This window comes from Lactococcus sp. FSL K6-0773, assembly GCF_038006485.1.
Lineage (GTDB): Bacteria > Bacillota > Bacilli > Lactobacillales > Streptococcaceae > Lactococcus > Lactococcus lactis.
In genome coordinates this window covers 403700-519042 of record NZ_JBBOVF010000001.1, presented here as the reverse complement: position 1 = coordinate 519042, position 115343 = coordinate 403700, and the positions used below count along the sequence as shown (strand labels likewise).

Below are 115343 nucleotides of genomic sequence, written 5' to 3'. Positions count from 1 at the left end.
AACCACACCAACTGTATAGTTTTTGATTGAGAATTTTTTCTTTGTAAAGAACCAAACAATTGCCATGAAGATTCCCAAAGCAATGAAGTTCATCGGCACACCAATCCAAGTTGATGGCCCTTGATTAAATAGGAGATACCATAAGATAGAGCGAATAAAGAGGATTATAAATCCATCACCCAATCCCAAAGTAAAGACTCCAATAAGTACTGGAATGATTGAGAGTTCAACTTTCATAAAATCAATTCCAGGCAATAGCGGAAACTGCAAAATCGGCAATAATAAGATTGTTGATAATGCAGCAAGCATGGCAATTAACACCATCCGACGTGTTTTAGACATAAAAAAACCTCCAAATATGAGAAAATAATTCTTCAAATTTCGAGGAAGTTGATAGACATTTTTGGTTTGGCTAAAAACAGTAATCCAACCGAAGTTGATTACACTACAAAAATTGTTCATCTTCTTCCATCCAGACTTTACTGTCGCTAGCAGATTCTCACTGCTTCAATCGCCGTAGCGAATCGCGGAGTCATAAGGTCAAAGCCCTATTTACCGCCGGTCCCGAATTACACGGTGCCCTGAAGATATTTTTATTATAGCACAAAAATAGTTTGCTTATCAAGAATAAGATTTGCTTAAGAAATAAAAAAACAACTCTTTACCAGAATTGTCTTTTATAATAATCACTTAATTTCCTTGGGCTGCATTAATCAATTGAGAAACTTCTTTTTTACTCAAACGACGAAATTGTCCTGTTGGAAGTCCATCCAATGTAAGAGTTCCATATTGAATACGACTCAATTTTTGTACTGGAAGTCCTGCAGCCGCAAACATTTTTTTAACTTGATGATTTTGTCCTTCATGGATAGTTAAACTAACAATCGAATGATTTTTTGTTTTCTCTTGTTTGATAATCTCATAACGGGCGGGACTAACTTTTTTACCTTCAATAGTCATACCTAAAGTTAAAGGACGCAAGTTTTCTTTGTTCGCTTGGCCTTCTACCTTAGCAACATATACCTTATCAACGCCATGACGTGGGTGAGTCATCATATTCGTAAACTCACCGTCGTTTGTAAGCAAAAGCAAACCGCTTGTGTCCCAGTCCAAACGTCCCACAGGGTAAATCCGTTCTTTAACTTGAGGCATTAAATCCATTACCGTTTGACGTCCTTTGTCATCGCTAACTGAAGAAATATAGCCTCTTGGTTTATTTAGAAGATAATAAACGGGTTCTTCGTTATAAACTGCTACTCCATTAACTTCAACGATATCTCCAGTTGAAACTTGATAACCCAAGTTTGTCATTGGAACATTATTTACCGTTACTTTTCCCGCTAAAATTAGTTCTTCTGCTTTACGTCTGCTTGCCACACCTGCATGGGCCAAATATTTATTGATTCTCATTTTCTTCACTTTCGTTAAATAAGGTTTGTTCTTCTGCGATAAATCTTGACTCATCTATTTCAGGTAATTCATCTAAATGATTAATCCCAATATAGTCTAAGAAAAAATCAGTTGTTGCATAAAGACTTGGACGTCCTGGTGCTTCAACTTGCCCGACCTTTTCAACCAAATCAAAAGCACGAAGTGTTGAGAGAACACCTGAGGAATTCACTCCGCGGAGCTGATCGATTTCGAGTCGAGTTAAAGGTTGCTTATAAGCAATAATTGATAAAACTTCAAGAGCTGATTTTGACAAAGATTGATTAAGAGGAGTTTTGGCATAGTTTTTAAGAATTTCTGCAAACTCTTCTTTTGTAGCCATACGATATTTACCTGCAGTTTCAATAATCGTTAAAGCAGATTCTTCATCAGAATGATATTTTTCTTTTAAGTAATCAATTTGTTGCTGACAAGCTTGTTTAGACATTTCTGTCAATGCTGACAATTCTGCCAAAGTTAAACCAGCTTCGCCAGATACAAAAAGTAAGAGTTCACAACTTGCTGTCTTATTCACTAGTTTCTTTTCTTTCTAAAATAATTTCTCCAAAAAGCTCTCCTTGAGAAAAAGAAATCTGTTGATTTTTGATTAATTCTAAAAGAGCCATAAAAGTGGTGACGAGTTCATCTTTATTAGTAGAGCTAGAAAATAAATCTGAAAATTTACATATTTTTTGTTCTGTAAATCTAGTACTTAACTCTAAAATCTTATCAGCGATTGTAAATTTCTCAGCTGCTATTTTTGTGTTCTCGTCTTGAAAATGTTGTCTTTGCAACTCAAGAATTTTAGTAAAAGCTAGAAATAAATCTAAAGCAGATTTATCCTGCAAAAGTACAGTTTCATCAGTGATAATTTCTGTCTTAGCTTTTGAATAAAAATGACTACGTTCCTGATGAAGTTCATCTAAATCTTGTGACAACATTTTATATTTCCGATATTCATCAATTTGAGCCAATAAATCATACTCAAGTTGTTCTGTATCTTCAATAAAAGTTTCGGTAACTGTCGGTAAAAGTCTTCTTGATTTAATTAACATCAGTTGACTTGCCATTAACATGTACTCTCCAGCTACTTCCAATTCAAGTTCTTTCATGGTTTGAATATAGATAAGATATTGCTCAATAACTGGTACCAATGGAACTTCAAAAATATCCATTTCATACTGACTTACCAAATGCAATAAAAGGTCGAGAGGACCCTCGAAGTTTTTAATTTTTATATTGATTTCTTTAATCATAGTTTACATAATAAAAATAGTGTAAATTCCTATCTATAATATTTTTCAAGCGTTGTAATAGTTGTTAAACCAAGTAGAGTTGCCAGTTCATAAATTGACTTCCCTGCTTTAACCTGATGCAAGATATACTGTTCTCTAATTTCTTTGGAAGAATAGTTCGTAAATTTTTTCAATTCAGTATAAAGAAATTGACGAGATTTTGCGAATAATTCATCAGCATTATTAATGGCTTTAACTCTTATGGCAAATTTTTCTCTAATTGGTAAAACTCGTTTTATTCCGGCTTTTTCAATCGTGAGATATTTAAAGTTCCAATTAAAATTTTCCCATTTCAATTTTTGTATCTCAGCAAAATTTAAACCAAATTCTAAAATTAATAAGGCTAAAAATTGTCCTGGACAGGTCAAAGGACCATAGAACTCAGGAAATTCCTTAATCATTGGATGATAACTTTGAGCAGTCTGTGATTTTTTTTGAACGACTTGTTTAATTTTAAAGTACTGGTCAACTTTTTGTCTTTGATACAGGAAAAGCAAATATTGATTTGCACTCGAAATCTTCCTTCGCTGTGCTGCTGGCGAAAGATTACTAATTTGAATTTTGTAAAGTTCTAAGTTTTCTGTTGTGAGTGACTTATCTTCAAAGAAAGCCTGCAAAGAAACTAAATCATAATGGTAATTTGAACGAGTATTCTCTGAAAAATTTCTGCTTGCTAAATACTCGTCAATCTCGTTTGGTAATTTCATAATATTTTGTAAAGTCGTGAGCAAAGGCACTAAAGGCCTTTAATATTTCTTGCCTAACAACAATCCCCATAAATTCCTGTCTTTTGACTACTGGGAGAAATGGCTCCTTAATTAATTTGTGCATCATCTCTTCCAAGGTTACTGATGGTCCAACTGTTTGAACATCTTTATTAACTATTTCCGAAATTGATGTATTATGTAATTTTTCAAAAAAGAAATTCTGTTCCATTTCAAATTCAACGATTTCTGTTAAACCCAAAACACCAACGTATTCTTTTTTTTCATTTAAAACTGGAACTCGTGAATACTTATACTGACTAAGCATCAGTTTGGCATGAGCAATATTATGCTCAGCATAAAGTACAGCAACATTTGAGGCAGGAATCATAAAGGTTTCACTTTGATTCAAGATAAAATCCTCAATCTTTTTATCAATCATGCAAATTACTCCTTAAAGAGCTTTGTAGACTTAGAGTCTGAACTGTAGTTCCGGGATAGGTTCATGTTGCAGATTTCGATATGAAACTTTGAACTCTTCTCCTTCAATCTCAATTATAGCATACATTTTGATATCATACTTCCCTCTAGGTTGTGCAACTGAACCTGGATTTACATAAAGTATATTATTAATTTTTTGTGCTACTGGTTGATGGATATGTCCAAAAAGTGCGATATCTGCGTTCTTTTCCTCAGCAAAATAAGAATAACGGTCTAATCCTAAACCAACATAAAAAAGATGACCATGTGTAATTAATACCTTTTTTCCTTCAACTTCTTGAGTAAGAAAATCATGATATCCACTATCATAATCACAGTTCCCAGCAACAACAGTTATTCCTTGCCAAATTTCATCAGAACTAGGAAGTTCAGAATCTCCGCAATGAAAGATAGCAGTTGCTTCATTCAAATATTTTGATTTTATGGATTGAACCACATCGCGGTCATAATGTGAATCAGACATTACTACAAACATAAGCGTCCCTCTTTTACATAATTATATTTATGTTAATTTATTTAAACTTATTTGTCAAGCCACTCAGGAAGTTCAGCCATTAATTTTCTCAAGGCTTGTCCACGATGAGAGACTTGATTTTTTTCTTTTTCTGATAATTCTGCGGCTGTTCTAAAGGCATCGACCATGAAAATAGGATCATAGCCAAAACCATTTTCTCCTTTAGGAGCGAGAGCAATATAGCCATCCCAATCTGCTTCTACAACTAAACTCTCACGGCCTGGTTTTGCCGCCACAAGCGTAGTATGAAAATGTGCGCTTCTACGTTCTGGAGTAATTGCCGTTGGAGCCAGTTCGTGCAAAAGTTTTGCGATATTTTTCTCATCAGTAGGATCTGGAGCTGAGAAACGATGCGACCAAATGCCAGGCAAACCACCAAGGACATCAACACAAAGTCCTGAATCATCGCCAATAACTACTTGCCCAGTAATTTCAGCGATTTGTTCTGCTTTTAAACGAGCATTTTCTTCAAAAGTAGTTCCAGTTTCTTCAATTTCAGGAAGTTCTGGATAATCTGTTAAATCTTTGATTTCATAACCGAAATCAGCAAATAATTTCTTAAATTCTTTTGTTTTTCCTGAATTTCTTGTTGCGATTATAAGTGTTTTTTCCATTTATTTTTCCTTATTGAAATTCTCTATTTCAGTATGTTCAATCTGAAGTTGTCCGATGTTTAACCATTTTTCTGCAATTTCTCGAAATGAATTAACGCCCGCAGTAGTATAGAAACGATGCTCTAATGGTTGACGTTCTTGTCCATTTATTGAAAAATAGTTGAGCAGAACAGAGATATCTCGTACAGCTTCTGCTCCAGAATCAATCAAACGTACCTCTTTTCCCATTGTTTCTTGGATTAAGGAACGTAAGAGAGGATAGTGAGTACATCCGAGAATTAAGGTGTCTACTTTTCCAATTAGTGGAACAAGACTTTCTGATACAACTTTTCTAGCAATTTCAGATTCCATTTCATTTGATTCAACGATTGAAACAAATTTTGGACATGCTAGGCTATATACTTCTACTGCTGATGATTTACGAGCAATTGTTTTATGATATTCATCTGAACGAATAGAAGCTTGAGTGGCAATTACACCAATTTTGTTTGTTTTTGTTTTTTGAATCGCTGAGCTTGCTCCGGGTAGGATGACACCAATCACCGGTATATCTAGTTTTTCTTTTACAATTTCTAAGGCCATCGCTGTTGCTGTATTACAGGCCATTACAATCATTTTCACATCTTTTGATAGTAAAAAATTAACCATGTCCCAAGTGAACGCAATGATTTGTTCACGACTACGCGGACCATAAGGAGCTCTTCTTGTATCTCCTATGTAAACAATTTCTTCATTTGGGAGTTGTCTAAGGAGTTCGCGAGCAACAGTCAGTCCACCAACACCAGAATCTAAGAGGCCGATTGGTCGATTGTCCATTTTTCTTCTCCTTTTAAAATATCTAATTCAAATTCTCTCTTATCCAAAATCTGTATTTTTTAATATAATGGATACTTTATTTATGATGATAAAAGCAAACGCTGAGAGAGTTTAGAACTTGTGTTCTACTGCTTCGCTCAGCGTATATAATAGCTTATTTTTTGTTTGTGTCTGATTGCTTTGCAGCAGCACGAATTTGGCGAAGAACTTGTTGGACTTGAACTTCACTTGGTTTACGTCCCATAGATCCCATCATAAGACGAACAGCGTCTTCATTAAGGGGTGGGTTATCCATAAGTAATTTTTTTGTTTGGCGTTGTGAGAACCATGTTCCCAAGAAAAAACCTGCCAAAAGGCATACAACCATAAGCAAAATTGCTAAGATTAAATTCATTTTGAATCTCCTAATTTTGGCGAAACGCTTTCGCCATTGATGACATCTTATTATATCAAATTTTAGTCCTTTTGTCAGCACTTTATATTACTGACAGAAAGGATAAATGAGGCAAAAGTTACTGACGGAGCTGTCAGTAACTTTTTATTTCTCAAATTGTAAAATCAAAACCATCTAATGTTGCAAAATAATCAGCTGGCTTCTCTGCTCGACGAATTAAACGAGTCTTTCCATCTTCTTGAAGCAAAACTTCGGAACTTCTTAATTTAGCATTATATTGATAACCCATTGAGAATCCATGCGCACCAGTATCATGAATCACTAATAAATCTCCTATTTCTATTTTAGGAAAGGCTCTTTCTTTTGCAAATTTATCATTATTCTCACATAAAGAACCTGTAATATCATAAATTTCAGTCGCTTCATCTTTTTCTTTTCCAGCAACTGTGATGTGGTGATAAGCATCATAAAAGGCTGGACGCATCAAGTTAACTGCTGATGCATCAACGCCAACATATTTTCGATAAGTTTCTTTAATATGCAAAACTTTTGTAATCAAATGACCGTGTGGAGCAAGCATAAAACGTCCCAATTCGGTATAAATTTTTAGATTTTCTATTCCGTTAGCCCTCAAAACTTCATCATAAGCTTCGTGAACACCTTGTCCGATTTTTGCAATATCATTTGCCTCCTCATCAGGACGATAGTTCACACCAATTCCGCCTGATAAGTTAATGAAATCAAGGGTAATTCCAGTTTCTTCTCTAATTTCTAAAGCAAGCTTAAAGAGCTTGCTGGCAAGTTCTGGGTAATAATCATTTGTCACTGTATTTGAAGCCAAAAAACTATGCATTCCAAATTTTTTCACGCCTAATTTTTGCAAATCTTTAATTCCTTGGATGAGTTGGGCTTTTGTCATTCCGAATTTAGATTCTTCTGGATTATCCATAATTTTTGTTCCCATAGCAAAAACTCCACCGGGATTGTATCTCAAACTCATTGTTTCCGGAAAAATAAAATCTGTCAGATTTTTCAAAAATTCAATATCTTCATAGGCATCAAGATTGATTGTCGCACCCAATTGATTAGCAAATTGAAATTCTTCAGCTGGAGTATCGTTTGATGAAAACATCATCTCAGAGCCGTCAAACCCACATTTTTCGGAAAGTAACAATTCGACATAAGAGGCGCAATCAACTCCACACCCCTCTTCATGAAGAATTTTTAAAATAGCTGGTGTGGGTGTCGCTTTCACAGCAAAAAATTCTTTAAATCCTTTATTCCAAGCAAAGGCTTTGTGAAGGTCACGCGCTTTTTGACGAATTCCTTTTTCATCATAAAGATGAAATGGTGTTGGAAATTCCTTCGTGATTTGTTCTAATTGTTCTTTTGTTACAAATGGTGTCTTCATCTCTCACCTCATTTTTAGATTATTTATAAGTATAGCATATCATCAAAAGCTTGGACACAAAAAAGTTCCTGCCATTTTTACTGACAGAAACTTTTTTTTACTGACAGAATGATAAATTATGCTGTAGCGACTTTTATTAATTGTTCATCAACAATTTCGGCTGTTTTTCTTCCTTCACGGATTGCCCAAATAACCAAAGATGGACCTCGTCTGGCATCGCCTGCAACTAGAACTTTGTCATTATTTGTTCGATAGTCATCATAAATTTCTTGAACACCAAATTTATCCAGTAATCCTGTGTCAGTCCCAACAAATCCCATAGCAAGTAAGACTAAATCCGCTTCAATTACTTGTTCAGTCCCTTCTAATGCCTTGAAGTCAGGTCCAACTTTGGCTACTTTTAAACCCGTAAGTTGACCTTCAGCATTTGTTTGAAAAGCTGTTGCAGTCATTTGATAGGTTGTCAAATCAGTATTTCCCACAAATTCTGCTTCTTTTTGCCCATAACCTGCTCTCAAGGTCATTGGCCACTCAGGCCAAGGGTTGTTATCTAAACGATCAGTGGGTAAACTTGGTGTGATTTCTAATTGAGAAACCGAAGCTGCTCCTAAACGAACTGCCGTTCCGATACAATCGTTCCCTGTATCTCCACCACCAATGACTACTACTTTTTTTCCTTTTAATGATTGACTAATATTATCTTCGCCCTCTTCAAGGACAGTTTTAGTCGTTTCTGTCAGAAAATCAATGGCAAATCGAATTCCAACTGCTTCACGGCCTGAAATATTTAAATCACGTGGAATTCCTGCGCCAATCGCCAAAATAATTCTATCAAAATTTACTGACAGGTCTTCGTAACTGATTGTCTTTCCAATCTCAGTATTGGTGACAAAAGTCACACCAAGTTCTGTCATTAAATCAATTCGTTTTTGAACGACTTTTTTATCCAATTTCATATTTGGAATGCCGTACATCAATAAGCCGCCCAAACGATCTGATTTTTCAAAAACAGTAACGCTATGTCCCAATTGATTAAGACGCCAAGCAGCTGACAGACCGGCAGGTCCAGACCCAATAATCGCTATTTTATAACCTGTCGGCTCCGCAGCTTTGCCAATTTCAGCCACCCAACCTTCATCATTTCCTAAATCACCCAAGAAACGTTCATTATCTTTAATGGTTACTCCTGCACCGTTTAAGGCCTCGGCACAAGATTTTTCACAAGGAGCAGGACAGACTCTGCCAGTAAACTCTGGAAAAGGATTGGTTAAAATCAAACGTTCATAGGCTTTTCTTTGTAGTCCTCGATAAATCAAATCATTCCACTCTGGAATATGATTATCATTTGGACAACCTGAGACAGCCCGTTTGCCCCCATAAAATATCCCTTGATGGCAAAAAGGAACATCACAATGCATACAACGTGCCGCTTGTTTTTGTCGTTCTTCAGTAGATAAGGGAACTTGCAGTTCAGCAAAATCCTTTATCCGCTCCGCTAATTCACGGTAAGGATTATCATTTCTTGGATAATTTAAAAATCCATTTGGATCAGCCATTAGCTCACCTCCGTTACTTTTTTAAAGGTTGTCATCGTAAGTGCTTCGCCTGACAAGCCTGTTTTAGCCAAATCTTCTTCAACATTTTTAATATGATGATATTCTCTTGGATAAACTTTGACAAATTTTTCGCGTTCTGTTTGCCAATGTTCTAAAATGAATTTTGCTTTTTCTGAATCAGTATAATTCAAATGTTTCTTCAATAATTCTTCTAAAACTTCATCACCTGAAGTTTCATCTAAAGCATAAAGATCTACCATTTCCCGATTCACTTTATTTTCAAAATTGCCAGCGACATCATAAACATAAGCGATACCACCAGACATCCCAGCCGCAAAATTACGACCTGTTGTACCAAGAACAACAGCGATACCACCAGTCATGTATTCACAACCATGGTCACCCGTTCCTTCCACAACAAAATGTGCTCCTGAATTTCGGACACCACAGCGCTCACCTGCACGACCTCGGAAATAAGCTTCGCCACCGATAGCCCCAAAGAGCGAAACATTCCCAACAATAGAAGTATTTTCAATATCATAAGCAGCATCTAGAGGTGGTTTTACAATCAAACGGCCACCTGACAATGATTTTCCAATATAATCATTGGCTTCGCCAATCAGAGTAACCTCCATACCAGCGGTTGCGTAAGAGCCAAAGGACTGGCCAGCAACCCCTTCATATTCATAGCAAACAGAAGCATCTTTTAGACCAAAATTACCATAACGTTCAGCAATCCAACCTGCCATCCGCGCGGTCGTTGTTCGATTAATATTTTTAATCGTGCCATGAACCGTTGCTTGAGAACCATTATTAAGTGTAGCCTCCGTAAATTGGTCTAACTCTTTCCAAGCACGAGGATTAGCAAAAGGATCACTATGTCTTGTTGCAATCGGTAAGGCATGACCAAGCATACGGCTAAAGTCCAAACCTCGCATTTTAGCTGGTAAATCTTCTTTAGCTTGCAAGAGCTCGGCATGACCTACCAATTCATTGATTGTTCTAAAACCAAGTTCGGCTAAAAGTTCTCGAACTTCCTCAGCCATAAATTCCATTAAGCGTACAATGTGCTCTGGGTTTCCAGCAAAATTTGCTCTTAATCTAGGATTTTGTGTGGCAATACCTACGGGACAAGTATTTAAATGACAATTTCTTGTCATGATACATCCAATCGCAACCAAAGCTAAACTACCAAATGAATATTCTTCAGCACCTAGCATTGCAGCAATCGCAATATCTCGACCTGTGACTACTTTACCATCAGTTTCCAAAATCATTCGGTCACGTAAATTGTTCAAACTAAGCGTTTGATGTGCTTCTGCCAGTCCCATTTCCCAAGGGAGACCTGCATCTCTTATTGAGTTTCTAGGACTTGCTCCAGTTCCACCATCATAACCAGAAATAACAACTTTATCAGCTCCGGCCTTAACACATCCTGTAGCAATTGTTCCAACACCAGTCGATGAAACCAACTTAACGTTGATTTTTGCATAAGGATTAATTTTTTTCAAGTCAAAAATAAGTTGCGACAAATCTTCAATGGAATAAATATCATGATGAGGCGGTGGTGAAATTAAACTTACCCCTGGAGTTGAGTTTCGAACTTCTGCCACCCAAGGAAAAGCTTTTTTACCTGGCAATTGCCCACCTTCACCTGGTTTAGCACCTTGCGAAATTTTAATTTGAATCTCTTCGGCAGACATTAAATAAGCAGCTGACACACCAAATCGTCCAGAGGCGACTTGTTTAATTTTAGAATTATTGATTGTGCCATAACGTTTTGCATTTTCACCACCTTCACCCGAATTGGATTTTGCACCAATAGAGTTCATAGCTTGAGCAATACATTCGTGAGCCTCTTGTGACAATGATCCAAATGACATGGCCCCAATTTTGAAACGTTTAACAATTTCACGAGCTGGTTCTACTTCGCTCATCTGAATGGACTTCCGATCAGATTTGATTTTCCAAGTGTGACGTAAGCTTGTCGGCGTTTTTAGAGCAATATCATTTAGATACTGACTATATTTTTTATATTTTTCAAAATCATTTTGACGGACAGCATTTTGAATTTGGTAAATCATTTGTGGGTCATAGATATGATGTTCTCCTTCATCCGCCCGGTATTGGAAAGAACCGCCTGTTTCCAATAAATCCTGTGCCCGATGTCCATAAGCTTTCTCATATCGCAAACGATATTCGTCCTCAATTTGGGCAAGAGAAAGTCCACCAATTCTTGTACTCGTACCTGTGAAGTACTTGTCAACGACTTCTTTAGATAAACCAATTGCTTCAAAAAGTTGAGCCCCTTTATAACCGACAATTGTTGAAATTCCCATCCGACTCATGACCTTAACAATACCTTTTTCTGCCGCATGACGGAAATTTTCAAGTTGTTCAGGTGCTCCCATACCCCAGTCTGAAAGGGTTGCATATGCACCATAAGGATGAATTCCTGATACGCCATAGCCTACAAGCGCTGCAAATTGATGAACTTCGCACACCTCAGCTGTATCTACAATAATTGCAAATTTAGACGCATTATGACGTCCTAACATATAATGATAAAGTCCTGACAAAGCAAGTAAAATAGGCATCGGCACTTTATTTTCAGCAAAGTCACGGTCAGAAAGCACGATAATAGTTGTTCCTTGATTAATCAAACTTTCTGCCTTATAAAAGAGTTTGTTCAATGCATTTTCTAAAAGGTCATCCTTATCATAAAGGGTGGAAATAATTTCTGTATGATAATGTTCTTCCTTCAATGCTAAGATTTTTTCAAAGTCATCCGTTGAAAGGACTGGACTGTCTAATTTTAACTTACGGACATTTTCACCTGTGATTTTTGCTGGATTCCCATCTTCTCCCAAATAGGTTTCCGTTCCAATGACAATTTGTTCCCTAATCGCATCAATTGGCGGATTGGTCACTTGAGCAAATTGTTGTTTGAAGAAATTATAAAGTGATTGAGCTTGGTCAGATAAAACTGCCAAAGGAGCATCAAAGCCCATTGAAATTGTAGGTTCATTGGCTGATTCCGCCATTGGTAAAAGCACTGTCCGAATGACTTCGTCAGTATAACCAAATAATTTCCATAAGGTATTCATTTTTGCTGACGGAATTGGATTTGTTTTTTCACTTTCTGTCAGTGCTGACAGTTTTTTCAAACCTGCTGACAGAAATTCTTGGTAGGGATATTTATTAGCATAATAACTCTTAACTTCTTCATTACGAATAATTTTTCCTTCGTCAGTATTTACTAACAACATGTTACCAGGTCCAAGAACTGATTTTTCAATGATTTCATCGGCTGGGATATCAACCACACCAGATTCGCTTGACAGAATGATAGAATTATCCTTTGTCACAAGATAACGACTTGGTCTTAAACCATTCCGATCAAGTCTTGCCCCAACGGTTTTTCCGTCAGTAAATACTAAAGCTGCCGGTCCATCCCAAGGCGCAATATGAGCAGTTGAATATTCGTAAAAAGCTTTCAATTCTGGACTTAAGCCAGTTTGTTCTCCCCAAGCCTCAGGAATCATGGTCAGTAAACTTTCTGGAAGTTCTCGACCATTTCGATAGAAATACTCCATACAATTTTCTAATTTGGCTGAATCAGAATTTTCTTCATTGTACATTTCAATATCGTTAACTTTCATCCAGTTTTCAGCTCCGCGAAGCGTGTTAATTTCGCCATTATGTGCTAGAAAACGAAAAGGTTGAGCCCGATTCCAAGAGGGAAAAGTATTGGTAGAAAAACGGCTATGTGTTAGTGCAATATGACTTTTGAAATCTTCATCAGACAAATCAGGATAAAAGAGTTTTACTTGATACGCGTGAAGCATTCCCTTATAAACAACCGTCTGACTAGATAATGAACAAATATATAATTCCTCTTCGTCAAAACGTTTTTCAAGATTTCGTCTGATAATAAATAAATCATTTTCAAAATTAGAAATTTCGCTGACAGCTTTTTCAGATGATTTTTTCTCAATAAAAACTTGAACAAAAGACGGCATAATTCCTTGAGCCGTTGCTCCACATGCTTCAAAATTAAAAGGAACTGTGCGCGTGAATAAGACTTCATATCCTTGAGCCTTAACAGCTGCCTTAATCGCTTCTAATTCTTGATGTTTTTTATTTTCCTTACGTGATAAGAAAAATTGCCCTACGGCATAATCACCAAGTTTTGGTAGTTCTACATCATGTTCTTTTGCAATTTTACGAAAGAATTCGTCAGGCAAAGCAAGTAAAATACCTGCCCCATCTCCAGTTTCTGGTTCAGCACCCGTTCCACCACGATGATTCATCCTTGTTAACATGGTCAGCGCTCTCTCAACTAAAAGGTGACTAGCTTTCCCGTCAATTTGGGCAATGAAGCCCATTCCACAAGCATCCGATTCAAAATCAGGCTGCCAAAGTGTCGTTTTCATGGCTTGTTTAGCTTTTTTATTCATAACACAACCTCTTTTATTTTACAATTTGGTTCTTTTATTCTACTAAAATTTCGATGAAATATCAATATATTCTGACAATTATATATAAATGTAATTTTTAGTAGCTTTATCAAAAATATAAAAACCCTTACAATTGACTAAAAGAGACTAAAATTGTAAGATAAAAGAATGAATAAGAAACAATTAAAGACACTAATTAATTCAGGAAAAACATACGATGACGCCGATTTAGACTTGTCTGAATATCGTAACCATGCCCTTTTTGAAAGCCGCCGTTATAATCAAAAAATTAATAACAATGAGGGTTATCATCCAGAAATCTTAGAGAATCTTTTTGAACATTTAGGTAAAAATCCTTATATTGAATCTAATTTTCGCTGTGAATTTGGCTTCAATATAAGAATTGGCGATAATGTCCTCATTAATCATGATATGATTATTTTAGACTGTAATCAGGTCACGATTGGCAATAATGTTTACTTTGGTCCCCGCTGTGGTTTATTTGCTGCCAATCATTCGGAAGATCCAAGTTTAAGAACTGCTGGCGGGGTCTATTCAAAGCCAATTACGGTTGGGAACCAAGTCTGGTTGGGGGCAAATGTCAGCCTTCTTCCTGGTGTAAGCATTGGTGACAATAGTATTATTGGTGCAGGAAGCGTCGTTACCAAAGATATTCCAGAAAATGTGATTGCTGCTGGTAATCCTTGCCAAGTGATACGTCCAATTCGAACAGAGGATCAAGAATGGATTAAAAAAGATAAATTATTTATTTCAAAATAAAAAAGCTAAAGAGTATTCTTTAGCTTTTTAAATTAATCAACTTTAACTATCCAGCCTTCTGGTGCTTCAACATCACCAAACTGAATGCCAACCAACTCATCATATAAACGTTTAACCGTTGGTCCTACTTCTGTTTCTGAATGGAAAATGTAAGAATCTTCTCCATCGTCAATACGACCAATTGGAGAGATAATTGCCGCTGTGCCACAAGCTCCTGCTTCAACAAATTTACCTAAATCTTTGGCATAAACTTCACCCTCAATCGCTTTGAGTCCCAAACGATGTTCAGCTAAATAAAGAAGAGAATATTTAGTAATTGAAGGTAAGATTGATGGACTCAATGGTGTGATAAATTCATTATCGGCTGTAATTCCAAAGAAATTTGCTGCCCCGACTTCTTCAATTTTAGTATGTGTGCTTGGGTCAAGATAAATTGCATCTGCATAGCCTGAAGCTTTGGCACCAACTTCTGCTTGTAAAGAAGCTGCATAATTTCCTCCAACTTTGGCACCACCTGTACCAAGTGGAGCTGCCCTATCATAATCTCTTGAAATTACAAATTTTGAAGGAGCCAATCCGCCTTTAAAATAAGAACCAACCGGCATAGCAAAAACGGTGAAAATATATTCATCAGCAGGTTTCACCCCAATAACGTCACCAACCCCAATCAAAAGTGGACGGAGATAGAGCGTTGCACCCGTTCCGTAAGGAGGCACAAAATCTTCGTTTGCTTTCACCACTTGTTTAACTGCATCAATAAACATTTCAGTTGGAACTTCTGCCATGCAAAGTCGACGCGCCGTATTTTGCAAACGAGCAGCATTTTGGTCAGGACGGAAAAGTTGGATTGAACCATCCTTTGTTCGATAGGCTTTTAATCCTTCAAAACCTTGTTGACCATAATGCAAAGCAGGTGATGATTCACTAATATGAAGTTGATTATCTCCTGTTAGTTCTCCAGCACTCCATTTTCCATCTTTAAAACGAGCGATATAACGAAAAGGTAAGTTCCGATAGCTGAATCCTAAATTTTCCCAGTCTAAATTAATTGCCATAACATCCTCCAAATTTTTTTGTTATAATAGATTATATTATTTTCTGTAACATAAAACAAGAAAATATTCATGAAATTCAGTAAAAGTTCAAACAATTTTTTCAAATATAGTCAATTTCTCTATAAATGAATTTATAAAATTACTGAACAAAGGAGCAAAAATGAACTTATTAAAAACAAACTGGGAAGACTTTGGTTTATTTTTATTAGATAAAGCAATTACAATTTTATTAATTAGTATTCTTTTTTTTATTCTCTATCAAGCCGGCTCTCGTATCGTTAAACGCTTATTTAAAAATTATAGTGAGCAAAAATGGACAGATACTTCGAGAATTTTAACCCTCTCTCGACTGACAACCAGTGCCATCCATTATCTTACAGTTTTTCTTTATATCTATACTGTTCTAGGAGTCATTGGAATTCCTGTTGCAAATATCCTTGCTGGTGCTGGTATTCTCGGAGTTGCTCTAGGTTTTGCGGGGCGAGATTTAGTCGCTGATATTATCAATGGCTTCTTTATTATCGTTGAACATCAAATCAACGTTGGAGATACTGTGGCTTTTGCTGGCCTTGACATCGAAGGGGTAGTAAAAACTGTAGGAATTCGTTCAATTACAGTAATTGGCGCTGATGGCGCAACGACTTTTATTCCTAATCGAAATATTGCTGCCCTCAAAAACTACTCATACAAAGAAAGAACTGTTAATCTTGATGTGCCAGTAACAAGTGAAAATCTGATTGAAAGAAAAAATCAAATTATGGAAGTTAATGCAAATTATCCTCAACTTAAATATTTAGGAATTATCAACATTGAAGACAAACTCTTCTTAAGAACAAGTTTAACAGCCCCATTATCTAAGATTACTCCTTTAAAAATGGAGATTTTAGATAAATATTATGAAAAATAATCACTGACAAACTTATGACTAAATAGAAAAAAACAAAATTTATCATCAAAATAAAAGCGATATAGATTAACTATATCGCTTTTGATTTTTCTTAAGATGAATATCGGTTTTTTTAGTGAGTAAATCCATATGTTTTATTTTCAGGCTCTTCATGATATAGAATATGAGCCTTATTTAAAGCCTCAATTGCTTCTTGCATATCTTGAACATAGTTAAATGCCATATTCATTCCAAAATCTGCTCGAATCACTAAACGTTGAATGATTTCATTTTCCAAATTTTTGGGAAGTGGATAAGCAGGCACTTGCCATCCCTTCATTAATAAACGGTCCGCCAAATCATAAAGATTCCAACCTCGATTTGAATCTTCTTTTAATTTATAGCAGACAATTGGCAATTGTGACCCATCGTTCATAATTTCAAACATTCCAGTTTTTTCAATTTCTTTTGCTAAAAACATGGCTACTTTATGTGTTCTCTCATGAATAGCTTTATATCCATCAAATCCATAACGTACAAAATTATAATATTAACCAATTAATTGAGAGGCACTATGAGAAAAATTAATGGCCATCGTTGGTAGTTCTCCTCCAAGATAACTTACTTTAAAAATTAATTCTTCTGGTAAATATTTTTTGTCACGCCACAAAACCCAACCTACACCAGGATAAACTAAACCATATTTATGGCCTGAGGTATTGATTGAAATGACATTTTTCAAACGGAAATCCCACTCAAGTTCTGGCTCAACAAAGGGAGCATAAAGTCCTCCTGAAGCAGCATCTACGTGAATATAAACTTTATAGTCTGTCTGTTTATTATATTCTTCAATTAAATTATCCAAAGCTTTGATATCATCATAACGACCAGTATAAGTAATCCCCATAATACCAACTACACCAATCGTGTACTCATCAACATAATCCATCACCTTGTCCAAATTGATTGACATATGTTCTTTATCCATTGGCACTTCTCGCATTTCAATATCCCAATAAACACAGAATTTTTCCCAGCAAACTTGATAACCAGATGAAATAACTAAGTTTGGCTTTTTCGCATTAATATCTAATCCCAATTTTTCTGCTCGCTTGCGCCAAGAAAACTTCATGGCCATTCCACCAAGCATACAAGCTTCTGAAGAACCAATCGTTGAAGTCCCCATAAATTTTTCTTTTTCACTCGCATTCCAAAGGTCAGCGATCATGTTGACGCAACGGTTTTCAATTTCAGTTGTTCTTGGATATTCCGATTTATCAATTGCATTTTTTTCCAAGGTTTGACTCATTAGTTTGACTGCTTCAGGTTCCATATAAGTTTGACAGAATGTGGCTAAATTTAAACGAGCGTTCCCTTCATCTAACATTTCATCTTGAACTAACTGATAGGCCACTCGAGGTTCAATTGATTGTTGAGCTAATTTATATTTAGGCAAATCCACTTGTTCACTTTCTGAACCAAAAATTGGTTCCAAGAACTCTGCTTCATCGCGATTTTCTTTTCCGTATAACATATGTACATCCTCCAATTTTTTAATGTTTTAAGATATGTTCTTCTTTTTTAATAATATGATGCTCACCACGAGCTGCTGGATAAATCGCGGGGTTCACATCTCTTGCTTTAAAGTGCCTTGGTTCTTCAATAGTATCATGTCCCCTTTTATCATGCAATTCATAAACAATAAATGGCAAGATAGCAGTCACAACAAAACTTATAAGAAGTATCATTTGGTAAGTATGAGTCTCATTTTTCGCAATTGATGCTGGAGGAACAAAGGAAATAAATAGAGCAAAAATTGATAATAAAAATCCAATTCCCGCAATGATTGTTTTTCCAACTCTTTTACCTGGAACATTATAAGTGCGCTTTAAATTTTGTTTTTTATAGATTAAAACAAAGTAACCAATAAAGAATAAGAGATAACCTACCAAATAAATCACTACTGTCAGTGAAATGGCAACTAAGAAAGATAAATTATTTCCTCCTCCTCCAAAAGTTAATACAGCGCCCCAAAGTGTAACAATGATTCCTTGAATCATAACTAAAGGAACAGGGACTTCATGCGTATTTGTTTTACGTAAAAATTTTGGTAATAAGCCTCTTTGTGCTGCTGCAAACATCCCTCTAGAAGGACCAACAACCCATGAACTCACTTCTCCCATAACCCCAAAGGCAATCATTAGTGCAATTACTTTAACTAACCATCCCAAATGATGATTAAAATGTAAGATTAACGTTTGAAAAGTTTGAATTACCCCTGCACTTAATGATAAGTCTTTTTGAGGAATAACCGCTGCTACAGAAAATCCACCTATGGCATCTAAAGAAATAGCTAATATTACTAATAAAATCATTGCTAAGGGATAATTTCTCTTTGGATTTTCAAGTTCATTAATGTGCGAAGCTGAAGCTTCTACCCCCATATAAGCAAGAATAAAAGAAACAAAAACTACTAAAGTTGATACTTGTGAAAAATCTGGTACAAAAGCATGCTTATTAATTGGTATCTCTATAGGATTACCTCCGATAAAATATGCCGCAGCTAATCCAAACAAGATAATCGATGGAATCACTATCCCAACTACAAAACCAGCTTTTACCAATTTAGCAGTTCTTTGTGTCCCACCTAACTGAGAAAATGTCAATCCCCAAAAAATGATTAGTAAACCAATAAATTTAATCAATGGATCTGTATTAAGTGCCTGAAAATTTAACACATAAGAGAGGGCCCCTAAAATGAAATAGATCATAGTGACAAAGCCAACTGTAATTTGAAACCACTGAAAAAATATGGCTGCAAAACCAAAGCGCTCCCCTAAAGTTTGGCTCACCCAACTAAAAATTCCACCATTTTTCCAACCTTCAACCGTCGCCATTTCTGCTGCACAGAGCGCTACGGGCAAAAACCAGAGTAGTCCTCCGAGAAGTAAAAAGAACACCAAATGTAATTTTGACGTGGCAAAAGTTGGATACTCATAGACAGTCAAAACCATTGAAGCGGTTAATGCAAAAAAACCGAATAATGATATTTTTTTTTGATTCATCATACCTCCTTATATTTATGATTGAATTTTTTAAAAGACATGTTATATAGCCTCATACAACTCATCTTCATTTTCTAGTATATGCTCCAGAATAAAAAAAATCTCTTTTAAACTGTTGCTTTAAAGCAACAGTTTAAAAGAGACTAAATTGACTTTTTCAAATACTTTTCCATTTTTTTCTGATAGAATTCTTTTATCTTCATTCCTCCAAATTCTTCCAAAGTTTCAAGCGCATAATTTATTTTTTCTTCTCCCACTTCTGCATTTTCAAAATTAAAAATAATGATACCTCTGGCAAGATGTCTTAATACTTCAGAATATAAATCGACACCTACAGTTCGATATTTTTTAGTTATTTCTAAAATATTTTCGGCTTTTGCTCTTTCTCCATTAGCCGCATATATCGCAACGCTTTTATAGGCTATTTGCAATAGTCTCCTTCTATATTTTAAGACTCTACAGTAATTTTCACATCTTTTGTCAAAGTTAAAAAGCAACAATTCTAATTGATTGACATTGAGATAATCAGATACAAAATAGAATAAAGTTAGTTCAAAATATCCCCACTCTTCAATATTACAAAGATAAGTTTCAATTTCCTTAACTTCTATCTGACTAATAGTCCCAAGCTTCGTTTCAACGGTAATCGTCAGTAAATGATTCCCTGTTTCTTTAACCTCAGAATATAACTCTTTTATTTTATCTCGATTTTGACTAAATTCAGCTTTTTCCAATTCTAATATAAAAAATTCTTGGAAATTCGGCATATAATTATTTACTATCAATTCGTACTCAGCTAATGGCACTTGCATTTCTTCTAACATCAAATCTATGCGCTCAAAACTCATCATACACTTTCCATGTTCAAATCTAGATATATTTGAACGGTCTATTCCTAATTTACTAAAGTATGATAATCCTAAATTCTTTTGGTTTCGTAACTTTTTAAAACAATCTCCATATTTTTTATACATTCTCAACATCCCCCAAACTATTATTTTTATTGTTTTTTCAAGATTTATAACAGTTCATTGGCTATACTCTTTAATCAGTATGTCAATGTAGCTGTTATTTCTGGATTTAAGAAATTACGCAATTGAGATTATAACTTATTTAGGACTTAATCGTCAAATTTATACCAGTTCATACAAAAAGTATATCTTACATAATTTATAATAAAAAACATTTATATTACTTTATATTTCTCTTAGGATATTAAAGAAAACAGTATGAAAGCTTATACTTGGCTCATCATCTGCTCTACCAAAATTTTGATATAAGTCTTTTGTTAAAATAATTATTATTAAAAAATATTGGAAATTATAACAGATGTAACTAGACCAATTTAAAATATTTTATTAGTAACTAATTTTATAAAAAACTCTCTTTATTTATTATGTCATTTAGGTTAATATAAAATTAGTTTTTTATTAAAAAAGAATAGTCTAAATAATTACTGACAGACCTGTCAGCAAAAAAACGTGAACAGATAACGTTCACGTTTTACATATTTTTACTGACAGAATCTACGATTTAAAATTGACCATTGTTTTAATCGGCTCATAGGACTTGCGATGAATTCTTGTGATACCATATTTTGTTAGAGCTTCAAGATGTTTTGCTGTTCCATAACCTGCATTATGTTCAAAATCATACTCAGGAAATTCAAGAGCAAACTCTTTCATCATTTCATCACGAGTTACTTTAGCAACAATTGAAGCTGCCGCAATCGAGGCTGAACGAGCATCTCCGTGAATAATTTTTGTCTGTGCAATAGGAAAATCCAAAACCATAGCATCAATTAAGAGATGCTCAGGTTTAACAGATAATTTTGATACTGCCTGAATCATTGCAATTTTTGTTGCCTCATAAATATTTACTTCATCAATTTTTTCCGCATCAACAATCCCAATTCCTATTGCTAAAGCTTTTTCTTGAATTTCAGATAGAATAGCATGATGTTTTGATTTTGGCACTTTTTTACTATCATTTAAACCCCGAATTTTACAATTTTTAGGTAAAATGACTGCCGCAGTCACTACAGGACCAGCAAGTGGTCCACGACCAACTTCATCAATACCTGCAATTAATTGAATTTCTTGACCGTAAAGTTCTTTCTCAAATTCCAACATTTGTTCCAAACGAGCCTCTTCTGCTAACTCTGCTAAAATTTGTTTTTTCCTACTTTTAAGTGCTGCTTGAACCCCAGCCCGTTCATCTGCTTCATACTCTAAGAATTCTTTTGCTGACAAGTCTGTCAGTTTGGCTAAGGTCGCTTTAATTTCTTTAATGGTTTGTCCCATTTTACTCACCAACTCTCAAAAATTACTGACAGCTTTTCTGTCAGTAGTTTTACATAATATTATTTATGTTATTGATACTGAAAATCTGTCAGTAATCACACAATCATAAAATCAAAGTCCGTCAACTCCGACTTCGTCCAAACAGAACAAGCCCAGTTTTCCATCTCGAACATCTTTGACAAACATATTATAGAAACGATCATAATCATCACGGAAACCAAATCTTGCGGTCAACTCCATAATTAAGTCTGGAATTTCAAGCTCCAAATCTTCTTCTGTCATTCGATATCGTTTCATTGTGACTGTTCGATAGTTCTTCAAAAAATAATTTAATCCAAAAATTGTTACCTCATCCATTGGCAATAAATCATCCTTAATTGCCCCAGTCAAAGCTAATTTTAAACCAACAAGTTGATCTTCAAATTTTGGCCAAAGAATACCTGGTGTGTCCAATAATTCTAATTCTTTATTGGTTCGAATCCATTGTTGACCCTTAGTTACCCCTGGACGGTTCCCAGTCACTGCAACTTTTTTACCTGCTAAGCGATTCATCAAAGTTGACTTCCCTGCATTCGGAATTCCGATAATCATTGTTCGCAAAGTAGTATGAGCAATGCCGCGCTCCTTATCATGAGCGACCTTATCAGCCATCAATTTTTTAGCAGCAACAGTTAATCTTTTTGCTGTATATTCTTCTTTAGAATTAATGGCTAAAGTTACAAAACCTTGTTCATCAAAAAATTCGATCCATTGTGCTACTGCATTAGAATCAGCTAAATCAGCTTTATTTAAAGCAATAATTCTTGGTTTATCTCCAATAATTTGCCCCAACATCGGATTACGTGAAGAAATAGGGAGACGAGCATCAACCAATTCAATCACAAAATCAACATATTTTAAATTTTCTTGCACCTGACGACGTGCTTTGGACATATGCCCAGGAAACCATTGTATTACCATATTAATACTCCTCAAATCAACTGTACATCTCGACAGCTTTTATATATTTCTAATTTAACATTCAGATAAAAATCAAGACTTAGCTGAGTTTTTATTCTACTAAAAGAATACAAATTTGAATTCTAATTTTTGCCCTCTTTTAAACCCAAAAGAATATAAAAAAGGGACAAAGATTACCTTATCCATTTTAGCATTTTTCAACTTTTTTTGTAATCCTCAATTTTCAGGATTCAGATTTTCCGATTTTTAATAAATCAAGACCCAAAGTTAATTCTCTTAAGACCTTTTTAAAAACCTCTACGGAGAAAAAGGGTGATGTTGTCAAAGTTAAGAAAGTTTCTCCCCGATCAGTAATCGTGTAGTCTGTATCATAAAAACCATTCTTTTTATAGAATTTTAGACGTTTTACTCTCTGTTCATAATTATCTGCACTCGGATCAAGTCTCTCAATGTTCAAAGTAATATTTTTACCTGAAAATTTTTCTTTTAAAGTTTCTAAAATCGCCGAACCATAACCTTTAGACTGAACCTGATTATTAACTGCTAAATATAAAACAAAAGTCATCTCTTCATGACTCACAAGGTAAGAAACACCACAAAATTCATCATTTTGATAGTAAGCCCAGAAATGTACATTTTTCTTCAAGGCCCAAAGTTTTAACAGCCAAATTGGATATTGTTCTTCTTTAGGAAAAGAATTTTTAACTAAATCTATGACTTGACGATATTCCGGTAAAGTTTTAGATACATTTTTTATTTCTAAATTCATTATTTCTCCTCTACTTTAAGGGTAATATATCGATTATATCAAAAAAGATTTAGAGGTCATAATGAAGTCCTTTTACTATTAGTATAAAATATCTAATCTAGTCTTATAAGCCAATTCTTTAATGTTTGAAAGATTGCTTCTTGCTGTTGAAGATTAGAAATTGACGCCTTTTTATCTCCTTTTTGAAAACCATAGCTCCCAAATCCACTATGGTTTCCACCTTCTATAGTAATATACTTCGTTTGTTGTGGAAGATATTGTTTCGCCTTTTGATATGATGACCAGTTTAGGACCCCATCTTGAGAACCAACTATGGATAATATTCCTCCATTAAAATTAGTTAGACTTCCTTTTTTATCAGGATAACTAGCTAAAAAGAAAACTCCTTTTAATGATGAATCAGATATTCTTTTTTCTGCAAACCGACTTGTAATTACCCCACCTAATGAATGGCCACCGACCACATAATTATTAATTTTATTCGTTTTAATAATTGAGGAAGCTTTATCTGGATTAAACACTGCTAAATTTAATGGTTCTTTTATTAGATAAACCGTATATCCTGCTTTAGCAAGTTTATTTGCCCAAATACTATAACTCTTATTATCTACTAGAGCCCCCTGATAAAAGATAATGCTTGTTTTTTTAGGATTTCCTTTAAATACAAGGGTATCATTCTGAACTTCAGCTTTTTGTGAAATTTTTAAAGCTTCAGAAGTGGGATGATAGCTATTCGTCTTAAGGTAAAAAAATATAAACGTAGCAATTATCAGTATTACCACTCCCGAAAAACCTAAAATTTTCTTTAACTTACTTTTTTTCATTCTTACTTCATTCTCCATATTGATATTATAATTATTATAACATGACAACAAAAACTAAAACGATTATATATTTATAATAATAAGATAAATAAACATTTTGCATTAACTTGCATTTTTGGCATATTTTCGATTAAACAATTGCAACTTATTGCTTATTTTCGTGTGCTGTGTTATGATAGTTAAAAAGGAGAGAGAATGTTATTAGAAGAAAGACTATCCCAAATTAGCCAAATCATTGATAAAGAAGGCAGTGCCACAATTGATTTTCTAGCTCAAAAACTTGAAGTTTCAAAAGATACAATTAGGAGAGATTTAATAAAGTTAGAATCCAGAAAAAAATTGCATCGAGTTCATGGTGGAGCAATTCCAATCGGCAAAGAGGCTGAGATTTTGAATTATGAAGAACGCTCAAATATTTCCACCAGTTTAAAGAAAAAAATAGCAAGTAAAATAAAAAATCTCATAAAAGATCATAGCACTCTCATTTTTGATTCATCAACAACCGTCGAAGTTGCTATAAAACAACTTGATAACTTCTCTATCTCAACCATCACAAACTCCCTCACCAATGCAATATTACTTTCGAAGTATGAGATGGCAACTGTACAACTTCTTCCCGGAAAATTAAACAAGAATCAACTATTCTTGTACGGTGCGGAAACCGTTGAAAAACTCTCTCAATATCAAGTTGATTTTACAATTTTAGGCGTTTTCGCTCTTTCTAATAATGGTTTATTTATTCATACTGAAGAGGAAGGCCTCGTCAAAAGAAAAATGATTCAACAAGGAAAGCAAGTCATAGCCATAGCAGATCATACCAAACTTAATAAAGAAGGATTCTTTAAAATTTGTGATTTAAAAGAAATAGACTATCTCATCACCGATGAAAAAATTGAAGGTGAATTGATGAATAATTTAAATGATAATAATGTGAAAGTGGTGACTATAAATGAATAAAGAAATTATTTACGAAAAAATAAACGAACCAAAGCTCTTTAATAATGTTCCACCGGTTACACTAACTGACAAAACATTAAAGGACCGAAAAGAAAAGCTTTTAACAATAATGGCTAAAGAACAATACGATGCATTAATTATCTATGCAGACAAAGAACATGGCAGCAATTTTGAATACTTTACTGGATTTATTCCTCGTTTTGAGGAAGGATTAATCATTATTGATAAAAATGATAAAGCCACGCTTGTTTTGGGTAATGAGAATTTAAAAATGTCTAAACACTCAAGAATTGAAGCTAACCTTATTCATTACCCCTCAATTTTCTTTGCCAAATCAACCCATGGATAACGAAAAAAGTCTAACTCAGATTTTTAAGGAGTTAGAACTTTATAAAAACAAAAAAATTGGCTTGATTGGCTGGAAGATGTTTACAACACAAAATGAAGAGCCTTCAGAATTATTTGATCTTCCCTACTTTATCGTAGACGCAGTAAAGAATTCACTCTCAACAGATACAATTTTAACTAACGCTGCTCAACTCCTCATTGGTCCAAAAGGAATTCGGACGATAAACAATGCAAACGAACTCGCGCATTATGAATATGGAGCTAATCTTGCCTCTCGTTGCATTCTAAATGCCATGAATCAGCTTAAAATAGGAATGAAAGAAAGTGAAATTGGCGCAATACTCTCTGACGAAGGGCAAGCCCATTCTGTAATTACAATTGCAGCTTCTGGAGAAAGATTTAAAAAAGCCAACTTCTATCCAACCTATAAAAAAATAAACTTTGGAGAACCAATTTCAATGACAACAGGTTTCAAAGGAGGCTTGTCTAGTCGAACCGGTTTTTTAGTCAATGAAGAAAAAGAATTGCCAGATAACCAAAAGCATTATCTCACTGATATTGTCATTCCTTATTATAAAGGAGTCGTTTCATGGTTAGAAAATATTTCCATCGGGATGTCGGGAAATGATTTCTATAAAATGATTGATGATAATTTGCCAAAATCAAATTACAATTGGCATTTAAATCCAGGGCACTATGTCGCTGATGAAGAATGGATGGCCTCTCCTTTCTATAAAAATTCAAAAGTGAAAATTGCTAGTGGAATGATTTTTCAAATTGATATTATTCCATCTGTAGAAGGTTTAGCAGGCGTAAGTGCTGAAGAATGCGTAGCTATTGCTGATCAGTCACTTAAAAATGAACTTAAAAATGAATATCCCGAACTATGGCAAAGAATTATAACACGAAGAAACTACCTCATAAATGAATTAAACATCAATTTAAGTCCAGATGTGCTTCCTTTATCAAATACAGTGGGCTACCTAAGACCTTTCCTCTTAGAAAAGTCGAAAGCCTTGAAAGTAAAATAAGGTTAATAATTATAAAAAAGAAGAATTCTATTCGGCAGAATTCTTCTTTTATTTTCACATAAAACTATCTTTCACCTTTTGAGCAAAAAAAGAATTGACTAATTCTATTTTTAGAATTAGTACAACATATTTGGGAAGGCATTAAAGTAATCAAAAACATTGATGAACTTATAACGATAAGAAAATCAATAATTATATTTTGTTTCAGATGAATTATAAAACCTAGAATCACAATTAGCACCAATAAACAGAATATCAAAATTATGCCACTTGCTCTTAACCCGACATCACGCCATCTTCTAACAGTCATCGTAATAACTGGGACAAATAAAAACAAATAGATGATTCCAATAATAAAGATTGGTATATTAAGAAATGTAATCTCCATTATTTCTTGAACATTTCCTCCACCTGAAATACTCATTAAAGAACCAAAAATTAAGTAAGATAAAATGGCTGTTGGAATGATCGAAAGTATTAATAAACTTAATATGACATACCAGAAATCTAGCCGACTCGTTTTACCTTTGAAATTAAAATATTCTCTAAAAAATTTTTTATAGGCATTGACTAAAACAACTTCTCCAACCATTGCCCCTCCTTTTTTATCAATATTAATTAAAAAAGAGCTAAGAAAACAAAGCTCTTATAAAATAATTGTTATAATTAATCTACTTTTCTAAATCGAATAAATAGCACAAGTGAACCAAGTATAAGTAAGAAAGAACCAAACAAAGTAATTTTTTTCATTCCTTGTTCTTTATCACCTGTTTCAGGTAGATTCTTTTCTTTAGAAGTTACAACTGATTCTTTATCTTTAACAGTCTTAGACCCTTTCGTTGTTTCATTCTCCCTAGAGTCTGGATTTACATTATTTTTATCACTAGAATCTGGAATAACTTCTTCTGGTTTATTAGGATTAGCATTTTTCTCATAAACGTAAGTTACTGTTTGAGGGCTATTAGTATATTGGCCAGAGGCATTACCAATTATATTCTTGAAAGTATAACCAGTTAGTTCTTTCTTTTCTGTATGATAAGTTTCACCAATATTCCCTGTCTGAATAACATCACCGAAAAGTGCCTTACCATCTGTATCTATATACTTGACCGTCACTTGACCAAGTAACTTAGCATTTTTCTGATAAATATAAGTTACTGTTTGAGGACTATCCGTAAATTTACCGGTTGCATCACCATCCACTTTAATTAAAGAGTATCCTTGGAAACTTAGTTCTTTTGAATTATAGGTTGCTCCTACATAGCCATTTAAAAGCTCTGACGGTGCTAGTTCTTGACCATTTTCATCTTGATACTTAACTGTGACTGGGGCCCCATCATCAACGACATCAAATTGATGTAAATAAGTACCTGAGGATATTGCATAAAACGTATAGCCATCGGGAACTGCATACGTTCCTGCTGGATTATTTAAACGAGCATTATACTCAAAAGATTTTATTCCTTGATATTCTTCAGGACTAACTGAATTGATAGTGATTCCATTGTCATCTATTTGCAAACGACTGGCTGGAAGTTGAGTTCCATTAAAATCAAAATAAGTATTACTGGCAGAGTTTGAAGTTGAAAAAGGTGGAATATAACCATCAAAATTCGTCATTCGATTAGGCATCATTGAAAATGGAATATAAACACTTTGCTCATCTTCATTATATTTCAAGCTCGATCTTGTCACCGTAGTTGGAGGATCATTTCTTCCAGTATTTTGGCCAAATGCTGCCAAGTCAGACATTATTGGAAAATCTTTGATGACAGTAAAATCTGTGATTCCACAAAATTGAACACTAAGACTCTTTAGATTCGGAAGAACTTTTAATGGCTCAATGTTTGTAATATTCATATTACTATCCATATAAAGTCTTACTAAAGCTTTTAAATTAACAATTTTTGCTAATACAGAATTATCCACACTAGTCCCACCAATTGACAAATTTGTCAAACCCTGACTTGCTGTAAGATTTGGAAAGTTATCGCTGGTTAATGAACTAGTTTGTAGGGTAACAAATGTCAGTTTGGTTAATGATTCTAATGGTGTAAAGTCTGTGATTTTGTTATTGACATTAATATAAATTGATGAAAGATTAGTTGCATGTTCAAGTCCAACTAGGCTATAAATATCTACTGAATTTAAAGTTAAATTCGTTAATTTATCCATATCTGTCTGAGTCAGTTCAGCAGTCGTTGCAAGCCCTAAAGTTGATAAAATTGTTTGTTTTAAATTTGGGTCTGGTACAGAGATTGTAGAACTTGCTGCTGCTTTTGGTTCAGCAACCGTTGTTGATGCAACTACTTCCTCTTTTTGCGCCAATTTTTTTGAATCAGAAGTCAGACTTTCAGAAGGCGCTAAGCTAGTAGTAGAAGAACTTTCTGGTAAGGAAATCGTTGAATTATTTTGGTTTTGATCATTAGTAGAGGATTCCACCGTTTGAGTTTCAGATGTAGTTTCAGAAGCATCTTTTTGACTTGTTGGTGCTGTTTGTTCAGATTCTGTTTCTTTTTCAGTTGCCGAGACACTTAGGGGCGTTAAGGCCAATGGTAAAGACAAACAAAACAGCATAAGATAAAGACTAGTCTTATGTTTCCATTTATTTAAATGTATCTTTTTCATAATAACTCCTTGTGTAATGTTTAAGTTACAGCTTATCACACAAGCGTTTTCATGTCAATGCATTTCAAAACTGTTAAAACATATATATTTCAATACTATTTTAGATTATACATTACATTTAGTACTTCTACCGTTATTAACTTTATCTATTTTTCACTTTACCCCTTTTATTCTTAATGGTAAACAAATTAATTAATTTATTGCAATTTCTAATTTGTAGTAAAAAAAAGTTTCTCAGTTTGCTCTGAAAAACTTTTTTACGATTTAACAACATTTAATTATCTTTATATTACACGTTACTAATGTGCAATCATTTCTTGAGCAATCTCAAAGCCCGTCAACATTTTCGGATAATAAGTTGGCCAATTTTCTAATTCAGATAAAACTTTTTCTTGGCTCTCTCCACCATGGAAAATATGAAAATGACTTGTCTTTACGGGGCTAATATTATGATCACTAAATTGAACATATTTAAATTCACCAGCTTTGGGATCATTTGATTCAAATAAATAGCGAACCCCACGGTTTCCTTTACTATAGTTTAGAATTTTGAAACCTTTATATTGATATGTATAGCTCTCTTTTACTCCATTTTTAACGAAACTCATCGTTTTATCATCTATTAAAATTTGGTCAACATCCGTTTTATAACCCTTTGTGTAATAATCCTTATAGTCAGCAGCTGACATTTCCTTATTAAGTTTTGATTTAAGCTCAAACACTTGGTCTAATGTTCCTTTTTCCAAGAGAGGATAGACTGATTGCCAATTTCCACTATAATCACTTAAAGAACGGTTTTTCACATCAGCATCATAAAAATAACCATTGGCAACCGTTTTCACTTCATTACTTTTATCTTCTGCTTGAATTTCGTTTCCTTCTGTTTCTGTTGTTTTCTTAAGTGCTATTAAATTTTGTTCCATAACTTTGATATAATTCCCGCCTTCTGAAAGTTCTTTCTTCGTCAAACTTTCTAATGGATTAAGCACCTCAACGTTTACTTTTGCTTCTTTGGCGAGTGTTTTGGCAAATTTATCATTAGCATTTTTTTCAAAATAAATATACTGAATACTATTAGCTTCAACATATTTTTTTAATTCCCCCAATCTTTTAGCTGAAGGCTCTTTGTCAGGATTTAAACCTGCAATAGACACTTGATTAAGACCATAGTCCAATGCTAAATAGCGGAAAGCAGCATGTTGAGTCACAAAATTTTTCTGCTTAGCATCTTTTAGTTCTTCACTGTATTTTTGATCAAGTTTACTTAATTTTTTAACCGCAAATTGTAAAATGAAGTTAGCCACCTTGAGTCAAGCAAAAAACATCTGAATCTCTTATACTAGAAGTTCGACCAAATAGTATAAAAAGGAAATTCAGATGCAAGACTATTCTATCACAAGCCAGAGCAAAGGGAAACACCTGACCAATCAAGACCGTTTAAACATTGAACGTTGGCACAATAAAGAAGGACTGAGCAACCGTGAGATTGCGCGCTTATTGAATAAAGCTCATGGGACGATTGACAGAGAGATGAAGCGAGGGGAAATCCAGCTCAAGCGGAAGGTAAAATACTCTGCTAAAAAGGCTCAAGAAAATTATGAAGGATTGAGGCGTCCGAGTAAACTCACGACTGAGATTGATTGTTATGTGAGTACACGTCTTAAAGAAGACAAGGACTCTTTGGAAGTCATTCATCAGGCTCTAAAAGGAGTTTCTCTGAGCAGCCTCTACAATTGGGTCAACTGGGGCTGGTTAGAAGCCAAGCGTCATCATCTTTTCTATCCGCAGTATAAGGCGGCAAAGAAAATCAAACCTCGTGCGCCAAAGCATCCTTTTGGCAAGTCTATTGAAGAACGGCCTGAGTTCATTAACAATCGCTTAGAAGTGGGGCATTACGAGATTGACACGGTCATTCTTACGAGAGCTAAGAACAAGGTGCTTTTGACGCTCACAGAGCGAAAATACCGCACGGAGATCATTCGCTTGATTGATGGGAAAACAGCACAGGCGGTCAATGATGAGCTGGTGGAACTTCAAAAAAGTTATGACTTCAAATCCATTACCCCTGACAATGGCCATGAATTTGCAAGGCTCTCTGAGGTCGTAAGCTGTCCAGTTTACTATGCACACGCCTACGCGAGCTTTGAGCGAGGGACGAATGAAAACCATAACCGAATGATTCGTAGGCATCTGCCAAAAGGCACAACAAAGACGACCCCTGAAGAAGTCGCCGCTATCGAGTATTGGATGAACCATTATCCAAGAAAAATGTTCAACTATAAGAGTTCATATGAGATGAGCTTGGCTGGCTAACTTGGACTTGCAATTTGCGGTCTTGCACTGTAAGTTGAAGTGAACCATCACCAATAAATAAAAGGTGTCTGCTTTCTTTATCTGCAATTTGGCTTCCTAATGCTGCTGGGAATGTATATCCAATTGATCCCCATAAGGGTTGACCAATAAAATGACTCTTTGGTTTTAAGAAAATTGATGAAGCGCCAAAGAATGATGTCCCTTGTTCAGCAACGATTGTTTCATTGCTTTGAGTTAGGTTTTCAACTGCTTGCCATAGGCGGTCTTGTGATAAAAGCGCATTTGATGGAACAAAGTCTTCTTGCTTTTTATCGATATATTTTCCTTTGTATTCTATTCCGCTTAGGTCTAAGAGAGAGGAGATGAGGGATTCAAAATCAAAATTTTGGATTCTTTCGTTAAATATTTTTCCTTCATTTATATTCAGTGAAATCATTTTATTTTCATTTAAATGATGAGTGAAGGCTCCTGTTGAAGAGTCTGTGAGTTTAACTCCAAGCATCAGGATGAAGTCGGCTGATTCCACGAATTCTTTAAGATTAGGTTCTGAGAGTTTACCATTATAGATTCCTAAAAATGAAGGGAGAGTTTCATCAACTGAACTTTTTCCAAAGTTTAATGTCGTAATAGGGAGTTTTGTCTTTGAAATAAATTGAGTGACTGTTTTTTCTAAGCCAAAACTAATTATTTCATGTCCTGTAATCACGATTGGTTTTTTGGCATTTTTCAAGCTTTCTTGAATTTTGTTCAAAATTTCTTGGTCACTTGTATTTGAAGTTGGATTTTCTTTTTTCAAAGGGAGTGAGGGTTTCTCTGCTTTTGCAGCAGCAACATCAACTGGTAAGTTGATATAGACAGGTTTTCTTTCTTTTAGTAGTGCAGAAAGTACTCGATCAATTTCAACGGTTGCATTTTCTGCTGTCAGTAAAGTTCGAGCTGCTGTAACAGGTTCGTGCATTTTCATAAAGTGTTTAAAATCACCGTCAGCCAGCGTATGATGAACAAATTTTCCTTCATTTTGAACTTTTGATGTAGGTGATCCCACTATTTCTACTACTGGTAAATTTTCGGCGTAACTTCCTGCTAATCCATTAACTGCACTCAATTCACATACTCCAAAGGTTGTAAGAAATGCGGCAGCTTTTTTAGTACGAGCATAGCCATCAGCCATATATGAAGCATTTAATTCATTAGCATTTCCGACCCATTTCATATCCTTGCGGGAAATAATTTGATCTAAAAATTGTAAGTTATAGTCTCCAGGGACTCCAAAAATTTCTTCAATTCCTAACTCGTGTAATCGGTCTAATAGGTAATCTCCTACTGTATACATCGCATTCCTCCATATTTTATTATATATTGGTCAATCAACTTGACATTTGTAGAATAACGCTTTTCTTTAAATAAGTCAACGATATTGACTTATTTAAATTATCAAGTATAATAGACTAATAAAAGGAGTGAGCTATGACTAAAGAAAACTCAGGAATAGACGATAACTTAAATTTTACTAGAGATTTGGCTTTATTTTACTTCGGATACCGTGCATTTATTAAACAAGAGGACGACCTAGTACTTTCTTACGGAATTCGTCAAGTACATCGGCGAATTATATTTTTCATTGGAAGACTTCCTGGCTTAACTGTTAATGAATTACTTGAAGTGCTTGATATTTCTAAACAAGCTTTGAACGGTCCTATGAATGATTTGAAAGAAAAAGAATTGGTTCATTTCAAGCCAAATGAAAATGACAAAAGAATCAAACAGCTTTATCTGACCGAACAAGGAAACATGTTAGATGAACGTATGAATGAAAATCAAATCAATAAAATGAAGCAATATTTTAGTGAATCCGGCGATAAAGAGGGCAGTTTTTGGACTAAGGTCATGGAATTATATGCCAATGAAATTGGTGAAAAATATGTCAATCGTTTATAAGGTCTTAATAAGACTACTATCAATTACAAGTGAAAGTTAAATAGATATCAATGAATACACATCAACTTGAAATTTTTTATCATGTCGCAAAATTTCAGTCAATATCAAGGGCAGCAGAGGCACTTTATATCAGTCAGCCAGCTGTCAGTAGCCAAATCAAAAAACTTGAGTCTGCTTATGGTGTTCACCTAATCGAAAAAAATGGTCAGGGAATCCAGCTGACAGCTCCTGGAATTCAGCTTTATGAAATTATTCGCTCCTTTTTTGAGAACGCTATTGTTTCCGCAGAATCACTCTTAAAAAATTCTTCTGTTCTCCGGATTTCAGGAAATTTTTTAATGACAAATTTTGTAATTCCTCAAATTTTCGATCATGAAACTAATCAGGCTAACTTAATTATCAAAAGCACTTCTTCTTTTAATGCGCTGACAGAATTGAAAAATGGTTACTGTGATTTGGCACTTATTAGTGCTTCTAGTCAGCCCGTTCTGTCAGCAGATATTTCGGTCAAAAAAATTTTTGATGATGAAATTATTTCTGTCAGTAAAAAACCACTAGAAAGAGAAGTCACTTCTCTTATTGTCAGTAAAAGTAAAATTGATGTTTACAAAATATTGGAAAAAAATAATCCATTATTTTCACACTTACCTTATACTGCAGTTGAGTCGACTCAAGATGCCCTCTCAAATATTAATATTAATAAAAATAGTGCAACTTTCATTTCTGCTCGTTTTCTAAAATATTTTGAAAAAGATTATAACTATCACTATACTGGAGTTAAAAATGGTTTTTATGCCCTCTATAAATCAAACAATTTTCATACTGATGAAATTTTAAAGCTTATCGAAATGATAAAGTCTTCTACTAAATAAATTAAAAAACAATCAACTACTGAGTTGATTGTTTTTATCATTAGATATAACGTTTCAAAAAGTTTAAAAGATTAGGCCAAATGTCATCAATATAAGCCTCCCCATGTCTTGAACCGTTAAGTAGACAAGTTTCTACTGGAATTTGCTCTTGTCGCAATAGTTCTGCTAATTTTTGATGTTCATAAGTAGGAACAAGCTCATTCATTGAGTTGCAAAGCAAGCCCGGTCCACTCTTTTTAGTTACTTTAGAAAAAATAGAGGCCTTTTCTAAACTATCATCATTTATTGACGCCAGTAAGTTTTCGATAATCCACTTATAGTAAGAATCATTGGCTCCCGCTTGGTCAATCTTCTTACTGGGTAAGTCTGGGGCAATGATTAATTGTTTAGGAATCGTTTCCTTATGATTTTCATAAAATCCCTTTAAATCTAAAAGTCCTGACAGGCTGACAAAGGGGCGACCTTTTGTCAATACCAAATAAGCAGCTAAATGTCCACCTGTTGAGCCACCAATAAAAGCGATGTTATCAGCCTTGAAATCTGGGATATTTTTAAGAAGCCAAGTGTAGGCAGCTTCAACATCCTCATCTTGGGTTGGAAAAAGATTTTTAGCTTGTGTGGCCAAACGATAATTCAGAGCTGCAACCTGATAACCTTCGGTAGCTAATCCTATGGCAACTTCTTTTTCTTTGCCTTTGTCTCCTTGCCACCAACCACCGCCATGAATCAATACTAAAGTTTTTCCGTTCCATTCTTTTGGTTGATAGAGGTCAAGCGCTTGTAATTCATCTTTACCATAATTAAAAGTTTTCATCTTATTTCCTCCTAACTAAATTGTATTTCTAATTCAACTATCACAAGACCTCCTCAGAGTTAGTTTGAGAAGGTCATTTTGTTTCTTAATTTCGTTTGTAAATAGATTATTTGTTTAATTTGAAGTACAAATCAGCAATATTACCTGTAAAATCATAAGATTTTTCATCGATAAGAACTTCAACTACTTTTGCAGAATCATCAATTGCTGGAATTTCAAGGTTTTGTTGACGAATAAAGTCATTAGCATCAATAAATTCTTTGTTCAATGTGCGACCATCCAAAGTTTTAAATGTAATTTTCATTTTATTACCTCTTTCAGATTTAATTATAAGTCAAAAGCAAATTGATGTCAATTAATTACGATATAATAATATGAAATAAAAAATATTACATCAAAGAAAATCTATTTAATTTTTTATCTTTTTTAAAAATGGCGCAAAGTGCCCTAAATTTGGCGTCAAATGTCATTTTATTCTTGCTAAATTTTATCTATAATAGTTTTATAATTAATAAAGGAGAATAGATATGGCAATTATATTAATCACAGGAGCAAGTAGTGGGATTGGCTATCAAACAGCAGAGCTTTTAGCTCAGAATGGACATAAGGTTTATGGTGCGGCACGAAGAATGGACAAACTTGAGAAATTAAAAAGCGTAGGGGTCGAGCCAATTTATCTAGATATTACAAATGAAGAATCTTGTCGTAAATTGGTAGATACAATAATTGACAACGAAGGACAAATTGATATACTAATTAATAATGCGGGTTATGGTTCTTATGGGGCAATCGAAGATGTTCCGCTTGAAGAGGCCAAACGTCAATTTGAGGTAAATTTATTTGGACTAGCTGCTCTAACTAAACTAGTCTTACCTCACATGCGTCACCAAAAAGCTGGCCGGATTATTAATATTTCTTCAATGGGCGGTAGATTCACAACCTATTTTGGTGCTTGGTATCATGCAACGAAATATGCCCTAGAAGCTTTTAGCGATGCCCTCCGGATGGAAGTTAAACCCTTTGGCATTGATGTTTCTTTAATTGAACCAGGAGGAATTAAAACCAATTGGGGATTAATCGCAGCCGATCATTTAGCGGAGTCTGCCAAAGGAGGAACTTACGAAGAAGCCGCCTTAAAAACAGCTACCGGTATGAGAAAACAGTATTCTGGGAACATGATGTCTGACCCTAAAATAATTTCAAAAACGATTTCAAAGGCAGTCAGCTCAAAAAGGATGAGAGCTCGTTATTTAATCGGTTTTGGAGCAAAGCCCCTTGTCTTTCTTCATACCATTCTGCCAACAAGAATTTTTGATTGGCTAATCATGCGGGCCAGTTAATAAAATAAGGAAAATTATGAAAATAAGTATTGACCAACAGTTTCAAAACTTTCTCGAATTACATCATTTAGATTTGAACCTTCTTTTAGAAGAAGCCCAAATTCCAAATTTGCTTTGGAAAGAGGAAATTGTTTTAACGAATCAACAATTTTATAAATTTCAAGAGGTCCTATCAAAAAAATTGACTGATGAACAACTTCTTTTGATAAGTGATGTCCAAAATTTTGGATTATTTATGCCCATCTTTTTCGTCGCTCTTTCTTCTGCAAATGGCTTACAAGCTATAAAACGTTTGGCAAAATATAAAAATGTCATTGCTCCAGTTGAAATTAAAGTCAGTATTCAAGAAAAACATGTTCAAGTTGAATTAAATGATATTTCTGAAATACAAAATCTTTCACGTTTTTCTTTATTTAATGAGCAACTTATTATTTTAAGTATTCTAAGAACTGGAACAGGCCAAAATATTATTCCTGAAAAAGTAATCAGTCCTTATCCATTCAGTTCTTCAATTTTGGAAGTTTTTGGGATTTCTCCTGAGCTTTCAAAAAATGATAATCTTTTGAGTTTTAATCTCCAAGATTTAGAACTACCTTTTTTGACCAGAAATAATAGTATGTGGCGGATGATAGAACCCGAACTGAATCGTCAGCTGGAAGAAATCAAAACTCCTTCTGACTTCATCAATAGCCTTCATAAAGAAGTCCAACTCTTGATTCCTTCTGGAGACTGTTCCATTCAAAATGTAGCAAGAAAACTAGGAATTAGTAGCAGAACCCTTCAAAGAAATCTTGCACAAGCTGGTACTACTTTTAAAGTCGAGTTACAATCCGTTCAGAAAAAAATGGCTCTCCATTTTTCAAAGGATTTAAATCTCACAACTGATGAAATTTCTTATCTCTTAGGATATTCTGAGGTCAGTTCTTTCACTCGAGCTTTTCGTAAATGGACGGGAATGACTCTGAATCAATATCGGAAAAAACTGATTTAAAATAAAAACTAGGACAATATCCTAGTTTATTTCATTTATCGCATAACTTTTGGATTAGTAAAGCTGTCAGAAGAGCCGTCACTTGGAGAAGGAAACTCTGACTAACTATGATAGAATATTAGTAAAATCTAAAACAGGAGGGATTATAATGGCAAGAGCCCAATCCAAAGAGGAATTAATTACTTTTTCTGAAGAAAGTTGGCAGAAATTATGTTCACTAATCAATTCATTAAACGAAGAAACAAAAAATACCAATTTTACCTTTAAAGTTGAAGATAAAAAAGAAAAACATTGGGCAAGAGATAAAAATCTAAGAGACGTCATGGTTCATCTCTATGAGTGGCATCAGTTATTAATCAACTTTGTCGAAAAAAATAAAAGAGGAGAGAAAACGTCCTTTCTGCCCTCTCCTTATAATTGGAAAAATTATGGTGAAATGAATTACAATTTTCAAATAAATGGGCAAAAAAAGTCATTATCTGAGATAACACAACAACTTTCTGAAAGCCATATGAAGGTAATCACCCTCATTGAAAATTTTTCAAACAAAGAACTGTTCACAAAAAAATATTTTGATTGGACAGGTTCAACTAGTTTGGGGCAATATTTTCAGTCTTCTATGTCATCGCACTATGAGTGGGCCTATAAAAAAATTAAATTACATAAAAAAACCTCAGAACTATGAGGTTTTTTATTTTTATTATTAGTTTCTTGAGTTTAATAATTTCTGTCAGTAAATTTTACTGACAAGAACAGTCCTGACAGTCTTCTTCACATCCGAGATTTTGAAAACTTAAGCCCGTGATTTCTGTCAAATCTTCCACCGTTGGATAGTCACCAATCAATGTAATTTCTCCATCTACAAGGGTCAGAGGTAAAACATCCTTTTTTTCCAACATCTGTGTCACTTGAGGATAGTTTTGAAAAATTTCTGGCTGATTTTTAAAATTGTAACGTGCCATTTGCAAGTCTTCACCACATTTAAAAGTGGCAAAAACTTGGGTTAATATCATCATTTCATTACTAAATTCGGGAATATCTTCCTCAAGAAGTTCAATTTTCATCTTAATGTCCTGTCTTTTGTCATTAAAATTATTATATCAAAAGAACAGGTCAAATTCACTAACGGAGACGCCAAGGAATAAAGGTCCGAATATCTTCGTTATTATAACCTATAAGTAAACGACGGTCATCAAAAGTAATTGGTGAACGCAATAATTGCTGATTTTTCAAAATAAATTGAATCATTTGCTCCGTCGAAATTTGATCCATATCACAAGAACTTCTTAGTTCCGAATAAAGTTTGGGTGCTTTTGATTCCGAAACAATAATTTCTTCAAAACCTTTATTTGAAAGCTCTAAAACTCTGACAATATCTTCTTTACACAATGAAGTTTTGGAAATGACAACATAAGGAATATTTCGCTTTTTAAACCAACTGGTAACGCACTCAGCTGACTGGTTTGAACTTGATTTTTGGTAGATTTTAATCATCTTCACGCTCCTCTCCTTTATAAAATCTATTGTAACTCATTTTTGCGATTAAAAATTCAGACTTGAGATGTATTTCTTAATTTTAATTTATTTTTGTCAGTAAAATTTTAGAATATTTTTACTGACAGATTCTGTCAGTAATTTTTGCTCCAAAAAAAGTCCTTGGTCAGTAAAACCAAGGACTTATATTAGGAAATTCCATCAATTTTTATTTCAACTAATCCTCTGACAGCATTTGTCATATAAAAACAATCATATGTTTTCAAATCAGAAAGGGCAATATCTTTATATATTAGCGTATGATTTTTCGCAAATAAATCTAAAAAAGTTCCTTTTAGAGCATATTTGGCTGGCGTTTCGTACTGATTCCCCTTTTTTGCCACAAAATTTCCGATTGATAATTCACTGATCAAACCATCTGTATGAAATAGAATATCTTGAAACCCTTCTTTTTTCGCTTCTAAGACTTCCTGACGAAAGACCTTTTGAAAATCTGGGCCTGAAAGTTTAAAGTTAGACAAAAGACTAGGTTTGTCATTAATTGACGACAGTTTAACTCGATAGGCCTCATTTGAATGCGTCAGCTGACGAATCCCAGGGGTCAAAGAATCTCCGTCAGTACTGATACGTAAAACGCCGTCAGTAACATTTTGGGCAAATATTCTCAATTTTTCTTCCAAATCTGGATGATGGTATTGTTTTTTCAAGCGATTGACATGACCCTCTAAATTTAACAATTCACCATTTTTAATAATGCCTGTTGTAAATAAAATACTTGGAACATCTTTTACACCTAAAATATCTAAAAAGGGTTTTGCTTTTAGTAAAATCTCTGAAAACTCTGCTTCTGCTTTGCTCTCGAACGTAATTCCACCGCCTACACCAAGTTGATAATGCTCACCGTCATGAACTAATGTCCGAATCACGATGTTCATATCCAAATCCATTTCTCGACTTAACCAACCCTGCATCCCTGTATAAATTCCTCTAGGTTGTTTTTCAACTTCCTTAATAATCTCCATTGCCCGCTTCTTAGGTGTACCTGTGATTGACCCTCCCGGGAATAAAGCCGTCATAAATTCTGAAAAAGTCAAATCTTCTTTAATTCTACTTTTTATTGAAGTCACCAGTTGATGAACATGAGAAAAAGTTTCAATTTCTGCAAATTTAGGGACAGACAAAGAAAAAGGTTGACTAATTCGGACAATATCATTACGCAATAAATCCGTCACCATCAGTAACTCAGACCGTTCTTTACTACTGTCGGAAAGTATTTCCTTTTGTAATCTATCAGCTCCAACATCTTCTCCTCTGGCAATTGTTCCTTTAATTGGTTTTGAAATTAATGCTCCATCATGAATAGAAACAAAGCGTTCCACTGAACTTGAAATTTGCGTCATTTTCCATTCAGGATATTGTAAAAATGATGAGAAAGGAGCTGGAATTTGTTTCCTTGTTTTCTTAAAAACTTCAATAGGTTTTTGATCGGACCAAATTTCAAATTGTTGCGTCAAATTGGCAACATAGATATCGCCAGCCTTCATATAATCTTGTAATTTTTTTATTGAAGCAATATATTCTTGCCTCGTTTGGTCAATAAAAATAGCCCCTATGCCATTCTGACCATCGAACTCAATCTCTGAATCCACTTCAATTTCTTCCGATTCAGTCAGCCAATATTGGCCATCAGTTTGTTCAAATTGCACGACACGTAACAGTTTTGTTCTATGGTCAAAAAGTAAAACTTCATCATAAGCTGCAAAACAAGCCGGATCTTGCTCATAACTTACAAAACCCAATAATTCTGGATAAAAAGGCCAATTTTTAGGTCGTTCAACTCTCTCATCCTTCAGCAAATCTACCGCATCTAAAAAATTGAACTTCTTTTTTTCACCATTAAAAAACACTTGACCCTTATATTTTGAAACCTTTTTATAAGGTTTATGAGCTAAAATACTATAATGCTCATTTTCGGTCACCTGACTACTATGTAAAAAAACAATTTCTTCATCTGACCGATAATATTTTAGGAAAATTTTCCAAATATCCGTATTTTTTATTATAAATTCCTTCAAAAGACTACACCACTTTCAAAAAATTATTTAACATTTCATGACCATATTCAGTAACTAAACTTTCTGGGTGAAATTGTAAAGCCCACAATTTTAATTTTGGCTGATGAATGGCCTGAATAACACCATCCTCACTCTGCGCATCAATTTCAAAATCATTAGGTAGTTTATCGACAATCAACGAATGATAACGTGCAACTTTCAAATTTTGTGGAAGTCCTTTAAAAATTCCTTGACAATTATGACGAATGACAGAAATTTTTCCATGCATTGGCCTCTCACCAAGAACAACATTTCCTCCAAAACATTCAGCAATGACTTGCTGACCCAAGCAAATTCCTAACATAGGAATTTTTCCAGCGTATAGTTGAACTACATCCCTACTAAAAACGGCTTCTTTTGGTGTTTTTGGACCTGGAGAAATGATAATCGCATCATAATTTTCACAAATAAAATCCGGAGAAATTCTAATTTTCTGACTCATTTTATCTTGGTCATTAACCACTGTTACACTACAATCTAATTCCTCAAAATACTGTGCAAGCAAATAAGTAAAAGAATCATAATTATCAATTAATAGCAATTTCATTTCAGCCTCCTTTTTTAATTATACTAAAATATTTATTAAGTTAAGTATTTTAATCAGTCTAATTTCAAATCTATAAAGCGAATATTTCCTCATAAATTAATTAATTTACATATTTCAAAAAAGAACTAAAATTAAGTCCTTTTTTGAAAGTATATGAATTTTAAAGACTATTTAGCAAGACCTTTATAAATTTGATCTAAATTCCATTTCATCATACTATAGTAGCTATCCCCATTTTCCCCTTTTTTCGCCACTGAATCTGTAAATATTGTTGAATAAATTGGAATTCCTGTATCCTTAGAAACAGTTTTCATTGGTCGATTATCAACACTACTTTCTACAAAAAGCGATTTGAGTTCAGTAGCTCTTAACTTTCTAACCAGATTTTTTATTTGATCTGGCGTGCCTTCTTCTTCTGTATTTATCTCCCAAATATAAGCAGAGGGAATATTATAAGCCTTAGAAAAATATTTAAAACAACCTTCGCTCGTTACAATCATCTTTTCATTTTCAGGTATTACAGAAAATTTAGATTTTGCTTGCTGATCAAGATCAGATAATTTTTTAACATATTTATCTAAATTATGTTTATAAAAATCCTTATTAACTGGGTCTTTTTTAGATAACTGTTGTTCAATATTTTTTGCATAAATAATCCCGTTCTCTAAATTGAGCCAAGCATGCGGGTCTTCTTTTCCTTCAGTGTTCTTTCCTTCAAGATAAATGACCTCAACTCCAGTGCTTACAGGAAAATAATCAATATTTTCTTTTTTATTTGCATTATTCACTAGTTTTGTAAACCATGCATTTCCACCTGTTTCCAAGTTTAAACCATTGTAAAAGATTAAATCTGCTTTAGAAGTTTTTTGAACATCTACAGGCAATGGTTCATATTCATGCGGGTCTTTTCCAACCGGAACTATACTATGCAAATTGATTTTATCATCAGCAATATTTTTTGTGATATCTGCCAAAATTGAATTAGTCACGACCACATTTATTTTTTTATCTGTGACTTGGTCTGTTTTTTTATTTGAGCAACCTACTAGAAAAACGATAGCAGCTAGTGCTATAAAAGTTATCAATATATTTTTATATTTTTCAATCATCAATTTTAACCTTCTTTTTTATAAAATTTTGTTTTGGTGAAATTAAAAAACTAATTGCAAAAATGATAGCTGAAGTAATGACAATGCTTGAACCGACAGCAATATTAAAGCTGTAACCTATAAATAAACCTAAAACGGAAGAAACTGCCCCTAGTGAAGAGGAGAGAATTATCATTTTCCTCAAGCTATTTGTATATAAATATGCTGTTGCTGCTGGCGTAATTAACATAGCAACAATTAAAATAGTTCCGACGCTTTGCATCGCAGTTACGGATACTAACGTCAATAAAACCATCAAAAGATAGTGATAAAAATTAACTTTCATTCCAATTGCTCTTGCCATTAAGGGGTCAAATGATGTAATTAAAAGTTCCTTAAAAAAAAGGATGATTACTATTAAAACAATTCCCGAAACTCCCATTGTCAGCCATTTATCAATATCTTGTACAGCTAAAATATTTCCAAAAAGAATATGGAACAAATCTGTTGAACTATTGGCAACTCCGATTAATATAACACCTAAGGCTAGAAACGAACTAAATGTAATTCCAATTGCAGTATCACCTTTGATAATACTATTATTTTTTATGAAAGTAATAATTATTGACGACAATAATCCAAAAATAATTGCCCCTACAAAGAAATTTATTCCTAAAATATAAGAAATGGCTACACCTGGAAGTACTGCATGAGAAATCGCATCTCCCATTAAGGACATTCCTCTTAAAATAATAAAACAGCCAACTGCTCCTGAAACTATCCCTATCACTACCGCAGTAACTAAAGAATTTTGTAAAAAGTGGAACTCATATAAACCATTTATAAAATTTTCTATCATTTAATTCCTAATCTCCTATAAAAATATTATCACCGTAAGCTTTTTTCAAGTTTTTTTGACTAAAGTTCTCATTTATCGGTCCATATGCAATTAATTCTCTATTTAAAATAATTATGTCATCAAAATACTCTTTCACTTTACTCAAATCATGATGCACAATTAAAATGGTCTTCCCTTGATGTTTCAAATCCTGAAGAATATCCATAATAATTTTCTCGCTTATCGAATCAATCCCAACAAATGGTTCATCTAAAAATATATAGTCTGCTTCTTGGACCAGACATCTTGCTAATAAAACCCTTTGAAACTGACCACCTGATAGTTCTCCTATCTGTCTGTTTTCATAGTCTAGTAAATTAACTTTCTGTAAAGCTTCAGATACTCTAGACCATTCCTTTGCACCAAGTTTCTGAAACAATTTTAATCCTGTATAAGTTCCAAGAGATACACACTCCTTTACCTTAATTGGAAAAGTATGGTCAATGTCACTTTTTTGCTCTACATAAGCAATCTTTTTCAATTGTTTTTTACTTACCTCACCATTTATCAGTATTTCTCCAGAATGTGGAACAATATTAAGAATTGCCTTGATTAAAGTAGATTTTCCTGCACCATTTGGTCCGATAATACCAGTGATTCTCCCAGGTATAACTTCTAGTTGAATATCTTTCAGGACTTTATTTTCATTATAGAATACATTTAAATTCTTAGTATTTATCATTGTTTTTCTCCTTATGATAGTAAATCAAAACTAATTAATCCTTCTCACGATTATAGCATAGCCTAAAAATTAAATCAATATATTTTACAAAGGCTATCTATTTTTAATATTATTTAATATATTTGAAAACTCACCAGTTTTCTTTCAATACTAAATTCCAGAATTTATTCTCAAAAAGTTTAAGTCATAAGTTTGGATTCCTACACTATTATTTGTTATACTTCAAGTAAGAACATTTAAATAGCGTTTTCATATACACAAGGAGGAAAAGAATATGACAACTATGGTTTTTGTAAATTTTCCAGTTACTGATATTAAGAAATCAACCGCTTTTTACGAAAAAATAGGTTTCAAAAAGAACCCCGATTTCTCGGATGAGTTAGTTAGTTGTATGATTTGGGATAAAAATTTCTTTATCATGCTATTATCACGCGCTCGTTATAAAACATTTATTGGCGAAAAAGAAATTGCAGATACGAAGTCATCAAGTTCAGCATTAATTTCTTTTACTTTTGCAAACGCTCAGTCCGTTAAGGATTTCGGAAAATTGGCTGATGAAAATGGTGGAAAAAGTATCCATTTGGATAATGGTATTCCTGAAGAAATGATGTATGGTCTCGAAGTTCAAGACCCTGATGGTAATTGTTTAGAGCCCGTGTGGATGAATCCTGAAATGGCTAATAATTAATCCAACTCCGTATATAAAAAAAGCAAGAAATTAGAAACTTCTTGCTTTTTTTATTAGATATAACTTTTATACAGTTTTATTTAATTATCATAAAAACCCATTTGAAAAATATATACAACTTCTTCTCTATTAAAGTAACGAATAGAGTCAGAATTTTGGTATCCCTCTGGAGCTACGATAGCTGCATAATCAAATTCACGTTTAGTATCTACTTTCATTTGTTTTTGTCCAATAATCATCAGCTTTTCTTTTCCACCAGCAACTAAAACAACACTTCCAATCGGTAAAAATTCCTTTAAACTCTTCTTTTCCATTATTTTCCTACTAATATATTTTTATTCACTTATATCAAATAATTGTATCATTTCCTAACTTGTAAAGCTATAATCGACATATATAAATTACGTTTATTTTAAAAACTTATTGTGATAAGCCGAAGAGTTATTTAATGACAGATTTAATATTACTTCTACCATCCCCCATTTTATTTATGATAATTCGTTGTCCAATAGTTGCTTTCATTTCCTCTACATGGCTAATTACTCCAACTAATCTATTTTCACCAATTTGTTCAAGAGCTTGCATTGCTTTTTGTAATGTTTCTTGGTCAAGAGAACCAAATCCTTCATCAATAAATAGTGCTTCTATTTGGACACCATTAGCTGTATTTTGTACGACTTCACTTAAAGCCAAAGCAATTGACAATGCGGCTATAAATGTTTCTCCACCCGATAAGGTATCAGCTGAACGAGCCGCCCCTGTTTCATTATCATAAATATTAATATCTAAGCCATGATCCATTCGTCGATTATTTCCCTCGCCAGCAAGTTCAAATCGATATCTATTGTTTGACAACTGATTAATAAAATGAAGGTTAGCATAATCAAGAATTTTTTCTAAATAATTTTGAACCACATATGTTTCAAGCCTTAGTTTATCTTCGGAAGCTCTACCTGAAATTGCATTATAAAGCTTAGTAATTGCAGATTTTTTGCTAGCATCCTTATCTTGTTGTTTTATGACTTTTTTTAATTCACTAAGAATTGACTTCGCTTGCTCTACTTCATTTTCAGCAGACACCAATTTTTTTTGCAAAAAAACATAGTTTTCATTTGTCTGTTTTTTTTCTTCTTCAATCAATGCAAGATTTGGTCGCTTTTTATTTTGAATTAATTGCTGAATATTTTTAATTTCGACTTTCAATCTTGCTTTATCTGCTTTATATTGTTCAACTTTTTGGGAAATCTGAATTAAATCATCATCATAAGCCCACTCTTTTAATATTTGAAATTCTGTCGTGAATGCCTCTTGCTCAGAAAATTTTTCTTTTATTTTTTCTTTATTGGCGCTTATCCTTTCAAGTAATGTTGCTTCTTGACTTTCAAATGAATTTAAGCTGGCCGTTTGTGAAGAAATTTTTATTTTAATATCTGAAAGTTGTGCCATTAGTTCTGACAGATGTTTTTCAAATAAATCAGCTTTTTCCATTAGCCTATTTCGCTTCCTTATCAAATTATAACTTGTTTCAGTAATCCCTATCTCCGTTATTTCAGCGTTTAAATTTTCTATCTGTCTATTAAACTCCTGATTACTATATTCAAAGTCTTTTACTTTTTCCTGTAATTCAAGTTTTTTTGACTCCAAATCAGCAAGCTTTACTTTTGTTTCATCATTTTTTACCTCTTCCAACTCTAACGATTTCGTTAAATTTAAAAGACTTTCATCAATAGATACTTCATCAAAGGAATCCGGAAATATTTGTGAATAATCAGCAATAAATTCACTATAAAGAATTGAAAGTTCTTTTTCAAACTCATCTGCCTCTATTTTTTTCAAATCAAGACTAGTTTTAAGTTCAGTCTTTAATTGTTGTAATTGTTTATTTTTCTCCAAAAGGACTGTTTGTTTCTTTTGTGATTCATCAATCTCTTTCAATAAATTTCCAAGTTCTTTATAAGAGCTTTCTTCAATAGTTTCTGTAAACGGATGTTCTAATGCGCCACACACGGGACATGCTTCGCCTTCTTGCAACTCAGATTGCAGCTGTGCGATCATCAAGCGTCTTCTACCTTTTAATTTTTCATTATAAGCAAATTTAGCCTTTTCTAGATTGTCCTTATTTTCAGAAAGCGCTATTGTGTTTTCTTTTAATTTTAATTCTAACCCAACAATATCATCTTTTGAATGTTTCACTTTCTGAAAGGTCGGAATTAATTTCCCTCGAAATGTTAATTCTAATTGATTTCTCTCTTCTCTTTTATTAATAAAGTAATCATCAGAAATAACATCATCTTGAAGAGTTGAAATATTTTCGGCTGCTTGTCCCAAGTTAGCTTTAAAACTTTCTAGTAGTGTGAGATTATCAGCTTGCTCTAACTTTAACTCCTCTACCTTTGATTGTTTTTTTTCTACTTGAAGTGATAGCTGAATCTGGATAAATATTTTTTCTGCTACTTTTTTATTCTCATTAATATTTTCTTGCTGTTTATTTAAGTCCTCTTTTTCGTTTGTTAATTTTTTCAAAAGAATTTCATCTTTTGCTTTTTCAGAAATTATCCCAGCAATATTATTTTTTAAACTTTTTGACTGTTTTATATCTTGTTCTAATTCATGAATACTTTCTTTTAAGGGAAAGGCCCATTTCAATTTTTTTAGATATTCGGAATTTTCTTCAAAAATAGCTGACTTTTCAATAATATTCTGCTGGTAATCATTTTCTAAATTATTTAGATTTTTAAACTGATTTTCTAATTCCAACGCGGATTTATAAGCTATTTCTATCGAAATTACTTTTTCTTCTTGTTCAAAAGTTTGACCTTCTATCTCATTTTTTCTCGCAACACGATCCTTCCATAGAGACGTGACTAGATCCAGTTTTTCTTGTTCAGCTGCATCTTCTAGTTCTTTTAATTCAATAGGATTCCAAATTGATGATTCATATAAATTTTGTTGTTTTCGATCATATTCTAAATAAACAGCATTCATCTCTGAATTTTTAGCCTTTATCTCATTGCTAAAAGATGTAAAAATGTAGGTACCAAATATTCTTTTTAATATTGCCTCTTTATCTGGAGTAGAAGACTTCAAAAATCTCGAAAAATCATTTTGAGGTAGAAGAATTATTTTTTTAAATTGTTCGGCATTCAGATGTAAAAGACGAGTGATTTCTTCTCCAACGTTTTTAGGATTTATTGCAATATTATTTTTCTCGATTCCTTTTACTCTATCTACAATAGCTAATTTCGCTGTTGATTTTTGAAGAGTAGATCCACTGCCTCGTTTCTTTGAGAGTTTTTGTTCAGGACTTCTTTCAATTCTGTATAAAAGATTTCCTTGTTTAAAATAAAATGTCACGCTTGTCCTATCATCAGCTGTTGCAAACTGACTTCTCATTTCTTTGGCATCTCTATCACCCGTTGTTGTTCCAAACAAAGCATATGTCATCGCGTCAAATATCGTGGATTTTCCAGCGCCTGTGTCCCCACTAATTAGAAATATAGGAGATTCATCTAGCAGTCGAAAATCTACGACAGAATTCTCATGGGGGCCAAAATAATTCATTTCCAAATATATAGGCTTCATTTTTATTTTTCTCCTTCTAATTCATTAAATGTACTTTCGATGATTGCTGTTTGTACATCATCTAGCGTTTCCCCTGTAGTAAATTTATAAAAACTAGAAAGAATTTCCACATTATCTAACGTTTCAGTATCTTGACTCCTACTTCTTGTTAATTGTTTTTTTTCAAATTGATAGTCAAGTTCTATAATTGTTCCATAAATCTTTTGGAGTTGGGCACGTAAATTTTGTCCCACGAGTTTCGTCCGATCAAAATTTTTAATTGTAATCGCAAACCAAGCTTTATTAAGTGGTTGCCTTTCATAAAAATCACGGCTTATGAGTTGCTCCCATTCTTCTTCAAGAACCACTAAATCTGTTTTAACTTGTAGTGGAATAAAGTTAGAATTGAGCATTTTTTCTTTAATTTCAACAACAAAGATTCCTTTTTGTGTTGACGCTTCTTTGGTATTAAATTTTACTGGACTCCCCGAATACTGTACTTTATCACTTGGGGAAGCTAACCTCGTATGAATATGACCTAACGCAACATAATCAAAATCTGCAAATTGTGAAACATTTAAGGTCGATAATCCACCTACTTTAGATGGGGTTTCACTTGTTAAAACAATTTCTTCTTTATGAGGACTCACCGCAAAATGAGTGACTAAAACCTGATTTTTCTTATTATTGAACTGACTTTTCATCTTAGAAATTACCAATGTCATCGCATCATCAATTGTCTTAATTTGCTTTGTGTCCTCTTCATCTAATCCCTGATTCGAAAAATATATTCTTGCATCCATTGGGTCAAAAAAGGGAAGTAAAAAAATCTGAGTTTCTTTTGTTTCCACTGGAATAAAGGCTTCCTCAAGGGATGTTCGTAGATGTAAATTATTATAATCCAACCAGTCCTTAGCATAACTTAGTCTTTTGGCTCCATCATGATTCCCTGAAATCATATAAATAGGAAACTTTTCTATAATATTCATCTCTCTCAGCATCTGATTGAATGTTATGACTGATTCTGCACTCGGAACTGCTCGGTCATAAAGATCTCCAGCAATTATAATTCCATCAACTTGATTTTGTTTTGCCAAAGATAAAATTTGCTCAAATGCATATTTTTGTTCTTCCAATAAAGAAAAACCATTGAGTGTTCTTCCAATATGCCAGTCTGATGTGTGTAAAAATTTCATATCTCTATCCCCCAAAAATAATCTTAATCCTTATAATATTCACCTTTCATTATAACATTATCAAATAGTTTTATATTATTCATTGATAGAGTATCTGATAAAACAAAAATACTAGCATTAACACTAGTATTTCAATAAATTCAATTATTTATTATTTTGCTTTTAATAACTCTTCTTTGCTGTGAACTAATTGTGTTAAGAAATCACAATAAGGTGTGGCTACATTATATTTTTTACCTTTACGTGAAACAGCCCCATTAATATAGTCAATCTCTGTCAATCGATTATTTTTAATCAAATCCTGATACATAGAAGGGTAATGTAATCCAATTGTAGATGGATCAAAACATGTTTCAACGTGCTGAACTACTTCAGCAATATCAAGGTTTACATTCTCAAATTTTGCTACTGCTGCAAATTCATTAACAATAGTAACAACCATATCATGTGCTGGTTTTGTTTCACCTAATCCGGCCATATTAGTGTCTAAAATAGTACAAAGCCCATTCATTGTTCCATTAACACAAGCTTTTCTATAAATAGAATAATGAATATTGTTAGAATATTTAGCATTCAGTCCCGATTCTGATAATATTTCTGCTAACTTTTTAGCTGTTTCTTCCTCACCTGAAATAAGATTTTGTAGCTCAACCGAACCATCACCAAATAATTTAGCTTTACCTGGACCTTCTAATCCAGCAGTCCACATAGTATTACCAATAAAGATATTATTTTTCGAAACATATTTTTCTATAGTATCTTCGTGACCAATTCCATTTAGTAAGCAAAGTACCTTGGTATGCTCGTCAATTAATGGTTTAATATCTTGTAGCATCTTATCTAATTGCATGGCTTTTGTAAACAAAATAATTAAATCTGTTTTTTCTTTAGAAGAAATCTCAGATTGTAACTCAACCGATAGATGAGCGGTGAGTTCTTCTCCATTGTAATTAGCTCGCAAACCATGCTCTTTAATCGCTTTAACGTGTTCAGGCCATCCATCTATAAGGGTTACTTCATTGCCACCTTTATGAAGCATTAAACCAAAACGACTCCCCATCGCTCCTGCACCGGCAATTGTAATTCTCATTTTATCTCTCAATCTACATATTTTTTCCATAAAATAACTGAATTCGCTATTTTTAAACGAGTTCAGTTATAGTAATTTATAGATAACAAATTATTTATAGTTAAAATTGTAGCTTTTTATTAGTCAAAAATCAAAAATTAACTTTCAAAATATAAGACAGAGATATTTTGAAAATTCAACAAACCCTCACTAGATATTCTTATTTTGCCTGATCCCAAATTCGAACATTTTCAATAGCGGTTATCAAGCCAAGCTGTCTGACTTTTCGTGGAAGAAATTTACGAATATCATCTTCGTTATAGCCTACTTGCAACCTATGTTCATCCACCACAAGTGGACGACGCAATAATTTTTGATTCTGAACAATTAACTCTACAAGTGAATTTAGAGTGAGCGCATCAAAATCAATGATTTTTGATAGTTTTTTATAAGCACTACTTCTTTTAGAGATAATTTCCTCTACTCCAGTTTCTGTTAATGAGAGTATTCTTAAGATATCTTTTTTTAATAAAGTATTTTCTAAGATACTTATCTCTTCAAATTCTAATTTGTTTGTAATTAACCATTGTTTCATTTTTTTACTTGAGCTACAGTTTGTCGAAGAAAATAATTTAATCATGGCATAATTTCCTTTTTTGTTTTTTATTATTTTTCTCTCATTTACAAATATATTATATTAAATCTTTCATTTTTTGTCAATATATATTATTATTTTTATTTAATTTATTTGTTATTTAACTATAGTTTTTATGCATACCCCTATTAAATAATAAAAACCATCATTTTGATGGCTTTTGTTTAATACTTATTTTCTCCCCCCAGAAGTTAATGTCTTAAATTTATGCTTCCATTCGTTTTGGAACCATCGGTTTTCAAAGGTGTCTGCAAGCAGAGTATTTCTCTCTGTTTGTTGTTTACTATTTTTGACCACTTTTACTGATATTTTTTTAGACAATTGATTTCCTCCCATTAGTGCTCTTAGATGATTAACCGAACAGGCCACCTCTAAAACTACTATATAGCTAAAAAAAAATCTAAAGGATATAGAGAATCATTTCATTCTCTTTGCGTAATTATACCAAAAAAAATAACATTTTATGAAGAAAAAAGCTTACTTTTGATATAGATAATTTGAATACCCCATTAAATAACAAAAAAGCCAGTCGAATGGACTGGCTCAATGTTTGTAATTTGAAAAGAATTTCAGAGATGTCAAGGTTGGATATGCCTTGCCTCTCTTATTCTATCGTATTTTATAAACTTTAACTAATTATTTGTTTGAAAAATTTTATTGGTGTTAGCTTTCATCCTCCTTTTTATTTTTACGCCAGAACAATAGACTACCAAGTAGAGATAGAATGACTGTTCCAATTACACCAAGCCAGCCAGTGTCTGCACCATTTGTTGCTGGTAATTTACCACTTGAGAAATACTTACTACCCATATTATCCCACTATTACCTATTGCCATTCCAGAAGTCAAGGCCGGAATAATAAAGTCTGTTGAATCACTTACATTTCCTGCAGCATCAGTTGCGGTAGCCGAAAGTTGAGTACCCGGTTTAACCCCCGTCGGAAGTTTGATGCTATAGTTTCCATCTTTATCCACTATAGTGGTTCCCAAAACCTCACCAGTTGCTGGGTTTTTAATTGTTATTGTGGAACCTGGTTCTCCTTTACCACCTACTGTATAACCTGTATCAGTGTTCCCAGTTATTGTATCAACACTTGGAGCTTCTGGAGCAGTTGTGTCTGCTGGATCACTAACGACTAAGTTTTGGGTTACATCTTTATAACCTGATGCCGAATAAATCACCTTATAGGTTCCCTTTGATAGTTGCCCATTCGTTACTGCTATTCCTGAATTATTGGTGATTTTAGAAGTTACTGGTATATCTGCACCAGCACTATTTTTCAAAGTTGTCGGAAGAGTCGCGCTCGCATCTGCGGCACCAGCGGCTGAAGTTGTTGCAGTCAAGTTACCAGTTGGGGCAACAAGAACGGGGCTCACTGGATCTGCTGGAGTAGTCGCTGAGGTTGGATCACTCTCATTTCCAACTTCATCAGTCGCGGTTACAGTCAACGGAGCGTTAGGACCAACACTACCTGGAAGTGTCAGACTATAATCACCAGTTTCACCAGCGGTACCTGTACCTATCGGTGTTCCTGTCTCATCTTTGACTGTGACTGTCGAACCTGGTTCGGCTGTCCCGGTCACAGTGTAGCCATTCGTGCTGTTCCCCGTCACATCATTGACAACTGGGGCAGATGGGGCGGTCGTATCTGCTGGGTCACTAACGACTAAACTTTGAGTCACATCGTCATAACCTGTGGCTGAATAGGTGACTGTGTAGGTGCCAGCTGTCAATTGACCATTCGTTACTGCTGTACCTGAAGCATTCGTGATTTTAGAAGTTACTGGTATATCTGCACCAGCACTATTTTTCAAAGTTGTCGGAAGAGTCGCTGTCGCATCCGCAGCACCAACCGCTGAAGTCGTAGCTGTCAAATCACCAGTTGGCGCGACAAGCGTTAAATTAACATCGCCAGCTAAATAAACATAGGAAATCCCATTTGCACCACTCAGAATGTTAACATCCAGTAAAGTTGTCTGAACTGCGGATCCTACAAAATTTGCATCAATATTACTTTGGATAGTTGTTGGCGCTGTTATTTTGGTAGGAATAGTAATTGTTGTATCACCGAGAGCTGAGACATTTAACAATAAATCTAAAATATTACCTGTTCCATTAGTTAATGGTAATAAAACATCATCGATAGCTCCATTTAAAACCAACTTTAAAGGAGTTAAAGCAGCATTGACCGCTATAGCCCCTGTACCTGTTGCATTGAGATTATTAACAGCGGTTTCCAGGTTTTGAAGAATCGTTTTCACGTTCAGAGATAAAATATGTCCTACTCCATCATCTAATGGTGCACTAAGTAGTGCATTCTCATTACTTAATGTCGTTGTAGATGTAAATGTTCCACCGCCAATATCTTGAATTCCTCGTAAAAGGTTGAGCTGTTGAGTCACTTGAGCTAAGTTAAGAGTAACCAAAGGATTACTACTCAAGAGCGGAGCAATATCAGATATCAATGTATCTCCAGCATTCACAATAGCAGTAATGAGGGCAACTTTGTTGAAATCAATGGTGATATTGGTAGAGACTGAAGTATTCCCGGTAGCAGCCACATAACCTCGTAGCTCTGGCGGAACCACCAAAGTAGCATATCTTGTTCCTGGTAGTACAGAGATATTCGCTAAAGCACCACCAGAGATGGTAAAATCTACATTGTGGCTCCCTGAATTACTGGTCCATCGATTAGTTGTACTTGTACCACTATTATTACTTGAAGTGATATTTTGCAATAGGTCAATATTCAAGGCAGCTGCTTGTGCTGTGATCTGATTAGAAAGAAGGCTGTAAGCTGTTGGAATAACTACCGATGTCATTAATAGAGTTCCTGACATCGTTGCTGATAATACTTTACGTTTAGTAATAATTTTATTTTTCTTACGTGGTGGTTTTTGTTTCTGCATTTCCATTTTGTCAAATTCCTCCTAAATCGTTTGGAAAAATATCTTATGTTGATCAGGCATAAAATATTTTTAAGCAACATGTATTAAGTAATCTATTCTATACACTATTTATACATCATTTTTTTATAAAAAAACATAAAAATACTTTTGTTTTTGCTTGACCATTGCTGACTTTCACAAGAGCTTGTGTGAAAACAATTAAGTCTCAAATTCCCCGTTTTCAGGACCTTCTATCAATTTTAGATGACATTTTTAAAATAAAAAAAATCGCCAATGATAGCGATTTCTTTATTTTTGTGTTTTTATTTTATTTTTGTATTTTTATTCTATATGATTTTATTTTGTATTTTATTTATTTCTCGGAATTTTCTTCTAACATTTTCATTCTACGCAAAAGTTGATGTTCTCCAAATAAAATTAGTAATAAAACCAAGCTCCAACCTCCAATTAGTCCTGCTGAATCGATGAGTGGTCGCCCAGTCTTTGAAATGAAAATACGAGTAGGATGGTCTTTAGCCACATATACAGTAATTTTTTTGCCATCATCTCCTAATTTTCTAAAATATACATCTAAAGGTCTTTTTTGATGTTCTTTTCCTTCAAAACTGTATGTTACTTCATGGATTGCTTTAACCTCTGTTCCGTAAACAATTTTTCCTGAAACAGGTATTTTCTCTAAGTTTTTATTTGTTTGATGCAAGCCTAATAAAAAGAGAGCTCCTCCAAGCATTGCCACAGCAACGACAAACATGATAATCCGTAGAATACGCTCAACTATGCCGACAATTTTATTCATTTAATTATCCTATATTTTCTAATTTACTAATTTTCCTGAACTTATTTCTATTTTATTTTAACATTTTTTACTGATAAAAGTTACTTTCTCACTTATCCAAAGTTTTTTCAAAACTTTTGAAAGAAATACAAGCCCTTCTTTAATAATAGAAGAAAAATTACTCTTTTTTTGGTAAAATTGGCATAGAAATAATTATAAAACTTCTCATATTTACTGACAGGTTTGTCAATAAATTGAAAAGATATAATCACTCCCTAATTAACAGTGAAAACTGCTTATAAGAATTATAAAACGAAAGAGGCACCTAATGTCCTTTGATGGTATTTTTTTACACCACATGACGGCTGAACTTCAACCGTTGGTTGGTGGACGTATTCAAAAAATTAATCAACCTTTTGACCAAGAACTTGTTCTAACAGTTCGGTCAGCTGGTAAATCTCATAAACTTTTGCTGTCAGCGCATCCTGTTTTTGGTCGTGTTCAGCTGACCAAAACTGATTTTCAAAATCCACAAAATCCAAATAATTTTGTGATGATTTTACGCAAATATTTGGCTGGCGCTTTTATTGAACAAATTGAACAAGTAGGCAATGATCGTCAGATTATTCTCCACATTTCAACCAAAGATGAAATTGGTGACAGTTTAAAAATTGCTTTAATTACAGAAATTATGGGTAAACATAGTAATATTATTCTACTAGAAAAAACCTCGCAAAAAATTATTGAATCCATTAAACATATTGGCTTTTCACAGAATCAATATCGCACAATTCTACCAGGTTCAACTTATATTGCACCACCTTTAAATACTGCTATTGACCCTTTCAAAGCTACTGACGAAGAAATTTTTGAAGCTTTACAAACTGAACAATTACAACAAAAATTACAAGGAATCGGACGTGATTCTAAAAATGCGTTGACAGGTCTGTCAGTAAAAGAATTCAATGAAAAATTACTGACAGTCACTCCATCAATTTATCCTAACGATACTTTTTCCAGTATCAAACTTGCTGACGAATTTGTAAGTTTTGACAGCCTCTCTGAAATGCTTGATACTTACTATGCGGATAAGGCCGAACGTGACCGTGTTAAACAGGTTGCTGCTTCTGTCATTAAAAAAATTCAAAATGAACTGAAGAAAAATCGTGATAAATTAAAAAAACAAGAACGAGAATTACTTGCGACTGACAACGCTGAAATTTTCCGTCAAAAAGGTGAACTGCTTAATACATTTTTGAATCAAGTTCCTAATGATAAAACAAGTGTAACTTTGGAAAATTACTATACTAATGAACCAATTGAAATTGCTCTAAATCCAGCTTTAAGTCCTGTTCAAAATGCTCAACGTTACTTTCATCGTTATCAAAAATTGAAACAAGCCGTCAAATTTTTAGGAGAGCAAATTGCTAAAACCAAGGAAACGATTCATTATTTAGAATCTGTTGAATCAAATCTTGAAAATGCTGACGTTGCTGAAATTGCTGATATTCGTGAAGAATTAATTCAAACAGGCTATATTAAGCAAAAATATCGTAATAAAAAGCAAAAAATGCTCCCACCAGAAAAATATCAAGCTGAGGATGGAACAATTATTTTAGTAGGTAAAAATAACTTACAAAATGAACAAGTCAGTTTCAAACTTTCACGCCGTGGCGATCTTTGGTTTCACGTTAAGGATATTCCGGGAAGCCATGTTTTGATTACAGGAAATGCAAATCCATCTGATGAAACAATTACTTTTGCTGGGGAATTAGCAGCTTATTTCAGCAAAGCACGCTATTCCAACCTTGTTCAAGTAGATGTTTTGGATGTCAAAAAATTACACAAGCCAACAGGAACAGCTCCAGGGTTTGTTACTTATGACCGTGAAAAAACGATTCGAGTGACTCCTGACGAATCTGTCATTAAATCTCGCAAAATTGGTAAGTAAATTTTACTGACAAAACTTAATTTTTATATTGGAGAACAAATGTCTGAAATCATCAACTGCCCTGTATGCAGCCACTTGCTCATAAAGGAACAAAATACTTATAAGTGTGAAAATAACCATACTTTTGATTTAGCTAAGGAAGGTTATCTCAACCTTCTTTTAAATGCCAAAAAAACTTCTGGCGACTCAAAAGAAATGATGGCAGCCAGACGCGACTTTCTCGCCAAAGGCTATTATGAAAAACTATCAGATAGAGTTAATCAAAGACTTAAAAAATCTCATTTAACTGACCAAGCTATCCTTGATATTGGTTGCGGCGAGGGCTACTACCTTTCACGCTTCCAAAAAGAGATTGCTCCGAAAGCCTCTAATTTCTATGGAATGGATATTTCTAAATTAGGAATTCGCATGGCAGCTAAAAAAAATCCAATGATTCATTAGTTAGTCGCTAATTTTGCCAAACTTCCTTTCAAGGACAAATCTGTCAGCACCGTTTTATCAATATTTGCCGAATATTCTGTTCCAGAAATCGACCGAATTCTTACTGACGACGGAAATATTATTATTGTCAGAGCCGCAAACAATCATCTTATCGAATTAAAAAATATTATTTATCCTGAAATTCATGAAAAAGTAAAAACTTCATCTATCAAAACTTTCCCCGGCTTTTGCGTTGAACAAGAAAATTTTTCATATAAAGTTACCATTCAATCTACCGAAGATTTATTAAGTCTGCTATTGATGACACCACATTATTGGAAAATCAAACCAGAAGGAATTGAAAATTTAAAGAAATTTGAATTCTTGGAAGTAACAATCAGTATTGAAATTGATTTATTAAAGCGACAAAAATAAATCTTTTTAACTGAAAAATAACTGTATTTTAACCAAGCTTTTTTAAAAACCAATTATTAGGAAAAGCACTCTCATTATTGGAATGACGGGGCTTTCATAAATTGGACAAATTTGATATAATTAAATTTGTAATTTTTACAATTTACATTATTATATTATTTTATAAGAAGGAGCCAATATGGCAAATGAAACTGTCATTCAAATGATTGATGTCACCAAACGTTTTGGTGATTTTGTCGCTAACGACAAAGTCAATCTTGAGTTGAAGAAAGGTGAGATTCATGCTTTGCTCGGCGAAAATGGAGCCGGTAAGTCAACCTTGATGAACATTCTCTCAGGACTCCTCGAGCCTAGCGAAGGTGAAGTCCACGTTAAGGGAAAGCTCGAAAATATCGACTCTCCGTCTAAAGCAGCAAACCTCGGTATCGGAATGGTTCACCAACACTTCATGTTAGTTGACGCCTTCACAGTTACTGAAAACATCATCCTTGGTAATGAAGTTACTAAAGGAATCAATCTCGATTTAAAGACTGCTAAGAAAAAAATACTTGAACTTTCTGAGCGTTATGGTCTTTCTGTTGAACCTGATGCGCTCATCCGTGATATTTCTGTCGGTCAGCAACAAAGGGTTGAAATCTTAAAAACACTCTATCGTGGAGCTGATATCTTAATTTTTGATGAACCAACAGCGGTTTTGACTCCAGCTGAAATTTCTGAATTGATGCAAATCATGAAGAATTTAATTAAAGAAGGCAAGTCAATCATCCTCATCACACATAAATTGGATGAAATCCGTGCGGTATCTGACCGTATCACAGTTATTCGTCGTGGTAAATCAATTGATACTGTTGAACTTGGTGACAAAACGAATCAAGAACTTGCAGAATTGATGGTCGGACGCTCAGTTTCATTCATCACCGAGAAAGCTCCCGCTCAACCTAAAGATATTGTCCTCGAAATTAAGGACTTAAATATCAAAGAAAGTCGCGGTTCTCTAAAAGTAAAAGGATTATCACTTGATGTTCGTGCCGGTGAAATTGTAGGGGTTGCCGGAATTGATGGAAATGGTCAAACAGAATTAGTGAAAGCTATTACTGGTTTGACAAAGGTTAATTCCGGTTCTATCAAACTCCACAATAAAGATATCACCAACCAACGCCCCCGTAAAATCACAGAACAATCTGTTGGGCATGTTCCAGAAGACAGACATCGGGACGGACTTGTTTTGGAAATGACAGTAGCCGAAAATATTGCTTTGCAAACCTACTACAAACCACCAATGAGCAAATATGGTTTTCTTGATTATAATCAAATAAATAGTCACGCTCGCAAACTCATGGAAGAATTTGACGTTCGTGGTGCTGGTGAATGGGTTTCTGCTGCCTCTCTTTCTGGTGGTAATCAGCAAAAAGCAATTATCGCCCGTGAAATCGACCGAAATCCTGACCTCCTAATCGTATCACAGCCCACTCGTGGACTCGATGTTGGTGCGATTGAATATATTCATAAACGTTTAATCCAAGCTCGTGATGAAGGAAAAGCAGTTCTTGTTATTTCTTTTGAACTTGACGAAATTCTAAATGTTTCCGACCGAATCGCTGTTATTCACGATGGTCAAATTCAGGGAATTGTAAGCCCTGAAACAACCCCAAAACAAGAGCTCGGTATTTTAATGGTTGGAGGAAACATAAATGAATAGTAAAACAAAAAAAGTCCTTGTTCCTCTGGTAGCCATTGTTTTTGGTTTCTTATTGGGAGCAATTATCATGCTAGCCTTTGGCTACAACCCAATTTGGGGTTATGAAGACCTCTTCATTTCTGCTTTAGGAAATGCAAGAGCAATCGGTGAAACCTTGCAAACAATGGGCCCACTAATTTTGACCGCTTTATCTTTTGCGGTAGCAATGAAAGTAGGTCTCTTCAATATCGGGATGTCTGGTCAAGCACTTGCTGGTTGGATTAGCTCGATGTGGTTTGCTTTGAGTTTCCCAGATATCCCACGTCTATTGATGATTCCTTTAGTTGTAATCATAGGAATGTTCTTCGGAGCATTTATGGGATTCATACCAGGTATTCTTCGTGCTCTCCTTGGAACATCAGAAGTTATCACCACAATCATGCTAAACTATATCATGTTGTTCTTCTCAACATTTATGATTCATAGCATGTTCCAAAAAAGTATCCTGATGGATAATACTACTGACCAGACAAAACTAATTAGTGCCAATGCTTCTTTCAGAACAAATTGGATGTCGTCATTAACTGATAATTCAACCTTAAATATTGGATTAATCATTGCATTGATTGCCCTTGTGATTATGGCGATTATCTTTACTAAAACAACTCTAGGATTTGAAATCAAAGCTGTTGGTTTAAATCCTAATGCTTCAGAATATGCTGGTATTTCAGCAAAACGTACCCTTATCCTATCTATGGTTGTCGCTGGTGCCCTTGCTGGTCTTGGTGGTGTTGTTTACGGATTTGGATACATGCAAAACTTTGTTTCTCAGTCAGCATCCCTCGACATCGGATTCAACGGGATGGCCGTTGCTCTTCTTGGCGGTAATAGCCCTATCGGTATTCTCTTTGCCGCTCTTCTTTTCTCAGTTCTTCAAACAGGTGCTCCTGGTATGACAAATGATGGTATCCCACCAGAAATCGTTAAAGTCGTCACTGCTTCAATTATTTTCTTCATTGCAGTGAAATTCATTATCGAAGTCATGTTACCAAAAGCTAAAGAAATCAAAGCATCAGAAGCTGCTAAGAAGAAAGGAGAAAAAGCATGAATCTTGTAAATACTTTACAAATCATTGTCGCTAATATGCTCATCTATTCAACTCCTCTAATCTTTACAAGTATTGGTGGTGTCTTCTCCGAACGAGGCGGTATCGTCAATGTCGGTCTTGAAGGAATAATGACTATCGGAGCTTTCAGTTCCGTTGTATTCAACTTAACTACTGCCGGAATGTTTGGAAGTATGACTCCATGGCTCTCAATCCTTTTTGGAGCTTTAATTGGTGCTCTCTTCTCTTCTCTTCATGCGGTGGCTACAGTGAATCTAAGAGCAGACCATATCGTATCTGGTACTGTACTCAACTTGATGGCTCCAGCACTCGGAGTTTTCCTACTTCAAGTTTTCTATCAACAAGGTCAAATTAATATCAGTGAACAAATCGGTTATTGGAACGTTCCACTACTATCAAACATCCCTGTCATTGGTAAAATCTTCTTTAGTCAAACTTCTCTACCAGGGTTTCTTGCAATTGTTGTAGCCATTCTCGCTTGGTACGTTCTATTTAAAACACGTTTCGGTCTTCGCCTTCGCTCAGTTGGTGAAAACCCACAAGCAGCTGATACCCTTGGAATCAACGTTTATGCCTACCGTTGGGCTGGTGTGCTTCTCTCAGGTGTCCTCGGTGGTGTAGGTGGTGCAATTTATGCTCAAGCAATTTCTGGTAACTTCTCAGTTTCAACGATTGCTGGTCAAGGGTTCATTTCACTTGCAGCGATGATTTTTGGTAAATGGAATCCTATTGGAGCAATGTTATCATCACTTCTCTTTGGGCTCTTTACCTCACTTGCTGTTATCGGTGGTCAAATCCCTGGAATCAAAGAAATCCCTTCTTCATTCCTACAAATGGCTCCATATGTCTTTACAATTATCATCTTGGCACTCTTTCTTGGAAAAGCAATTGCGCCTAAGGCTGATGGTGTTAACTACATCAAATCTAAATAAATTTACAAAAATAAAAAAGTCTGTTGATGAACAGACTTTTTTATTATACTTTTAGCTTAACAAATTTAATTTAAAATAAAAAGAGCTAGTTGAAATCTCAACCAACTCTTTTTATTTTTAGTTTTTAACTGCAGAAGCAAATTCTTCTTTAGCAAAAGCTTCGTCAATGATTGCTTTCAATTGAGCACCAGAAGCTTCCATTTTTTGCATTTCAGCATCATTCAATGGAATGTGGATTGGGTTAACAACACCTTCAGCACCAACTACAGCTGGTTGACCAAGGTAGCAGTCGCTTACGCCATATTGTCCATCTTGGAATACTGATACTGGAAGTACTGCATGTTCATCATCAAGAATTGCTTTAGTAATACGAGCAAGAGCTACAGCGACACCATAGAATGTTGCACCTTTTTTAGCGATGATTGAGTAAGCAGCATCACGTACAGATTCAAACAATTCAACGATTTCAGCTTCGTTAAGGTAGTCATTTTCTTGGAACCATTGTTCCAATTTAACACCAGCAACGTTAGCGTGTGACCAAACGGCAAATTCTGAGTCACCGTGTTCACCCATGATGTATGCGTGGATTGAACGAGCGTCAACATCAACTTTTTCTGCCAATGCTTGACGGAAACGTGCAGTATCAAGTGAAGTACCTGAACCTACAACGCGGTTTTTAGGGAAACCTGAGAATTTCCAAGTAGCGTATGTCAAGATATCAACTGGGTTAGCAGCAACAAGGAAGATTCCTTTGAAACCTGAAGCAACAATTTTAGTGACAACATCTTTAGTGATACGAAGATTTTTTTCAACAAGGTCAAGACGAGTTTCACCTGGTTTTTGTGGAGCACCAGAAGTCAAGACTACGAGGTCAGCGTCGCTTGCATCAGAGTAGTCTGCAGAGTAAATCTTTTTAGGTGAAGTAAATGCCAAGGCATGAGAAAGGTCTTCTGCATCTCCTTGAGTTTTTTCTTTAAAAAGGTCAACAATTCCTAATTCTTGTGCAATCCCTTGGTTTACAAGAGCAAAAGCGTATGATGAACCTACAGCACCGTCACCTACAAGGATAACTTTTTTACGTTGTTTATCAGCCATGATTTTCTTTAATTCCTTTCAAATTATAAACGAGTATTTTATAAAATATAATCTTTTCAACAATAGGGCCTGTCGATAGCGGCAGGCATTATTGTTTTAAGATTCTTAATTGACAAATTATTTAACAGTGCGGATACGCATTGTATTTGTACGACCAGTACCAACTGGAACACCAGCAACGATGATGATATTGTCACCAGATTCAACTAAACCTGAAGCCAAAGCAACTTTTTCAGCAACTTCAAACATGTCATCTGTAGATGAAGGTTTTTCAGTCATTGTTGGGATTACACCCCAGTTAATCATCAATCCACGTTCAACTTTTTCGTCAAATGTAATAGCCAAGATATCAGCATTAGGACGGTGTTTAGAAATCAAACGAGCAGTGTTACCTGATTCAGTCAAAGCAACAATCAATTTGATATCCATAGCTTCTGCAGCGTTTTTAACTGATGCAGCAACTACTTCTGTTACAGTTGATTTGTCGTAACGTTCTGGGTGAAGACGTCCGTATTCTTTCAACATTGTTTGAGCATTTTTGTTAACAGTAGCCATTGTACGAACTGATTCGCGTGGGTATTTACCATTAGCAGATTCACCTGAAAGCATTGTTGCGTCAGTTCCGTCAATAACAGCGTTGAATACGTCTGAAATTTCTGAACGAGTAGCACGTGGGTTGTAAGTCATTGATTCAAGCATGTTTGTTGCAGTAACAACGATTTTACCTGCTTTGTTAACTTTGCTGATGATCAATTTTTGGTAAACTGGAACCATTTCAAATGGAACTTCGATACCCATGTCACCACGAGCAATCATGATACCATCAGCTGCTTCGATGATTTCATCAAGGTTTTCGATACCTTGTTGGTTTTCAATTTTAGCCAAAAGTTGTACGTGTGGATTTCCAGTTTCTTCACAAATACGACGTACTTCTTTAACGTCATTTGCAGTACGTACGAATGAGATAGCGATAAAGTTGATTCCACCAGGTTGTGAAAGTCCGAAACGGATATCCGCATCATCACGTTCAGCAAGAGCTGGGAAAGGAATTTTAGTGTTAGGAATGTTAACACCTTTTTGTTTACCAATAACGCCATCATTTTGTGCTTCAACTTCAAACTCACGAGTTGCTGCATCTTTACCAGTCAATGACAAACCAAGTTTACCATCGTCAATCAAAATAGTTTGACCGATTTCAACATCATCAAAGATATCAAGACCACCAGCTACGTTCAAAGCAATCAATTCAGGAGTTGATTTAAGACCTTGTTTAGTTGCAACGCGGAATTTATCTCCAGTAACAACGCTGATTGCATCAGCACCGTCAGCAAAGAGTTCTGTACGCATTTCAGGACCTTTAGTATCAAGCAAGAAACCTACTTTATGACCAGCGATTTCTTCAGCGCGGTGAACTGTTGCCATACGAGCACCTTGTTCAGGATGGTCACCGTGTGAGAAGTTGAAACGGAAGACATTTGCGCCTTCTTCAATCAAAGCTGCAATGTTTTTTGCTGATGCTTCGACGTCAAGAGATTCTCCCCAATAGCCGCTTTCACCAAATTTTTTGCCACCACGAATTTCGACAGCAGGTCCAAGAGTTGAGACGATTTTTACACGTTTATTCATTTTGTGTTTTTCTCCTATAATGATTAATTATATATCTCTGCCCTAATTATGCGTTTAACACTTAACTAGAAACAGATTTGCAGTAACTTAGTTAAGGTTAAGATTGTTGAGTGCTGAGTTAAGACGGTAAAGTTCAAGACCAGCTTTATGCGGGTTATTTACTTTGATTCCGCCTTCAGTAGTCAAACTAAAGAGTGCTCCTTCTTCAGCTGTTCCGAGAATTGGACTTTCTACAAGTTCTTCATTACGGATACCAACGGCTACGCCACCGATTCCATCACGAAGCAATTCAACGGCACGAGCACCCATACGTGAAGCAAGAACACGGTCACGAGCTGTTGGTGAACCACCACGTTGGATGTGTCCAAGGACAGAAACGCGAAGGTCTCCTTTATAACCAGCTTCTTTAAGTTTTGTAGCAAATTCTTCACCAGTCATTACACCTTCAGCAAGAACGATGATGTGGTGATTTTTACCTTTTTCGTAGCCTTTGTTGATGTTGTTAACTACGTTTTCAAACTTAAATTCTTTTTCTGGAATACAAATATCATCTGCACCAGCAGCGATACCAGCATTCAAAGCGATATCTCCAGCATTACGTCCCATTACTTCTACAACGAAAGTACGGTTATGTGATGATGAAGTATCACGGATTTTATCCAAGGCATCTACAACTGTTGAAACAGCTGTATCAAATCCAATTGTAAAATCAGTTCCTACGATATCGTTATCGATTGTTCCTGGAAGTCCAACAGCTGGGAAACCATGTTCTGTAAGACGCATAGCTCCATGATAAGAACCATCACCACCGATTACAACGACACCTTCGATACCGAATTTTTTAAGTTGCTCAATCCCAGCAAGTTGTCCTTCTACTTGAGCAAATTCTGGGTAGCGTGCTGAATACAAGAATGTACCACCCCGACCGATTTTATCACCAACTGAAGCTGACGTAAGCGGGAAAATATCTCCCGCAACCATGCCCGCATATCCGTGATTGATACCGTAAACTTCGATACCTTCAGAAATTGCTTTGCGAACAACTGCACGAATAGCCGCATTCATTCCTGGGGCATCACCACCAGAAGTCAAAACTGCAATGCGTTTCATTTAAATCTGTCCTCCGAAATTGAGATACATAGCAAAAATACGTAAACGTTATTAATATTTTTACCATGTTCATTTGTTGTCTAGTTCATTATATCACGTATTTATAAAAAAATCTCTTTACAAACTGTATGAAACGTTTTCATTGTTTCTTTTTTTCTAAGCCTTATTTTGCAAGGGTTTTCTAGCATTTTCAAATAAAATTTATAGACTTCATTTGCTCTTAATTCTTCTATAATATGACACAATAATAGCCATTCTATTCTTTTATATTTTAACAAAAAAGTAAATAATCTTTTACCTTTTTGTTTATTTTTCTGATTATTCAACTTGAAAAATGAAATATTTTCATAAAAAAATGAATTCCTTGCGAAATTCATTTTTTATATTACGCTTCATAGCGTTTTTCACCATCAAGATAAGTTGCAACTAAATCAAAATCATTGTCTAAAACGATAAAATCAGCTGACAAACCTGGTTTTATTTGACCACAAACATCATCAATGTTTACAGATTTTGCTGGTGTCAATGAAGCCATCATAATTGCTTCTGCTGGTGTGGCAATCCCCCAGTCAATGACATTTTTAACAGCTGTTTTGAGTGTTAAAATTGAAGCAGCAGGGCGTCCTGTTGGAAGCCATGCGGCTCCGTCACGAACTTCTACTTCGTATTCGCCAAGCATATAAGGTCCGTCAGGAAGTCCTGCGGCACGCATTGAGTCTGTAATCAAAACAACATGGTCAGCACCTTTCATTTTCATTACAATTTCAGCTGCTTCTGGACGAACATGGTGACCATCACAAATTAACTCAGCATAAGTGTTTGGTGTATTTAAAATTGCTCCAACCATTCCTGGTTCTTGGTGAGTCATTCCAGACATTCCGTTAAAGGTGTGAACCCAAACAGATGCTCCAGCTTGTACCCCAGCAACTGCTTGTTTATAAGTCGCATTTGAATGTCCCAATGCAATAACAACACCTGATTCAGTTGCTTTACGGATGAAGTCTTCTGAACCATCACGTTCTGGGGCAAGACCGATTTTTTTGAGCATTCCATGTGCAGCTTCTTGCCAATCTTCAAGTTCCCACATTTTGGCATCGCGCATGTATTTAGGGTTTTGAGCCCCTTTCTTTTCCTCTGTAAAGAATGGACCTTCAAAGAAAATACCACGAACTTTGGCTCCGCGAGCTTCTTGGTAATGTTCTCCTACAACCGTACAAACTGCTTTCAATCCTTCATGATCATCGGTCAAAGGACTTGGTAAAAATGAAGTGACCCCTGCTGACAACAAGCCTTCTGACATTGTTCCCATAATTCCTTCAACTTCAGCATCTTGGGCATCCGCTCCACCAAAACCATGGATATGTGTTTCAACAAGACCTGGGGCAATTGATTGACCTGAATAATCTAAAATGTCAGCTCCTGCTGGTGCTTCTTCTGTCCACTCTCCAAATTTTCCATCAGTAATTTCTAAGAAACCACCTTTTTTTGTTTCATAAGCGTAGAAAAATTGATCTGCTTTAATATAGTAAGTCATAAATATCTCCTCTTCTTTTTCTTTAATTTTAGCACCCTTTATCTTTTTTGTCAATAAACAGTATATACCAATTATCACTATAAAAAATTACTGACAGATTTTGCCTGAGCCTATACAAATCATGCTTTAGCAGATGAAAATAGCGCTCAATTTCTGTCAGTAATTTTAAAATTTAATTTAATTGTTTATTATTTGATAATTGTAACAATTTTTCTTTAATTTCTTCTTCCATTTTAGAAAGTTCAACTTCACCTTGTTGACGTTTTTGACGTCCTTCGGCCTGAATTCTCATGGTTTCTTGAATAGTATCAACTAAGTTTTGTTGAGTTAATTTTAATGTTTCAATATCTACTAAACCACGTTCATTTTCAGTTGCAGCCTCAATTGTTGATGCTTTAAGCATTTCTGAATTTTTACGCAACAAATCATTGGTCGTTTCTGAAACAATACGTTGACTTGTCAAAGCATCTTTTTGTTTTAAGAGGGTCAAAGCAATCGCAACCTGATTTTTCCATAGTGGAATGGCAGTGTTAATTGAAGTTTGGATTTTCTCAGCTAATTCTTGATTGGTATTTTGAATGAGACGAATTTGTGGGGCTTGTTGAATTGTCAACTGACGAGCAAGACGCAAGTCATGAGCTCGTTTTTCTAAGCGATTTTTATATGATTCTAAATCATTCACTTTTTGAACAATCAAGGCATTGTCAGTAGAATCTTGAGCTTCTTTTCGAGCTTGCGGAATAATTTCTGTATCTAATTCTTGGACTTTTAATTCAGCACCTGCAATATAAACATTCAAAGCCTTGAAATAATTCAAGTTTTCATCGTAAAGTTTATCGAGCATTTCATTATCTTGCAAAAGTCCTTGTTGCTCATTGTTCAATTTTGCAGAAATTTTATCAATACCTGCTCCAATTTTTTGGTATTTTTGCGTCACTTCAAAAATTGAACGTTTAACTTTACCAAACATTTTGGTAAAAATCCCTTTATTTTCAGCCACCAATTCGTTTGGATTGGCTTGTTGTAAGTTAAACATCAAATCTGTCAGTGAAGAACCAACTTCACCCAAATCTTGTGCCTGAACTTTATTTAAGACACTTTGAGAAAAAGCCGAAATCTTATCTTGGGCGCTTGCTCCATAGTTAATGACAGATTGAGCACTTGATTCATCCAACTGTTTTGATAATTCTTTTGCTTTTTCTAATTCTTCCGTAGAAAGAACTTCTACTGCTGCTAAAGAGGCTTTTTCGTGCATTTTTACAATTTCTGACTTTTGTTGTTCATCTAATTGCTCTGCCTCTTTAATGACTTTATCATTGGTCATCAAATCATCTAAAATTGGATTATCCATATCTTTAATTTCCTTTGCTATACTTATATTTCTTTACTTTTAATTATAAATGATTCCTGCCAAAATTGACAGGAATATTTGTTTTTTTACTGACAGAATCATCGGTTTTACTGACAAGAATTTTTAAAACGTCTGTCAGTAAAATTATTTGTCAAAATCAACTTGATGTTTGATGACATTGACATCGTCCATCAAAATTTCATGGTAGTTTTTAGAAATTGAATGTGAGAGTGTTTTTATCAAAAGTAAGGTTTCATCTAAATCACGATTGATTTCTTCTGTTCTTACTGACTGTTTCTTCATCTCAATAAATTTCTCTGACAATTTGACCATGTTTGGCAAGTCTTTATATAGAAACTCATTTTGTTTTGTGAGTTCTTGTGGATTTTGAACAATATATTTAAACGTTTGTTTGCTGGCTTCTAAACCACCTGTCACTGATTCAACAACTTGTAAATCATCTTCTTTTTTCAGTAATTTTTCCCAAGTTTTGATATTTTCTTTTGCTTCTGACAAGTTTTCACGGAAAATTTTAATATCCGTATCTGAGAGTCCTGCTTCGTGGTAACGTTCAATATTTTCTTTTTTGCTCATTCCTTTATCCTTATATCCTTCTTCTCTTTCATCGGGGTTTTTTCGCATAAAACTAATTCCGATAATCATTTTTATAATTAAGAAAAAGAGAACTAATCCAAAAATCACATTCACGATTCCTAGATGACCATAACCGAACATCATGTCCTGATGATTCATAAATAAACTGACTGGCATATTTTTTTCCTCCCGCTTGCGTCCTGTTCTCACAAGTTTCTAATTTTTAAATTTCATTTTTAAGAATAACCTTTCGGATATATTTCTATTTTATCATAATATTTGAACCCTAAATCATACTTAGGGCTGATTTTTATTCTTGCTTATGTTAAAATGTAAAGGAAACCAAAACGAAAGAAAGGATCATTTCTATGAATCCACAAAAAATTGCAGTTTTAGGCCCAGGTTCGTGGGGAACTGCACTTTCACAAGTTCTTAATGATAATGGTCATGAAGTTCGTATCTGGGGAAATAACCCAGAACAGATGGCTGAAATTAATGAAAAGCATACAAATACACGCTATTTTAAAGATGTTGTTTTGGATGAAAAAATAAAAGCATTTGATCGTTTAGATTTAGCTTTAGAAGACGTTGATGCTATTTTATTTGTTGTACCAACTAAAGTGACACGTTTGGTCGCAAAACAAGTAGCCGAAGTCCTTAAACACAAAGTACACATTCTTCACGCTTCTAAAGGGCTTGAACAAGGGACACATGAGCGAATTTCTACTATTCTTGAAGAAGAAATCCCCGCTCAATTGCGAGGAGAAATCGTGGTAGTTTCTGGCCCTTCTCATGCTGAAGAAACAATTGTTCGTGATATTACTTTAATTTCTGCAGCTTCTAAAGACCATGATGAAGCGAAATACGCTCAAGCAATCTTTAGCAACGACTACTTCCGTCTGTATACTAATACTGATGTTATTGGTGTTGAAACAGCTGGCGCCCTTAAAAATATTATTGCTGTAGGTGCGGGTGCTCTGCACGGTCTTGGTTTTGGTGATAATGCTAAAGCAGCAATTATTACACGTGGCCTTGCCGAAATTACTCGTTTAGGTGTGGCTATGGGAGCTGAACCTTTAACTTATAGCGGTTTGTCTGGTGTTGGTGACTTAATTGTAACAGGTACTTCAATTCACTCACGAAACTGGCGCGCGGGTGATGCTCTTGGTCGCGGCGAAAAGCTAGCTGATATTGAAAAAAATATGGGAATGGTTATTGAAGGTGTTTCAACCACTAAAGCTGCTTTTGAGCTCGCTCAACAGCTAGGTATCGATATGCCAATTACCGAAACAATCTACAAAGTTCTCTATGAAAATCTAGATGCAAAAACTGGAATTCTTGATATCATGCGCCGCGAAACTCGTGCCGAAAATGAATTCATTAATAATAAATAAAGAGTAAATACGATTTATCTAACTATAAAGGAGTTAATTATCCATGAAACAAAACATTATTCCAACTAAAGCCCGAAAAGTACGTAAAGCTGTTATTCCTGCCGCTGGTCTCGGAACTCGCTTTTTGCCAGCAACTAAAGCGATTGCCAAAGAAATGTTGCCAATCGTCGACAAACCTACTATTCAATTTATCGTTGAAGAAGCCTTGAAATCAGGAATCGAAGATATTTTGATTGTTACTGGTAAAGCAAAACGTCCTATTGAAGACCATTTTGACTCAAACATTGAGCTTGAACAAAATTTGCTTGAAAAAGGAAAAACAGAATTACTTAAACTTGTTGAAGAAACGACAGATATTAATCTTCACTTTATCCGTCAATCTCATCCAAAAGGATTGGGACATGCCGTTCTTCAAGCTAAAGCTTTTGTTGGAAATGAGCCTTTTGTAGTCATGCTTGGCGATGACTTGATGAATATTACTGGGAATGAAACTCCTTTAACTAAAGACCTAATCAATGATTATGAAAAAACTCACGCTTCAACAATCGCGGTTATGAAAGTTCCTCATGATGATGTTGATAAATATGGTGTCATTGACCCTAACGGTGAAGTTTCTAAAGGCCTTTACAATGTTGAACGTTTTGTCGAAAAACCAAATGTTGATGAAGCTCCTTCTGACCTTGCAATTATCGGTCGTTACCTCTTAACTCCTGAAATTTTTGATGTTTTAGAAACACAAGTTCCCGGTGCAGGAAATGAAATCCAATTGACTGATGCTATCGAACGTTTGAATAAAACACAACGCGTTTTTGCTCATGAATTTACTGGAAAACGTTATGATGTTGGTGATAAACTTGGTTTTGTTGAAACAACAATTGAATATGGTTTAGAACACCCACAAATCGGTGCGAATTTGAAAAACTACATCATTGAAAAAGCAAAAGAGCTTTCTAAAGATGACTCAAAAAATATCACTAAAAAATAAGAAAGAGCCGAAAGGCTTTTTCTTTTTGATTTCGTGAATTTTTTCATTAATTCTGCTATAATTAACCTTAATGAACTTCTTTAAAAACACGGTTAATTTTTTTAAAAGCATAAAGACAAAACCGCTTGATTTTGTTATTATTTTTCTACTGTTCATCGCTTCTTTCTCAACCTTGTTCTTCTTCGCTACTGGTTCCAAGGGAGCTCAGGCCGAACTAAGAATTAGTGGTAAGGTGATTAAAACTTTTAATTTAAATAAAAATCAAACTTGGACCTACCGTGATAAAGATGGCGATTATAATAAAATACAAGTTAAAAATGGTGAAATTGCGGTTGTCGAAGCCAATTGTAAAGACCAAATTGACGTCCAAAGGGGCTATATTTCTAAGACTGGGGAAACTATCGTCTGTTTACCTCATAATTTAGTGATTGAAGTTATGAGTGGTCAAAAGGATGAACAGGTAGATTATAAAGTATGAATATTAAAGAATACGTTTATGTTTCTCTATTGACAGCTGCTGCGGTAGTTATGGGAATTATTGAAAGCTCTTTACCTCCTTTTTTTGCTTTTGCACCTGGAGCTAAAGTGGGCCTTGCCAATTTGGTGATGATTATTGCAGTTTTCACTTTAAGATGGCGACAAGTTTGGGTCATGCAAATTCTTCGTCTATTAATTACAGCACTTTTTACTGGTTTTTCCGTTTTTCTGTACTCTTTTGCAGGCGGAATCTTATCTCTGTTAGCCATGTATTTGATGAAGCAATTTGGACCAAAACTGGTTTCAATGATTGGAATTTCGACAGTTGGTGGATTTTTTCATAATTTTGGCCAATTAGCAATGGCTTCTCTTTTAGCTAAAACAACTTCTGTTATGCTTTATTTGCCTTGGCTTGCCTTTTTTGGAATACTTGCTGGTTTTGCAATTGGCATTGCTGGAAATCAATTAATTACACGTGTTAAACCTATTCAAGAACTATTTATTAAAGAAAGTAAACAATGGACTTAAAAAATAACTTTTGGAAAGACTATCCAGAGCTTGAAAAAGAATTGGTTCAAGTTCAACAATTAATGAAAAGCCACGTTACCATCAAAAATTCAGATGTTAAATCGGCTATTTTTGATATATTTGATGCGGGCGGAAAAATGTTGCGTCCAGCTTATTTACTTTTATTTTCAGGATTTACTGATCTTTCTGAAAGTGAAAGATTGGCACTTGCGGCTTCTGTCGAAATGATGCATACAGCGACTTTGGTTCACGATGATGTCATTGACCACGCAGACACACGGCGTGGCGTAGCTACTTTGTCAGCAAAATACGGACCAGAAATTGCCGTCTATGCTGGGGACTATTTATTTATTGCTGTCTTTCGTCTAATGTCTGAACACTCATTAGAATTATCAAATTTAACCAAAAATATTGGTTCAATTGAGCGTTTATTAGGTGGTGAGCTTGGTCAACTTAATCATCATTTTAATCTTCAACAAACTTTAGATGATTATATTGAAAATATTTCAGGAAAAACGGGAGAACTTTTTGCACTTTCTGCTTCTGTTGCTCCTTTAATTTCTAAAAATAATACATTGACCAAACGAGCTTATAAAATTGGAATGAATATTGGGATTTCTTTCCAAATTATGGATGATTATTTAGATTATGCATCGACTGCTCAAACGCTTGGAAAACCGGTACTTGAAGACATTAAACAAGGCATTTATTCTGCTCCTGTTCTCTTTGCTTTACAGGAAAACAATGCTCTTGTTTCTGAATTAATTAAAAATGAAAAATTTGATGAAGTTTATGATTTTATCAAAACTTCTGATGCCCTTGAAAAAACCAAAGCACTTGCAAAATCTTATACTCTTTCAGCATTAAATTTAATTGATAAATTACCAAAAGGTAAAAATCGTGAGCTGATTGCTGAAATTACTAGAAAACTTTTGGAGCGAACTTTATGACCCCTGATGAATTTTTGTCAGCACTGACAGAATTTGATATTCAACTCTCTGATAAACAAATCAAACAGTTTGAACGCTACTTTGAACTCTTGGTTGAATGGAATGAAAAAATTAACTTGACAGCAATTACTGAAAAAAATGAAGTCTATTTAAAACATTTTTATGATTCTATTGCACCAATTTTATATGGATTGATTACTGACCAACCTGTCAGCATTTTAGATATTGGTGCTGGAGCTGGTTTTCCTAGCTTACCAATGAAAATTATTTTCCCTGAATTAAAAGTGACTATCATTGATTCTCTCAATAAGCGAATTAATTTTTTAAGTTTACTGACAGAGGAATTAGGCCTCGAAAATGTGACTTTACTTCACGGACGAGCTGAAGATTTTGGTCAGGATGCTAATTATCGTGGAACTTTTGATTTTGTTACTGCCCGTGCGGTTGCTAGACTTTCTGTTTTGACTGAATTTACGATTCCCTTTCTCAAGAAAAATGGTATTTTATTGTCATTAAAAGCAGCTCAATTTGAAGAAGAATTGAATGACGCTAAAAAGGCAATTGCTACACTTGGTGGAAAATTTATCAAAGAAGTCGCTTATGAATTGCCTAACGGTGATGAGCGTCACATTGCTCTGATTGAAAAGAAAAAAGAAACCCCTAAAAAATACCCACGCAAAGCCGGAACTCCTGCAAAAAATCCAATAAAATAAAAAAATCGGCCATTTTTAGCCGATTTTTTTGCTGAGATTAATCACCAATACTGAAATAGAAACAATCGCAGTAAAACTATTCATGACCATTGCAGGTGCCGTCAGTGAAAGGCTAGTAAAGATTGAGAGTAAGATAAAAGTAATATGTATTGACCGATAGCGAAACCAAAATTTAGTAAATTTATTCTTCCACACTTTTTGACTTTGTTTTTGACTTTTATTTTGAATTTTAAACCATGATCTTACGACGACGACAACAATTAAGTCTAATAGGAGCCATGTAAGCAAAAACCATCGCAAAAGTAATCCCAACTGATAAATAATCAATCTCGGCTAAAACTTTATAAAGAGTGATTGTTTTATTATCAACTTGTAAATAAACATCACCAACAATCGTATAAATCTCTATGAATAATCGAGCCAGTATAAAAGCTACAAATATTCCAAGTAACACAACCAAAAAGTGAAGTAATTTTTTCATTTTATCGATTCCATTCTGCTTTTATCGCATGATAGCTAGCTACTGGATCTTTTGCTTGGGTAATTGGACGGCCGACAACAATATAATCTGAACCAATTGTTCTTGCTTCTTTAGGTGTCATTACTCGTTTTTGGTCGCCTTTACTTGCACCTTCTGGGCGAATTCCCGGTGTGAGACAAATGAATTCTTTCGATGTCGCTGCTTTAATTTTTTCAACTTCATGTGCCGAACAAACGACACCGTCAAGTCCTGCTTGAGCGGTTTTTTGTGCGTAATTAATAACCGATTCTTCAAGACTAGTCATAATTTTTTGGTCATTTTGCATAATTTCCTCAGAAGTTGAGGTTAATTGTGTGACAGCAATTAATTTTGGCCTTTGCCGTCCAACTGGCGTTCCAGCCTCTAAACCGCGTTTAGCCGCGACCATCATTTCAACACCACCAGCGGCGTGAACATTAACCATATCCACTCCCAAACGTGCTAAAACATGCATTGAGGATTCAACGGTGTTTGGAATATCATGGAGTTTTAAATCAAGGAATACACTGTGGCCGAGCGATTTTACATAGTAAACGACTTGGGGTCCAGCCGTGTAAAAAAGTTCCATTCCTAGTTTAATATACAATTGTTCTGACGGATCAAATTTTTCGAGAAAATCTTTTACGTCTGAGAATTCAGGGAAATCAAGGGCAATGACAGGTCTATTTTCTTGCATTTTTTCTACTTCCTTTTTCTAAATATTTAATGACAGAATTATCAGCTCCGCTGACAATTCTTTTAGCTATCCATAAAATGCTCGCTTTGGTCGCATTTTACTGACAGAATGATTAAACAGGCTGTCAGTAATTTTAGCTAATAATAAAATCATTTTTTTGAGTTTTTAACTTCTTGAATCAAGTTTTCTAAGCTATCAATTCCATATTGATCCATTACCTCTGGTAATTTTTCAATGATTTTTGGACAGACAAATGGGTCAGCAAAATTGGCAGTGCCAACAGCAACGGCTGAAGCTCCTGCCATATACATTTCTAAAACGTCTTGAGCACTTTCAACCCCGCCCATTCCAATGATTGGAATGTCAACCACTTGAGCCACTTGATGAATGAGTTTGAGTGCAACTGGTTTAATTGCTGGACCCGACAATCCACCTGTGATATTTGCTAAAACAGGTTTTCGTGTTTTCAAATCAAAACGTACACCCATCAGTGTATTTATCATTGTCAATCCATCTGCTCCAGCAGCTTCAACTGCTTTTGCAATCGGAACAATGTCGGTCACGTTGGGTGAAAGTTTCACATACAATGGCACCTTACTGACCGCTTTACAAGCTTTGACTAGCGCAGCTGCAACATCTGGATCTGTCCCAAAAGCTTGTCCGCCGTGTTTAACATTAGGGCATGAGATATTTAATTCAATGACTTTCACATTGGGTGCATCTCCAATTTTTGCACAAACAGCCACATAATCATCTTCCTCAGAACCAGCTACATTGGCAATAATCGGAAGGTCTGGAAAATTTTCATTGAGCCAAGGCAATTTTTCGGCCATTATAACTTCTAATCCTGGATTTTGTAGTCCAATTGCATTAAGCATGCCGCTCGCTGTTTCAGCCACACGGGGTGTCGGATTGCCAAAACGAGGATGAAGGGTTGTTGCTTTGACCATGATTGACCCTAATTTGTTCAAATCATAATATTTGGCATATTCTTCACCAAAGCCAAAACAACCTGAAGCTGGAATGATTGGATTTTTTAAATCAAGTCCGGGTAATTTTACTGACAGACGATTATTTTCGGTCATTTTTTCTCCTAATTTTTTTGTGACAATCATCAGCTCTACTGATGATTTTTTTATGCTGATAGAGTAGTCCAATTATAGTAATAGTTGTTTTCCTAAAAATACAGGGCCATCTTCACAGACTTTAAGGGCATGATTCTCATCTTCTTTATCATGTTCAACGCAAGCATAACATGCTCCGATTCCACAAGCCATCCGGCTTTCCATTGAAATATAAAGTCGTTCCAACTGTTCATATTTTTTTGCAACAGCTTTGAGCATGGCTGGCGCACCACAAGTATAAAGAGCGTCAACTTCAAAATCAATTTCTTCCATCAACATCCCAACATGACCTTTTGTTCCATAAGAGCCATCGTCAGTTGCAATTTTCAAGCTTACATTTTTTAATTCAGCAAATTCCTTCTCTAAAATCTTGACCTTTTCAGAAGCAAAACCTAGCAAAATGGTCATTTGGCAGTTTTTTTCTTCAAGTTGTTTGGCCAATTCATAGAGAGGTGGAACCCCAATTCCTCCGCCGACAATTAAAATTTTATCAGTCGAAACTACTTCATCTACTGGAAAACCATTTCCCAGTGGGCCCATTACATCAATTTTTGCACCTGATTGTAATTTTAAAATTTCATAAGTTCCACTTGTTTCGTCCCCAATTCGATAAAGAATCGTACAAGTTTTTGCGACTTTATCCCAACTGGAAATAGAGATTGGGCGACGTAAAAGCATACTAGCATTAGGCACAGCAAGATGTAAAAATTGTCCCGGCAAATCCATCTCTTCTACTAGCTCTCCTTTAAGAACCATCTCGAAAATATTAGAAGCAACCTCACGTTGGCTGACAATCGTCATCATCTCTTGTAACTTAGGCATTATTTCTCCATTCTTTATTCGGACAGAAGCAACAGCTTGCTGAACCTTCTTTTATTCATTGATAAAATGCTCATGTTAATCGCATTACTGACAGAAAGTTCAGATTGCTGAACCTTCTTTTATTCATCGATAAAATGCTCATGTTAATCGCATTGCTGACAGAAAGTTCAGATTGCTGAACCTTCTTTTATTCATCGATAAAATGCTCATGTTAATCGCATTGCTGACAGAAAGTTCAGCTTGCTGAACCTTCTTTTATTCATCGATAAAATGCTCATGTTAATCGAATTTTACTGACAGAAAGTTCAGATTTACTGACAACTCCTTAATTGACACAAAAAAACACTTGTAAGAGAACTTACAAGTGTACTAAAAAACTGGTAATTTACTGACAGAATAAATGCGCTAAAAAAGTTCATCTTTAAGCTGTCAGTAAACCAAATTAAATTTTCCGTATCCTTGCAAGCCTCTCTGGACTTAGTTAAAGGTTTTAAAATATTATAACGAAAAAAGTGTCATTCGTCAAAGATTTTTTTAATGATTGGCTCTAATTTTTTTCAAATTTGGGAAACTGACAATTAAACTCACGATAATCAAGATGAAAAATAGAGCTAAAATAATTGAAGTTCCATGACTTGTTCCAACTTTGAAGCCATTGAGTCCTTGGAAAATTGAAAGTGTCGTTGCGACAACTGCTGTTGCTACTGCACCGATAAATTGTTGCAAAGTATTGACCAAAGCATTTCCATCAGAAAGTTGGTCAGTAGCTAAAGTGCTCAAGCTACAAGTCATTAAGTTACTATATGAAATCCCAAGACCTAACATCAAGACAATGTGTGCCCCCAAGAGTAAAGCAAGACTTTTTGTTGGTAAAAAGACGAAGAGCAAAGCAAGACCAAGGGCTGCTAAAATCAAACCAGTCGTAATTGGTTTTCTGGCACCAATTTGGTCCAAAACTTTCCCAGAAATTGGTGCTAAAACTGCGCCAATCAAAGCTCCAGGAAACATAAATAGGCCCGCCACTGATGAACTAAATCCCGCAGAAACTTGAATAAAACTTGGTAAAACAAAAGATAGACCTAATAGCAAAGCTTGATATACTAAAAGACTGAAAATTAGCGCCACAAATCGGTGATTTTTCAAAATTCCTAAATCAATTAAACTTTCTTTGCGGTTGAATTGAACAAACAAGAAAGCTCCAACCAATCCTACAATAAAGAGTAAGGCGAAAGTCATTAAATGCTCTGCACTTAGAGCCGAAATGAAAGCAAAGAACATGATTGATAATGCAATAACTGGACGAAGCGCCAATTTCTTGGGCGTTTTTTCCCCTTCTCTTGGAAGACAAGCCAAACCAAGCACTAAAGAAATTACCACCAAAGGTAAAAGGAAAATATAGATATAACGCCAATCAAGCGAATTAGAAATAATTCCTCCATAAGTTGGGCCAATAGCCGGAGCGATGGAAGTCGTTAAAGTCCCAATCCCCATCATCATTCCTCTTTTATGAAGTGGTGCTTTAGTCAAAATCAGGTGGAACATCAGAGGTAAACCAATCCCGGTTCCCACCCCTTGTAAAAGTCGGCCAAATAATAGCATGGCAAAATTTGGTGAGAAACAGTTGGTCAAAACCCCAACTAAAAAGATAAGATTAGCGACCAAGAAAAGTTTTCTTGCTGAAAATCGCTCATTAAAATAAGAAGAGAGCGGAATCGTAATCGCAATCACAAGCAGATAAATCGTCGTTACCCATTGTATTTTTGAAGTAGAAAGTCCAAACTCATTAATCAGCGTTGGAAAAGTCACATTCATCGCCGTTTCAATCAAAACGCCAGAAAATGACAAAATCCCTGTAGCAATCACTGCCCCTAATAAGTGGAAATGGTTGTTTTTATTCATGCAATAAAATCTCCTAAAACTAAACAAAAAGAGGCGAAATTATTATCCTAAAATAATAATTTCGCCTCTGTATAATTCAACATAATTTATGTTATCTGTACGAAAGTTATAACTTGTCTATTATATCTATAAATCTGATAAAATGCAAGCCTTAACTTGTTAATCCTATGATACAAGAATTTATTTAAAGAAACAGGAGAGAATCAATAAATTCCGACTTTAGTCTGATTTTAGTAAATTTTCAAATAATTGATAGGTTTCGTCAGAGAAATTTGATATAATTAAGTCAAATAGCTGAGCTATTCACTAAAGGAAAGGAAGGCAAATTCATTCTCTAAAATTTTGTTTTGAATTGAATTTGTTTGTAAAAGAATACATGGGAATTATTAAAGCTGCAACAGGTTCACTCGGTGGGGCGTTGGCTGACCAATGGCTTGAGGTCATTGAGCCAAATGAAATGTCAGACCAAACGGTTTTCACTAAGGGAATTAAAGTAAGAAAAGATGCAAAACGTGGTTCTAATCGTAAAGGAACCGAAGACGTAATTACTGACGGTTCTATCGTTCACGTTTATGAAAACATGATGATGATTCTTGTGGATGGTGGTAAAATTATTGATTACACCGCTGAACCTGGATATTATACTGTCAAAAACGACACTGCGCCAAGTCTTTTTAATGGTGATTTGCGTGATTCAATTCAAGAAAGCTTCTTCCGTTTCAAATTTGGTGGAACAACTCCTCAAAAACAAGAAGTTTATTATGTCAATCTTCAAGAAATTAAAGGCATTAAATTTGGAACAGCGACACCTCTTCAATACTTTGATAATTTTTATAATGCAGAGCTTTTCTTGCGTACACATGGAACTTATTCAATAAAAATCACTGACCCTCTTGCTTTTTACGCAAACGTCATTCCTAAAAATGCTGACCATGTCGAAATTCAAGAAATTAATGACCAGTATTTGGCTGAATTTTTAACGGCTTTAAATACGTCAATTAACCAATATTCTGCTCAAGGCGAACGGGTTTCATTCTTAACTTCAAAAAGTATGGAGCTCAGCAAATACATGGCCTCTGTTCTTGATGAAGATTGGAAACAGTTGCGAGGAATGGAAATTGTTTCCGTTGCTGTCGCTAGCATTTCTTACACTGATGACAGTCAAAAATTGATTAACATGCGTAATCAAGGCGCAATGCTTGGTGACCCTTCTATCCGTGAAGGTTTTGTCCAAGGAGCTGTTGCTCGTGGTCTTGAGGCTGCTGGTTCAAACACTGGTGGTGCGACAAATGCCTTCATGGGAATGAATATGGGTGGACAAAATCTAGCTGGTTTTTCACAAACTAACCAAGCTCAAATGCAAGCCCAAGCAGAGAACAAGGCCGATACTTGGACTTGTCCTGAATGTAATACTAAAAATACCGGTAAGTTCTGTTCAAATTGTGGGCAAGCGAAACCCTCAGCAACTCCTGTTATGCCTGAATTAAATATGGCTTGTAACGAGTGTGGAGCAGTCGTTAATTTGGCGAATGGTGTTCCTAAATTCTGTCCTGAATGTGGTAAGCCTTTTGTGGCCAAAGCGCTCTAAGACATGTAAATAATGATTTAAGATAAAGTAGTTCTAACTTAGGGCTGCTTGTCTTTGCGTATTTTTAAGAATTTATTTCTGATGAAAATTCTTTTAGTTTCTAACTGAATTTCCCCTGCTAAATAAGCAGGTTTCATAACTTAAAAGTAAGGAGTAACGATGAGCGAAAGCCAAGTTCTTACACATAAATGTCCCAATTGTGGAGGTCCACTGCTTTTTGAACCCAAAAATCAAAAATTTCACTGTGAATATTGTGGTTCAACATTTACGGAACAAGAAGTTTCTGATTTCGAGGCCAAGCAAGAGGCAGCAAAAGTTACTGACAGTCCTATCAGCTCTGTCAGTAACGCTGAAACGACTGACGAAAAGGAAAAAATTACTGACAGCGACCAAAAAAGAGCTGACGAAAACACTGACGAAGAAATTGGACTATTTCTCTGTCCATCTTGTGGTGCAGAAATCGTCACTGATGCGACAACTGCTTCAACTTGGTGCTATTATTGTCATAATCCGGTTGTTCTGACCGAGCGATTGTCTGGTAAATTTCTCCCCGAAAAAATTCTCCCTTTTCAAATTGAGAGAAAAGCGGCTGAAGAACAATTTTTAGACTGGGTCGGTAAGAAAAAATTTGTTCCCAAGGCCTTTTTTGACAAAAAACAAATTCAAAATCTGTCAGGCGTTTATTTCCCCTATTGGGCTGTTGATGCTGAATTATCTGGCGGTATTTCGGCGCAAGCCACCAATTTACGCGTTTGGATAGTTGGAGACACTGAATACACTGAGCATTCTCAATATGAGATTCAGCGGGGCGGAGAGACAAAATTTAAGGATTTAATCAAAAATGCCTTGAAAAAAAATCTGTCAGACAAGATGGTTGGCGCCGTTCAGCCTTTTGATATGACTGCTGCTATTCCTTTTAAAAATCAATATCTTTCTGGCTTTTTAACTGAAAAACGAGATATTGAATTCCCTGATATGAAAGAAAATGTTGAACGGGAATTTCGTCAATATGCTGACGGATTAATGGAATCAACAATTATCGGTTATACTTCTGTCAGTAATTTACAAAGTAATCAGCAGATTAAAAATATCGATGAAGATTACGTTTTACTCCCAATCTGGCTGGTTACTTATAAAGAAGCTGGCAATGACCGTCTCTTTTATTACGCAATGAATGGTCAAACTGGTAAAGTAGCCGGTCTTCTACCCATTGATAAGAAAAAACTTTGGACAGTTGCCATTGGAATCTTTATTCTAGTGCTTCTTCTTGGAATTATTGTGGGGTATTTGCTATCATGAGAAAAAAATTAGTATTTCTTTCTTTATTTTTCTTAAGCTTCTTCTTTTTACTCCTTGCACCAAAGACGGCAGCGGCGACGTTCTCGTCAGGTCTTGAAGATAATCTTCAGCTTTTAGGTGGAAATGTAACCCTCCTTGAACAAGAAGCTCAGAAATTGGCCAATGAAACAAAAGCGGGTGTCTATGTTGTCACGACAGATAGCTCTACCCCTGCTAGTCAAATGGCAAAAACTTATCTAGCTGATAAAGTAGGCGCTAAAAACAACGGTGTCGTTTTGGTCATTAACATGAACTTACGTAAAGTTTATATTTGGGCAACAGGAAATCTTAAATACTACTTGCCTTCAAGTCGAATTGAAAAAACCTTAGACATTGTCCAACCCGAATTGACTGACAATAATTATTATCAGGCTGTCAGTGGATTTTTTGACCAAGTTTCTAAATATTACCAAGCAGGAATTCCAACATCAAGAAAGTATTCTATCAATTCCGAAACAGGAGCTGTAACTTTCCATCGTAGCTTTCAACCCTTATCAATTTTGATTGCTCTTATCATTTCTTTGATTGCAGCTGGTGGCTTCGTTTGGGCCATCTATCGTCGTTATCAAATGAAAGACGCTCATGCCGTATGGCGCTATGATTACGGTCGAAATGGTAATTTAGAACTCCATCAACGTGAAGATATTTTAGTCAACACATTTATAACTACAAGAATTATCCCTCGTCCTTCTTCTGATAACAATAATTTCAGTGACGGTTCTGGTGGCGGACGTTCTTTCTAAATAAAAAGGAATCACAAAATGATTCCTTTTTATTTTTGAATAATTTTATATTCCCCAGATTTTAGATTTCCCAGTGAATATTGACCAATTGACCAACGAATTAACCGAAGTGTTGGGAAACCGACCGCTGCCGTCATTCTTCTAATTTGCCGATTTTTTCCTTCTTTGATTGAAATTTCAACCCAGCTAGTCGGAATTGCCTTTCGTTCACGAATTGGTGGAGTTCGTTCCCAAAGCCAATCTGGTTCATCAATTAATTTTACTTTCGCAGGCAATGTTTTACCATCTTTTAATAGAAGACCTTTTTGCAACTTTTGCGCTGCTTCTGGCGAAAATTCTCCCTCTACTTGAACCAAATAAGTCTTGTAAGATTTTGATTTTGGATCTGTCAGTAAATGATTGAGCTTTCCATCATCGGTCAGTAAAAGTAGACCTTCACTATCTTTATCCAATCTTCCAGCAGCATAAACATTTGGTATTTTAATATAATCTTTTAAAGTTTTCCGACCCTCTCCGTCAGTAAATTTTGTTAGTACATCATAAGGTTTATTAAATAATATAATCATAATTTTTTTGCAAAAGTTCATCTTTCTCAAATCTGTTTCTATTAATTATTTTACCAAAAAAAATTATTATTAGCTTACAAACAAAGTTTTAGTTTGTACTTTGGCTATTATTGATGAGCTTTAGTTGGTACATTAATTTCTATACTAATAAGGCACGCGCACTTACTTATAAAAAAACAAGAGTACTTCTGACTAATCTTACTTTTGAATTGCAGTTTTAGGACCTCATTATGAGCCTATGAAATGTTTAATCTTTTATGATATCAGCACTAATCAAATAATAATAACAAAACCTTCCGTTTAAAATGGAAGGTTTTTTATTTTGAAGTAAATAGGGATCACTTTTTATTCAAATCATCAATTATTTTTTCTTGGGCTTCTATTTTTTCTCTAAGTGCTTGCTTTTCTTCTTCCTCTTTTTGAGATTTTTTTCTACGTTTCCATAATAAGATAATTAAGAATAAGACAAGTAGTAATATACCGATGACAAATAATCGCCATGTCCAGTCTTTTTCTTTTTTAACGGTTGGGTCACTATCATTCAGTTTTTGAGTGATGTTATCCTTAAATCTTAGAGTCACTATTGTATAATTTAGACAAAGGACAAAAACATGCAAAAACGCTACTCAAAAGAATTTAAAGAAACCCTTATCGCTTTCTATCATTCTGGTCAATCCGTCACCCAGCTGTCTAAAGAATACGACGTGGCCCCTGCAACAATTTATAAATGGATAGACCTCTACTCTAAATCTAATGAAAGCTCCGTCTCTAAAGCTGATTTTCTAGAATTAAAAAGACAACTGGCTAAAGTTAAGGAAGAACGAGACATCTTAAAAAAAGTATTGACCATATTCGCCGAGAAAAAGAAGTGAGTGCTGCGGATATGGCTCAAACCATACAAACTTTAGCACTCAATGTCAGACTAAGCTGTCAACTCCTTGATGTTCCTGAATCAAGTTATTATGAACGGATTAACCGACATCCATCTAAAACTCAATTAAGGAGACAATACCTGTCACTCAAAATTTCTCAACTCTTCAATGCTAACCGAGGAATCTATGGTGCTCCTAAAATTCATCATCTTCTACTTAAACAAGGGGAAAAAGTCGGGTTAAAACTGGTACAGAAGCTAATGAAACAACTTCAACTCAAGTCTGTAGTCATTAAGAAATTTAAGCCTGGATACTCACTAAGTGATCACATCAATCGAAAAAATCTCATACAGACTGAACCTACAAAGAAAAATAAGGTTTGGTCAACCGACATTACTTATATTCCTACTCAACAAGGATGGGGTTATCTCTCAACCATTATGGATCGTTATACTAAAAAAGTCATTGCTTGGGATTTGGGCAAGCGAATGACTGTAGAATTAGTGCAAAGAACTTTAAATAAGGCCATTAAATCACAAGACTATCCAGAAGCTGTTATTCTTCATTCTGACCAAGGAAGCCAGTATACGAGTCTAGAGTATGAAGAGTTGCTTAAGTATTATGGGATGACTCACTCTTTCAGTCGAAGGGGATACCCTTATCATAATGCCAGTCTTGAATCTTGGCATGGACATTTAAAAAGAGAGTGGGTGTATCAATTTAAATATAAGAACTTTGAAGAAGCCTATCAGAGTATTTTCTGGTACATCGAAGCCTTTTATAATTCAAAACGAATCCATCAAAGTTTAGGGTATCTTACACCTAATCAATTTGAAAAGGTAAGTGCTTAAAATAAATAGATTAAAATTCTACGTTTGTTACTCTAAAAACTTGACTTAACGTCAGAGCTTGATTATCAGAAATTGTAAACTCTTGATCAAAGGTCCATTGATACTTATATCGTGCCGTTTTATTATCGACCTGTGCCTCATATTTTCCTTGATTATCCGTTCTGGCATTAACGACAAGTTGAAGGCGATATTTCCCGGGTTTTAGAGGTTCTGATACCCTTGTAGCCGCACTTTGATTACTAGTTGGTATAGGTAAATCAAAACTTGTATTTGGGGCCATTTGCATCATTGAATTTGAATAAGTATATTTTATATCTGTATTACTTATACCACTTATCGTTGCTTTTACGTTCATCGTATTGATATAAGTCATCGTTGGATTTTACAGATTAACATTAATCACATTTCGTCCATTAATTTGACTAGGGCTGACCGTCTTTAGCTTTAAATCTGGCAAGACCTCATTATCATTTTGCCTCATTAATAGAGCAATAGTATAAGAATAGGTATTCTTAACCGTAATTCCTTCTGAATCTTCTTCCTTATCATTTTGCCCCTCTTTTGAAAAGGTAATTCCACCAGCAATTTGTCCATCAAACGCTTCATTTGGCATTTTTACTTTCAGGTCCAGTTTTTGGCGAGTAAGAGGTGGCAATGTCACAACTTTGGGAGTATTAACATAGTCTTTTAAATTATATTTCAGTGAAGAATCTGCCACTATTTCCGTTGGTTCATAAACAACAAGACCCGTCATATTTGTTACTGCGCTAGATAAGGTAACATCAATTTTTATTTCTTGCTCAGTATTATTAGATAATTCAACTTGTAAAGTCTGTTCTTTGTCGGCCCCCAAAAGAATATCAAAATATCCTAAATCTTTGTTCGATTGATTTTCTGGAATAATTGGCTTCACAGTATAATCATCAGTCCGAGCATAGCCAGTTTGAGCCAAACCAAATGATAGCGTAAGAAAAATCGCTGATAAAAATAATTGTAATTTTTTCATTTATAACCCCCATAATCCCCAATTTTTTATAAAAGGTGAGTCTCCCTTTTGAGAGACTCAGTTGCTCGAATCAACTATTATGCATTACCTGGTGCACTATAAAGATTCCAGTTTAAAGTTGTAGTATAGGTATCCACTTTGGCAGATCCTGCTGGTACATTAAGAGTAATATTTGGATCTACCTTACCTGTTGTATTCGTTGCAGAATCCAAAGTTTCTGGGTCGGTTACCAAAGTAGAACCATCTCCCGCACCAAAACTAAGCAAGTTTGTTCCTGTCCCTGTCCCTGCATCTGCTTGGAAAATATTTACTGCCGTTCCTGGAACAAGAGCATTCGTTGCCGTATTCACGGTTGAACTTGCTTTATTCATTGATGTACTAACAACCGTATTAGTTTTATCATTGTTAAAAGTCATAACAGCATTGACTAAATCACCAGCTTTCGTTCCTTTAAATTGAGCTGTTTGCGTCAAAGAAACTGACCATCCTGTTGTACCAGTCGCTGTTCCTCGGTTATCTGTTACTTGCAAGAATTGCGGAATAGCTTTACCACTTCCATCATTTGCAGCCCAAGCTGACCAAGTATGAGCTGTTGAAGCATCTACATAGTGAGTACCAAAGTTAATGGCTGGTACATAATCCAAAGTCAATCCATCATCTGAAGCAACAGGATTTGAAGTATTAGGAACTCCTGGCGTAGTTGGACTAATTGGCGTTTTACCATCGCCAGGTGATACCGGATTGGTTGGCGTTTTCTTAGGTTGAAAAGCCACATTAGCTCCACTCGTCGTGCTTCCCACTGATGCGGCACTGACTTCTAAAACACTTGTTGACAAAAGTGTTGCTGTAATTACTGCGACTCCACTAAGGCTGAGTATTGTTTTTTTCATTAAAGTTCTCCTTTATCCTTATTCGTTTGGTCTTTTTAATCATTAGACTTCCAACTCCAATTGTCACTAATCCTACCACAAAAGGCATTAAAGAATCATTCTGGTTAGTGCCTACAATTGGTAAATTTTGATTAGTCAATATTTGACTTTGACCAGTAGCTTGCGAACTAGAAGTTACTGGTGGTTTTTCAATTGGTTCTTTTTCTAAAAATCCCACTTTCCCTGTCGTGTTAGTTCCCCCAATTTCTTGAGCAAGAATAACACTTGTATTTAAAAGTAAGAGTGCACAGATAACCCAAAGAATATATTTGATTTTCATTAATCTCCTTCCTAGTTTTATCAATCTTGATTTATAAACTGATTGACTATTTTTTGAAATAGGCATAAATTCCGCCAGAAGATATGACGACCATTAGAATTAATGATAGGCCTACTGATTTTTTATTTAAGGGCTGAATCTCTTCTTTTTTCTTCTCTAGAATCTTTAAGTTCCCTGAGTCAGAAACGATTAGATTCCGCTTAAAAGTCTGATTAGAGGAGTCAACTGTTAAATAATATTTTGCTCCCTTTACTAGTTCTTTTTGATTATTCAGTTTAATACTTACCGACGCATTAGGGACTACTGCTGTCTTTGGATTACTAAATTCTGAAACAACTTCCCCTTTTTGGTCTTTTATCACCGCTTTTATATTCATATTACTTAGAAGAAAGGAATTGGAATTTTTGATTTTTATGACTTGTTCTTTCTCATTAGATTTTTCCAAAGCAAATTCTAAATTCTGTTTATGTGATTCTGAGTAATCTTTATCTTCCATCACAAGAGCAACAACGTTACTGTAAACATTTAAGATTCCTTCTTGACGGTCGCTCTCTTTTGGCACTTTTGTGACATTTATCCCGCCAATTAGTTGACCTTTGATTCCTTCTTTAGGAATTTTTAGATTAATCGTAATTTCTCTAACTTCATTAGGAGCCAAAGTAATTTTTAATTTACCTGCTTCTTGCGTTTCATCAAAATAGATATCTTGATAGAAATTAAAATTTGAATTTTTATGATGTAAATATTGACTGACTTCCTCTGCTGATAAGCTATAATCGAGAGTAAAATTATTATTATTAACCGCTTGATTAGATGTAATTTCAAAATTATTTTCTTCATTACCATTACTAATTTTTAACTTTAGATTTATTGACTGCGTTTTTTCTACTTGCAACCACCAATAAGTAATGCTTTTATCTTTTTGGTGTCCTTCAAGTATAGCTTCTACGCTAAAATCACTGGTTGGACTTTCTGAATAAGCAACTTTAGATTGAACTATCAATAATATACTAAGGATGGATAGAAAGATTAATTTATAAACTTTTTTCACTTTCTCCTCCTTTATGACGGCCCATTTGCTACGGTGTACTGAAAAGTTCCCGCATTAGTATTAGTTTGTGTTAACAAGCTATTATTCGCTTTAATATTTAGGCCTGAATCAGTTGGAAATGTCAGTGTATACCAACTTCCTGCACCAGTCATTTTAATCCAAGATGGCAATGTACTATCACTTGTAATACTTGCAATTTGTAAAGCAGAATTAAGGATTAATTGGCTGGTTGTTTTAGTTGTTGGGTCAACCCAATAATACTGAAGTCCATTAGGAAAATTATTCTGAGTCATTTTGACAAGGACATGTATATTGGGATTTTGTGCTCGATCATCACCGACAACAAGTGTTTCAGTACTTGCACCATTAATTAGAGAAGACCATGACCCATCTACCGGTGTCCCTTGAGTTAAAGTAGGATCTAATGAAACGTTAAACGTTCGATTCATACTTGATAAAGTTGCATTTAATTGAAATCCTAGAGGCTGATACCATGAAATATATTTCCCAGCTGCAATACTTGATGCGTCACTTCCATAACTATTAGGACTTAAATTTGTTACCTGTAAAGTAGGGTTAAAGGTCGTGAGTGTTCCCGTATTCATCCGATACCAAATATCTGAACTCGTTGGGGTAATTGTTCCTTTGTTGGGTGTTATCAAGTCATAAGTCGAATCAAAAGTATAACCGGTTGATGATGAGTGGGTTCGCAAGCCACTTCCCGAAATCGTAATCGGAAATGTTAGAACGGTAGTAGAAAAGACTGAGCCACCCGCTGTATTAAAAGTCACAACTTTGGGGTCGGTCATTGTGATGCTACTTCCTAATCCTGGAGCAAGTGAAACTACGTTTTGATTTGGATTTAAATTATTAAATAGAACACTTGAACCCTGTGCAAAATTCCATTTTACTGCGCCCGTCAAAAACGCATCTAAACTAATTACCCCGCCTGTTGTCACTTTAAGCGTTGCATTTTGTCCAACATTTAAGTTCCAACTATTTAATGTATTTAAGGCCATAAACCAGCCTCCAGCATAAGTAGATGAGGTATTTACAGTCCCATTAATGACAAAACTTCCATTAATATTCCAATTCAAAGCTCCAACTGTCAATAGACTTCCATCATCATAGTACATCGTATAAGTCTTATTTAGATTCCAAACCATTGCTGCTCCGGCATCAACTTGTAAAGTTGAACCACCACTTGAATAATATACGTAGAAAGGTTGGTCATTTCCCCAACTTTGGTTCAACGTCGTTGTTCCAGTTACTACTTCAAGATAGGCTCCTCCTTGAATCCATTCACCTTGATTATCTGCCCCAGCTGAACTTGTATCATTAATATTGTGATTTTGTAAAATATTAAAGGTATTTGTTCCTCGAAATAATACTTTTCCATTATCATTTCTAATTGGTTGCGCTCCGTAGATTGCATCGCCATTGCTTACCGTCACATTTTCATATACAGCCGTAGCCTTAGCATTTAAACCTTTCATTTGAAAAATTCCACTCGTGATATTGTTTACAATTGTTGCATTCTTAACTGTTAGAGTCGTATCCGTAGAAATCGTTCCATTAGAGCCGAAAGCTCTGGCTGTTCCATCACTTCCACCAATACTCTGAGCCGTTGTATAATTCGTGTCATTATCAAGATAGAGCGTATAATTATTTCCATTTATTGATAAAGATTTACCACTAGAAACGGTGTTGCCAGAGTTCAAAATACTATTTCCGGGAACATTTGCCGTTACATTAAGAAAAACAGTATTGCTTGAGGCTGCATTTGGTGTCACTCCTTTATAAGTATCAATCATATCTTGCCAATTGCTCACATTATAGTAGGTTGCTCCTGTTATGCCTGTCACTGTTCCTGTCGTATCAACTGTTCCACCTACAATAGCAGCTCTAGCCTTGGGAGCTAAACCAAATAGGATAATTAAAAATCCTAAAGTCATGAGAAGAATAAATCTTTTTATTTTCATCTTTTATCCCTTCTATGGTCCTGTTACAAGTGTTGAGGTAATCGTTGCTTTATAAGAACCTGTAACAATTACTCTAGTTGTTCCATCTACTGTTAGTTGCGCTGTCACAGCACCACTATTCATCGTTCCATTCGCTCCCGTTCCACTTCGCAAAACAACACCATTTCGTTTGAAAATGTTGACATTGGAACTTCCAATAAGTTTTCCGTCAGAACTATTCGCTACTGAAACATAAAAGCCAGTCGCTGGTAAAACGACAGTGTTAGATACTAAAGTAAAGTCCGAAATTGATTGTTGAAGAGAAAAACTTGTTGATGTTCCAGATAAATTGACAATTTTAATTGCTGCATCTCCCGTTGCATTGCTATTGATTACTGACGAGCTTGCTGTTTGAGTGCCATAATTAAAATTTGGAGCAGTAAGAGACCAAGTGTTTGTTGTTGGTGCAGTCACATTAATATAGGCATTAGCTACTGAATTTTGACTGTCTATAGCAGTATCTGCTGATATGGGCCTTTCGACAAATAAAAGGAAGGGAATATTAATAAAAAAGAAACTTAAAATGAATATTTTTACTTTATTTTCTCTTGTCATTCACCGACCCTCTTTCAATATTTTGTCGTTTATAAATTACTAAGTAGTCTATATATCTTTTATAACCTTTTTTCTAACTCAAGTCTAATAAAACGCTCTCTTTAATGTATGTGTACGAATATTAATACATAATTGAAGTAATTTTTGTTTTTTTATTTAAAAATAAAAAAAGCCCCGTTTGGGACTTCTTTATTTGTTAAATATTTTTAGTTGTAAAACTACGACTTTGCATTACTTTTAAAATTGCAGCAACAGTATCTAGTGATGTGAAAAGTGGAATACCGCGACTAATTGCTTCTTGGCGAATACGGAAACCATCGGTAGCCGTTGTTAATGAGGCACGAGTATTTCCCATTGTGTTCACAACTGCTTGAACGCGTCCATGACGAATATCTTCAACTAATGTTCCTTCTTCATCTTCTCCACCAGCTAGTTTTTCAACTTCACGGACATAAAGTCCATTTTCCTTAAAGAATGCTGCGGTTCCTTGAGTTGCTACTAGTGAATAACCTATTTCTGCGAAATCTTTAGCAAGTGCTAGCGTTTCTTCTTTATCTTCATCAGCAACTGTGAATAAGACCGAACCATAATCTGCCATGTGTAGTTTAGCGGCTTCAAATGATTTATAAAGTGCTTTTTCAAGGGTCACATCTGAACCCATTGCTTCACCTGTTGATTTCATTTCTGGACCAAGTAAGCTGTCAACTTTTGCTAGTTTTGTAAAGCTAAAGACTGGTGCTTTCACGTGAACCATATCAGGAGTTTCTGCTAAGCCTTCTGTGTAGCCTAAATCCTTCAAGTTTTTCCCTAAAATCATTTGTGTCGCCAATTGTGCCATTGGAATGTTTGTCACTTTAGATAAAAAGGGAACAGTCCGTGACGCGCGTGGATTTACCTCAATGACATAAACTTGTTCTTCAAAAATAACAAATTGAATGTTCATCATTCCGATGCAGTTCAAACCAATTGCTAATCGTTTAGTGTAATCAACAATTGTATCAATAATTTCTTGTGAAAAAGTTTGTGGTGGATAGACAGCCATTGAGTCACCTGAGTGAACCCCTGCTCGTTCTATATGTTCCATAATTCCTGGAAGAAGAACTTCTGTGCCATCACAGATTGCATCGACTTCACATTCACGTCCTTGTAAATAAGAATCAACGAGTACTGGATGTTCAGGTGAAGCTTTTACCGCACGATTCATGTAATCACGCAGGTCTTTTTCATTATTAATGATTTCCATTGCTCGACCGCCCAAAACAAAAGATGGGCGAATAAGGACTGGATAACCAATTTTATTGGCGTTAGCAACGGCTTCTTCTTCATTTGTTGCTGTTGCTCCTGGTGGTTGTGGAATCTCTAAATCTTGTAATGCTTTTTCAAATAAATCTCTGTCCTCAGCACGGTCTAAATCTTCAACTTGCGTTCCTAAAATTTTAACCCCAGCTTTAGAGAGAGGTTCCGCTAAATTGATAGCTGTTTGTCCTCCAAATTGAACAATCACACCTTCTGGTTGTTCTAAGTCAATGATATTCATCACATCTTCAAAAGTTAGTGGTTCAAAATAGAGCTTATCTGAAATTGAGAAATCTGTCGAAACGGTTTCTGGATTAGAGTTGATGACAATTGCTTCTTTTCCAAGGGCTTGAAGTGCTTTTACACAGTGAACTGTCGCATAATCAAATTCAACTCCTTGTCCAATACGGATGGGACCTGAGCCGAGTACAATTATTTTCTCTTTGCTTGAACGTTTAGATTCATTTTCCCATTCATAAGTTGAATAGAAGTAAGGCGTTGAGCTTTCAAATTCTGCCGCACAAGTATCAACCATTTTGTAAACTGGAATAGTTCGATTTTCTTGTCTACGACGTCTTACTTCTTCTGGACTAACGTTCCATAATTTGGCAATCTGACGGTCAGAAAATCCATTTTTCTTAGCCGTTTTTAAGAGTTCTGGTTCAAATATATTTACTTTTAATTGGTCTTCAATTTCGACGATATGGAGTAATTTATCAAGAAAGAAAATATCAATCTTGGTTAAATCAGCAATTTCTTCAATCGGAATTCCACGACGAATCGCTTCTGAAACATAGAAAAGTCGGTCATCTTGTGTTTTAACCATTTTTTCATAGAGGATTTCATCATCTGCATCTTGTGCTTCTTGTAAATCATTATGAAAAACACCAATTTCAAGTGAGCGTACAGCTTTTAGTAGACTTTCTTCGATGTTACGTCCAATTGCCATGACTTCGCCTGTTGCTTTCATTTGTGTTCCTAGGTGGCGGTCACCATTTTCAAATTTATCAAATGGGAAGCGAGCGATTTTTGCTACAACGTAGTCAAGTGCTGGTTCAAACATGGCATAAGTTTTATTAGTGACTGGATTAATGATTTCATCTAGTGTCATCCCAATCGCAATTTTAGCAGACATTTTTGCAATTGGATATCCTGTTGCTTTAGAAGCTAAAGCTGATGAACGACTTACCCGTGGGTTAACTTCGATTACTCGATATTCATAAGAATGTGGGTCAAGGGCAAGTTGAACATTACATCCCCCTTCAATTTTTAGGGCACGAATAATATTTAGTGAAGCGTCACGAAGCATTTGATATTCGTTATCTGAGAGCGTTTGACTTGGTGCGAAAACGATTGAGTCACCTGTGTGAACTCCAACTGGGTCAAAATTTTCCATATTGCAGACAACAATCGCATTGTCAGCAGAATCACGCATAACTTCATATTCGATTTCTTTATAACCAGCAATTGATTCTTCAATTAGGCATTGTGTTACTGGAGAAAGTTTTAGTCCATTTGCCACAATCTCACGAAGTTCTTCTTCGGTATCACAAATTCCTCCACCTGTTCCACCCATGGTAAATGCTGGACGGACGATGATAGGATAACCAATTTTGTCAGCTATTTCAACTGCTTCATCAACCGTTGTTGCAATATCACTGGCACAGAGTGGCTCACCAATTCTTTCACATAATTCTTTAAAGAGCTCACGGTCTTCTGCTTGGTCAATGGCGCTTAATTTTGTTCCAAGAAGTTCAACATTAAGCTCTTCAAGAATTCCTATTTTGGATAATTCCATTGCCATGTTAAGTCCTGTTTGTCCACCAAGTGTTGGCAATAAGGCATCAGGACGTTCCTTACGCAAAATTTTACTGACAAACTCTAAAGTTATTGGTTCAATATAGACAGTGTCAGCTATTTCTCTGTCAGTCATGATTGTTGCCGGATTTGAATTGACTAAAACAACTTCGTAGCCTTCTTCTTTAAGTGCAAGACAGGCTTGTGTTCCTGCATAATCAAATTCTGCGGCTTGACCAATAATGATTGGTCCAGAACCGATAATCATGATTTTTTTGATATCATTGCGTTTTGGCATTTGTTTTCTCCTTTGTAGTAAAGCATAACTTCGTTGCAAATGACTCACAACCCGCTTCGCTCCTTGCGCACTTTATTTTCAACATTAAAATGTCATAAATAAAGCAAAAACATCTGCCAGAAACCTAGCAGATGTGTCCTAAAATGCCTTAGCAACTTACTGACAGTTCTGTCAGTAACTTTTAAGGATAATATTTCTTGTTCACAACCTTGCTAGCCTCTCTGGACTAGATTAAAAGTTTTATTGTTTATTAGTTTAGCAAAATAATTGAGCTTTTACAAGTTTTAAAACACTTTTCCTTAAGAAATTAATTAAAGTAATTTTTGGATTTCTTCTTCCATTTCTTTAGGTTCCGTTTTTGGCGCAAAACGTTCAATAACATTTCCTTCTCGGTCAATTAAAAATTTTGTGAAATTCCATTTAATGGTCCCGCTAAGTGCCCCTTTTGCTTCTTTTTTCAAAAATTGATAAAGGGGATTTGCTTCTTTACCATTGACTTTAATTTTTTGAAACATGGGGAAAGTGACTCCATAATTTAACTGACAAAATTCATTGATCTCCGAATTTTCGCCAGCGTCTTGATTAACAAATTGATTACAGGGAAAACCTAAAATTTCCAATCCTTGGTCTTTATAGTTCTCATACAACTTTTCAAGTCCTTCAAATTGCGGTGTAAAGCCACATTTACTTGCAGTGTTGACCACAATTACAACTTTGCCTTTAAAATCAGACATTGAAACAGTTTCGCCGTTCATTTTAAAGGCACTAAAATCATAAAAATTCATTTGATTGCCTCCATGACTTTTATTTAATTATTTATTGACAATACCGATTCTGTCAGTAAAAATTTATGGCTGTCAGTAAAATTTTACTGACAGAAATTTTATCGCTTACTTCTTAACTAATTTTAGTATAACAAATATTGATTTTTAAGCCAAGAACTTGAATTTTATGTTAAACTATTTTTATGAAATATAAAACTCGACGAAGAAAACCAAATCGACGTCAATCCTTGTTAAAACAGCTCATCTTTATTTTCCTAGTTATTTTAGGAATCTTAGTCTATAATAAAATTTTTAATAACCAAGCACAAAAGCCGTCTGAAGCACAACTTCAAGAAATTAATGAACATAAATTCATCAAAGAAATTGCTCCACTCGCTCAAAAATCACAAAAAGAAAGTCAAGTACTAGCTTCTATCACCATTGCTCAGGCCTGTCTTGAGTCTAATTTTGGCAAAAGCGAACTTGCAAGTAAATATCATAACCTTTTTGGTGTCAAAGCATCTGATGATGTGCCAAAGGTTTCGCTTGCTACGCAAGAATATGAAAATGGTCAGTGGGTCACTGTCCAAGGTGTTTTCCGTGTTTATCCAAATTTTGCTGATTCAGTTTCGGCACACACCCAGCTTTTCCTTTACGGAACAACATGGAATTCTAAACAATATGCTTCAGTTCTTAGTGCAACTGATTATAAAACTGCTGCTAAAGCCGTTCAAAATTCTGGCTATGCAACAGACCCCACTTATGCTGACAAACTTATCAATATGATTGAAACTTATCATTTAAATCAATATGATAAAAGTTCAAGTATTTAAAAATCACTGACAGATTTTTGTCAGTGACTTTTTTTAAAATTTTAATGTTTTTCAAAAACGCCTTTAATTGACTTGAGAATTTCCATACAGATTACAGCAATTACGGCAAGCCCTGCTGCTACAATCCATTGAGACCAACCAAAAGCAGCTGGAATTGAGAAAATTTCTCTGAGGAATGGAAGAGTAGTCAAGCTGTATAAAGCAAGACAGAAAGTCACAGCCATCAAAACGTACTTATTCGTTGTAAAACCAAGTTTTAAAATATTTTGTGAATTTGAACGTGCAGCAAAAGTTTGCAAAGTACGTGCCAAAATCAAAGTTGTAAAGGCCATAGCCACACCCATTTCAGGTGATGTTTTTTGTCCAACATATTGCGAAATAATCGCCGCAATCCCAATCAATGAACCCCGAATCAAAATAACCCGCATTAACCCATTGGCAAAGATTCCTTCATTTAACTGACGAGGAGCTTTTTCCATAACATCTGGTTCTGCTTTTTCCATCCCTAAGGCAATTGCTGGGACAGAGTCATTGACCAAGTTAATAAATAAAAGTTGCAAAGCAGTGAATGGATTGACCCAGCCCACGACCAAAGCAAAGACAATCGCAATAATCGCTCCTAAGTTTCCAGAGAAAAGGTAACTAATTGATTTTTTGATATTATCATAAACCACACGACCAATTGATACAGCAGAAACAATTGATACGAAATTATCATCAGTCAAAATCATACTTGACGCATCTTTTGCTACATCTGTTCCTGAACCCATTGCAATCCCAATATTAGCTTGTTTCAGGGCTGGAGCATCATTTACACCATCACCAGTCATCGCGGTTACTTGATGCTCATTTTGCCAAGCACGAACAATCCGAATTTTATTTTCAGGAGACACACGAGCATAAACCGAAATCTTTTCTAAATTTTCACGAAGTTCATCCTCAGTCAGTGCGTCAAGTTCTTGACCAGTGAGCGCCATATCTCCTTCGTTCATCAAACCAATATCTTTGGCAATGGCTTGTGCTGTCGTTTTGTGGTCACCCGTAATCATAATCGTTTTAATGCCGGCTTTTTTTGCTTCAGCAATAGAATCATAAACAGCCTCACGAGGTGGGTCAATCATTGCTGACAGACCAATCAGAATCAAATCATTTTCGTCAGTAAGTGTGAGTTCAGTCTTATTATCACTGACAGGTTTGTAAGCATAAGCTAATACACGAAGCGCTTTTTGACTGAAAGCTTCATTTTGAGCTTGAAATTTCTCTTTCAATTCAGGAGTAAATTCTTGCACTTTTCCATCCAAGAAAACTTGATTACAGCGATTAAAGAGTACATCTGGGCCACCTTTAACAAAAATTGTTTTCTGACCTTCAAAATCATTGATTGTACTCATCAATTTACGTTCTGAATCAAATGGAAATTCAGCCAGACGTGGTGATTTTTCTCTTAAATCTTGATATGGATAACCGATTTTATCACTGTAAGCAATTAAAGCCACTTCAGTAGGGTCACCAAGTAGCTGACCTTCTTGCGAAAATGATGAATCATTACAAAGCACCATTGCATTAAGCAAGAGTTTTTGGTCTGCCTGTGTTAAATCTGTCAGTTCTTTACTGCCTTGCGTTGGCAAGAAAGAATCAACAACGGTCATTTTGTTTTGCGTCAAAGTTCCGGTTTTGTCAGTACAAATGACTGAAGTTGAACCCAATGTTTCTACAGCTGGCAAATTACGCATAATCGCATGCTGTTTTGCCATTTTATTTGTTCCAACAGATAAAACAATTGTAACAACAGATGAAAGAGCTTCAGGAATTGCAGCAACCGCAACCGCAACTGCAAACATGAATGAATCAAGAACAGCCTTTTGCATATCAGCCGTTTGATTTGTCGTAAAGAGTCTCAAAATTTGAACAGCAAAAATTAAAGCACAGAGCGCTAAAATTACCCAACCTAATTGTTTCCCAAATTTTTCCAATTTTTGTTGAAGTGGCGTTTGTTTAGCTTCCGCAGTTTCCAACATTTGAGCAATTTTACCAATCTCGGTTTGCTCAGCAATTGCTGTTACAAGAAAATCTGCTCGTCCATAAACAACAAGACTTGAACTGAAGACCATATTCTTGCGGTCACCAAGTGCAACTTCTCCCTCAATGACATCCGAAAATTTTTCAACTGGTTCAGACTCACCTGTAAGCATTCCTTCTTCGACACGTAAGTTTTGAACATCAATTAAACGTCCATCTGCTGGAATAAAATCACCGGCCTCAAGTGAAACAATATCGCCAACAACAAGCTCACGCGCAGGAATTGATGTTTTCTCTCCATTACGTAAAACTTTAGCTGAGGGTGCCGACATCTGTCTCAAAGCATCTAAAGAACTTTCTGCTCGTTTAGTTTGCACGACCGCAACCACTGAATTAATCATCAAAACAATGAAAATAACAAGTGATTCAACAAATTCCCCCAAGAAAAGTTGGACAAAAGCAACTAAAAGTAAGATGATAACCATTGGGTCTTTCAAAGTATCAATAAAAAGTTCCCAAGTTGAAGTTTTTTTCTTTTCTTTCAATTCATTGAAACCATCTTTAGCTTGACGATTTTTAACTTCTTTTGGGCTCAAACCTTCGAATTGACTTTTAGTTTCCTCTAAAACTTCATTGACGGATTGATTGTAAGGCTGCATAATGATTCTCCTTTATTTCTAACTGATATCATGAGAGGTTTTACAAAAAAGACCTCTGCCAGATATCAAAACTGGCAAAGGTCTTGCTAAACATACATAAGTATGTCAACAAAGCCGGTGAGAATCTCACGAATTGACGACTTTGTTTCGGTCTTACCGACGCTACTCCCCTTTGGAATATTTAAGTTACCCTCATTTTATTAAAAATGGGCTTTTTTGTCAAGTTATTTTCTTATTTTTTAAATACAAATCTATGATTATGATTGATTTCTAATAAATTTAATAGCTTCTCGATTCTGTTCTTTTAAATCAATCCCTTGTGCTTTAGCCGCGAAAATACATCCGCAATAACATTGACGATAAACATCGTATTCTTTACACATCTCTACAGAACGTTTATAGCCATTATTCTTCTTAAAATCACTTGGAAGATAATTCACATCATAAATCTTTTGAATGTCAAGACCAATTTCATTAATTAATTGGCTATTCTTCTTTGGTGATAAAGTCAAAGCACTACCAAAATAATCAAAACCAAGTTCTAAAGCCTTCTCAGCAACTATATCCAATCGCATTTCAAAACAAGAGGTGCAACGTTTCCCACCCTCAGGTTCATTTTCTAAATGTTTTTGACGAACCATTTGTAAAAAGACATTTGGTTCATATTCGGCAGCAATAAATTGAACATTATTTCCTGTCCGTTCATTAAAATCTTTTACAAATCGTTCTTGAACCATTTTTCTTCTTGTATATTCAGTTGACGGATGAATATTTGAATTAGCAAAATAAATCGTCACATCGGCTGATTGCGTAAGGTATTCTAATGAATAAGTACTACAAGGGGCACAACAAGAATGAAGCAAAATTTTGGGACGAACAGAATCTCTTTCCCAACTTTCACGAACTTTTTGAAAAACACGATCATAATTTATTTTTTGATTAGGATTCATTTTTTCAATGATATTTAAACTATTTTCCATCATTATATCCTTAAATTCTCTCTATTTCTGTCAATTATTATATCACATTTTGAAATAAAAAATGACCTCTTTCAAGAGGTCACTATTGGTTATTATATCTGTTAAATCAAATTCTTGGAAATTTGAAAAATCTAAGAGATATTGGATAAGATAATTCTACCCATTTTCGAGTTCGCTTTCAATACCATTTATTGGTAACTTTTGTTAATCACAAAAATATCTACTCACTAAAAGAACTATTTTTTCTTCTTCTCGCTAAACTTTTTTCCAATTTTTTATTTTTACTTTTTATAAAAGCCGTAAAAGTTAAACTTGAAACCCCGGTTATTAACCAAGTTTCCCAACCATCTTTAGCATTAAATCTAGCAAATATTGAAATTTCTTTAACTATTTCTTTCCAGAATTCCGTCACTACTTCTTCCACTTCCATGTGTGAATTTGAATAAAAATGAGCACCAATTATTAATAAAAACAAAATACCCCAACCAATTATATAAGACCAATTCTTTTTCATCAAAATAATCGGACGCTGATATTTATCCTCTTTTCCCTCATCTTTAAATTCAACTTTTGAAGCTTGTAGCCATCCCACCAAAAATGATAAAAAGAGTAATATAATAGCCACCATTATATTTTCTTCACTCCAAGTCATCGTGATAAAAAACATCAGCGTTGAATACAAAGACAAAATAATTAATTCAAGTCTGCTAACTTTTTCAAATTCGAACGAATGTTTTGATAACCTAAAAGCCAAATAAAATAATAGGATATAAGATCCAATTTTTAACATAAATACTCCTTCTGCATTCTATATTATATTATAAAATTCAAAATGATTCTCAAACTTTTGAATGATTTTCATAAAAAAATGACCTTAAACAAATTCCTGATAAGATCAAAAATTGTTTAGATCATTTTAAAAACTGTCATTTATTGAACCATGGAAGTATCCATATAAACTTTAGATATAATTCTGTAACCAGTCTCACTATTTACATCTTTAATCTCTAAATTACCATCAGAATTAATTCTAAATTCGTTAATTAATGTTCTGTTAGCATTATCGGCACCCCCATTAGCGGAAGGTGTATAATCGATTTTAAAAGCCTTCACATTTGCGATACTATCATCAGTAGCTGTTTCTAAATCATAAATCACATCAATCCCAGGTTTCAACCCCTTTTGTTCAAATAAAACATCTTGAACAGCTACTGCCCACATATTTATTTGATTCGTTGTTAATTGATTCTGTTTAATTTCTGGAAAACTTTGTGATACAACTTTCATTCCCGGATAATGTTCAAAGTCAATCGCTTCAAGTTCTCCTGAGCTATTAACTTTATAAGAGTTAACGGAATCAATTTGTGTCGCAGTATAATCTATTTTTGCTTGATACAAATTATTATCACTTTTAGAAACAGTAATTCGAAGAGGATGAGTATCTTGCATTTGATTGCTCTGCGTGATTGGTACCCATTGCTCAAATTGATTTTCAGTTAAATTCTTTGTGTCCACACTCAACTGACTTTGAGTTGTTTCTTCTTGACTGCTACTTGATGATTGGCTGCTTGAACTTTTCTGACTTTCTTTTATTTCACTGGTTTTTGAAGTCATTTCCTTTTTTGAGCTACTTTTTAAACTAGAAGTATTTGTCTTTACTCCACCAATAATTAAAACCGCCACCGCTCCAATAGCAGTAAATTGCCTTTTTGTTAACTTTTCATCTGATACTCCTCCTAAAATCATTCTAGCTTAAATTAATCTAAAAATCTATTATTTAGATATATTTCTTTGTATTCTTTTCACAATCTAAAACAGAATCTGCTCCATTTAGCCAAACTTATGAATTCAATCAAGGAAAAATTATCATTAATTTTAATGATGAAGCAAATAAAATTAATGACATTCATATAATTGACACTAATAGCACATCTCGTTTATAGCCAAATTAGATCTAAATAACTTTACAGAATCATCTGTACTCACCTATTTTAAAGCTTTCTTTGGTGCAGACGCAGAAAACTATAGTTTCCTTCCTGATAAAGATGGAGATACTTGCATAATTAGTGTAATTTCCAATAAAATACTTGCAAATGGTGGAAGTGGAACAGTGGGATTTTATTAAGTTTTGCCAGATGGGTCTTTCTATCTAGTCACTCGTGATTCAACTAACAACACTATATAAGATATCAATAAAAAGATAATAAGCTCTTTCTATAACAGAGTTTATTAGCTTTTTTTGCTATAATTATAAGCATGAATAAAAGCAGAATAGAGGCGCTTACTGACGGAATATTTGCCGTAGTAATGACCCTAACAGTTTTAGAATTTAAAGTTCCAGAAGATGGAAATCTTTTTTCACCAAATGTATTACTTATGCTCCTTATTTATATCACTACTTTTGTTGCCCTTGATTCCATTTGGAACTCACTGCACCATGTAATGACTTTTATCAAATCAAATAAAATTGATGAGTTAATTCTCTGGTCTAATCATTGGATTCTACTTATTGTTTGTCTCTTTCCCTTTTCAACTGTTGCACACGCAGAACATACGAACTCTTTGACTGCAAGTTTAGCCTATGTTTCAACCTATTTAATTCCTTGGATTAGTTTGATTGTTTTCAGTCAAATAATTTATCGCAAATTGTAAAATGAAGTTAGCCACCTTGAGTCAAGCAAAAAACATCTGAATCTCTTATACTAGAAGTTCGACCAAATAGTATAAAAAGGAAATTCAGATGCAAGACTATTCTATCACAAGCCAGAGCAAAGGGAAACACCTGACCAATCAAGACCGTTTAAACATTGAACGTTGGCACAATAAAGAAGGACTGAGCAACCGTGAGATTGCGCGCTTATTGAATAAAGCTCATGGGACGATTGACAGAGAGATGAAGCGAGGGGAAATCCAGCTCAAGCGGAAGGTAAAATACTCTGCTAAAAAGGCTCAAGAAAATTATGAAGGATTGAGGGCTCACAGTGTTCGTCCGAGTAAACTCACGACTGAGATTGATTGTTATGTGAGTACACGTCTTAAAGAAGACAAGGACTCTTTGGAAGTCATTCATCAGGCTCTAAAAGGAGTTTCTCTGAGCAGCCTCTACAATTGGGTCAACTGGGGCTGGTTAGAAGCCAAGCGTCATCATCTTTTCTATCCGCAGTATAAGGCGGCAAAGAAAATCAAACCTCGTGCGCCAAAGCATCCTTTTGGCAAGTCTATTGAAGAACGGCCTGAGTTCATTAACAATCGCTTAGAAGTGGGGCATTACGAGATTGACACGGTCATTCTTACGAGAGCTAAGAACAAGGTGCTTTTGACGCTCACAGAGCGAAAATACCGCACGGAGATCATTCGCTTGATTGATGGGAAAACAGCACAGGCGGTCAATGATGAGCTGGTGGAACTTCAAAAAAGTTATGACTTCAAATCCATTACCCCTGACAATGGCCATGAATTTGCAAGGCTCTCTGAGGTCGTAAGCTGTCCAGTTTACTATGCACACGCCTACGCGAGCTTTGAGCGAGGGACGAATGAAAACCATAACCGAATGATTCGTAGGCATCTGCCAAAAGGCACAACAAAGACGACCCCTGAAGAAGTCGCCGCTATCGAGTATTGGATGAACCATTATCCAAGAAAAATGTTCAACTATAAGAGTTCATATGAGATGAGCTTGGCTGGCTAACTTGGACTTGCAATTTGCGGTCAAATAATTTATAAACAATACAATGGGAGTGCTACTCTTCGAAAGAGAAATCTGGAAAGAATTAAAATCTTTCTAGTCTTTTTACTACCTGGAGCTCTGATATCACTTGTTTGGTTGTACGCTCTGCCAATAGTGACTATTTTAATGGCAATAAATTGGGGAAGACATAGCAATTTTGATTAAGCGTCTAAACAACGCTTTTTTTATTACCGTTTTGCGATTTATAGATTTCTTGACTCCAAACAATTTATTTCTGAAATATAAATGAGTATTTCCTCAAAACTGACCTTACATAAACGTAAGTTATACCTTCTATTTTCCATATTAAAATAGATAAGTAAAATATATTTTTGTGAGGTACTTTTTTGAAACAACGTTTTGGTTTATCTGGCTATCAACTTAAAATAATAGCAATCATCTTCATGCTACTTGACCATATTTACCTAGAAGTTCTTCTAGGACTTCCTGGGATACCCGATTTTTCTATCTTAGATATGGCATCCCGATTCGTCTCTCCTCTCTTCTTTTTTCTAATGATTGAAGGGTTCTTTTATACCCGAAGTCGAAAAAAATATCTAACACGCCTTCTAGTTGCTGGAGCAGTCATGGCTCTCGGAAATTTAGTCATACATTATCTCATGAATGTCTCCATAAGCTTTTTTACCATCCTTAATCCAAATATCTTTCTGAGTTTAGCCTGTGGTTTTGGTGCTGTATGGCTCCTTGATACTATTATAGAAAAGAAGAAAATATTGCTGATTTTTCCGCTCATTTTCGTTTCAGCTCTTTCAATATTTACAGAAGCAAGTTTAGTTGCTCTAATCCTTCCATATTTAATGTACGCATCACGTAAAAGTGGAAAAGATTGGATTCTTTATATTGGTACACTACTTTTATCAATCTTATTTCTTCTACAGGCCTTTTCTTTTGACACTTCCATGTCGCTTTGGCAAAGTATTTCTCTTAACCCAGAATTCCTAATCATCACCGTTCTTCCTTTTATTTACCTATACAATGGCAAAAAGGGTGGTCGCTCTTCAACCTTTGAAAAATATTTTTTCTATGGTTTTTATCCAATTCATATCTGGATTTTATTTATTATTGGTCACTTACTAAACCACTAAATAAATTTGAAATAAAAAAACGCTAATCGCAGCGTTTTTTATCCTTAAAGAAGTTAATTTTAGGTTCAAAGCGATAGCAAAAGAACTATTAAAGTTACAAGTGCCGGTAAAGCTTGAACAAATAATATTTTTTTCGTCACTGTCAAAGCACCATAGATTCCAATTAAGATGACAAAAAGCATCGCAATAATAAAAACGATAGTAGTTGCATTCATTATGGCTAGTACTATAATCATCAAACCAAAACCAAGGTTATAAATCCCTTGGTTGGAGAGCGCAACCTGTAATGTCTTATTTTTTAATTCAGATTCATCAAAACCAAAAGCGTCAGCTTGTAACTTTATTCCTCCAAACATCTCAATAAATCCAAACAATAAATGCTCTATTCCTACAATAATTATTAAAATAAGTGATATCATAAATTTCTCCTCAACTAGATTATATCAGTATAAATTAGATATAAAAAATAAAAAGACCTATCACTAACGATAGGTCTTTTTATTATAAACTGATTCTTATCCTTGAACGATAGTTACACCACAAGGTGCATGATTGACAACATAATTCGTCGTAGATCCTGCAAGTAATCTATCAAACGCTCCTGCTCCTGTTGCCCCCATGACAATTAAATCAATATCGTTTTCCTTAGCATATTGAACAATTTCTCGTTTTGGAGAACCCGATAAAATTTGCGTTTTAAATTTAGATTCTGCTGGAATAATAGAGCCTACTTTGAGTAAAATATCATTTGCCAACTTATCCAATCCTGGAGTCTCAACAATACCATAGTTAGCAATGCCATAATATCGCACTAAATCTTTAACGGTCAATACAATTAACTCCGCTTCAGACCATTGCGCTAACATTACTCCTTCTCGAACCGCATTATAAGCTTGGTCAGAACCATCGACAGGAACTAATATTTTTTTATACTGTTTCGCCATAATAATACCTCCACCTATTCTTATAATTTTATTATAATACTATCACTAACAAAATGAAAGCGATAAACATTATATAATAAATGAAAATAAAAAACTGACCGAAATCAGTTAAAACTTATTTATTTTTTATATGCTTTAAGTTCTTCTTCTTTAAAATACAATTGTTGACTTCCGTTAAACCTAACTAAGATTCCTGCTTTGTTTTCAGCGATTACTGTACCGATAATTCCTTTATATCTTGTTTCTGGTAAATTTACTAATTGTCCGATTTTATACTTCATTTTTACTCCTTTTTAATAGATAAAATAAATCATTTTTCAATCATTTTAACTTTTTCTTTTATTAAATCTCTTGTTTTTCTAAACTCAGCCAAAATTTCTGTTTCTGACCCTATCGCACAAGCAGGGTCTTGTAAGTCCCAGTGTTCGTGATTAACTCCTTTAGGAATCATCGGACATTTATCAAGAGCATCTCCACATAAAGTAATTATCAAATCACATTCATTAAAATAATCTAAATCAATTAGCTCAGATTTCTGAGAAGAAATATCTATTCCCTCTTCTGCCATTACTTTAACTGCACGGGGATTTAAACCATGCGTTTCTATCTCTGCGGACCGAACCTCCCACCCTTCCAAATTTTTATGCCCATAACCTTCGGCAATTTGAGAACGACAAGAGTTACCTGTACAAAGAAAATATACTTTTTTCATAATAATACTCCACTTATTTTTATTAACATATTATATAATAATTTATATTTTTTCTCTTAGTTGACAGTTGACTATTCCATCTTTCAACGATGAGAAGGCGAGGGGCAATAATAACATGAAAAACCCACCATTGGCGGGCCATTTAAAGAAATCTTCATATAGGAAGATGATGGATAAGATAACCAATATACATTGGCTGTCTAAGGAGGATGTGGGATTCGAACCCACGCACGCCTTTACATGCCTGACGGTTTTCAAGACCGTTCCCTTCAGCCAGGCTTGGGTAATCCTCCATTGATTAATAAAGTATATCGTTTTTATCTATTGTTACAAAAACAAACCAATTAGGCACCCAATACAATACAAAGAAATTTTATCTGTACATAAAAATCTTTTGACCTCCTATTTTCAATCGGTAAACCTTTAGCTAATATTCTGCAGCTGGCGAAAATTTACGGCTAAAGAAGCTCAATATGCAGTAAATAATTTTCCAGCATAAAATAGCTACTTCTAAATTTTGTGATTAAAGATATATTTAATTCAAAAAAAATAAAACTCCTTATTGTAATGAGGAGTTTTTAATATATTTATCTAATACTCTGTAGATTTTTACTATCAAATTCTTAGGCTCCTCTTCTATCATATCAGCTTTTCCCATGAACCAGTTTTTACTAATCGAGATAATTTTTTATTTTAAGTTTATCATTCGTTCACTGTGGAACCCTAATATCAAATTATGAGCGTAAGGAATGCTATTATTAGTTAATAATAGGTAATAATAGGTAATAATATTAGTGCTAAAATATTTTTTAGTTTAATAAAGCTAGTCGAGTTAGTTTTATTGTTACTCATTTACTGGCCTCTCATTCTTAGTAAGTTTAAGTTTTTTTGTTAGCTTTTGTTAACGACAAAATATTTTATCTAGTGTTATAATAATCATGGCCAAAGAAAACTATTTTATTGACTATATTTGCTATTTACACATTATCTTTTTATAATCAGAATCCGGCCAATTTTGAAATAATTTCTTCTACTATTTTGTTGTCTAGTAGAGGTTTTTTATTTTCTTCATCAATATATTGTGAACTAAATTTATATTTTGATGACTAGTATTTGAATTTCCCTATCCTTCTTATAATTCCAATTATTTTGTAATTACAATGCTTAAAAAATCTCAATCAATAAATTAGAAATAGTGTCTAAGAAGATGTATCATATCATACTAATTTTATAAAACTTATTATTCGTTTAAGCTAAAATTGATAGAATTATAATGTACCATTCTAAAATATAGAAATCATGATTTATTTTTAACTTAAAAGATCTGGTACACATCAATTCCACTAGTTTTTAAAATTCTAGCGGTTTTTTTATAAAAAAGCGTCTAAAGTGATAGGCGACTGGAATAAATTCATTACACACTTCTTTTCTTAATGAATAATAAAAAGACGTCTAATTAATTTAAACGTCTTGCTACACACTGAAATATCTTATAGAATAAATTACTTTATAAGACAGAAATTGGTGTATAGATAATTCAATTATATGAAGTTGTATAGATATTTTCAAGTAAAATGGTCGATTATAAAAATAAAAATGGCAGCAGATGACTGACATTATATTCAGAATTTTAATTTTATTTAGATTAAATCAAACTTTGTAGGTATAATTTTATCTGTTCATTTTTACTTATTTATTGTTGTTTTAATATGAATTAGTGTATTTCATAGGTAACACGGAATAAACTGCACAGAAATATTGGTGAAGTACAGCAGCTATATTTGATTATAGCAAGTATAAGCCCAATTATTCTCGTACTTTTTGTTTACACGATGATATCTAATAAATCGCTAGATAACTTAACTTGCACAATCATTTGAATATTAGTTATTGCTTTCGCCACATTGTTATAAAAAAAATAAAATAAAACCCTGACCGAAGTCAGGGTTATTTTTAATAATTTTTTTTATTTAGTATAAGCGTTAAATGCTATTCCTTCATTTTTCCAGCCGGCTTTTATCAAAGAATCTCTTTCAAAAGAGCTCATTGTAAAGTGATGCGAACCTACTTTTGCATTTGGATTATAAAGACGATAAACAGGGACTCCAGTATTCGCTTTAGCAACTGGGAATCTAAATGCTGTTCCATCATTATTCCACCCAATAGAAAGAAGGCTAGCAGCTTCAAAATCACTTGTTGTATAATGGTGGTCACCTGCATTCGGGTTATATAAACGTTGCACAACTGGATATCCTGAGTATGGAGGTTCAGTTAATGGGATATAAAATGCGACTCCTTCAGATTTCCATCCCGCTTTTTCTAAAGTTAGAACCTCCCAACCAGCAGGTGTAAGTAAATGTTCACCTGAATTTGGATTATAAACTCTATATAATCTTTCGTGAAGTGGATCTGTATCTGCAGAAACTTGGTGTGCATTAATAACCCCTCCCATTATAAATGCCATTGCTGCTAAAATTACTAAACCTATTTTTTTCATAATATCCTCCTAGACATCACATTTATATATAAATAAAACAAGAATCCTCAAAAATATTGTGAGTCCTTTAAGAATTCAACGATTAGAGTATATCACTTTAAGCTAAGCATTACAAAAACAAACCCATTTCGTAACCAAACCAATACAAAAACTCAAAAGCCGTACATAAAAAGCACCACAGGTGGTGCTTGGAAGTATTTCTGAAAGAATTTCTTTTGAATAAATTCTTTATAGATTTTTTTTATAAGAACCAAAATAATATCACGATAAAAACTATACTCGTTACTTTTAAAGTAATCTTTTCCATTTGTTTTAATTCATCAAATTTCGGTTTAAGATATTCAAAGAAAAAAACATTGAACCTATCAGAATTGATGCATTTAGTCACATTCATGCTAGCTTACTTTTTGATTCAGGTATGACTTTTAAACAAGTTTAATATAGATTAGGATATTCTGATTAAAAAACTACTATTAATGTTTATAAGCATATCACAGAATTCACTAAAAATAATATCGGAGATAAATTCTCTGCATACATCGACTTTTAACTAGCTAAAAATAGCTAGTTTTTTATATTTTTTTGGGTCTGCTTTTGGGTCTACCTTTTTTTGTATTTTAACTATCTACAACTATTTCCAAGAAACAAAAACCGCTCTATTGAGCGATTTCTAATACTATTGGATTCTATAAAATCCATTCAATGGAGGCGAGGGGAGTCGAACCCCTGTCCAAACACCTTGCTACATCAACGTCTACAACCATAGGACTTTCTCAAATTTAACAAAATGCCAAAGCCAGTCTCAAACAGCGACATTTTGCGGGGCTTTAAATCTCTTTTGCTGCGTCAAGCCTCCACAACAACGTATCTGACTAAAAGTTTAGGCCGTCAAATTGCCATCAGTGAGCAAAAATCAGGCACGCATGGTGCTGTTTAGGCTGCCATTGCGTAAGTTTGTGTATTATTTTTAGCAGTTATATTTATCTGCGGATGATTATCCTGATCCCTCAGCAGTTGCAGTTCATGCGCGACAATGCCTGTCGAATCCGTAACGCCCCCAAATTTAAGGAGATACCTACTGATTATTCTGTCAGTAATTCTTTGAACCTTGAAGTCTAATTATAGCATATTTTAACTTTTCTGTCAGTAAAATTTCATTAAAGTATGTATTTTATATGAGAAAGGTGAGCTGACAGATTCCTTTATCATTTGATTCAAAGCTGTCAGTAATAAAAAAATTTCTGTCAGTAAATTCTTTAAAACTCTTCTTCATCAATTTGTTGAATTTCTTGTAGTTTAGTGATTAAATATTGGTCAGTTGAATATTTTTTCATTAGCTCTTCTAACAATTGATTACGAACCACATAATTACTAAAAAGGTGTAATTTTTCTTCGTAGCTTTCAAGTACTTTTTCTGTTCTCTTGATATTGTCATAAACAGCTTGACGACTGATATTAAATTCTTCAGCAATCTCTGCCAAACTATAATCATCGGCATAATAAAGTTCAATGTAATTCATTTGTTTATCAGTCAAGAGTGTCGCATAAAACTCAAAAAGAGTATTCATTCGATTCGTTTTTTCGATTTCCATAAGCTCTATTATAACAAAATTTATATCATTTTTTATGTTTATTCATTATTTTCTAATTGATGATTTAAAATAATAAAATGTAATTTTTTTATCTTTATCAAAGTCTAAGTATCCATTATTTTTTTAGCTAAAAATAATAATTTATTCTATACAAAACTCCCTGTTTTCGTTATAATTAAAAGTATGAAAAAAATTTTAATTGCTGATGATGATCGGGCAATTTTGACCCTTTTATCTTATAATTTTCGGCAAAATGATTACGAAGTAACTATTGTATCAGACGGGAAAAAAGCTTATGACAAAGCTCGTAAAAATCCCTTTGATTTACTTCTACTTGATTTAATGATGCCCGAATATTCCGGAATTGAAGTCACCCAAAAACTTCGTAAAGAAGATAATTTTACACCAATTTTAATTTTAACTGCTCGAGATGATGATGAAATGAAACTGACAGGGCTGTCAGCAGGTTCTGATGAGTATTTAGATAAAACGACTCCAATGAAAGAAATCATTGTCAGAGCCGATGCGCTCATTCGCAGAAATCAAATGTATAACCAAGCACCATCCGAAACTGTCAGTGAAGCTTTAGATGAAAGACCTTCATCATTAGTTACTGACAGATTGGTCATTGATTTTATAAAAAAAGAAGTCACTTTTGACGAAAAAGTTTTAGATTTAACCAAACGAGAATTTGAAATCCTTGAACTCTTAGCTAAAAGAGAGGGAAAAATTGTCAGTCGTGAAGAACTCCTGCAACATTTTTGGGGAATTTCAGACACTGCTGAAACCCGCACCATTGATGTGCTCATTTCTAAAATTCGTAAAAAATTAAATAATCATTATATCAAAACAAAACGAGGATTCGGATACTATTTTGAAGAAAATGAAACTTAAACACATCATGCTTATGACGGTCCTATATATTATTGCGACCTTAAGTCTGGTGATTCTATCGAACCAAAATATCTTAGAAAATGATACAAATCGAGTATTAAAAACAATAGATAAAATACAACTCTTTTTAGAAAAACATCCTGATAATCCTCTGCCAGATAATTTTGAACATCTTCCAAAGAATACAGTAAATTCGGATACTAAAAAAATTAAAAAGGGTGCGACTTACGCACGTAGTTTAGATTCTCAAGAAATAACCGTGACCAGTCCCATATTTAGCGAGGGTCAAATTAACGGTTATCTAAAGGTTACAGAAAATCGTACCTCTACTTTCTTTACAGATTTTGCCATTATCATTTTTGCAATTTTATTTTACTTGGCTGTCGCCATCCAAGTTTTACGTTCTGCTCAGAGAGCTTATGTTTTTCGAGAAAATACCGTTGCTAAAATTAAAAATATCGAGCGCAGCCCATTGACTCAAAGCTATTTGATGAATGAGAACGACGATAAAATTACAACTGAGCTCAATAAATTGGGCGAAAAAATTCAGAAACAAGCGCTCTCTCATACTGAAAAGAAAGAAAATCTCTACGAATTTATTGAATTTTTCCAATTTCCGATTTTCATTTATAATAATAAAGGAAAAATTCGTCGGACCAATGCTTCTTTCAAAAATGAATTTTCAGATACTGAAAATCTAGATATTTTCAGCCCCTATGCTGATTTCTTAAATTTTCTTGTTGATAAAATTTTACATCCTGATATTCAAGAAAAACTTTTCTATTTTGAAAAACTTGGGGCTTATTATCAAGTCCGTATCACTCCTTTACCTGATTTGGACAGTCGATTTATGGTGACTATGATGGATGTTAGCTCTTATCGTCGAACAGTGGATGCCCACAATGCTTTTATTGCTAACGTTTCTCATGAATTAAAAACTCCCCTTACTTCTATCAAAGGCTTCGCTGAACTTCTGGAAACAGATTCAATTTCAAGTTCTGACACAAAAAATTTCGCATCTATTATCAATAAAGAAAGTTCACGCCTGATGAATTTAGTTCAGGATACACTGCTTTTGACCAAACAAAATCATCGAATTGATAAAAAGAAAATTAATCTTACAACTTTGATACAAAATATTCTCCAAAGCTCAGGACCACAAATTAATGAAAAATCACTTCATTTAGAATCCCAAATTGAAGAAATCACTTTTAAAACCAACGAACCAATGGTTCACAGCATTTTTGAGAATTTGATTGAAAATGCAATTAAATACACTCCAGCAAATGGACAAATTTTTATCAGCTTACATCTTGAACAAAATAAAGTTATCTTCAGTGTAACTGACAATGGTCCTGGTCTTAGTGAAATTCAAAAAGAGCGAATTTTCGACCGCTTCTACCGGGTTGATGAAAGTCGTGCAGAAGTTAGTGGAACAGGCTTAGGACTTGCTATCGTTGAGAAAAATGTTCAAGAGCTTCACGGAACAATTGACGTTGTATCCATTCTTGGAAAAGGGACAACTTTCACCGTCAATCTTTAATCGAAGCCTTCAACAAATTTACTTATCAAATTAAAAAAATCTTATAACCAAAACTCTCCAATTAAGATAAAATCAATTTATCAAGATTGGAGAGTTTTTATAGCTAAATAGACATTTCAGGGCATTCCTCGCCCACTCGTTCGTACTAATCAAACTTTTATTGTTCTCAGTGTTATTTTGGCAGTTGTCACTCACTTCTATTGGATTCTCCTACTTCCTATTCTCGCTGGACTATCTGGCATTCTTTTCGAGAGAAATTTTATTATATTAATCGCCAAAAGATTTCTAAAAAAGAAAACTTCAGAATACGTGCTCGAAGATAAATCAGACCTTCGCTTCAATCAGATTATCGCTACTGTTCTATTAAGTGCTAGTTTGATTTCCTCAATCACTAATCATCCTATCTTAGCAATAATCTTTGCAGCTTTTGTTTTTCTAGCCGCTTCTATTGCTTTAAGTGGTTTTTGTATAGGATGTTGGATTCATTTTCAACTTCGTCAGTACAAATATCGTCGGCAAGCAAAAAAAGGACTTCACTAAGTCCTTTTTATCTTTCCAAATAAAATTCAAAACGGTCACCAACATATTGAGATAAGACATATTCAAAAGCTGTACCATCTGTTAAATAAGAAACCTGAGTTAAACCAAGAATAGCAGCTCCAACTCTTGTTTTTAAATACTCTGAAACCTCTGTACTGACTCTTTTAGCTGAAACAATCTGTTCACTACGACCAATCACATGTCCGTGACTTTCTAAAGTTTTAAAGAAGTTACTAGTAATTTCTTTTTTATCAAAAGATTTGACCAATTTGAAAGGAATGCTTGCCACTTCATAACAAATTGGAACATTATCCGCATAACGAATCCGCTCCATTCGGATGATGGAATCCTTTTTGGTGATATTTAGTTTTTCACATTCAACCTCATTTGGCGCCGTTCTAATATAACTCAAAACTTCTGTTGAAGGAACTTTACCTTGTGAGCTGATAATTTCTGTAAAGGAAGTTGTTCCACGCATTTTTTCGCGAACACGTCGGCTAGCAACATAAGTTCCAGAACCCACACGACGGTCAAGAATTCCTTCATCAACCAAAGCTGTTACCGCTTGTCTTGCTGTCATTCGACTGACAGTAAAACGCTCGGCCAAATCACGTTCGCTTGGAAGACGTTGTCCAATTTTCCAGATGCCTTTTTCAACTTCATCTTTTAAGGCATCATGTATTTTTACATAATTCGGTACTGATTTTCTTGCCATAGTTCCCCCTAACTAAATAATAACAATATATACCACTTTAATATCTGTCTACCATTATATCACAGTTCATATGACTTACAAATAAAGAACATTTAAAATAATCGCAAATCTTATCTTCTATTAGCTTTTAATTTATAAAAAAAGAATTAGTTAATATAACTAACTCTATTTTATCTTTTATCAGTATTCAATTATTTTGAAGGAACAGTGATTTTTCCATCAATAATATCTGCTTTTGCTTTAGCAACTGCATCTTTGATTTCTGAATTTGCACTGTCAAGTCCTAAGTTAACCCCACCATTTTTAAGGTCATAAGTAACGATTGTTCCACCAGGGAATTTACCATCTTTAGTCTTGTCAGCGATATCTTTTACAACATTACCAACTTCTTTGATTGTTGATACAAGTACAAAGTTAGAATCTTTACCGTCTTTAGATTTGTATTTTCCAAGATATTCTTGGTCTTGGTCAACACCGATAACCCAAACTTTGTCAGCCTCATTTTTAGTTGAGTTCAATGCTTTAGCTTCACTGAAGACACCAGTTCCTACACCACCAGCACATTGATAAACTACGTCATCACCAGCACCGTACATAGCTGCAGCAATTGTTTTACCCTTGGCCGCGTCAGAGAAAGATCCCGCATATTGAACATCAACTTTAATATCTGGGTTTACAGATTTAGCTCCAGCTTCATAACCTTTTTCAAAACGTGTAATAACATCTGATTGCATTCCACCGATGAAACCAATTTTGTTAGTCTTAGTTGCTTTTGCGGCAGCTACACCAGCAAGGTAGGCACTTTCGTTATCAGCAAAAGTTGCTGATGCCACATTTTTTTGGTCTTTGATGACTGAGTCAACGATTACAAAGTTAGATTTAGGATTATTTTTTGCTGCAGCTGATGTTGCATCTTGTAAAGAGAATCCGGTACCAAACAAAAGTTTGTAGCCTTGTTGTTCCGCAGAGTTATAGTTAGTTGTATAATCTGAAGCAGAGTTAGATTGGAAATAAGTGTATCCTGTACCTTTTTTCAGGTTATTTTCTTTCCCCCAGCTTTGAAGACCTTCCCAAGCGGATTGGTTAAATGAACGGTCGTTTACACCACCGGTTTCGGTGACGATTGCTGCTTTAAGGTCAGTTTTTGCTTTACCTGATCCGGCTGCGTCATGTGAACGGCATCCTGCAAGGACTGCGACTGATGCAAGTGCGAGAGCACTAACTGCGATTACACGTTTTTTCATGGAAAGGGTATCCTCCGAGTTTTGTTTGACTAAATATAGCTTAAGTCTATTTTAAGATATATTTAGCCTTTTTGCAAGTCCAAATAAGCTGAATATCCCTTTTTCTCGCTAAATGTTCGGAAATAACCTATCAATTACTAAGAATTATTCATATTTATCAGTAATTACCATTTTTACATTTTTTAAAAGAAAAAAGATAA

Annotated in this window: 105 protein-coding genes, 1 tRNA gene, 1 other RNA gene, 4 pseudogenes and 1 riboswitch (1 of these 112 cut by a window edge); of the genes and pseudogenes, 33 read left to right on the top strand and 78 right to left on the bottom strand. The window is 34.6% G+C overall.

Features of this window, described 5'->3' with window-relative positions; genetic code table 11:
- The 13 genes from MHB61_RS02575 to gltB form a co-directional block, all read right to left on the bottom strand.
- Positions 1-342: the 5' portion of an ECF transporter S component gene (locus MHB61_RS02575; RefSeq protein ID WP_003130203.1), read on the bottom strand. 279 nt of this gene lie to the left of the window's left edge; the window shows 342 of its 621 coding nt (coding positions 1-342); it begins with the start codon at positions 340-342; its stop codon lies off the left edge, out of view.
- A gap of 114 nt (positions 343-456) precedes the next feature.
- A riboswitch (FMN riboswitch) is annotated at positions 457-593 on the bottom strand.
- Positions 594-690: 97 nt separating this feature from the next.
- Positions 691-1410 (bottom strand): pseudouridine synthase, encoded by a 720-nt coding sequence (locus MHB61_RS02570; protein WP_003130202.1) that lies wholly within the window; start codon positions 1408-1410, stop codon positions 691-693.
- Positions 1397-1963: an SMC-Scp complex subunit ScpB gene (gene scpB, locus MHB61_RS02565; protein ID WP_003130201.1), complete on the bottom strand. Its 567-nt coding sequence runs from the start codon at positions 1961-1963 to the stop codon at positions 1397-1399. Before scpB ends, MHB61_RS02570 begins: the two co-directional genes overlap by 14 nt.
- Positions 1956-2684: a segregation/condensation protein A gene (locus tag MHB61_RS02560; protein ID WP_003130199.1), complete on the bottom strand. Its 729-nt coding sequence runs from the start codon at positions 2682-2684 to the stop codon at positions 1956-1958. Before MHB61_RS02560 ends, scpB begins: the two co-directional genes overlap by 8 nt.
- A gap of 29 nt (positions 2685-2713) precedes the next feature.
- Positions 2714-3430, bottom strand: coding sequence for a site-specific tyrosine recombinase XerD (gene xerD, locus MHB61_RS02555; RefSeq protein ID WP_010905864.1), 717 nt, complete (start codon positions 3428-3430; stop codon positions 2714-2716).
- Positions 3408-3869 (bottom strand): cyclic-di-AMP-binding protein CbpB, encoded by a 462-nt coding sequence (cbpB, locus tag MHB61_RS02550; RefSeq protein WP_010905865.1) that lies wholly within the window; start codon positions 3867-3869, stop codon positions 3408-3410. The genes xerD and cbpB overlap by 23 nt, the downstream gene beginning before the upstream one ends.
- Positions 3870-3899: 30 nt before the next feature.
- Positions 3900-4403: a metallophosphoesterase gene (locus MHB61_RS02545; RefSeq protein WP_003130196.1), complete on the bottom strand. Its 504-nt coding sequence runs from the start codon at positions 4401-4403 to the stop codon at positions 3900-3902.
- A gap of 47 nt (positions 4404-4450) precedes the next feature.
- A complete protein-coding gene (locus MHB61_RS02540) occupies positions 4451-5056 on the bottom strand; it encodes a nucleoside-triphosphate diphosphatase (protein WP_003130194.1) in 606 nt (201 codons plus the stop codon).
- The gene (gene racE / locus MHB61_RS02535; RefSeq protein WP_003130192.1) at positions 5057-5872 is read right to left on the bottom strand and encodes a glutamate racemase; all 816 of its coding nucleotides are present in this window, start codon (positions 5870-5872) and stop codon (positions 5057-5059) included.
- 154 nt (positions 5873-6026) lie between these two features.
- Positions 6027-6266, bottom strand: a complete 240-nt coding sequence (locus MHB61_RS02530) for a YneF family protein (protein WP_003130191.1) — start codon at positions 6264-6266, stop codon at positions 6027-6029.
- Between the two features lie 151 nt (positions 6267-6417).
- Positions 6418-7677, bottom strand: a complete 1260-nt coding sequence (locus MHB61_RS02525; protein WP_003130188.1) for a diaminopimelate decarboxylase — start codon at positions 7675-7677, stop codon at positions 6418-6420.
- 116 nt (positions 7678-7793) lie between these two features.
- Positions 7794-9233 (bottom strand): glutamate synthase subunit beta, encoded by a 1440-nt coding sequence (locus MHB61_RS02520; protein WP_003130187.1) that lies wholly within the window; start codon positions 9231-9233, stop codon positions 7794-7796.
- A complete protein-coding gene (gene gltB, locus MHB61_RS02515) occupies positions 9233-13693 on the bottom strand; it encodes a glutamate synthase large subunit (RefSeq protein ID WP_032398957.1) in 4461 nt (1486 codons plus the stop codon). The genes MHB61_RS02520 and gltB overlap by 1 nt, the downstream gene beginning before the upstream one ends.
- A gap of 168 nt (positions 13694-13861) precedes the next feature.
- Here gltB and MHB61_RS02510 point away from each other — a divergent pair, with 168 nt between their 5' ends.
- The gene (locus MHB61_RS02510) at positions 13862-14473 is read left to right on the top strand and encodes a sugar O-acetyltransferase (RefSeq protein WP_003130183.1); all 612 of its coding nucleotides are present in this window, start codon (positions 13862-13864) and stop codon (positions 14471-14473) included.
- A 32-nt stretch (positions 14474-14505) separates the two neighbouring features.
- Here MHB61_RS02510 and MHB61_RS02505 read toward each other — a convergent pair whose 3' ends face one another.
- A complete protein-coding gene (locus MHB61_RS02505; protein ID WP_003130182.1) occupies positions 14506-15528 on the bottom strand; it encodes a branched-chain amino acid aminotransferase in 1023 nt (340 codons plus the stop codon).
- Positions 15529-15688: 160 nt separating this feature from the next.
- On the opposite strand from MHB61_RS02505, the gene MHB61_RS02500 reads away from it, so the two are divergent.
- Positions 15689-16435 carry a mechanosensitive ion channel family protein gene (locus MHB61_RS02500; protein ID WP_003130180.1) on the top strand — a complete coding sequence of 249 codons (747 nt, stop codon included), beginning with the start codon at positions 15689-15691 and terminating at the stop codon, positions 16433-16435.
- A gap of 112 nt (positions 16436-16547) precedes the next feature.
- Here the strand turns inward: MHB61_RS02500 and MHB61_RS02495 are convergent.
- From MHB61_RS02495 to MHB61_RS02465, 7 genes and pseudogenes are all read right to left on the bottom strand, one after another.
- Positions 16548-17948 (bottom strand): annotated as a pseudogene (locus tag MHB61_RS02495) (glutamate decarboxylase).
- Between the two features lie 19 nt (positions 17949-17967).
- Positions 17968-19479, bottom strand: coding sequence for a glutamate:gamma-aminobutyrate antiporter (gadC, locus tag MHB61_RS02490; protein ID WP_010905871.1), 1512 nt, complete (start codon positions 19477-19479; stop codon positions 17968-17970).
- A 143-nt stretch (positions 19480-19622) separates the two neighbouring features.
- Positions 19623-20453, bottom strand: coding sequence for an XRE/MutR family transcriptional regulator (locus MHB61_RS02485; protein ID WP_137015874.1), 831 nt, complete (start codon positions 20451-20453; stop codon positions 19623-19625).
- 552 nt (positions 20454-21005) lie between these two features.
- Entirely contained in the window at positions 21006-21782 is a 777-nt protein-coding gene (locus MHB61_RS02480) for a ribonuclease HII (RefSeq protein WP_003130174.1), read from the bottom strand.
- A 111-nt stretch (positions 21783-21893) separates the two neighbouring features.
- The gene (gene ylqF / locus MHB61_RS02475) at positions 21894-22742 is read right to left on the bottom strand and encodes a ribosome biogenesis GTPase YlqF (RefSeq protein ID WP_010905873.1); all 849 of its coding nucleotides are present in this window, start codon (positions 22740-22742) and stop codon (positions 21894-21896) included.
- Between the two features lie 223 nt (positions 22743-22965).
- A complete protein-coding gene (locus MHB61_RS02470) occupies positions 22966-23511 on the bottom strand; it encodes a GNAT family N-acetyltransferase (RefSeq protein WP_003130171.1) in 546 nt (181 codons plus the stop codon).
- Between the two features lie 92 nt (positions 23512-23603).
- On the bottom strand, positions 23604-24335 hold the full coding sequence (locus MHB61_RS02465; protein WP_014570617.1) for an alpha/beta hydrolase: 732 nt from the start codon (positions 24333-24335) through the stop codon (positions 23604-23606).
- 195 nt (positions 24336-24530) lie between these two features.
- Between MHB61_RS02465 and MHB61_RS02460 the strand changes: the two genes are divergently transcribed.
- Both MHB61_RS02460 and MHB61_RS02455 read left to right on the top strand, forming a co-directional pair.
- The gene (locus tag MHB61_RS02460; RefSeq protein ID WP_003130169.1) at positions 24531-25292 is read left to right on the top strand and encodes a DeoR/GlpR family DNA-binding transcription regulator; all 762 of its coding nucleotides are present in this window, start codon (positions 24531-24533) and stop codon (positions 25290-25292) included.
- Positions 25285-26671, top strand: a pseudogene (locus tag MHB61_RS02455) (M24 family metallopeptidase). Before MHB61_RS02460 ends, MHB61_RS02455 begins: the two are co-directional and overlap by 8 nt.
- Positions 26672-26735: 64 nt before the next feature.
- On the opposite strand, the gene MHB61_RS02450 reads toward MHB61_RS02455, so the two are convergent.
- The 3 genes and pseudogenes from MHB61_RS02450 to MHB61_RS02440 form a co-directional block, all read right to left on the bottom strand.
- A complete protein-coding gene (locus MHB61_RS02450) occupies positions 26736-27263 on the bottom strand; it encodes a DUF805 domain-containing protein (RefSeq protein WP_003130166.1) in 528 nt (175 codons plus the stop codon).
- Between the two features lie 74 nt (positions 27264-27337).
- Entirely contained in the window at positions 27338-29299 is a 1962-nt protein-coding gene (locus MHB61_RS02445) for a MucBP domain-containing protein (RefSeq protein WP_010905876.1), read from the bottom strand.
- A 299-nt stretch (positions 29300-29598) separates the two neighbouring features.
- A pseudogene (locus MHB61_RS02440) lies at positions 29599-30576 on the bottom strand (metal ABC transporter solute-binding protein, Zn/Mn family); the annotation flags it as partial.
- A gap of 100 nt (positions 30577-30676) precedes the next feature.
- Here MHB61_RS02440 and MHB61_RS02435 point away from each other — a divergent pair.
- A complete protein-coding gene (locus MHB61_RS02435) occupies positions 30677-31612 on the top strand; it encodes an IS30 family transposase (RefSeq protein ID WP_262651913.1) in 936 nt (311 codons plus the stop codon).
- Here MHB61_RS02435 and MHB61_RS02430 read toward each other — a convergent pair.
- A complete protein-coding gene (locus MHB61_RS02430) occupies positions 31572-32945 on the bottom strand; it encodes an alpha-keto acid decarboxylase family protein (RefSeq protein ID WP_262651914.1) in 1374 nt (457 codons plus the stop codon). The genes MHB61_RS02435 and MHB61_RS02430 overlap by 41 nt on opposite strands.
- Before the next feature lie 134 nt (positions 32946-33079).
- Here MHB61_RS02430 and MHB61_RS02425 point away from each other — a divergent pair, with 134 nt between their 5' ends.
- Both MHB61_RS02425 and MHB61_RS02420 read left to right on the top strand, forming a co-directional pair.
- Complete coding sequence (locus MHB61_RS02425) at positions 33080-33550, top strand: MarR family winged helix-turn-helix transcriptional regulator (RefSeq protein WP_003130267.1); 471 nt, start codon at positions 33080-33082, stop codon at positions 33548-33550.
- 50 nt (positions 33551-33600) lie between these two features.
- Positions 33601-34422 carry a LysR family transcriptional regulator gene (locus tag MHB61_RS02420; RefSeq protein WP_003130265.1) on the top strand — a complete coding sequence of 274 codons (822 nt, stop codon included), beginning with the start codon at positions 33601-33603 and terminating at the stop codon, positions 34420-34422.
- Positions 34423-34462: 40 nt separating this feature from the next.
- Here the strand turns inward: MHB61_RS02420 and MHB61_RS02415 are convergent, their stop codons facing one another.
- Together MHB61_RS02415 and MHB61_RS02410 are read right to left on the bottom strand one after the other, a co-directional pair.
- Entirely contained in the window at positions 34463-35236 is a 774-nt protein-coding gene (locus tag MHB61_RS02415) for an alpha/beta hydrolase (RefSeq protein ID WP_003130263.1), read from the bottom strand.
- 106 nt (positions 35237-35342) lie between these two features.
- Positions 35343-35540: a DUF4649 domain-containing protein gene (locus tag MHB61_RS02410; RefSeq protein ID WP_003130261.1), complete on the bottom strand. Its 198-nt coding sequence runs from the start codon at positions 35538-35540 to the stop codon at positions 35343-35345.
- Positions 35541-35763: 223 nt separating this feature from the next.
- On the opposite strand from MHB61_RS02410, the gene MHB61_RS02405 reads away from it, so the two are divergent.
- The 3 genes from MHB61_RS02405 (at position 35764) to MHB61_RS02395 (ending at position 38252) form a co-directional block, all read left to right on the top strand.
- Positions 35764-36576, top strand: coding sequence for an oxidoreductase (locus MHB61_RS02405; protein WP_014570620.1), 813 nt, complete (start codon positions 35764-35766; stop codon positions 36574-36576).
- Positions 36577-36592: 16 nt separating this feature from the next.
- Positions 36593-37567, top strand: a complete 975-nt coding sequence (locus MHB61_RS02400; protein WP_003130257.1) for a helix-turn-helix domain-containing protein — start codon at positions 36593-36595, stop codon at positions 37565-37567.
- A 148-nt stretch (positions 37568-37715) separates the two neighbouring features.
- Positions 37716-38252: a ClbS/DfsB family four-helix bundle protein gene (locus MHB61_RS02395; RefSeq protein ID WP_010905880.1), complete on the top strand. Its 537-nt coding sequence runs from the start codon at positions 37716-37718 to the stop codon at positions 38250-38252.
- A 55-nt stretch (positions 38253-38307) separates the two neighbouring features.
- On the opposite strand, the gene MHB61_RS02390 is transcribed toward MHB61_RS02395, so the two are convergent.
- The 7 genes from MHB61_RS02390 to MHB61_RS02360 form a co-directional block, all read right to left on the bottom strand.
- Entirely contained in the window at positions 38308-38631 is a 324-nt protein-coding gene (locus MHB61_RS02390; RefSeq protein WP_003130254.1) for an arsenic metallochaperone ArsD family protein, read from the bottom strand.
- A gap of 58 nt (positions 38632-38689) precedes the next feature.
- Entirely contained in the window at positions 38690-39061 is a 372-nt protein-coding gene (locus MHB61_RS02385; RefSeq protein WP_010905881.1) for an ArsC/Spx/MgsR family protein, read from the bottom strand.
- Between the two features lie 188 nt (positions 39062-39249).
- Positions 39250-41136 carry an aminodeoxychorismate synthase component I gene (pabB, locus tag MHB61_RS02380; RefSeq protein WP_003130251.1) on the bottom strand — a complete coding sequence of 629 codons (1887 nt, stop codon included), beginning with the start codon at positions 41134-41136 and terminating at the stop codon, positions 39250-39252.
- 4 nt (positions 41137-41140) lie between these two features.
- A complete protein-coding gene (locus MHB61_RS02375; RefSeq protein ID WP_003130249.1) occupies positions 41141-41722 on the bottom strand; it encodes an anthranilate synthase component II in 582 nt (193 codons plus the stop codon).
- Positions 41723-41889: 167 nt separating this feature from the next.
- Positions 41890-42831 (bottom strand): metal ABC transporter substrate-binding protein, encoded by a 942-nt coding sequence (locus MHB61_RS02370; RefSeq protein ID WP_003130246.1) that lies wholly within the window; start codon positions 42829-42831, stop codon positions 41890-41892.
- Complete coding sequence (locus tag MHB61_RS02365) at positions 42824-43669, bottom strand: metal ABC transporter permease (protein ID WP_137016224.1); 846 nt, start codon at positions 43667-43669, stop codon at positions 42824-42826. Before MHB61_RS02365 ends, MHB61_RS02370 begins: the two co-directional genes overlap by 8 nt.
- A 7-nt stretch (positions 43670-43676) precedes the next feature.
- A complete protein-coding gene (locus MHB61_RS02360; RefSeq protein ID WP_003130243.1) occupies positions 43677-44390 on the bottom strand; it encodes a metal ABC transporter ATP-binding protein in 714 nt (237 codons plus the stop codon).
- 274 nt (positions 44391-44664) lie between these two features.
- Between MHB61_RS02360 and MHB61_RS02355 the strand changes: the two genes are divergently transcribed.
- Positions 44665-45078, top strand: coding sequence for a VOC family protein (locus tag MHB61_RS02355; protein ID WP_014570621.1), 414 nt, complete (start codon positions 44665-44667; stop codon positions 45076-45078).
- A gap of 80 nt (positions 45079-45158) precedes the next feature.
- On the opposite strand, the gene MHB61_RS02350 is transcribed toward MHB61_RS02355, so the two are convergent.
- From MHB61_RS02350 to MHB61_RS02310, 9 genes are all read right to left on the bottom strand, one after another.
- The gene (locus tag MHB61_RS02350; protein WP_003131046.1) at positions 45159-45392 is read right to left on the bottom strand and encodes a DUF4176 domain-containing protein; all 234 of its coding nucleotides are present in this window, start codon (positions 45390-45392) and stop codon (positions 45159-45161) included.
- Positions 45393-45519: 127 nt separating this feature from the next.
- Positions 45520-48660: an AAA family ATPase gene (locus MHB61_RS02345; RefSeq protein ID WP_032947344.1), complete on the bottom strand. Its 3141-nt coding sequence runs from the start codon at positions 48658-48660 to the stop codon at positions 45520-45522.
- 2 nt (positions 48661-48662) lie between these two features.
- A complete protein-coding gene (locus tag MHB61_RS02340) occupies positions 48663-49835 on the bottom strand; it encodes an exonuclease SbcCD subunit D (RefSeq protein WP_137016226.1) in 1173 nt (390 codons plus the stop codon).
- A 151-nt stretch (positions 49836-49986) separates the two neighbouring features.
- Complete coding sequence (locus MHB61_RS02335; RefSeq protein WP_010905887.1) at positions 49987-50925, bottom strand: 2-dehydropantoate 2-reductase; 939 nt, start codon at positions 50923-50925, stop codon at positions 49987-49989.
- Positions 50926-51124: 199 nt separating this feature from the next.
- The gene (locus MHB61_RS02330; protein ID WP_010905888.1) at positions 51125-51544 is read right to left on the bottom strand and encodes a Spx/MgsR family RNA polymerase-binding regulatory protein; all 420 of its coding nucleotides are present in this window, start codon (positions 51542-51544) and stop codon (positions 51125-51127) included.
- 186 nt (positions 51545-51730) lie between these two features.
- Positions 51731-51895: a hypothetical protein gene (locus MHB61_RS02325; RefSeq protein ID WP_003131055.1), complete on the bottom strand. Its 165-nt coding sequence runs from the start codon at positions 51893-51895 to the stop codon at positions 51731-51733.
- A gap of 327 nt (positions 51896-52222) precedes the next feature.
- Entirely contained in the window at positions 52223-52297 is a 75-nt protein-coding gene (locus MHB61_RS02320; protein WP_223203853.1) for a hypothetical protein, read from the bottom strand.
- Positions 52297-54474: an adhesive domain-containing protein gene (locus MHB61_RS02315; protein ID WP_003131057.1), complete on the bottom strand. Its 2178-nt coding sequence runs from the start codon at positions 54472-54474 to the stop codon at positions 52297-52299. The genes MHB61_RS02320 and MHB61_RS02315 overlap by 1 nt, the downstream gene beginning before the upstream one ends.
- Before the next feature lie 346 nt (positions 54475-54820).
- On the bottom strand, positions 54821-55264 hold the full coding sequence (locus MHB61_RS02310; RefSeq protein WP_010905890.1) for a hypothetical protein: 444 nt from the start codon (positions 55262-55264) through the stop codon (positions 54821-54823).
- 307 nt (positions 55265-55571) lie between these two features.
- Between MHB61_RS02310 and MHB61_RS02305 the strand changes: the two genes are divergently transcribed.
- From MHB61_RS02305 to MHB61_RS02285, 5 genes are all read left to right on the top strand, one after another.
- Positions 55572-57194 (top strand): Rqc2 family fibronectin-binding protein, encoded by a 1623-nt coding sequence (locus tag MHB61_RS02305; protein WP_014570624.1) that lies wholly within the window; start codon positions 55572-55574, stop codon positions 57192-57194.
- A 39-nt stretch (positions 57195-57233) separates the two neighbouring features.
- Positions 57234-57635, top strand: a complete 402-nt coding sequence (locus MHB61_RS02300) for a putative RNA methyltransferase (RefSeq protein WP_021214530.1) — start codon at positions 57234-57236, stop codon at positions 57633-57635.
- 592 nt (positions 57636-58227) lie between these two features.
- On the top strand, positions 58228-59748 hold the full coding sequence (locus tag MHB61_RS02295; RefSeq protein WP_137016228.1) for an ABC transporter ATP-binding protein: 1521 nt from the start codon (positions 58228-58230) through the stop codon (positions 59746-59748).
- The gene (locus MHB61_RS02290; RefSeq protein ID WP_003131068.1) at positions 59741-60835 is read left to right on the top strand and encodes an ABC transporter permease; all 1095 of its coding nucleotides are present in this window, start codon (positions 59741-59743) and stop codon (positions 60833-60835) included. Before MHB61_RS02295 ends, MHB61_RS02290 begins: the two co-directional genes overlap by 8 nt.
- Complete coding sequence (locus MHB61_RS02285) at positions 60832-61785, top strand: ABC transporter permease (RefSeq protein WP_003131070.1); 954 nt, start codon at positions 60832-60834, stop codon at positions 61783-61785. Before MHB61_RS02290 ends, MHB61_RS02285 begins: the two co-directional genes overlap by 4 nt.
- A 117-nt stretch (positions 61786-61902) precedes the next feature.
- Here MHB61_RS02285 and MHB61_RS02280 read toward each other — a convergent pair whose 3' ends face one another.
- The 6 genes from MHB61_RS02280 to MHB61_RS02255 all read right to left on the bottom strand — a co-directional run bounded on the left by MHB61_RS02280 (position 61903) and on the right by MHB61_RS02255 (position 69272).
- On the bottom strand, positions 61903-62880 hold the full coding sequence (locus MHB61_RS02280) for an L-lactate dehydrogenase (protein ID WP_003131075.1): 978 nt from the start codon (positions 62878-62880) through the stop codon (positions 61903-61905).
- A 117-nt stretch (positions 62881-62997) separates the two neighbouring features.
- Positions 62998-64506, bottom strand: a complete 1509-nt coding sequence (gene pyk / locus MHB61_RS02275) for a pyruvate kinase (protein ID WP_003131076.1) — start codon at positions 64504-64506, stop codon at positions 62998-63000.
- 87 nt (positions 64507-64593) lie between these two features.
- Positions 64594-65616 carry a 6-phosphofructokinase gene (gene pfkA, locus MHB61_RS02270; RefSeq protein WP_003131080.1) on the bottom strand — a complete coding sequence of 341 codons (1023 nt, stop codon included), beginning with the start codon at positions 65614-65616 and terminating at the stop codon, positions 64594-64596.
- 385 nt (positions 65617-66001) lie between these two features.
- A complete protein-coding gene (gene nagA / locus MHB61_RS02265) occupies positions 66002-67150 on the bottom strand; it encodes an N-acetylglucosamine-6-phosphate deacetylase (protein WP_010905894.1) in 1149 nt (382 codons plus the stop codon).
- Positions 67151-67322: 172 nt separating this feature from the next.
- The gene (locus MHB61_RS02260; protein ID WP_003131084.1) at positions 67323-68501 is read right to left on the bottom strand and encodes a toxic anion resistance protein; all 1179 of its coding nucleotides are present in this window, start codon (positions 68499-68501) and stop codon (positions 67323-67325) included.
- Between the two features lie 144 nt (positions 68502-68645).
- Complete coding sequence (locus MHB61_RS02255; protein ID WP_010905895.1) at positions 68646-69272, bottom strand: 5-bromo-4-chloroindolyl phosphate hydrolysis family protein; 627 nt, start codon at positions 69270-69272, stop codon at positions 68646-68648.
- A 191-nt stretch (positions 69273-69463) separates the two neighbouring features.
- Here MHB61_RS02255 and MHB61_RS02250 point away from each other — a divergent pair, with 191 nt between their 5' ends.
- The 6 genes from MHB61_RS02250 to rsmG all read left to right on the top strand — a co-directional run bounded on the left by MHB61_RS02250 (position 69464) and on the right by rsmG (position 74142).
- Positions 69464-70489 (top strand): NAD(P)H-dependent glycerol-3-phosphate dehydrogenase, encoded by a 1026-nt coding sequence (locus MHB61_RS02250; RefSeq protein ID WP_003131086.1) that lies wholly within the window; start codon positions 69464-69466, stop codon positions 70487-70489.
- 43 nt (positions 70490-70532) lie between these two features.
- The gene (gene galU / locus MHB61_RS02245) at positions 70533-71474 is read left to right on the top strand and encodes a UTP--glucose-1-phosphate uridylyltransferase GalU (RefSeq protein ID WP_003131087.1); all 942 of its coding nucleotides are present in this window, start codon (positions 70533-70535) and stop codon (positions 71472-71474) included.
- Positions 71475-71544: 70 nt separating this feature from the next.
- A complete protein-coding gene (locus MHB61_RS02240; protein ID WP_003131088.1) occupies positions 71545-71952 on the top strand; it encodes a NusG domain II-containing protein in 408 nt (135 codons plus the stop codon).
- Positions 71949-72479, top strand: a complete 531-nt coding sequence (locus MHB61_RS02235) for a Gx transporter family protein (RefSeq protein WP_003131089.1) — start codon at positions 71949-71951, stop codon at positions 72477-72479. The genes MHB61_RS02240 and MHB61_RS02235 overlap by 4 nt, the downstream gene beginning before the upstream one ends.
- A complete protein-coding gene (locus tag MHB61_RS02230) occupies positions 72470-73429 on the top strand; it encodes a polyprenyl synthetase family protein (protein WP_003131090.1) in 960 nt (319 codons plus the stop codon). The genes MHB61_RS02235 and MHB61_RS02230 overlap by 10 nt, the downstream gene beginning before the upstream one ends.
- Complete coding sequence (gene rsmG, locus MHB61_RS02225; protein ID WP_003131091.1) at positions 73426-74142, top strand: 16S rRNA (guanine(527)-N(7))-methyltransferase RsmG; 717 nt, start codon at positions 73426-73428, stop codon at positions 74140-74142. The genes MHB61_RS02230 and rsmG overlap by 4 nt, the downstream gene beginning before the upstream one ends.
- 229 nt (positions 74143-74371) lie before the next feature.
- Here the strand turns inward: rsmG and MHB61_RS02220 are convergent, their stop codons facing one another.
- From MHB61_RS02220 to MHB61_RS02200, 5 genes are all read right to left on the bottom strand, one after another.
- Positions 74372-74623, bottom strand: coding sequence for a hypothetical protein (locus tag MHB61_RS02220; RefSeq protein WP_003131092.1), 252 nt, complete (start codon positions 74621-74623; stop codon positions 74372-74374).
- A gap of 1 nt (position 74624) precedes the next feature.
- The gene (pyrF, locus tag MHB61_RS02215; protein WP_003131093.1) at positions 74625-75338 is read right to left on the bottom strand and encodes an orotidine-5'-phosphate decarboxylase; all 714 of its coding nucleotides are present in this window, start codon (positions 75336-75338) and stop codon (positions 74625-74627) included.
- A 149-nt stretch (positions 75339-75487) separates the two neighbouring features.
- Positions 75488-76423: a dihydroorotate dehydrogenase gene (locus MHB61_RS02210; protein ID WP_010905897.1), complete on the bottom strand. Its 936-nt coding sequence runs from the start codon at positions 76421-76423 to the stop codon at positions 75488-75490.
- 72 nt (positions 76424-76495) lie between these two features.
- Positions 76496-77284 carry a dihydroorotate dehydrogenase electron transfer subunit gene (locus MHB61_RS02205; protein ID WP_137016230.1) on the bottom strand — a complete coding sequence of 263 codons (789 nt, stop codon included), beginning with the start codon at positions 77282-77284 and terminating at the stop codon, positions 76496-76498.
- A 534-nt stretch (positions 77285-77818) separates the two neighbouring features.
- Positions 77819-79183, bottom strand: coding sequence for an MDR family MFS transporter (locus tag MHB61_RS02200; RefSeq protein ID WP_003132413.1), 1365 nt, complete (start codon positions 79181-79183; stop codon positions 77819-77821).
- Positions 79184-79559: 376 nt separating this feature from the next.
- Here MHB61_RS02200 and MHB61_RS02195 point away from each other — a divergent pair, with 376 nt between their 5' ends.
- The 3 genes from MHB61_RS02195 to MHB61_RS02185 all read left to right on the top strand — a co-directional run bounded on the left by MHB61_RS02195 (position 79560) and on the right by MHB61_RS02185 (position 82852).
- Positions 79560-80771 (top strand): SPFH domain-containing protein, encoded by a 1212-nt coding sequence (locus MHB61_RS02195; RefSeq protein WP_003132414.1) that lies wholly within the window; start codon positions 79560-79562, stop codon positions 80769-80771.
- 159 nt (positions 80772-80930) lie between these two features.
- The gene (locus MHB61_RS02190; protein ID WP_003132415.1) at positions 80931-82070 is read left to right on the top strand and encodes a hypothetical protein; all 1140 of its coding nucleotides are present in this window, start codon (positions 80931-80933) and stop codon (positions 82068-82070) included.
- The gene (locus MHB61_RS02185; protein WP_003132416.1) at positions 82067-82852 is read left to right on the top strand and encodes a TPM domain-containing protein; all 786 of its coding nucleotides are present in this window, start codon (positions 82067-82069) and stop codon (positions 82850-82852) included. The genes MHB61_RS02190 and MHB61_RS02185 overlap by 4 nt, the downstream gene beginning before the upstream one ends.
- 29 nt (positions 82853-82881) lie before the next feature.
- Here the strand turns inward: MHB61_RS02185 and MHB61_RS02180 are convergent, their stop codons facing one another.
- On the bottom strand, positions 82882-83418 hold the full coding sequence (locus MHB61_RS02180; RefSeq protein ID WP_031296465.1) for an rRNA large subunit pseudouridine synthase E: 537 nt from the start codon (positions 83416-83418) through the stop codon (positions 82882-82884).
- 338 nt (positions 83419-83756) lie between these two features.
- Entirely contained in the window at positions 83757-84035 is a 279-nt protein-coding gene (locus MHB61_RS02175) for a cell surface protein (RefSeq protein ID WP_259762171.1), read from the bottom strand.
- Here MHB61_RS02175 and MHB61_RS02170 point away from each other — a divergent pair.
- Positions 84030-85141, top strand: a protein-coding gene (locus MHB61_RS02170; protein WP_124175202.1) for an IS3-like element IS981 family transposase whose coding sequence is annotated in 2 segments (ribosomal slippage) — positions 84030-84246 and positions 84246-85141 — 1113 coding nt in all. Because the reading frame shifts where the segments join, the coding sequence is not laid out codon by codon here. The genes MHB61_RS02175 and MHB61_RS02170 overlap by 6 nt on opposite strands.
- Positions 85142-85151: 10 nt before the next feature.
- Here MHB61_RS02170 and MHB61_RS02165 read toward each other — a convergent pair.
- The 8 genes and pseudogenes from MHB61_RS02165 to MHB61_RS02130 form a co-directional block, all read right to left on the bottom strand.
- Positions 85152-86147 (bottom strand): annotated as a pseudogene (locus MHB61_RS02165) (DUF916 and DUF3324 domain-containing protein).
- 77 nt (positions 86148-86224) lie between these two features.
- A complete protein-coding gene (locus MHB61_RS02160) occupies positions 86225-87037 on the bottom strand; it encodes a WxL domain-containing protein (protein ID WP_003132421.1) in 813 nt (270 codons plus the stop codon).
- Positions 87012-87356: a hypothetical protein gene (locus tag MHB61_RS02155; RefSeq protein WP_003132422.1), complete on the bottom strand. Its 345-nt coding sequence runs from the start codon at positions 87354-87356 to the stop codon at positions 87012-87014. Before MHB61_RS02155 ends, MHB61_RS02160 begins: the two co-directional genes overlap by 26 nt.
- 46 nt (positions 87357-87402) lie before the next feature.
- On the bottom strand, positions 87403-88407 hold the full coding sequence (locus MHB61_RS02150) for a DUF916 domain-containing protein (protein ID WP_003132423.1): 1005 nt from the start codon (positions 88405-88407) through the stop codon (positions 87403-87405).
- Positions 88408-88418: 11 nt separating this feature from the next.
- Positions 88419-90389: a hypothetical protein gene (locus MHB61_RS02145; RefSeq protein WP_003132424.1), complete on the bottom strand. Its 1971-nt coding sequence runs from the start codon at positions 90387-90389 to the stop codon at positions 88419-88421.
- A 12-nt stretch (positions 90390-90401) separates the two neighbouring features.
- A complete protein-coding gene (locus tag MHB61_RS02140) occupies positions 90402-90983 on the bottom strand; it encodes a hypothetical protein (protein WP_003132425.1) in 582 nt (193 codons plus the stop codon).
- A gap of 196 nt (positions 90984-91179) precedes the next feature.
- Positions 91180-94374, bottom strand: a complete 3195-nt coding sequence (gene carB, locus MHB61_RS02135) for a carbamoyl-phosphate synthase large subunit (protein WP_010905906.1) — start codon at positions 94372-94374, stop codon at positions 91180-91182.
- A 311-nt stretch (positions 94375-94685) separates the two neighbouring features.
- Entirely contained in the window at positions 94686-95159 is a 474-nt protein-coding gene (locus MHB61_RS02130) for a glutathione peroxidase (RefSeq protein WP_003132431.1), read from the bottom strand.
- 182 nt (positions 95160-95341) lie between these two features.
- On the opposite strand from MHB61_RS02130, the gene MHB61_RS02125 reads away from it, so the two are divergent.
- On the top strand, positions 95342-95971 hold the full coding sequence (locus MHB61_RS02125; protein ID WP_010905908.1) for a glycoside hydrolase family 73 protein: 630 nt from the start codon (positions 95342-95344) through the stop codon (positions 95969-95971).
- 41 nt (positions 95972-96012) lie between these two features.
- Here the strand turns inward: MHB61_RS02125 and yoaB are convergent, their stop codons facing one another.
- From yoaB to MHB61_RS02105, 4 genes are all read right to left on the bottom strand, one after another.
- Positions 96013-98649 (bottom strand): cation-translocating P-type ATPase, encoded by a 2637-nt coding sequence (yoaB, locus tag MHB61_RS02120; protein ID WP_010905909.1) that lies wholly within the window; start codon positions 98647-98649, stop codon positions 96013-96015.
- A 257-nt stretch (positions 98650-98906) separates the two neighbouring features.
- Complete coding sequence (locus MHB61_RS02115; RefSeq protein ID WP_170959144.1) at positions 98907-99629, bottom strand: epoxyqueuosine reductase QueH; 723 nt, start codon at positions 99627-99629, stop codon at positions 98907-98909.
- A 220-nt stretch (positions 99630-99849) separates the two neighbouring features.
- On the bottom strand, positions 99850-100419 hold the full coding sequence (locus tag MHB61_RS02110; protein WP_137016156.1) for a hypothetical protein: 570 nt from the start codon (positions 100417-100419) through the stop codon (positions 99850-99852).
- 140 nt (positions 100420-100559) lie between these two features.
- Positions 100560-101375: a hypothetical protein gene (locus MHB61_RS02105; RefSeq protein WP_003132438.1), complete on the bottom strand. Its 816-nt coding sequence runs from the start codon at positions 101373-101375 to the stop codon at positions 100560-100562.
- A 510-nt stretch (positions 101376-101885) separates the two neighbouring features.
- On the opposite strand from MHB61_RS02105, the gene MHB61_RS02100 reads away from it, so the two are divergent.
- The 3 genes from MHB61_RS02100 to MHB61_RS02090 all read left to right on the top strand — a co-directional run bounded on the left by MHB61_RS02100 (position 101886) and on the right by MHB61_RS02090 (position 104462).
- A complete protein-coding gene (locus MHB61_RS02100) occupies positions 101886-102281 on the top strand; it encodes a TMEM175 family protein (protein WP_249351735.1) in 396 nt (131 codons plus the stop codon).
- An 88-nt stretch (positions 102282-102369) separates the two neighbouring features.
- Positions 102370-103317, top strand: coding sequence for an IS30 family transposase (locus MHB61_RS02095; RefSeq protein ID WP_003130410.1), 948 nt, complete (start codon positions 102370-102372; stop codon positions 103315-103317).
- 386 nt (positions 103318-103703) lie between these two features.
- The gene (locus MHB61_RS02090) at positions 103704-104462 is read left to right on the top strand and encodes a TraX family protein (protein WP_003130487.1); all 759 of its coding nucleotides are present in this window, start codon (positions 103704-103706) and stop codon (positions 104460-104462) included.
- A gap of 65 nt (positions 104463-104527) precedes the next feature.
- On the opposite strand, the gene MHB61_RS02085 is transcribed toward MHB61_RS02090, so the two are convergent.
- From MHB61_RS02085 to MHB61_RS02050, 8 genes are all read right to left on the bottom strand, one after another.
- Positions 104528-104881: a DUF1304 domain-containing protein gene (locus MHB61_RS02085; RefSeq protein ID WP_003130485.1), complete on the bottom strand. Its 354-nt coding sequence runs from the start codon at positions 104879-104881 to the stop codon at positions 104528-104530.
- A gap of 96 nt (positions 104882-104977) precedes the next feature.
- Positions 104978-105406 carry a universal stress protein gene (locus tag MHB61_RS02080; RefSeq protein ID WP_003130484.1) on the bottom strand — a complete coding sequence of 143 codons (429 nt, stop codon included), beginning with the start codon at positions 105404-105406 and terminating at the stop codon, positions 104978-104980.
- A gap of 119 nt (positions 105407-105525) precedes the next feature.
- On the bottom strand, positions 105526-105687 hold the full coding sequence (locus MHB61_RS02075; RefSeq protein WP_003130483.1) for a hypothetical protein: 162 nt from the start codon (positions 105685-105687) through the stop codon (positions 105526-105528).
- 29 nt (positions 105688-105716) lie between these two features.
- Positions 105717-106118 carry an arsenate reductase (thioredoxin) gene (arsC, locus tag MHB61_RS02070; protein WP_003130481.1) on the bottom strand — a complete coding sequence of 134 codons (402 nt, stop codon included), beginning with the start codon at positions 106116-106118 and terminating at the stop codon, positions 105717-105719.
- 203 nt (positions 106119-106321) lie between these two features.
- A tRNA-Ser gene (locus MHB61_RS02065) sits at positions 106322-106411 on the bottom strand.
- 1673 nt (positions 106412-108084) lie between these two features.
- Positions 108085-108615: a hypothetical protein gene (locus MHB61_RS02060; RefSeq protein ID WP_010905913.1), complete on the bottom strand. Its 531-nt coding sequence runs from the start codon at positions 108613-108615 to the stop codon at positions 108085-108087.
- Positions 108616-109315: 700 nt separating this feature from the next.
- Positions 109316-109674: a transfer-messenger RNA gene (ssrA, locus tag MHB61_RS02055) on the bottom strand.
- Between the two features lie 197 nt (positions 109675-109871).
- Positions 109872-110207: a putative DNA-binding protein gene (locus MHB61_RS02050; protein WP_003130477.1), complete on the bottom strand. Its 336-nt coding sequence runs from the start codon at positions 110205-110207 to the stop codon at positions 109872-109874.
- 183 nt (positions 110208-110390) lie between these two features.
- Between MHB61_RS02050 and MHB61_RS02045 the strand changes: the two genes are divergently transcribed.
- The 3 genes from MHB61_RS02045 (at position 110391) to MHB61_RS02035 (ending at position 113184) form a co-directional block, all read left to right on the top strand.
- A complete protein-coding gene (locus MHB61_RS02045; RefSeq protein WP_003130475.1) occupies positions 110391-111101 on the top strand; it encodes a response regulator transcription factor in 711 nt (236 codons plus the stop codon).
- Entirely contained in the window at positions 111091-112644 is a 1554-nt protein-coding gene (locus MHB61_RS02040; RefSeq protein WP_137016736.1) for a sensor histidine kinase, read from the top strand. The genes MHB61_RS02045 and MHB61_RS02040 overlap by 11 nt, the downstream gene beginning before the upstream one ends.
- Before the next feature lie 123 nt (positions 112645-112767).
- Positions 112768-113184 (top strand): DUF4395 domain-containing protein, encoded by a 417-nt coding sequence (locus MHB61_RS02035; RefSeq protein ID WP_032398885.1) that lies wholly within the window; start codon positions 112768-112770, stop codon positions 113182-113184.
- A gap of 7 nt (positions 113185-113191) precedes the next feature.
- On the opposite strand, the gene MHB61_RS02030 is transcribed toward MHB61_RS02035, so the two are convergent.
- Together MHB61_RS02030 and MHB61_RS02025 are read right to left on the bottom strand one after the other, a co-directional pair.
- Positions 113192-113899 (bottom strand): GntR family transcriptional regulator, encoded by a 708-nt coding sequence (locus MHB61_RS02030; protein ID WP_003130471.1) that lies wholly within the window; start codon positions 113897-113899, stop codon positions 113192-113194.
- A gap of 191 nt (positions 113900-114090) precedes the next feature.
- Positions 114091-115143, bottom strand: coding sequence for a BMP family lipoprotein (locus MHB61_RS02025; RefSeq protein WP_003130470.1), 1053 nt, complete (start codon positions 115141-115143; stop codon positions 114091-114093).
- Positions 115144-115343: the final 200 nt, after the last annotated feature.

Bases quoted from the DNA above. Each gene is read 5' to 3' on its own strand.
- MHB61_RS02410 (WP_003130261.1), bottom strand. From the start codon at position 35,540: ATGAAAATTACATTTAAAACTTTGGATGGTCGCACATTGAACAAAGAA.
- ylqF (WP_010905873.1), bottom strand. From the start codon at position 22,742: ATGGTAATACAATGGTTTCCTGGGCATATGTCCAAAGCACGTCGTCAG.
- rsmG (WP_003131091.1), top strand. From the start codon at position 73,426: ATGACCCCTGATGAATTTTTGTCAGCACTGACAGAATTTGATATTCAA.
- MHB61_RS02085 (WP_003130485.1), bottom strand. From the start codon at position 104,881: ATGATATCACTTATTTTAATAATTATTGTAGGAATAGAGCATTTATTG.
- MHB61_RS02095 (WP_003130410.1), top strand. From the start codon at position 102,370: ATGCAAGACTATTCTATCACAAGCCAGAGCAAAGGGAAACACCTGACC.
- MHB61_RS02355 (WP_014570621.1), top strand. From the start codon at position 44,665: ATGACAACTATGGTTTTTGTAAATTTTCCAGTTACTGATATTAAGAAA.
- MHB61_RS02445 (WP_010905876.1), bottom strand. From the start codon at position 29,299: ATGAAAAAGATACATTTAAATAAATGGAAACATAAGACTAGTCTTTAT.
- MHB61_RS02145 (WP_003132424.1), bottom strand. From the start codon at position 90,389: ATGAAAATAAAAAGATTTATTCTTCTCATGACTTTAGGATTTTTAATT.
- MHB61_RS02335 (WP_010905887.1), bottom strand. From the start codon at position 50,925: ATGAGAATTACAATTGCCGGTGCAGGAGCGATGGGGAGTCGTTTTGGT.
- MHB61_RS02485 (WP_137015874.1), bottom strand. From the start codon at position 20,453: ATGTATAAAAAATATGGAGATTGTTTTAAAAAGTTACGAAACCAAAAG.
- MHB61_RS02420 (WP_003130265.1), top strand. From the start codon at position 33,601: ATGAATACACATCAACTTGAAATTTTTTATCATGTCGCAAAATTTCAG.
- MHB61_RS02160 (WP_003132421.1), bottom strand. From the start codon at position 87,037: ATGAAAAAAACAATACTCAGCCTTAGTGGAGTCGCAGTAATTACAGCA.
- pyrF (WP_003131093.1), bottom strand. From the start codon at position 75,338: ATGCAAGAAAATAGACCTGTCATTGCCCTTGATTTCCCTGAATTCTCA.
- nagA (WP_010905894.1), bottom strand. From the start codon at position 67,150: ATGACTTACTATATTAAAGCAGATCAATTTTTCTACGCTTATGAAACA.
- MHB61_RS02340 (WP_137016226.1), bottom strand. From the start codon at position 49,835: ATGAAATTTTTACACACATCAGACTGGCATATTGGAAGAACACTCAAT.
- MHB61_RS02415 (WP_003130263.1), bottom strand. From the start codon at position 35,236: ATGAAAACTTTTAATTATGGTAAAGATGAATTACAAGCGCTTGACCTC.
- MHB61_RS02255 (WP_010905895.1), bottom strand. From the start codon at position 69,272: ATGCCAGTCAGTTTATTTATGAATCATCAGGACATGATGTTCGGTTAT.
- MHB61_RS02045 (WP_003130475.1), top strand. From the start codon at position 110,391: ATGAAAAAAATTTTAATTGCTGATGATGATCGGGCAATTTTGACCCTT.
- MHB61_RS02385 (WP_010905881.1), bottom strand. From the start codon at position 39,061: ATGATTAAAATCTACCAAAAATCAAGTTCAAACCAGTCAGCTGAGTGC.
- MHB61_RS02025 (WP_003130470.1), bottom strand. From the start codon at position 115,143: ATGAAAAAACGTGTAATCGCAGTTAGTGCTCTCGCACTTGCATCAGTC.
- pyk (WP_003131076.1), bottom strand. From the start codon at position 64,506: ATGAATAAACGTGTAAAAATCGTCTCAACTCTTGGACCTGCTGTCGAA.
- MHB61_RS02030 (WP_003130471.1), bottom strand. From the start codon at position 113,899: ATGGCAAGAAAATCAGTACCGAATTATGTAAAAATACATGATGCCTTA.
- cbpB (WP_010905865.1), bottom strand. From the start codon at position 3,869: ATGATTGATAAAAAGATTGAGGATTTTATCTTGAATCAAAGTGAAACC.
- MHB61_RS02300 (WP_021214530.1), top strand. From the start codon at position 57,234: ATGTCTGAAATCATCAACTGCCCTGTATGCAGCCACTTGCTCATAAAG.
- MHB61_RS02140 (WP_003132425.1), bottom strand. From the start codon at position 90,983: ATGACAAGAGAAAATAAAGTAAAAATATTCATTTTAAGTTTCTTTTTT.
- MHB61_RS02480 (WP_003130174.1), bottom strand. From the start codon at position 21,782: ATGGGACAAACCATTAAAGAAATTAAAGCGACCTTAGCCAAACTGACA.
- MHB61_RS02370 (WP_003130246.1), bottom strand. From the start codon at position 42,831: ATGATTGAAAAATATAAAAATATATTGATAACTTTTATAGCACTAGCT.
- MHB61_RS02405 (WP_014570620.1), top strand. From the start codon at position 35,764: ATGGCAATTATATTAATCACAGGAGCAAGTAGTGGGATTGGCTATCAA.
- MHB61_RS02400 (WP_003130257.1), top strand. From the start codon at position 36,593: ATGAAAATAAGTATTGACCAACAGTTTCAAAACTTTCTCGAATTACAT.
- MHB61_RS02545 (WP_003130196.1), bottom strand. From the start codon at position 4,403: ATGTTTGTAGTAATGTCTGATTCACATTATGACCGCGATGTGGTTCAA.
- MHB61_RS02075 (WP_003130483.1), bottom strand. From the start codon at position 105,687: ATGAAGTATAAAATCGGACAATTAGTAAATTTACCAGAAACAAGATAT.
- MHB61_RS02560 (WP_003130199.1), bottom strand. From the start codon at position 2,684: ATGATTAAAGAAATCAATATAAAAATTAAAAACTTCGAGGGTCCTCTC.
- MHB61_RS02350 (WP_003131046.1), bottom strand. From the start codon at position 45,392: ATGGAAAAGAAGAGTTTAAAGGAATTTTTACCGATTGGAAGTGTTGTT.
- MHB61_RS02040 (WP_137016736.1), top strand. From the start codon at position 111,091: ATGAAACTTAAACACATCATGCTTATGACGGTCCTATATATTATTGCG.
- MHB61_RS02465 (WP_014570617.1), bottom strand. From the start codon at position 24,335: ATGAAAAAAAGTAAGTTAAAGAAAATTTTAGGTTTTTCGGGAGTGGTA.
- galU (WP_003131087.1), top strand. From the start codon at position 70,533: ATGAAACAAAACATTATTCCAACTAAAGCCCGAAAAGTACGTAAAGCT.
- MHB61_RS02130 (WP_003132431.1), bottom strand. From the start codon at position 95,159: ATGAATTTTTATGATTTTAGTGCCTTTAAAATGAACGGCGAAACTGTT.
- MHB61_RS02525 (WP_003130188.1), bottom strand. From the start codon at position 7,677: ATGAAGACACCATTTGTAACAAAAGAACAATTAGAACAAATCACGAAG.
- MHB61_RS02230 (WP_003131090.1), top strand. From the start codon at position 72,470: ATGGACTTAAAAAATAACTTTTGGAAAGACTATCCAGAGCTTGAAAAA.
- MHB61_RS02050 (WP_003130477.1), bottom strand. From the start codon at position 110,207: ATGGAAATCGAAAAAACGAATCGAATGAATACTCTTTTTGAGTTTTAT.
- gltB (WP_032398957.1), bottom strand. From the start codon at position 13,693: ATGAATAAAAAAGCTAAACAAGCCATGAAAACGACACTTTGGCAGCCT.
- MHB61_RS02115 (WP_170959144.1), bottom strand. From the start codon at position 99,629: ATGGAAAATAGTTTAAATATCATTGAAAAAATGAATCCTAATCAAAAA.
- MHB61_RS02310 (WP_010905890.1), bottom strand. From the start codon at position 55,264: ATGAATAAAATTGTCGGCATAGTTGAGCGTATTCTACGGATTATCATG.
- MHB61_RS02520 (WP_003130187.1), bottom strand. From the start codon at position 9,233: ATGGCTGATCCAAATGGATTTTTAAATTATCCAAGAAATGATAATCCT.
- MHB61_RS02155 (WP_003132422.1), bottom strand. From the start codon at position 87,356: ATGAAAATCAAATATATTCTTTGGGTTATCTGTGCACTCTTACTTTTA.
- MHB61_RS02540 (WP_003130194.1), bottom strand. From the start codon at position 5,056: ATGGAAAAAACACTTATAATCGCAACAAGAAATTCAGGAAAAACAAAA.
- MHB61_RS02260 (WP_003131084.1), bottom strand. From the start codon at position 68,501: ATGGATAATCCAATTTTAGATGATTTGATGACCAATGATAAAGTCATT.
- MHB61_RS02570 (WP_003130202.1), bottom strand. From the start codon at position 1,410: ATGAGAATCAATAAATATTTGGCCCATGCAGGTGTGGCAAGCAGACGT.
- MHB61_RS02395 (WP_010905880.1), top strand. From the start codon at position 37,716: ATGGCAAGAGCCCAATCCAAAGAGGAATTAATTACTTTTTCTGAAGAA.
- MHB61_RS02500 (WP_003130180.1), top strand. From the start codon at position 15,689: ATGAACTTATTAAAAACAAACTGGGAAGACTTTGGTTTATTTTTATTA.
- MHB61_RS02315 (WP_003131057.1), bottom strand. From the start codon at position 54,474: ATGGAAATGCAGAAACAAAAACCACCACGTAAGAAAAATAAAATTATT.
- MHB61_RS02125 (WP_010905908.1), top strand. From the start codon at position 95,342: ATGAAATATAAAACTCGACGAAGAAAACCAAATCGACGTCAATCCTTG.
- arsC (WP_003130481.1), bottom strand. From the start codon at position 106,118: ATGAAAAAAGTATATTTTCTTTGTACAGGTAACTCTTGTCGTTCTCAA.
- MHB61_RS02460 (WP_003130169.1), top strand. From the start codon at position 24,531: ATGTTATTAGAAGAAAGACTATCCCAAATTAGCCAAATCATTGATAAA.
- MHB61_RS02195 (WP_003132414.1), top strand. From the start codon at position 79,560: ATGGGAATTATTAAAGCTGCAACAGGTTCACTCGGTGGGGCGTTGGCT.
- yoaB (WP_010905909.1), bottom strand. From the start codon at position 98,649: ATGCAGCCTTACAATCAATCCGTCAATGAAGTTTTAGAGGAAACTAAA.
- carB (WP_010905906.1), bottom strand. From the start codon at position 94,374: ATGCCAAAACGCAATGATATCAAAAAAATCATGATTATCGGTTCTGGA.
- MHB61_RS02325 (WP_003131055.1), bottom strand. From the start codon at position 51,895: ATGGGAGGAAATCAATTGTCTAAAAAAATATCAGTAAAAGTGGTCAAA.
- MHB61_RS02435 (WP_262651913.1), top strand. From the start codon at position 30,677: ATGCAAGACTATTCTATCACAAGCCAGAGCAAAGGGAAACACCTGACC.
- MHB61_RS02185 (WP_003132416.1), top strand. From the start codon at position 82,067: ATGAGAAAAAAATTAGTATTTCTTTCTTTATTTTTCTTAAGCTTCTTC.
- MHB61_RS02240 (WP_003131088.1), top strand. From the start codon at position 71,545: ATGAACTTCTTTAAAAACACGGTTAATTTTTTTAAAAGCATAAAGACA.
- MHB61_RS02180 (WP_031296465.1), bottom strand. From the start codon at position 83,418: ATGATTATATTATTTAATAAACCTTATGATGTACTAACAAAATTTACT.
- MHB61_RS02280 (WP_003131075.1), bottom strand. From the start codon at position 62,880: ATGGCTGATAAACAACGTAAAAAAGTTATCCTTGTAGGTGACGGTGCT.
- MHB61_RS02505 (WP_003130182.1), bottom strand. From the start codon at position 15,528: ATGGCAATTAATTTAGACTGGGAAAATTTAGGATTCAGCTATCGGAAC.
- MHB61_RS02205 (WP_137016230.1), bottom strand. From the start codon at position 77,284: ATGCCTAAGTTACAAGAGATGATGACGATTGTCAGCCAACGTGAGGTT.
- MHB61_RS02110 (WP_137016156.1), bottom strand. From the start codon at position 100,419: ATGTTAAAAATTGGATCTTATATCCTATTATTTTATTTGGCTTTTAGG.
- MHB61_RS02360 (WP_003130243.1), bottom strand. From the start codon at position 44,390: ATGATAAATACTAAGAATTTAAATGTATTCTATAATGAAAATAAAGTC.
- MHB61_RS02375 (WP_003130249.1), bottom strand. From the start codon at position 41,722: ATGAAATTGCTATTAATTGATAATTATGATTCTTTTACTTATTTGCTT.
- MHB61_RS02470 (WP_003130171.1), bottom strand. From the start codon at position 23,511: ATGAATTTAGAAATAAAAAATGTATCTAAAACTTTACCGGAATATCGT.
- MHB61_RS02450 (WP_003130166.1), bottom strand. From the start codon at position 27,263: ATGGTTGGAGAAGTTGTTTTAGTCAATGCCTATAAAAAATTTTTTAGA.
- MHB61_RS02285 (WP_003131070.1), top strand. From the start codon at position 60,832: ATGAATCTTGTAAATACTTTACAAATCATTGTCGCTAATATGCTCATC.
- MHB61_RS02290 (WP_003131068.1), top strand. From the start codon at position 59,741: ATGAATAGTAAAACAAAAAAAGTCCTTGTTCCTCTGGTAGCCATTGTT.
- MHB61_RS02250 (WP_003131086.1), top strand. From the start codon at position 69,464: ATGAATCCACAAAAAATTGCAGTTTTAGGCCCAGGTTCGTGGGGAACT.
- MHB61_RS02060 (WP_010905913.1), bottom strand. From the start codon at position 108,615: ATGAAAAAAATAGGTTTAGTAATTTTAGCAGCAATGGCATTTATAATG.
- pfkA (WP_003131080.1), bottom strand. From the start codon at position 65,616: ATGAAACGCATTGCAGTTTTGACTTCTGGTGGTGATGCCCCAGGAATG.
- MHB61_RS02425 (WP_003130267.1), top strand. From the start codon at position 33,080: ATGACTAAAGAAAACTCAGGAATAGACGATAACTTAAATTTTACTAGA.
- gadC (WP_010905871.1), bottom strand. From the start codon at position 19,479: ATGAATCAAAAAAAAATATCATTATTCGGTTTTTTTGCATTAACCGCT.
- MHB61_RS02080 (WP_003130484.1), bottom strand. From the start codon at position 105,406: ATGGCGAAACAGTATAAAAAAATATTAGTTCCTGTCGATGGTTCTGAC.
- MHB61_RS02235 (WP_003131089.1), top strand. From the start codon at position 71,949: ATGAATATTAAAGAATACGTTTATGTTTCTCTATTGACAGCTGCTGCG.
- MHB61_RS02210 (WP_010905897.1), bottom strand. From the start codon at position 76,423: ATGACCGAAAATAATCGTCTGTCAGTAAAATTACCCGGACTTGATTTA.
- MHB61_RS02330 (WP_010905888.1), bottom strand. From the start codon at position 51,544: ATGATTAAATTATTTTCTTCGACAAACTGTAGCTCAAGTAAAAAAATG.
- MHB61_RS02365 (WP_137016224.1), bottom strand. From the start codon at position 43,669: ATGATAGAAAATTTTATAAATGGTTTATATGAGTTCCACTTTTTACAA.
- MHB61_RS02220 (WP_003131092.1), bottom strand. From the start codon at position 74,623: ATGAAAAAATTACTTCACTTTTTGGTTGTGTTACTTGGAATATTTGTA.
- MHB61_RS02295 (WP_137016228.1), top strand. From the start codon at position 58,228: ATGGCAAATGAAACTGTCATTCAAATGATTGATGTCACCAAACGTTTT.
- MHB61_RS02530 (WP_003130191.1), bottom strand. From the start codon at position 6,266: ATGAATTTAATCTTAGCAATTTTGCTTATGGTTGTATGCCTTTTGGCA.
- MHB61_RS02305 (WP_014570624.1), top strand. From the start codon at position 55,572: ATGTCCTTTGATGGTATTTTTTTACACCACATGACGGCTGAACTTCAA.
- racE (WP_003130192.1), bottom strand. From the start codon at position 5,872: ATGGACAATCGACCAATCGGCCTCTTAGATTCTGGTGTTGGTGGACTG.
- MHB61_RS02100 (WP_249351735.1), top strand. From the start codon at position 101,886: ATGAATAAAAGCAGAATAGAGGCGCTTACTGACGGAATATTTGCCGTA.
- MHB61_RS02200 (WP_003132413.1), bottom strand. From the start codon at position 79,183: ATGAATAAAAACAACCATTTCCACTTATTAGGGGCAGTGATTGCTACA.
- MHB61_RS02390 (WP_003130254.1), bottom strand. From the start codon at position 38,631: ATGAAAATTGAACTTCTTGAGGAAGATATTCCCGAATTTAGTAATGAA.
- MHB61_RS02190 (WP_003132415.1), top strand. From the start codon at position 80,931: ATGAGCGAAAGCCAAGTTCTTACACATAAATGTCCCAATTGTGGAGGT.
- MHB61_RS02510 (WP_003130183.1), top strand. From the start codon at position 13,862: ATGAATAAGAAACAATTAAAGACACTAATTAATTCAGGAAAAACATAC.
- xerD (WP_010905864.1), bottom strand. From the start codon at position 3,430: ATGAAATTACCAAACGAGATTGACGAGTATTTAGCAAGCAGAAATTTT.
- MHB61_RS02345 (WP_032947344.1), bottom strand. From the start codon at position 48,660: ATGAAGCCTATATATTTGGAAATGAATTATTTTGGCCCCCATGAGAAT.
- MHB61_RS02105 (WP_003132438.1), bottom strand. From the start codon at position 101,375: ATGATTTTAGGAGGAGTATCAGATGAAAAGTTAACAAAAAGGCAATTT.
- MHB61_RS02430 (WP_262651914.1), bottom strand. From the start codon at position 32,945: ATGTATACAGTAGGAGATTACCTATTAGACCGATTACACGAGTTAGGA.